Source organism: Mesorhizobium sp. B2-7-3 (assembly GCF_006440715.1).
Taxonomy (GTDB): Bacteria; Pseudomonadota; Alphaproteobacteria; order Rhizobiales; family Rhizobiaceae; genus Mesorhizobium; species Mesorhizobium australicum.
In genome coordinates this window covers 555001-666907 of sequence record NZ_VFTY01000002.1, presented here as the reverse complement: position 1 = coordinate 666907, position 111907 = coordinate 555001, and the positions used below count along the sequence as shown (strand labels likewise).

107 protein-coding genes, 1 tRNA gene, 2 rRNA genes and 3 pseudogenes (2 of these 113 running past the window's edge) are annotated in these 111907 nt (G+C 63.5%); 54 read left to right on the top strand and 59 right to left on the bottom strand.

Annotated elements, in window-relative coordinates; genetic code table 11:
- The 4 genes from rpoN to lptC form a co-directional block, all read right to left on the bottom strand.
- Positions 1-856: the 5' portion of an RNA polymerase factor sigma-54 gene (rpoN, locus tag FJW04_RS07230; RefSeq protein ID WP_140713212.1), read on the bottom strand. 668 nt of this gene lie to the left of the window's left edge; the window shows 856 of its 1524 coding nt (coding positions 1-856); it begins with the start codon at positions 854-856; its stop codon lies beyond the left edge, outside the window.
- Between the two features lie 200 nt (positions 857-1056).
- Complete coding sequence (gene lptB, locus FJW04_RS07225; RefSeq protein ID WP_140713210.1) at positions 1057-1869, bottom strand: LPS export ABC transporter ATP-binding protein; 813 nt, start codon at positions 1867-1869, stop codon at positions 1057-1059.
- Positions 1869-2462: an LptA/OstA family protein gene (locus tag FJW04_RS07220; protein WP_015315716.1), complete on the bottom strand. Its 594-nt coding sequence runs from the start codon at positions 2460-2462 to the stop codon at positions 1869-1871. Before FJW04_RS07220 ends, lptB begins: the two co-directional genes overlap by 1 nt.
- Positions 2449-3162 (bottom strand): LPS export ABC transporter periplasmic protein LptC, encoded by a 714-nt coding sequence (gene lptC / locus FJW04_RS07215; RefSeq protein ID WP_140713208.1) that lies wholly within the window; start codon positions 3160-3162, stop codon positions 2449-2451. The genes FJW04_RS07220 and lptC overlap by 14 nt, the downstream gene beginning before the upstream one ends.
- A 352-nt stretch (positions 3163-3514) precedes the next feature.
- Between lptC and sppA the strand changes: the two genes are divergently transcribed.
- The 4 genes from sppA to FJW04_RS07195 all read left to right on the top strand — a co-directional run bounded on the left by sppA (position 3515) and on the right by FJW04_RS07195 (position 6243).
- On the top strand, positions 3515-4471 hold the full coding sequence (gene sppA, locus FJW04_RS07210) for a signal peptide peptidase SppA (protein WP_140713206.1): 957 nt from the start codon (positions 3515-3517) through the stop codon (positions 4469-4471).
- Positions 4472-4550: 79 nt separating this feature from the next.
- Entirely contained in the window at positions 4551-4835 is a 285-nt protein-coding gene (locus tag FJW04_RS07205) for an integration host factor subunit beta (protein WP_006200394.1), read from the top strand.
- A gap of 50 nt (positions 4836-4885) precedes the next feature.
- Complete coding sequence (locus FJW04_RS07200; RefSeq protein ID WP_015315713.1) at positions 4886-5242, top strand: hypothetical protein; 357 nt, start codon at positions 4886-4888, stop codon at positions 5240-5242.
- A gap of 35 nt (positions 5243-5277) precedes the next feature.
- Positions 5278-6243 carry an ornithine cyclodeaminase family protein gene (locus FJW04_RS07195; protein WP_140713204.1) on the top strand — a complete coding sequence of 322 codons (966 nt, stop codon included), beginning with the start codon at positions 5278-5280 and terminating at the stop codon, positions 6241-6243.
- A 38-nt stretch (positions 6244-6281) separates the two neighbouring features.
- Here the strand turns inward: FJW04_RS07195 and FJW04_RS07190 are convergent.
- A pseudogene (locus FJW04_RS07190) lies at positions 6282-6512 on the bottom strand (EVE domain-containing protein); the annotation flags it as partial.
- Between the two features lie 149 nt (positions 6513-6661).
- Here FJW04_RS07190 and FJW04_RS07185 point away from each other — a divergent pair.
- The 7 genes from FJW04_RS07185 (at position 6662) to FJW04_RS07155 (ending at position 14326) form a co-directional block, all read left to right on the top strand.
- Positions 6662-7150 carry a DUF1772 domain-containing protein gene (locus FJW04_RS07185; RefSeq protein ID WP_140713202.1) on the top strand — a complete coding sequence of 163 codons (489 nt, stop codon included), beginning with the start codon at positions 6662-6664 and terminating at the stop codon, positions 7148-7150.
- Between the two features lie 126 nt (positions 7151-7276).
- Positions 7277-8359 (top strand): class I SAM-dependent rRNA methyltransferase, encoded by a 1083-nt coding sequence (locus FJW04_RS07180; RefSeq protein WP_140713200.1) that lies wholly within the window; start codon positions 7277-7279, stop codon positions 8357-8359.
- Position 8360: 1 nt separating this feature from the next.
- Positions 8361-9218: an RNA methyltransferase gene (locus FJW04_RS07175; RefSeq protein WP_015315708.1), complete on the top strand. Its 858-nt coding sequence runs from the start codon at positions 8361-8363 to the stop codon at positions 9216-9218.
- Between the two features lie 13 nt (positions 9219-9231).
- Positions 9232-9729, top strand: a complete 498-nt coding sequence (gene lspA / locus FJW04_RS07170) for a signal peptidase II (RefSeq protein ID WP_140713199.1) — start codon at positions 9232-9234, stop codon at positions 9727-9729.
- 53 nt (positions 9730-9782) lie between these two features.
- On the top strand, positions 9783-10772 hold the full coding sequence (locus FJW04_RS07165) for an MDR family oxidoreductase (RefSeq protein WP_140713198.1): 990 nt from the start codon (positions 9783-9785) through the stop codon (positions 10770-10772).
- A 144-nt stretch (positions 10773-10916) separates the two neighbouring features.
- On the top strand, positions 10917-13211 hold the full coding sequence (locus FJW04_RS07160) for a PAS domain-containing hybrid sensor histidine kinase/response regulator (RefSeq protein ID WP_140713197.1): 2295 nt from the start codon (positions 10917-10919) through the stop codon (positions 13209-13211).
- Positions 13212-13450: 239 nt separating this feature from the next.
- Entirely contained in the window at positions 13451-14326 is an 876-nt protein-coding gene (locus FJW04_RS07155; RefSeq protein ID WP_041163320.1) for a GNAT family N-acetyltransferase, read from the top strand.
- A 93-nt stretch (positions 14327-14419) separates the two neighbouring features.
- On the opposite strand, the gene FJW04_RS07150 is transcribed toward FJW04_RS07155, so the two are convergent.
- Positions 14420-15052 carry a trimeric intracellular cation channel family protein gene (locus FJW04_RS07150; protein WP_140618884.1) on the bottom strand — a complete coding sequence of 211 codons (633 nt, stop codon included), beginning with the start codon at positions 15050-15052 and terminating at the stop codon, positions 14420-14422.
- Between the two features lie 103 nt (positions 15053-15155).
- Positions 15156-15788, bottom strand: coding sequence for a nucleotide exchange factor GrpE (gene grpE, locus FJW04_RS07145; RefSeq protein WP_015315702.1), 633 nt, complete (start codon positions 15786-15788; stop codon positions 15156-15158).
- A gap of 238 nt (positions 15789-16026) precedes the next feature.
- On the opposite strand from grpE, the gene FJW04_RS07140 reads away from it, so the two are divergent.
- Together FJW04_RS07140 and FJW04_RS07135 are read left to right on the top strand one after the other, a co-directional pair.
- Positions 16027-16227: a hypothetical protein gene (locus FJW04_RS07140; protein WP_023781176.1), complete on the top strand. Its 201-nt coding sequence runs from the start codon at positions 16027-16029 to the stop codon at positions 16225-16227.
- 89 nt (positions 16228-16316) lie between these two features.
- Entirely contained in the window at positions 16317-17339 is a 1023-nt protein-coding gene (locus FJW04_RS07135; protein ID WP_140713196.1) for a fatty acid desaturase, read from the top strand.
- Positions 17340-17384: 45 nt separating this feature from the next.
- Here the strand turns inward: FJW04_RS07135 and FJW04_RS07130 are convergent, their stop codons facing one another.
- The 6 genes from FJW04_RS07130 to cysG form a co-directional block, all read right to left on the bottom strand.
- Positions 17385-18005 carry a DJ-1/PfpI family protein gene (locus FJW04_RS07130; protein WP_140713195.1) on the bottom strand — a complete coding sequence of 207 codons (621 nt, stop codon included), beginning with the start codon at positions 18003-18005 and terminating at the stop codon, positions 17385-17387.
- A 149-nt stretch (positions 18006-18154) separates the two neighbouring features.
- The gene (locus tag FJW04_RS07125; RefSeq protein WP_140713194.1) at positions 18155-18688 is read right to left on the bottom strand and encodes a DUF934 domain-containing protein; all 534 of its coding nucleotides are present in this window, start codon (positions 18686-18688) and stop codon (positions 18155-18157) included.
- Positions 18689-18857: 169 nt separating this feature from the next.
- Positions 18858-19622: a phosphoadenylyl-sulfate reductase gene (locus tag FJW04_RS07120; RefSeq protein WP_023770638.1), complete on the bottom strand. Its 765-nt coding sequence runs from the start codon at positions 19620-19622 to the stop codon at positions 18858-18860.
- Positions 19597-21267: a nitrite/sulfite reductase gene (locus FJW04_RS07115; protein ID WP_140713193.1), complete on the bottom strand. Its 1671-nt coding sequence runs from the start codon at positions 21265-21267 to the stop codon at positions 19597-19599. Before FJW04_RS07115 ends, FJW04_RS07120 begins: the two co-directional genes overlap by 26 nt.
- 45 nt (positions 21268-21312) lie before the next feature.
- Entirely contained in the window at positions 21313-21606 is a 294-nt protein-coding gene (locus FJW04_RS07110) for a DUF2849 domain-containing protein (protein WP_140713192.1), read from the bottom strand.
- Positions 21603-23051 (bottom strand): siroheme synthase CysG, encoded by a 1449-nt coding sequence (gene cysG, locus FJW04_RS07105; RefSeq protein ID WP_140713191.1) that lies wholly within the window; start codon positions 23049-23051, stop codon positions 21603-21605. Before cysG ends, FJW04_RS07110 begins: the two co-directional genes overlap by 4 nt.
- 380 nt (positions 23052-23431) lie before the next feature.
- Between cysG and FJW04_RS07100 the strand changes: the two genes are divergently transcribed.
- Positions 23432-23881 (top strand): host attachment protein, encoded by a 450-nt coding sequence (locus FJW04_RS07100; RefSeq protein WP_015315693.1) that lies wholly within the window; start codon positions 23432-23434, stop codon positions 23879-23881.
- A 223-nt stretch (positions 23882-24104) separates the two neighbouring features.
- The gene (locus tag FJW04_RS07095) at positions 24105-25889 is read left to right on the top strand and encodes a cation:proton antiporter (RefSeq protein ID WP_140713190.1); all 1785 of its coding nucleotides are present in this window, start codon (positions 24105-24107) and stop codon (positions 25887-25889) included.
- A gap of 95 nt (positions 25890-25984) precedes the next feature.
- Here the strand turns inward: FJW04_RS07095 and FJW04_RS07090 are convergent, their stop codons facing one another.
- From FJW04_RS07090 to FJW04_RS07055, 8 genes are all read right to left on the bottom strand, one after another.
- Positions 25985-26737: an SDR family oxidoreductase gene (locus FJW04_RS07090; RefSeq protein ID WP_140713189.1), complete on the bottom strand. Its 753-nt coding sequence runs from the start codon at positions 26735-26737 to the stop codon at positions 25985-25987.
- 78 nt (positions 26738-26815) lie between these two features.
- Entirely contained in the window at positions 26816-29089 is a 2274-nt protein-coding gene (locus FJW04_RS07085) for a transglycosylase domain-containing protein (protein ID WP_140713188.1), read from the bottom strand.
- Between the two features lie 316 nt (positions 29090-29405).
- Complete coding sequence (locus FJW04_RS07080) at positions 29406-30320, bottom strand: hypothetical protein (protein WP_140713187.1); 915 nt, start codon at positions 30318-30320, stop codon at positions 29406-29408.
- 25 nt (positions 30321-30345) lie between these two features.
- On the bottom strand, positions 30346-30492 hold the full coding sequence (locus FJW04_RS07075) for a hypothetical protein (RefSeq protein ID WP_015315688.1): 147 nt from the start codon (positions 30490-30492) through the stop codon (positions 30346-30348).
- A gap of 25 nt (positions 30493-30517) precedes the next feature.
- On the bottom strand, positions 30518-30772 hold the full coding sequence (locus FJW04_RS07070; protein ID WP_015315687.1) for a GlsB/YeaQ/YmgE family stress response membrane protein: 255 nt from the start codon (positions 30770-30772) through the stop codon (positions 30518-30520).
- Between the two features lie 108 nt (positions 30773-30880).
- The gene (locus FJW04_RS07065) at positions 30881-31081 is read right to left on the bottom strand and encodes a hypothetical protein (protein WP_140713186.1); all 201 of its coding nucleotides are present in this window, start codon (positions 31079-31081) and stop codon (positions 30881-30883) included.
- A gap of 13 nt (positions 31082-31094) precedes the next feature.
- Entirely contained in the window at positions 31095-31715 is a 621-nt protein-coding gene (locus FJW04_RS07060; RefSeq protein WP_140713185.1) for a ribonuclease D, read from the bottom strand.
- A gap of 78 nt (positions 31716-31793) precedes the next feature.
- On the bottom strand, positions 31794-33179 hold the full coding sequence (locus FJW04_RS07055) for a M20/M25/M40 family metallo-hydrolase (RefSeq protein ID WP_140713184.1): 1386 nt from the start codon (positions 33177-33179) through the stop codon (positions 31794-31796).
- A gap of 426 nt (positions 33180-33605) precedes the next feature.
- Here FJW04_RS07055 and polA point away from each other — a divergent pair, with 426 nt between their 5' ends.
- Positions 33606-36563, top strand: coding sequence for a DNA polymerase I (polA, locus tag FJW04_RS07050; protein WP_181172894.1), 2958 nt, complete (start codon positions 33606-33608; stop codon positions 36561-36563).
- Positions 36564-36579: 16 nt separating this feature from the next.
- Here polA and FJW04_RS07045 read toward each other — a convergent pair whose 3' ends face one another.
- The 8 genes from FJW04_RS07045 to FJW04_RS07010 form a co-directional block, all read right to left on the bottom strand.
- Positions 36580-36984 carry a Fur family transcriptional regulator gene (locus tag FJW04_RS07045; protein ID WP_015315682.1) on the bottom strand — a complete coding sequence of 135 codons (405 nt, stop codon included), beginning with the start codon at positions 36982-36984 and terminating at the stop codon, positions 36580-36582.
- Between the two features lie 306 nt (positions 36985-37290).
- The gene (gene mgrA / locus FJW04_RS07040) at positions 37291-38337 is read right to left on the bottom strand and encodes an L-glyceraldehyde 3-phosphate reductase (RefSeq protein WP_140661851.1); all 1047 of its coding nucleotides are present in this window, start codon (positions 38335-38337) and stop codon (positions 37291-37293) included.
- Positions 38338-38471: 134 nt separating this feature from the next.
- Complete coding sequence (locus tag FJW04_RS07035) at positions 38472-39629, bottom strand: Gfo/Idh/MocA family oxidoreductase (RefSeq protein ID WP_140713182.1); 1158 nt, start codon at positions 39627-39629, stop codon at positions 38472-38474.
- An 11-nt stretch (positions 39630-39640) separates the two neighbouring features.
- Entirely contained in the window at positions 39641-40387 is a 747-nt protein-coding gene (locus tag FJW04_RS07030) for a sugar phosphate isomerase/epimerase (RefSeq protein WP_140713181.1), read from the bottom strand.
- A gap of 55 nt (positions 40388-40442) precedes the next feature.
- On the bottom strand, positions 40443-41540 hold the full coding sequence (locus FJW04_RS07025; RefSeq protein ID WP_140619015.1) for an ABC transporter ATP-binding protein: 1098 nt from the start codon (positions 41538-41540) through the stop codon (positions 40443-40445).
- A gap of 5 nt (positions 41541-41545) precedes the next feature.
- Positions 41546-42481 carry a carbohydrate ABC transporter permease gene (locus tag FJW04_RS07020; protein WP_140713180.1) on the bottom strand — a complete coding sequence of 312 codons (936 nt, stop codon included), beginning with the start codon at positions 42479-42481 and terminating at the stop codon, positions 41546-41548.
- Entirely contained in the window at positions 42474-43367 is an 894-nt protein-coding gene (locus FJW04_RS07015; protein WP_140713179.1) for a sugar ABC transporter permease, read from the bottom strand. The genes FJW04_RS07020 and FJW04_RS07015 overlap by 8 nt, the downstream gene beginning before the upstream one ends.
- Before the next feature lie 97 nt (positions 43368-43464).
- Positions 43465-44703: an ABC transporter substrate-binding protein gene (locus FJW04_RS07010; RefSeq protein ID WP_015315675.1), complete on the bottom strand. Its 1239-nt coding sequence runs from the start codon at positions 44701-44703 to the stop codon at positions 43465-43467.
- A gap of 402 nt (positions 44704-45105) precedes the next feature.
- Between FJW04_RS07010 and FJW04_RS07005 the strand changes: the two genes are divergently transcribed.
- Complete coding sequence (locus tag FJW04_RS07005) at positions 45106-46155, top strand: LacI family transcriptional regulator (protein WP_041163318.1); 1050 nt, start codon at positions 45106-45108, stop codon at positions 46153-46155.
- Here the strand turns inward: FJW04_RS07005 and FJW04_RS07000 are convergent.
- Entirely contained in the window at positions 46137-47009 is an 873-nt protein-coding gene (locus FJW04_RS07000) for an NAD(P)H-dependent oxidoreductase (protein ID WP_140713178.1), read from the bottom strand. The two genes, FJW04_RS07005 and FJW04_RS07000, sit on opposite strands and share 19 nt — an antisense overlap.
- A 94-nt stretch (positions 47010-47103) precedes the next feature.
- Here FJW04_RS07000 and FJW04_RS06995 point away from each other — a divergent pair, with 94 nt between their 5' ends.
- Complete coding sequence (locus FJW04_RS06995; RefSeq protein WP_015315672.1) at positions 47104-48036, top strand: LysR family transcriptional regulator; 933 nt, start codon at positions 47104-47106, stop codon at positions 48034-48036.
- 49 nt (positions 48037-48085) lie between these two features.
- Here the strand turns inward: FJW04_RS06995 and gndA are convergent, their stop codons facing one another.
- The 6 genes from gndA to FJW04_RS06965 form a co-directional block, all read right to left on the bottom strand.
- Positions 48086-49510 (bottom strand): NADP-dependent phosphogluconate dehydrogenase, encoded by a 1425-nt coding sequence (gene gndA / locus FJW04_RS06990; RefSeq protein WP_140713177.1) that lies wholly within the window; start codon positions 49508-49510, stop codon positions 48086-48088.
- A 116-nt stretch (positions 49511-49626) separates the two neighbouring features.
- Positions 49627-51261 (bottom strand): copper resistance CopC/CopD family protein, encoded by a 1635-nt coding sequence (locus FJW04_RS06985; protein WP_140713176.1) that lies wholly within the window; start codon positions 51259-51261, stop codon positions 49627-49629.
- A gap of 52 nt (positions 51262-51313) precedes the next feature.
- Entirely contained in the window at positions 51314-51832 is a 519-nt protein-coding gene (locus tag FJW04_RS06980; RefSeq protein WP_140713175.1) for a YcnI family protein, read from the bottom strand.
- Positions 51833-51870: 38 nt separating this feature from the next.
- Positions 51871-52413 carry a copper chaperone PCu(A)C gene (locus FJW04_RS06975; RefSeq protein ID WP_140713174.1) on the bottom strand — a complete coding sequence of 181 codons (543 nt, stop codon included), beginning with the start codon at positions 52411-52413 and terminating at the stop codon, positions 51871-51873.
- A 94-nt stretch (positions 52414-52507) separates the two neighbouring features.
- On the bottom strand, positions 52508-52864 hold the full coding sequence (locus tag FJW04_RS06970; protein ID WP_140713173.1) for a DUF2946 family protein: 357 nt from the start codon (positions 52862-52864) through the stop codon (positions 52508-52510).
- Positions 52865-52982: 118 nt separating this feature from the next.
- On the bottom strand, positions 52983-53885 hold the full coding sequence (locus tag FJW04_RS06965) for a GntR family transcriptional regulator (RefSeq protein ID WP_140713172.1): 903 nt from the start codon (positions 53883-53885) through the stop codon (positions 52983-52985).
- 206 nt (positions 53886-54091) lie between these two features.
- Here FJW04_RS06965 and FJW04_RS06960 point away from each other — a divergent pair, with 206 nt between their 5' ends.
- The 6 genes from FJW04_RS06960 to FJW04_RS06935 all read left to right on the top strand — a co-directional run bounded on the left by FJW04_RS06960 (position 54092) and on the right by FJW04_RS06935 (position 61733).
- Positions 54092-55597: an altronate dehydratase family protein gene (locus FJW04_RS06960; RefSeq protein ID WP_015315665.1), complete on the top strand. Its 1506-nt coding sequence runs from the start codon at positions 54092-54094 to the stop codon at positions 55595-55597.
- Between the two features lie 61 nt (positions 55598-55658).
- The gene (locus tag FJW04_RS06955; RefSeq protein WP_015315664.1) at positions 55659-56657 is read left to right on the top strand and encodes an aldo/keto reductase; all 999 of its coding nucleotides are present in this window, start codon (positions 55659-55661) and stop codon (positions 56655-56657) included.
- Positions 56658-56992: 335 nt separating this feature from the next.
- The gene (locus FJW04_RS06950; protein WP_015315663.1) at positions 56993-57985 is read left to right on the top strand and encodes an ABC transporter substrate-binding protein; all 993 of its coding nucleotides are present in this window, start codon (positions 56993-56995) and stop codon (positions 57983-57985) included.
- A gap of 151 nt (positions 57986-58136) precedes the next feature.
- Complete coding sequence (locus FJW04_RS06945) at positions 58137-59690, top strand: sugar ABC transporter ATP-binding protein (protein WP_140618932.1); 1554 nt, start codon at positions 58137-58139, stop codon at positions 59688-59690.
- Entirely contained in the window at positions 59687-60652 is a 966-nt protein-coding gene (locus tag FJW04_RS06940) for an ABC transporter permease (RefSeq protein ID WP_015315661.1), read from the top strand. Before FJW04_RS06945 ends, FJW04_RS06940 begins: the two co-directional genes overlap by 4 nt.
- Before the next feature lie 64 nt (positions 60653-60716).
- Positions 60717-61733, top strand: a complete 1017-nt coding sequence (locus tag FJW04_RS06935; RefSeq protein WP_015315660.1) for a zinc-binding alcohol dehydrogenase family protein — start codon at positions 60717-60719, stop codon at positions 61731-61733.
- 2 nt (positions 61734-61735) lie between these two features.
- On the opposite strand, the gene phnF is transcribed toward FJW04_RS06935, so the two are convergent.
- On the bottom strand, positions 61736-62485 hold the full coding sequence (gene phnF, locus FJW04_RS06930; RefSeq protein WP_140618934.1) for a phosphonate metabolism transcriptional regulator PhnF: 750 nt from the start codon (positions 62483-62485) through the stop codon (positions 61736-61738).
- A 111-nt stretch (positions 62486-62596) separates the two neighbouring features.
- Between phnF and phnG the strand changes: the two genes are divergently transcribed.
- From phnG to phnE (FJW04_RS06870), 12 genes are all read left to right on the top strand, one after another.
- Positions 62597-63058 (top strand): phosphonate C-P lyase system protein PhnG, encoded by a 462-nt coding sequence (phnG, locus tag FJW04_RS06925; protein ID WP_140713171.1) that lies wholly within the window; start codon positions 62597-62599, stop codon positions 63056-63058.
- Positions 63058-63669, top strand: coding sequence for a phosphonate C-P lyase system protein PhnH (gene phnH / locus FJW04_RS06920; protein ID WP_140713170.1), 612 nt, complete (start codon positions 63058-63060; stop codon positions 63667-63669). The genes phnG and phnH overlap by 1 nt, the downstream gene beginning before the upstream one ends.
- A 1-nt stretch (position 63670) precedes the next feature.
- Entirely contained in the window at positions 63671-64783 is a 1113-nt protein-coding gene (locus tag FJW04_RS06915; protein WP_140713169.1) for a carbon-phosphorus lyase complex subunit PhnI, read from the top strand.
- Complete coding sequence (locus tag FJW04_RS06910) at positions 64780-65691, top strand: alpha-D-ribose 1-methylphosphonate 5-phosphate C-P-lyase PhnJ (protein ID WP_015315655.1); 912 nt, start codon at positions 64780-64782, stop codon at positions 65689-65691. The genes FJW04_RS06915 and FJW04_RS06910 overlap by 4 nt, the downstream gene beginning before the upstream one ends.
- Positions 65688-66464: a phosphonate C-P lyase system protein PhnK gene (phnK, locus tag FJW04_RS06905; protein WP_015315654.1), complete on the top strand. Its 777-nt coding sequence runs from the start codon at positions 65688-65690 to the stop codon at positions 66462-66464. The genes FJW04_RS06910 and phnK overlap by 4 nt, the downstream gene beginning before the upstream one ends.
- A gap of 46 nt (positions 66465-66510) precedes the next feature.
- Entirely contained in the window at positions 66511-67218 is a 708-nt protein-coding gene (gene phnL, locus FJW04_RS06900; RefSeq protein WP_015315653.1) for a phosphonate C-P lyase system protein PhnL, read from the top strand.
- The gene (locus FJW04_RS06895) at positions 67215-67853 is read left to right on the top strand and encodes a DapH/DapD/GlmU-related protein (protein WP_140713168.1); all 639 of its coding nucleotides are present in this window, start codon (positions 67215-67217) and stop codon (positions 67851-67853) included. Before phnL ends, FJW04_RS06895 begins: the two co-directional genes overlap by 4 nt.
- Before the next feature lie 86 nt (positions 67854-67939).
- Positions 67940-68650, top strand: a complete 711-nt coding sequence (locus FJW04_RS06890) for a DUF1868 domain-containing protein (protein WP_140713167.1) — start codon at positions 67940-67942, stop codon at positions 68648-68650.
- Positions 68651-68780: 130 nt separating this feature from the next.
- Positions 68781-69638, top strand: a complete 858-nt coding sequence (gene phnC, locus FJW04_RS06885; RefSeq protein WP_140618948.1) for a phosphonate ABC transporter ATP-binding protein — start codon at positions 68781-68783, stop codon at positions 69636-69638.
- A gap of 111 nt (positions 69639-69749) precedes the next feature.
- Positions 69750-70658 carry a phosphonate ABC transporter substrate-binding protein gene (gene phnD, locus FJW04_RS06880; protein ID WP_015315649.1) on the top strand — a complete coding sequence of 303 codons (909 nt, stop codon included), beginning with the start codon at positions 69750-69752 and terminating at the stop codon, positions 70656-70658.
- Positions 70659-70717: 59 nt separating this feature from the next.
- Positions 70718-71674 carry a phosphonate ABC transporter, permease protein PhnE gene (phnE, locus tag FJW04_RS06875; protein ID WP_140713166.1) on the top strand — a complete coding sequence of 319 codons (957 nt, stop codon included), beginning with the start codon at positions 70718-70720 and terminating at the stop codon, positions 71672-71674.
- Between the two features lie 3 nt (positions 71675-71677).
- Positions 71678-73045, top strand: coding sequence for a phosphonate ABC transporter, permease protein PhnE (phnE, locus tag FJW04_RS06870; protein ID WP_140713165.1), 1368 nt, complete (start codon positions 71678-71680; stop codon positions 73043-73045).
- Between the two features lie 293 nt (positions 73046-73338).
- Here phnE (FJW04_RS06870) and FJW04_RS06865 read toward each other — a convergent pair whose 3' ends face one another.
- The 3 genes from FJW04_RS06865 to FJW04_RS06855 all read right to left on the bottom strand — a co-directional run bounded on the left by FJW04_RS06865 (position 73339) and on the right by FJW04_RS06855 (position 76701).
- A complete protein-coding gene (locus FJW04_RS06865) occupies positions 73339-74190 on the bottom strand; it encodes a sugar phosphate isomerase/epimerase (RefSeq protein ID WP_140713164.1) in 852 nt (283 codons plus the stop codon).
- Positions 74191-74402: 212 nt separating this feature from the next.
- Positions 74403-75590 carry a Gfo/Idh/MocA family oxidoreductase gene (locus FJW04_RS06860; protein WP_015315645.1) on the bottom strand — a complete coding sequence of 396 codons (1188 nt, stop codon included), beginning with the start codon at positions 75588-75590 and terminating at the stop codon, positions 74403-74405.
- Positions 75591-75645: 55 nt separating this feature from the next.
- The gene (locus FJW04_RS06855; RefSeq protein WP_140713162.1) at positions 75646-76701 is read right to left on the bottom strand and encodes a sugar phosphate isomerase/epimerase; all 1056 of its coding nucleotides are present in this window, start codon (positions 76699-76701) and stop codon (positions 75646-75648) included.
- A gap of 399 nt (positions 76702-77100) precedes the next feature.
- On the opposite strand from FJW04_RS06855, the gene FJW04_RS06850 reads away from it, so the two are divergent.
- The 5 genes from FJW04_RS06850 to FJW04_RS06830 all read left to right on the top strand — a co-directional run bounded on the left by FJW04_RS06850 (position 77101) and on the right by FJW04_RS06830 (position 81366).
- On the top strand, positions 77101-77988 hold the full coding sequence (locus FJW04_RS06850) for a sugar phosphate isomerase/epimerase (protein WP_015315643.1): 888 nt from the start codon (positions 77101-77103) through the stop codon (positions 77986-77988).
- 60 nt (positions 77989-78048) lie between these two features.
- A complete protein-coding gene (locus tag FJW04_RS06845; protein ID WP_140713160.1) occupies positions 78049-79218 on the top strand; it encodes a mandelate racemase/muconate lactonizing enzyme family protein in 1170 nt (389 codons plus the stop codon).
- A gap of 2 nt (positions 79219-79220) precedes the next feature.
- Positions 79221-79940, top strand: coding sequence for a FadR/GntR family transcriptional regulator (locus FJW04_RS06840; protein WP_140713158.1), 720 nt, complete (start codon positions 79221-79223; stop codon positions 79938-79940).
- Positions 79941-79954: 14 nt separating this feature from the next.
- Positions 79955-80935, top strand: coding sequence for a hydroxyacid dehydrogenase (locus FJW04_RS06835; protein ID WP_140713302.1), 981 nt, complete (start codon positions 79955-79957; stop codon positions 80933-80935).
- Between the two features lie 95 nt (positions 80936-81030).
- Entirely contained in the window at positions 81031-81366 is a 336-nt protein-coding gene (locus FJW04_RS06830) for a hypothetical protein (RefSeq protein WP_246673748.1), read from the top strand.
- On the opposite strand, the gene FJW04_RS06825 is transcribed toward FJW04_RS06830, so the two are convergent.
- On the bottom strand, positions 81355-82686 hold the full coding sequence (locus tag FJW04_RS06825; protein WP_140713300.1) for an amidase: 1332 nt from the start codon (positions 82684-82686) through the stop codon (positions 81355-81357). The genes FJW04_RS06830 and FJW04_RS06825 overlap by 12 nt on opposite strands.
- Positions 82687-82801: 115 nt before the next feature.
- On the opposite strand from FJW04_RS06825, the gene FJW04_RS06820 reads away from it, so the two are divergent.
- On the top strand, positions 82802-83149 hold the full coding sequence (locus FJW04_RS06820; protein ID WP_140713154.1) for a GFA family protein: 348 nt from the start codon (positions 82802-82804) through the stop codon (positions 83147-83149).
- A 38-nt stretch (positions 83150-83187) separates the two neighbouring features.
- On the opposite strand, the pseudogene FJW04_RS06815 reads toward FJW04_RS06820, so the two are convergent.
- Positions 83188-83415: pseudogene (locus FJW04_RS06815) on the bottom strand (MFS transporter); the annotation flags it as partial.
- Here FJW04_RS06815 and FJW04_RS30225 point away from each other — a divergent pair.
- Positions 83406-83630, top strand: a pseudogene (locus FJW04_RS30225) (hypothetical protein); the annotation flags it as partial. The pseudogenes FJW04_RS06815 and FJW04_RS30225 sit on opposite strands and share 10 nt — an antisense overlap.
- A 7-nt stretch (positions 83631-83637) precedes the next feature.
- Here FJW04_RS30225 and FJW04_RS06805 read toward each other — a convergent pair.
- The 7 genes from FJW04_RS06805 to FJW04_RS06775 form a co-directional block, all read right to left on the bottom strand.
- The gene (locus FJW04_RS06805) at positions 83638-84741 is read right to left on the bottom strand and encodes an ABC transporter ATP-binding protein (protein ID WP_015315636.1); all 1104 of its coding nucleotides are present in this window, start codon (positions 84739-84741) and stop codon (positions 83638-83640) included.
- The gene (locus FJW04_RS06800; protein WP_140618969.1) at positions 84741-85844 is read right to left on the bottom strand and encodes an ABC transporter ATP-binding protein; all 1104 of its coding nucleotides are present in this window, start codon (positions 85842-85844) and stop codon (positions 84741-84743) included. The genes FJW04_RS06805 and FJW04_RS06800 overlap by 1 nt, the downstream gene beginning before the upstream one ends.
- Positions 85841-86071, bottom strand: a complete 231-nt coding sequence (locus FJW04_RS06795; protein ID WP_015315634.1) for a hypothetical protein — start codon at positions 86069-86071, stop codon at positions 85841-85843. Before FJW04_RS06795 ends, FJW04_RS06800 begins: the two co-directional genes overlap by 4 nt.
- Positions 86068-87027, bottom strand: a complete 960-nt coding sequence (locus FJW04_RS06790) for a carbohydrate ABC transporter permease (protein WP_140618971.1) — start codon at positions 87025-87027, stop codon at positions 86068-86070. Before FJW04_RS06790 ends, FJW04_RS06795 begins: the two co-directional genes overlap by 4 nt.
- Before the next feature lies 1 nt (position 87028).
- Complete coding sequence (locus tag FJW04_RS06785; RefSeq protein WP_015315632.1) at positions 87029-87934, bottom strand: sugar ABC transporter permease; 906 nt, start codon at positions 87932-87934, stop codon at positions 87029-87031.
- A gap of 69 nt (positions 87935-88003) precedes the next feature.
- Positions 88004-89320, bottom strand: a complete 1317-nt coding sequence (locus FJW04_RS06780; RefSeq protein WP_140713152.1) for an ABC transporter substrate-binding protein — start codon at positions 89318-89320, stop codon at positions 88004-88006.
- A gap of 360 nt (positions 89321-89680) precedes the next feature.
- Positions 89681-90361 (bottom strand): TetR/AcrR family transcriptional regulator, encoded by a 681-nt coding sequence (locus FJW04_RS06775; protein WP_140713150.1) that lies wholly within the window; start codon positions 90359-90361, stop codon positions 89681-89683.
- Between the two features lie 139 nt (positions 90362-90500).
- Here FJW04_RS06775 and FJW04_RS06770 point away from each other — a divergent pair, with 139 nt between their 5' ends.
- From FJW04_RS06770 to FJW04_RS06760, 3 genes are read left to right on the top strand one after another with little or no spacing between them, the layout of a single operon-like run.
- Complete coding sequence (locus FJW04_RS06770; RefSeq protein ID WP_140713148.1) at positions 90501-91697, top strand: Tm-1-like ATP-binding domain-containing protein; 1197 nt, start codon at positions 90501-90503, stop codon at positions 91695-91697.
- Between the two features lie 9 nt (positions 91698-91706).
- A complete protein-coding gene (locus tag FJW04_RS06765; RefSeq protein ID WP_140713146.1) occupies positions 91707-92564 on the top strand; it encodes a phosphoenolpyruvate hydrolase family protein in 858 nt (285 codons plus the stop codon).
- A 5-nt stretch (positions 92565-92569) separates the two neighbouring features.
- On the top strand, positions 92570-92986 hold the full coding sequence (locus tag FJW04_RS06760) for a cupin domain-containing protein (protein WP_140713144.1): 417 nt from the start codon (positions 92570-92572) through the stop codon (positions 92984-92986).
- 110 nt (positions 92987-93096) lie between these two features.
- Here the strand turns inward: FJW04_RS06760 and FJW04_RS06755 are convergent, their stop codons facing one another.
- Entirely contained in the window at positions 93097-94287 is a 1191-nt protein-coding gene (locus FJW04_RS06755; RefSeq protein ID WP_140618981.1) for a Xaa-Pro peptidase family protein, read from the bottom strand.
- 366 nt (positions 94288-94653) lie between these two features.
- Between FJW04_RS06755 and FJW04_RS06750 the strand changes: the two genes are divergently transcribed.
- From FJW04_RS06750 to FJW04_RS06730, 5 genes are all read left to right on the top strand, one after another.
- Entirely contained in the window at positions 94654-96264 is a 1611-nt protein-coding gene (locus tag FJW04_RS06750; RefSeq protein ID WP_140713142.1) for an ABC transporter substrate-binding protein, read from the top strand.
- 144 nt (positions 96265-96408) lie between these two features.
- Complete coding sequence (locus tag FJW04_RS06745; protein WP_140713140.1) at positions 96409-97395, top strand: ABC transporter permease; 987 nt, start codon at positions 96409-96411, stop codon at positions 97393-97395.
- Positions 97392-98222, top strand: a complete 831-nt coding sequence (locus FJW04_RS06740) for an ABC transporter permease (RefSeq protein WP_140713138.1) — start codon at positions 97392-97394, stop codon at positions 98220-98222. Before FJW04_RS06745 ends, FJW04_RS06740 begins: the two co-directional genes overlap by 4 nt.
- Positions 98219-99100, top strand: coding sequence for an ABC transporter ATP-binding protein (locus FJW04_RS06735; protein ID WP_181172893.1), 882 nt, complete (start codon positions 98219-98221; stop codon positions 99098-99100). Before FJW04_RS06740 ends, FJW04_RS06735 begins: the two co-directional genes overlap by 4 nt.
- A complete protein-coding gene (locus FJW04_RS06730; protein WP_140713135.1) occupies positions 99097-99873 on the top strand; it encodes an ATP-binding cassette domain-containing protein in 777 nt (258 codons plus the stop codon). Before FJW04_RS06735 ends, FJW04_RS06730 begins: the two co-directional genes overlap by 4 nt.
- A 36-nt stretch (positions 99874-99909) precedes the next feature.
- Here FJW04_RS06730 and FJW04_RS06725 read toward each other — a convergent pair whose 3' ends face one another.
- The 4 genes from FJW04_RS06725 to FJW04_RS06710 form a co-directional block, all read right to left on the bottom strand.
- A complete protein-coding gene (locus FJW04_RS06725) occupies positions 99910-100665 on the bottom strand; it encodes an ATP-binding cassette domain-containing protein (protein WP_015315620.1) in 756 nt (251 codons plus the stop codon).
- A complete protein-coding gene (locus FJW04_RS06720; protein ID WP_140713133.1) occupies positions 100658-101719 on the bottom strand; it encodes a ribose ABC transporter in 1062 nt (353 codons plus the stop codon). Before FJW04_RS06720 ends, FJW04_RS06725 begins: the two co-directional genes overlap by 8 nt.
- 98 nt (positions 101720-101817) lie before the next feature.
- Positions 101818-102795 (bottom strand): ABC transporter substrate-binding protein, encoded by a 978-nt coding sequence (locus FJW04_RS06715; protein ID WP_140713131.1) that lies wholly within the window; start codon positions 102793-102795, stop codon positions 101818-101820.
- 425 nt (positions 102796-103220) lie between these two features.
- Positions 103221-104126: a sugar-binding transcriptional regulator gene (locus FJW04_RS06710; RefSeq protein WP_140713129.1), complete on the bottom strand. Its 906-nt coding sequence runs from the start codon at positions 104124-104126 to the stop codon at positions 103221-103223.
- A 283-nt stretch (positions 104127-104409) separates the two neighbouring features.
- On the opposite strand from FJW04_RS06710, the gene FJW04_RS06705 reads away from it, so the two are divergent.
- Complete coding sequence (locus tag FJW04_RS06705) at positions 104410-105318, top strand: tagatose-bisphosphate aldolase (RefSeq protein ID WP_140713127.1); 909 nt, start codon at positions 104410-104412, stop codon at positions 105316-105318.
- Positions 105319-105353: 35 nt separating this feature from the next.
- Positions 105354-106826 (top strand): ROK family protein, encoded by a 1473-nt coding sequence (locus tag FJW04_RS06700; protein WP_140713125.1) that lies wholly within the window; start codon positions 105354-105356, stop codon positions 106824-106826.
- On the opposite strand, the gene FJW04_RS06695 is transcribed toward FJW04_RS06700, so the two are convergent.
- A complete protein-coding gene (locus FJW04_RS06695; protein ID WP_140713123.1) occupies positions 106810-107421 on the bottom strand; it encodes an NAD(P)-dependent oxidoreductase in 612 nt (203 codons plus the stop codon). The genes FJW04_RS06700 and FJW04_RS06695 overlap by 17 nt on opposite strands.
- Before the next feature lie 36 nt (positions 107422-107457).
- Complete coding sequence (locus FJW04_RS06690; RefSeq protein WP_140713121.1) at positions 107458-108096, bottom strand: DsbA family protein; 639 nt, start codon at positions 108094-108096, stop codon at positions 107458-107460.
- Between the two features lie 140 nt (positions 108097-108236).
- Here FJW04_RS06690 and FJW04_RS06685 point away from each other — a divergent pair, with 140 nt between their 5' ends.
- Positions 108237-109154: a LysR family transcriptional regulator gene (locus FJW04_RS06685; RefSeq protein ID WP_140713119.1), complete on the top strand. Its 918-nt coding sequence runs from the start codon at positions 108237-108239 to the stop codon at positions 109152-109154.
- Between the two features lie 134 nt (positions 109155-109288).
- On the opposite strand, the gene FJW04_RS06680 is transcribed toward FJW04_RS06685, so the two are convergent.
- The 3 genes from FJW04_RS06680 to FJW04_RS06670 form a co-directional block, all read right to left on the bottom strand.
- Positions 109289-109365: transfer RNA gene (locus FJW04_RS06680), tRNA-Met, on the bottom strand.
- Between the two features lie 250 nt (positions 109366-109615).
- Positions 109616-109730: ribosomal RNA gene (rrf, locus tag FJW04_RS06675) — 5S ribosomal RNA — on the bottom strand.
- A gap of 273 nt (positions 109731-110003) precedes the next feature.
- Positions 110004-111907: ribosomal RNA gene (locus FJW04_RS06670) — 23S ribosomal RNA — on the bottom strand; it runs 928 nt beyond the window's last position.

Sequence of the window (111907 nt, the reverse complement as noted above, 5' to 3'; positions counted from 1 at the left end):
CGCCCGAAAACGCCATGCCCGGCCGCGGGTCGAGCGCCCGGATTTCGGCCAGCATGTCCAGCAAATCCTCCTCGTCGACGCCGCAGAGCCGCTTCAGCGTCTGGAAATCGCGGCGCGCCAGCAGTTCGAGATTGGCGACCAGGGCCTTCATGGCCGGATCGAGACGGTCACGCACGGCAAGCTGCAGCGAAAGGCATTCCGCGAGGTCGCGGGCAAACAGGCCGGCCGGCTCGAAGGTTTGGCACACCGCCAACACCTCGCCCACCGCCATCTCGTCGGTGCCAAGCCGCGCGGCGATCTCCGCCAGATCGGCCCTGACATAGCCGGTCTCGTCGAGCCCATCGGCAAGTTCTCCGGCGATCAGCCGCGCGACGGGATCGATGAAGGCGAGCGCGACTTGCTCGCCGACATGGTCGCGCAACGTGATCCCGCTCGCAGCCATGTCGCCGGCGTCGAGCCCCTCGGACGAGGAGCCTCCACTGCCCGAAGCCGATTTCCATTGCGCCGTCAGGTCGGGGCCCAACCGCTCGCTGGTGCCGGGATCGTCGGGAAACAGGTTTTCCAGCGACGTATCGAGCTTTTCCGAGATGGCCTCGGCACTCCATCCCGCCTCGTTCTCGAACCAGTCGCCATCGGCGGACGCTTGCGGCTCTACGTCGAGCTTCTGCGCCTGGTCGCTCGCGGCATCATCCTGCGGCTCGGCGCGCTCCAGAAGCGGGTTGCGCTCGATCTCCTCATCGATGAAGTGCTCTAACTCGGTATGGGTGAACTGCAGCAGCCGAATCGACTGCATCAGCTGCGGCGTCATCACCAGCGACTGCGACTGTCGGAGCTGTAGTTTGGCCGCCAATGCCATGGTTCGGTTTCAAACGCCTCCTCTACGCGTCCCCAACTTCCGGAAATTAATTTCACGGCCGGCCATAGAAACTGGCCCGGCTTTTGCTTGTCAAGGCAAAGCCTAGCAAAACCCGCTTACCGGAGCGTTATCCCGGAGCAAAATCGCGGAAAACAGGTCGCCGGCGCGCAAAAAATCGTATCAGGAAACAAATTTCACGCTCAGAGCGTAAAACCCTCGCCGAGATAAAGCCGCCGCACGTCGGGATTTGCCACCACTTCGTCGGCGCGGCCATGAGTGAGCACCTGGCCGGCGTGGATGATGTAGGCGCGGTCGATCAGGCCGAGCGTCTCACGCACATTGTGGTCGGTGATGAGGACCCCGATGCCGCGCGCCGTCAGGTGACGCACCAATTGCTGAATATCGGCGACGGCGATCGGATCGATGCCGGCGAAGGGCTCGTCGAGCAGCATGTAGGCCGGGCGCGTCGCCAGCGCGCGCGCGATTTCCAGGCGCCGCCTTTCGCCGCCCGAGAGCGACATGGATGGCGCCTTGCGCAGATGGCTGATGTGAAATTCCTCAAGCAGTTCGTCGAGGTTGCGCTCGCGGATCTTGCGATCCTTTTCGACCACTTCGAGCACGGCGCGGATGTTCTGCTCGACATTGAGGCCGCGAAAGATCGAGGCCTCCTGAGGCAGATAGCCGATGCCGAGGCGCGCGCGACGATACATCGGCATCGAGGTGACGTCGAACCCGTCGATCTCGATCGTGCCTTCATCCACCGGCACCAGGCCGGTGACCATGTAGAAACAGGTCGTCTTGCCGGCGCCGTTGGGGCCGAGCAGCCCGACGGCCTCGCCTGCGCGCACGCCCAGCGTGACGCCGCTGACGACCTTGCGGCCCTTGTAGCTCTTGGTCAGACCCTTGGCGATCAAGGTTCCCTTGAACTTCGCCTTGTCGACCGTGGCCGGCGCCGAAAGCTTGCCTGCGGCCCGTCCCGGAAGACGTGCCGTCAGCGACGACAGGCTGACCATCAGGGGTTCGTCGCTCCCGATTTCGGCGGCGGTGTGATCGACATCTGCACACGCTGCCCAGCACATGGATCGACCTGGGCCAGCCCGGTTTTCATCTGCACGGTGAGCTTGCAGCCGACCAGCACATTGTCGTTTTGCGAAAGGACGACCTTTTTGCCCGAAAGCACCAGCACCTGGCTCTTCATGTCGAAACTGCCCTGATCGCCGGTCGCGACCTGCTGATCCGACTTGATGTAGACCTTGTCGGAGATCTCCAGGTGATCGATGTTGGCCGAGCCGGTCATGGCTGCCGCCCCGGCGGCTTCGGCGCCCTTGGCGCCCGCATTGGGGTCCTTGACGTAGTAGACCATCATCTTGCCGGCCTTCATCAGCGTCGGCCCCTGGACGACGGTGACATTGCCGGTGAAGATCGCGACGCTGTCGGCCTGGTGGACTTCCAGCTTGTCGCTTTCGATCTGGATCGGCTTGTCGCCGGCCAGTTTGAGACCCGACACCTGGCTGGCCGCTCCCGACTGAGCCAGCGACGGCGCCAGGCTGAGCAGGAACAGCGCCGAAGTTGCGGCCGCAAGCCGTGTCGAATTATTGAGCCACATTCGCTTCTTCGCCCTTTGCCTCAGCCGCCTTCAGAACGGCGGGATCGATGTTGACACGAACCTTGTTCTCGAACACCAGGATCTTGCCATTGTCCTGGACCGACATCGAATCCGCCCTGATCTGCGACCCGCCACGGCTGACATCGACCGGATCATCCGTCTTCATAGTGCCTTTGCCCATGTCGAGGAAGACCGATTTGAACTTGGCCTGGAGGCCGTCGGTCGTACTGATGGTGACGTCGCTGTTCAGCTTCATCGTATTGCCGTCGCGATCGTAGGTACCGCGCGAGGCTTTAATCGCCGCGACATTGTCGGGGGCGATCGGCACCTTGGCGTCGATCCCTTCGAGTTCGATGATGCCTTGCGTGCTCACATCCTGTATCGCCCGCAGCGCCGTCATCGAATAAGGCTGCTTCTGCTTGGTGAAACCATTGAGTTTGGGATTGGCCATCACCAGCTTACCGTTCGAGAAGGCGGTGCCTTCGGCCTGCACCGCGACGGAGACGGGCGCGGCGAGGTAGGAATAGACTGGGAAGGCGACGGCGATCAATGCCGCGGCGAAGGGCACGGCGAATTTGAGCACGCGCACGCGGCGTGAATGACGCTGGGCGCGGTCGAAAGCTTCGCCCCGCGTCCAGTCATCCGCCGGGGGAGCCAACTCCGTCTCCGGGCTGGTCGGTTCATTCGGTCGCGCTAACATGACTGCTTTCTTCTAAAACCCTGCCCCGGGAGCACCGCCTATAGGTGGGACGCCAGCGCCCTCGCGCAAGCACAAGCCGACGAAAACCGCAAAAATGTGACAGCTGCCGTGCACAAACGAAACCGGGTCAGCGCAACAGCCAGTGCTTCATAGCAGAAATAGACGCCCTTGCGTCTTTTTTCACCACCGAAGTTCTTCCCACTTACCTTGCGTCGCCCGCACAGGCCAGTCACAAAACAGACAACACGGACCGCCGCGCGCGGATTGCCGCGCCGTGTGCGGGACGGAACTGCTTCCCGATCAAGACATCATGGTCTAAAAGCGTCTCTTCCCGATGACTGTGAGGCTGACGATGGCATTGAGAGCCGACGACCTGATCGACCGCCGCCGCTTGCGGCGCAAGCTGACTTTCTGGCGTGTCGCGGCCTTCGGCATCGTGGCGCTCGGGGTGATTGCGGTGTCGGCCTGGTTCTATGGCGACGATTTCGGCGGCTCCGCCGTCGACCACATCGCCAAGGTCAGGATCGAAGGCACCATCACCGAGGACGACGAACTGATCAAGCGGCTGGAGGCTATTCGCCAGTCGCCGAAAGTAAAAGGCGTGATCCTTGTGGTCGATTCTCCTGGCGGCACCACCGTCGGCGGGGAATCAATCTACGAGGAGGTGCGCAAGCTGGCCGCCGACAAGCCTGTCGTGGCCGAGGTCGGCACGCTCGCCGCGTCGGCGGGTTACATGATCGCCAGTGCCGCCGACCATATTGTCGCCCGCAAGACCTCGATCGTCGGCTCGATCGGCGTGCTGATCCAGTATCCCGACGTCAGCGGCCTGATGGACAAGCTCGGCGTCAAGCTGGAGGAGGTCAAGTCCTCGCCGCTGAAAGCCTCACCCTCGCCCTTCAAGCCGACCAATGACGACGAGCGCGCCATGGTCCGCAAGCTCATTCTGGACAGCTACGACTGGTTCGTCGGCATCGTCGCCGAACGTCGCAAGATGACCCACGAACAGGCGCTGGCGCTGGCCGACGGTTCGATCTTCACTGGCCGCCAGGGTGTTGCCAACGGGCTGATCGACGCCGTCGGCGGCGAGTCCGTGGCGATCGACTGGCTGGCGACCAAGGGTGTCGATGCCAAGCTCAAGGTGGTCGAGTGGAAGGACACGGAACGGCGCGGCGGTTTCCTGTTCTCGAAGGCGATGGCACGCACGATCGCCGGCGCGCTCGGCCTGCCGGACTCCGGCGGCGACGTGATCCATGAACTTGGCGCCGACCGCTTGTTTCTTGACGGTCTCGTTTCCGTCTGGCACCCTTGAGACGCATTGGGACAGCTAAAAAAGCAAATAAAATCATCCTGATAATTTTGGCCGAACTGCTTTCACGGGGACCCGTCTGATGATCAAGTCCGAGCTTGTGCAGATTATTGCCACGCGCAATCCGCATCTTTTCCTGCGCGACGTCGAAAACATCGTCGGCGCGATCTTCGATGAAATCACCGACGCGCTTGCCGAGGGCAACCGGGTCGAATTGCGCGGTTTCGGCGCTTTTTCGGTGAAGAACCGACCTGCCCGCACCGGCCGCAACCCGCGCACCGGCGAATCCGTCGAGGTCGAGGAGAAATGGGTGCCGTTCTTCAAGACCGGCAAGGAGTTGCGTGAAAGGCTGAACGGCGGCAAGTAGGCGCGTCAGCGCCGGACGGCCTTATCGGCCCGCTTGCGACGGAAAACATCATGCTCAATCGCTTCATGCTCATCGTGGTCTTCGTGCCCCTGGCGATCATCCTGATCGCTTTGGCCGTCGCCAACCGCGAACTCGTCGCCTTCACGCTGGACCCCTTCAATCCCGGAAATCCGAAGCTGACACTCACCTTGCCGCTGTTCATCTTCCTGTTCCTGGCGCTCGCCATCGGCATGGTCGTCGGCAGCCTGGCGACATGGGTGAAGCAGGGCCACTACCGCAAACTGGCTCGCCAGCGCGGTGTCGAGGCCGAAAACCTGCGCCAGGCAGTCAGCCGCACGCCCTCGGTGCCGCAGGCATCAGCCCAAGCACCGGCCCAAGGGTCGGCGTTGCCGAAGCCGACCAATTGAGCCGCAGGTCGGCGTTTCTTTTCACGGAGCTTTTCATGCTGACCATTTCGGCCGCTGAGGTCGATCGTGCGCTGACCTTTCCTGGACTGGTCGAGACATTGCGCACGGCATTTCGCGAGGGCGCGGTGCAGCCGGTCAGGCATCATCACACGGTCGAAAGGCCTGACGGCGCGGCGTCGACCTTGCTGCTGATGCCCGCATGGACCGATTTTCACGCCGTGGGCCGTTCCGCCGGCGGCCATATCGGCGTCAAGATCGTCACCGTCTCGCCCGACAACAACGCCGTCGGCAAGCCCGCCGTGATGGGGCTCTATCTCCTGCTCGATGGCAGCACCGGCGAGCCGGAAGCCCTGATCGACGGCCAGCGGCTGACGCAGTGGCGCACGGCGTGCGCCTCGGCCCTCGCGGCGTCCTATCTCGCCCGCGACGATGCCTCGCGGCTGCTCGTGGTCGGCGCCGGCGCGCTGTCGCCCTTCCTGGCCAAGGCGCACAGCGCCGTGCGGCCAATCAAGACCATCCGCATCTGGAACCGCACCCCGGCCAACGCCGAGAAAGTCGCGGCCGATCTGCGCGCCGAGGGCTTCGCGGCCAGCGCCGCGACCGATCTCGATGCCGAGCTTGGCCAAGCCGACATCGTCTCCTCGGCGACAATCACCACCACGCCACTGATCAAGGGCACGTTGCTGCGGCCGGGAACCCATGTCGACCTGGTCGGCGGCTTTACGCCTGCGATGCGCGAAAGCGATGACGACGCGGTCATGCGCGCCCGCGTCTATGTCGACACCCGCGCCGGCGCCACCAAGGAAGCCGGCGACATCGTCCAGCCACTGGCCTCAGGCGTGCTGAAACCACAAGCCATCGTCGCCGACCTGCACGAACTGGCGCGCGGCCAAAAGGAAGGTCGCGGCAGCCCGGACGAGATTACGCTGTTCAAGTCGGTCGGTGCCGCGCTGGAGGACTTGGCCGCCGGCATTGCCGTCTACAAGGCGCTCAGGGGCTAGTCGAGGCGAGTTTGGCGCCCATCGTCTGCGCGATCGCCGCCCATGTCGCCTTGATAGGGCTCTCCTTCCCGCACCATGCCGATCGCCGTGAACGCCTGCAGACCGTCTTTCTCCCCCAAAACCGTGGTCGGCGAATAATAGACGATGCCATCACCGGGCCTGACGCGGCGCAGCGGTGCCGCCTTGCCATGGTTGACCTGCATGAAGCCGCCCTTGCGGCCGCGCCGGACATGTTCGGCCGACGCCACGGCGATCCAATACGCGCTCATTTCTGTTCCTAATTGGCCAGTTGTCCGTCGGCCAACGCTTGCCCGCTAATCGGCCCGCAGTGCCGGAGCGCCAAACGATAGGGCTGGGGCCGCGGCAATGGCAAGTGCGGCCGTTCGGAACGGCTTCGGCCGGGAACCGTTGTTGCGTCATGCGACTATATGGCTTCCTGCTGTTCTGGTCTGTCTTGGCCACCATGGTCGCCGCACTCAGCCTCGGGCCGTCCTTCGCCCACGTTCTGGAATCGGCGCCCCGGCTCACCCGATGGTCCCCGGCGCTTTGGCGCGAGGCCACCGTTTTCAACGGCCAGTTCCTGCTCTTCGCAATCATTGGCGCGCCGCTGGATATCGCGGCAATCATCTGCCCGGGACTGCTGGCGTGGCTGCTGCGCCAGGATCGGCCGGCGTTCTGGTTCGCACTCGCCGCCACCTTGCTCTATGCGCTATCCCTCGTGCTTTGGTTCGTTCTCGTCAAACCGGCCAATAAAATTCTCGCCACCTGGGTGCCAGGGCCAATTCCAGACAATTTCGAAGCCATACGGCTGCGCTGGGAAACCGGCCACATGGCCGTCGCGGCGGCCAAGGCTGCCGGCTTCGTTTCGCTGGTTGTCGCACTGCTTTCGATCGGGCGTGGCGGCTAAGCCATCCGCAATCGCCCCAATCGCCGCAACTGCTCCAATCGTTGCTATCGCAATGTCGCGCGGGTTTGTTGCGCCGATGGGCATAGCTGTGGCAGAAGCGGGCCGAACCGCCGGAGAAGCTGTCTCTTGAAGTCTTTTCGCGACAAACGCCGCGACGGCCGCCCGCACCAGCCGGGTAAAGGCGAAGCCGCGCAATCGCGTCCACCGGAAGGCCGCGGCGTGACCAGGCCGGAGGTCAGGCCGCGGCAAGACCTGAAGCCGGACCAGCCCGCACCGAAATCCACGCCCCGCAACCTTGCCCGTCGCGACGGCGTCCTGCCCGCTGAGCAACTTCCGGTAATCCTCGAAGTGGCACCCAACGCGGATTACGCGCTGCTCGACAGTGGCGCTGGACAAAAGCTTGAACAATATGGCCCCTACCGCATCGTGCGGCCCGAGGGTCAGGCGATCTGGCAGAAGGCTCTGCCGGCCAGGGACTGGGAGCGTGCCGACGCGATCTTCACCGGCGACACCGACGAGGAAGGCATCGGCCGCTGGCGTTTTCCCAGGACGCCGCTCGGCGAAACCTGGCCGATGAAGCATGACGGCATCGACTATCTCGGCCGCTTCACCTCGTTTCGCCATGTCGGGGTCTTTCCCGAGCAGGCGTCGCACTGGGACCATATGGCCGGGCTGATCGCGGCCGCCAGGCGGCCAGTCAAGGTACTCAACCTGTTCGGCTATACCGGCCTTGCCTCGCTGGTGGCGGCGCGCGCCGGCGCTGAGGTCACCCATGTCGACGCCTCGAAAAAGGCGATCGGCTGGGCTCGCGAAAACCAGGAGATATCCGGACTTGGCGGCAAGCCGATCCGCTGGATCGTCGACGACGCGGTCAAGTTCGCCGAGCGCGAGGAGCGTCGCGGCAGCCGCTACGACATCATCCTGTTCGATCCGCCGGCCTATGGCCGCGGCCCCAAGGGCGAGGTCTGGCAATTGTTCGAAGATCTTCCCGATCTGACGGACCTCTGTCGCTCGATCCTGACCCCAAGACCGCTTGCCGTGGTGCTGACCGCCTATTCGATCCGTGCCTCCTTCTTCGCCATCCACGCTCTGGTGCGCGACACATTCGCCGGCATGGGCGGCAAGGTTGAATCGGGTGAGCTGATCATCCGTGAAAAGTCCGCCGGCCGGGCGCTTTCGACGTCACTGTTTTCGCGCTGGGTGGCCTGACATGAACGAACGGCATGCCGGCGCGCCCGGTCAGGTGAAGGAAGTCACCAGCCTTGCCAATCCGCTGGTCAAGGACATCAAGGCACTTGCCTTGAAGAAATTCCGCGACCAGCAGAACGCCTTCATGGCCGAGGGGCTGAAGCTGGTCATCGATGCGCTCGACTTGGGCTGGCAGATCAGGACGTTGGTTTTCGCCAAGGCAGGACGCGGCAACGCGGCCGTGGAAAAGGTCGCGGCACGCACGGTCGCCGCCGGCGGCACCGTGCTCGAAGTATCGGAAAAGGTGCTTGTCGCCATCACCCGCCGCGACAATCCGCAAATGGTGGTCGGCGTCTTCTCGCAGAAATTCCTGGCCCTGAAGGACATCCGTGCCGACAATGGCGATGTCTGGGTGGCGCTGGACCGGGTGCGCGATCCCGGCAATCTCGGCACCGTCATCCGCACCGTCGATGCCGTCGGCGCCAAGGGCGTCATCCTGGTCGGCGACACCACCGATCCGTTTTCGGTGGAAACGGTGCGCGCCACCATGGGGTCGATCTTCGCCATACCGGTGGCCAAGGCAACGACGGAGGCATTCCTTGCCTGGCGCGGCGGCTTTTCAGGGCTGGTTGCCGGCACGCATCTGAAAGGCGCGGTCGACTACCGCTCGGTCGATTTTTCCCGCGGGCCGGTGCTGCTGATGATGGGCAATGAGCAGCAGGGCCTGCCCGAAAGCCTGGCGGCAAGCTGCGACAGGCTGCTCAGGATTCCGCAGGCGGGCCGTGCCGATTCGCTCAATCTCGCGGTCGCCACCGGCATCATGCTGTTCGAGATCCGGCGCGGCGCGCTGAAGCTCGAACCAATTTCGGACCAGCAATGAGGGTTGCCCAATCGTGAAATCATGGTCTCCCTACGCGCTGCTCGTCATCGTGGCCATTGCGCTCGACCAGTGGATAAAGACACTGGTCGAAGCCGGACTGCCCTTCCAGGAAAAGCTCGACCTCCTGCCCTTCCTGGCGCTGTTTCGCACCTACAACACCGGCATCGCCTTCTCGATGTTCTCCTCCTTCGGTGACATCGGCCTGGTTGTCATCGCGGTGCTGGTCGTCGCTTTCGTGCTTTACCTCGCCACGCGCACGCCATCGGGCCATGTCATCGCGCGCACCGGCTTTGCCCTGATCATCGGCGGCGCGCTGGGCAATCTGATCGACCGCGCCGTCTACGGCCACGTCATCGATTACATCCTGTTCCACACGCCGGTCTGGTCCTTCGCCGTCTTCAACCTTGCCGACGCCTTCATTTCGGTGGGCGCGGCCCTGGTCGTCTTCGACGAACTCATCGGCTGGCGGCGTGAACCCACGCCTCCGAACGCCAAGCCTTCCAAGGATTGACCCCGCGCGGCCATCGCCGCACAGTCACGCCAAGCAAGTTCGCGGAGAACAAGATGACCGAAACCTTCAAAGCCATCCTCGTTTCGCGCGATGCCGAGAAAAAGCAGTCGGTCGCCGTGACCGATCTCACCGAGGTCGATCTGATGGAGGGCGACGTCACCATCGCAGTCGAGGCGACGACGGTGAACTACAAGGATGGACTGGCGATATCGGGCAAGGCGCCGGTGATCCGTCGATGGCCACTGGTGCCGGGCATCGACCTTGCGGGCACCGTCATCTCCTCTTCCAATCCCGACTGGCGCAAGGGCGACAAGGTCATCCTGAACGGCTGGGGCGTTGGCGAAACCCATTTCGGCGCCTATGCCGGGCGCGCCCGCGTCAAGGGCGACTGGCTGGTGCCTCTGCCGGAGGGCATGAGCGCGCATGATGCCATGGCGGTCGGCACCGCCGGCTACACGGCCATGCTCTGCGTCATGGCGCTGGAGCGGCACGGCATCCTGCCTGAGCGCGGACCTGTCGTGGTGACGGGTGCTGCGGGCGGCGTCGGTTCGGTCGCGGTCTCGATCCTGTCCAGCCTCGGCTACCATGTCATCGCGTCGACCGGCCGCAACGCCGAAAGCCCCTATCTGATCAACCTCGGCGCCGCCGAGGTGATATCGCGCGACGAGCTCAACCAGCCCGCCAAGCCGTTGGCCAAGGAGCGCTGGGCCGGCGGCATCGATTCGGTCGGCAGCCACACGCTGGCCAATGTGCTGTCGATGACCTCCTATGGCGGCGCGGTCGCGGCCTGCGGCCTGGCCGGCGGCATGGATCTTCCGTCGAGTGTTGCCCCCTTCATCCTGCGCGGCGTCTCCCTGCTCGGCATCGATTCGGTGATGGCGCCGAAAGCCGTGCGCCTCGAGGCCTGGCGGCGCATCGGCTCCGATCTCGATGTGGACAAGCTCGCCAGCCTGTCCACGACCATCGGCTTCGACGGCATCATCGGTGCGGCACACGACATCGTCGACGGCAAGATCCGCGGCCGCGTCGTCGTCGACATGTGACCCGGTTCAGGGGTGGCAGGCGCCGGGCGGAATTGCCACATTGGCTGGCAAATCCGTCGCCGCCGGGCCAAAAACGCCCGATCCGCTAAAATTCGAACGATCCCCCGCAATTTTCCATAATCTCTGTCTGGCAAAGGATTTCGCATGATCGCGGAATCCGACAGTCAACAGGCCGACGCCGGCGACGACATCGATGCGGCATCGGCGCAACCGCCGGTATCGGCGCGGCGGTTTATCGCCGCGCCGCCGCTGGTCCCTGATCAGCAACCGGCCAAGCGCGAAGGGCTGCCGGTCCTGACCTTTGTTGCCGTCATGCTGCTGGCCGGCCTCTCATCCCTGACCGGGGCGCCAGTCTTCATCAGCCTTGCCTTGCTGGCAACCGGCCTTGCTGGCCTGGCCATGCATCTGCGCGCCAGACGCAGCGTACGCCGCACCGCGGTTCTGCTCAACGAAACCACCGCCCGCAACCGCGCCGAGATCGAGACGCTGGCCGACCGCATGTGGGAGATGCAGGAAAGCGAGGAGCGCTTTCGCGGTCTCATCGACGCGCTCGGCGATCTCGTCATCCATCGCGACCGCGACGGCTACATCGTCTACGCCAACAAGGTGTTCGCCGACCTCGTCGAAACCGATCCGCGCGATCTTGCCGGCAAGACGTTGGCCGAACTCGGCATCGAGGTCGGCATCGTTCCCGATGCGGCTTTCTCCGACCATGAATGCCTGAGTTCCACCGACGTTGCCATCCGCACGCCGACGGGCCCGCGCTGGTTCTCCTGGATCGAGCTGTCGGTGCGCGAAAAGGACAGCGGTGCCGTCTCGCATCGCGCCATCGCCCGCGACATCACAGCACGCAAGCGCGCTGAATCGTCCATGATCACCGCGCGCGAGCGGGCCGAGTTCGCGAGCCAGGCCAAGTCGCGCTTCCTCGCCACCGTCAGCCATGAGATCCGCACGCCGATGAACGGCATCATGGGCATGGCCAGGCTGCTCGCCGACACCAGCCTTTCGCCGGAGCAGCAGACCTATGTCGGCGCCATCTCGACCTCGGCCAGCGCCTTGCTTGCCCTGATCGAGGACCTGCTCGACTATTCCAAGATCGAGGCCGGACGCTTCGATCCTGAACCGCAGCCCATGTCGGTGCGCGAGACCGCCGACAACATCATCGAATTGATGGCCGCGCGCGCCTTCGCCAAGAGCATTGGCCTTGGCTGCCATGTCGAACCGGATGTGCCGCAATTGATCACCGCCGATCCGGGCCGGGTCAGGCAGGTGCTGCTCAACCTCATCGGCAACGCCATCAAGTTCACCGACAGTGGCGGCGTGCTGGTCAGCGTCGCGCGCGCCCGAACCGAGACCAGCGACCGCATCTGCTTCACCATCGCCGATACCGGTCCCGGCCTGCGCGACGAGGACATGGAGCGCATCTTCGAGGAGTTTGAGCAGGCCGACGGCACCTCGACACGCACGCATGGCGGTGCTGGACTGGGACTTGCCATCTCCAAGCGCCTGGTGGCCGCCATGGGCGGCACGATTTCGGTTTCCAGCCGGCTTGGCCAGGGATCGGAATTCGTCTTCGAGATTCCCGCCACATCAGCCACCGAGCCGCCGCAGGGCCGGTTGAACGCGCTTGCCGGGCGACGCGCCGTGATCGTATCCAAGAACACCGTCGAGGCCGATGCCATCGCCCGCACCATCCGCTCCAATGGCGGCGCGGCCGGCATCGCCACCACCGTGGCTCAGGCCGCATCCTTTGCCGACGGCTGCGACGTGCTTCTGGTCGACGCGGCCATGGAAGAGAGTGACGGAAGGCTGCTCAAGCGGCTTCGCCAGCATGGGTTTTCCGATTGCGAAGCCGTCACGCTGATCGCACCCACCGACCGCGGCATGCTGGGCGAGTTTCGTGCCAGCGGCTACGCGACTTTCCTTGCCCGGCCAGTGCGCGGAGGAACACTTTTGCGTGTCCTTTTGAGCAGCCACGCACCGGTCCTGGCCCAGCCGCAGCCGGAAAAACGCCGCGCACCGGCGCTTCGTGCCTCAGGCGAACGCCAGCAGGGCCTGTCCGTGCTGATCGCCGAGGACAACGACATCAATGCCATGCTGGCCCGCGCGACGCTGTTGAAGGCCGGGCATCGCGTCAAGGTGGTCGGCAACGGCAAGGCCGCCGTCGAGGCGGTCACCGGTGCCGGCCACAAGCACCGCTTCGACGTGGTGCTGATGGATCTTCATATGCCCGTCATGGACGGACTGGACGCCATTGCCGCGATCCGCCGCCATGAAGAGGAGGCCTCCGTGCCGCCGGTGCCGATCATGGTGCTGTCGGCCGACAGCCAGGAAAAGACCCGCCATGCGGTGCTCGCCCACGGCGCCAGCGGCTTCGTCACCAAGCCGCTCGACCCCGATGCGCTGGTCAGTGCCGTCGAGGGCCAGGTCGCCGCTTGAGCCATCTTTTCCGGGTGCGTGGCTGGTCAAGGCCGCCAAAAACCAGCCCATTTTCGGCGCCCGCGAACGCGACGCGCCTGGGGTCTTGTGACGCAACGTAGCCGGTTGACCGTTTTCGCCAGCCGACGAAGTATTGCCCGCGACGCCGTATCACGGTACTGTCACAATCCTGTTGCACCTACACCGTATCCCCGTGCCAAGAGGGATGGCTCGAAGGAGAATCACTCGTGCATACAGTTATGCCGGAATGTGACACTCGGCCGAACGCCAGCAGCGCCTTGCTCGCCGGACGTAATGTCGATTCCGTCATAAAGGGCGCGGCGCTCGGCCGTATCGGCAATCTCGAAGTGCGGCTCGCCCGCAACGAGGCCGAGATCGCGGCCGCGCAGGAAGTGCGTTACCGTGTATTCTATGACGAGCTTGGCGCCAGGAAGGATCTGTTCCAGGCGCAGGACCGCCGCGACGCCGACCGCTTCGACCCGCTCTGCGACCATCTGCTCGTCCTCGACACCACGCTTTCCGGCCCTGAGCACCGTCGCATCGTCGGCACCTATCGGTTGCTGCGGCAAGAAATCGCGGCAACCGCCGGAGGCTTCTATTCCGAAGGCGAATTCGAGCTGACCAAGCTCATCGCCCGCCATCCCAGCCAGCGTTTCCTTGAACTCGGCCGTTCCTGCGTCTTGCCGGAATACCGTTCGAAGCGCACCATCGAAGCGCTATGGCAAGGCATCTGGGCCTACATCAATCACTACGAGATCGGGGTGATGACCGGCTGCGCCTCGTTCCATGGCACCGTGCCGGCCGCGCATGCGGAGGCGCTCACCTATCTTGCCCATCACTGCCGCACCAACTCGGCCTGGGACGTGCGCGCTGTGTCCGGGCGCTATTGCTCCATGGACCTGATGCCGATCGAGGCGGTCAACACCAAGGCGGCGATCGCGGCGATGCCGCCTCTGGTCAAGGGCTATCTGCGGGTCGGCGCTCGCATCGGCGATGGTTGCGTCATCGACCGCGAATTCTCCACGGTCGACATTTTCGTCGTGATGCCGGTCAAGGAGATCGGTGCCCGCTACGTCAACTATTATGGCGGGGAAGCGCAGCGCTTCGCCGCGTGAGCGATTAGGCAGTAGTCAGTAGTCAGTAGTCAGTAGTCAAGACGACACGATTCGCGCTTCGGCGACTACTGACCACTCCCCTACTCCCTCTCCTCACGGAATGTCTTCCGGCCGCCGGCCGGGCCGGCTCTTGTAGGCTGGAAAGGTCCAGCCGAAACGGAGCGCGCCGCCGCGCACCGCGAACGCCGCGGCGAAGCCGGCCAGCTCTGAAACGATCGGCGGCAATCCTGTGACGTCGCCAGCCGTGAAGATGGCAGCGCCCGTGAGAGCGGCCGTAACATAGATTTCCGGCCTCAGCAGCACCGAGGGTTCGCCGGCCAGCAGATCGCGCAGGATGCCGCCGGACGTGGCGGTGAGCACGCCGGTGATGACGGAGACGACCGGCGAACCGGTAATGGCCAGTCCCTTGGCCGCACCCATCACCGAAAAAGCGGCCAGCCCGATGGCGTCGAGCCAGAGCAGCCATTTCCAGCGGGATTCGATACGGTGCGCGGCAAAGAAAACCAGCACAGCGGCCGCCGCGCAAATCAGCACGTAGCTAGAGTTGGCGACCCAGAAAACCGGCAGATTGAGGATGACGTCGCGAAGCGTGCCGCCGCCGATGCCGGTGACGCTGGCCAGGAACAGGAAGCCGATAATGTCGAGCTGTTTGCGCGACGCCGCCAACGCCCCCGTCGCCGCGAAGACCGCAACGCCGGCATAGTCGAGGAGGGCGATCGGGTTCATGGAGTGAGTAGTGAAGTAGTCAGTAGTGAATGGCAATTGGCGAAGCAGGCGCCTACCCGGCCCAGTCCTTGCTACTCACAACTCTCTATCGCTACCCCACTAATCACGCATCCTTCTCGGCCTGCTCATTGACCGGCCCTGGCTCGACCGGCGCGTCGGCGGCGATTTTCGGACCACCCTTGGCGACGCCGACCATGGCCGGGCGCAGCACCCGCTCGCCGATCGAATAGCCCGGCTGCACGACCTGGACCACGGTGTTGGCCGGAACATCGGGATTGGGCACTTCAAACATTGCCTGGTGGAAATTGGGATCGAACTTCTCGCCCTCGGGAGCGAGTTTCTTGACCCCATGCCGCTCCAGCGCCGACAGCATGGCGCGCTCGGTCAGGTCGACGCCTTCGATCAGCGCCTTGAAGCCGGCATCCCCCGATGCCTTGGCCTCGGCCGGAATGGCATCCAGGGCGCGGCGCAGATTGTCCGACACCGACAGCATGTCGCGGGCGAAATTCGCCACCGCATAAGTGCGCGCGTCATGCACGTCGCGCGCGGTGCGGCGGCGCAGGTTTTCCATCTCGGCCGCGACCCGCAGCGCGCGGTCCTTCAGTTCTTCATTTTCCTTCAGCAGCCGTACAAGCGCTTCGTAGTCGCCATCGGTGCTGCCTTCCGTGCGCTCGGCATTGGCCTCGGCCGCCTCGGCTTCATTGGGCGTGCGTTCGTCTTTTGCCTGGTCGCTCATCGCCGTTTCCCGTCATCTCGAATGGTATGGATTTTGTGCCCGATATCGAGGTTCGCAGGCCAAAAATCAAGGGGAAAGCGACCGCAGGCGCCTGCGACCCGACCAGGAAAGCACGGTGGGGACGCTTCGATTTTAATTCAAATTTTACCGTACTTGCCGGCTTTGCTTGCCACGAGGCGGTGATGTGGGAACCATTCCGCTGCTGGGGGAGTTTCGGAGCCGACGCAGGATTTTTGAAATGATGACCCGCAACAAGCTTGAAAAAGGAGAAAGGCTCGCTGCGGAGGTTCGGCGCCAGTTCGGCGCCGAGGCAGTGACGCGCTTTCTGCGCACCTTGCCAGCCTTCCGCATCGAACCCGACATTCCGGACCGATTTGAGCAATTGCTCGAGCATCTCGACCGGGTCGAGGATGGCGACGCCGGCTGGCGCCGGCAGTAGGATCGCCCGGACCTTACGCGACAATTACGCACAGTAACTTTGCGTGATCCCTGGCTTGCGGTGGCGGCGCACCCTGCCTATGCTTCCTGATGAACATGATTTCCCCCGAGGCAGCTGCCAACAGCAAGCGTGCCTGGCTCAAGATCCTGGCGCGCTACAAGAAGCCTGACAGGCGGCGTAGCACACTCGAACTCGCCATCACCCTCGTTCCTTTCGCCACGCTGTGGGCTCTGTCTTCCGCTGCCTATGCCTATGGTCATTGGTGGGGACTGGTGCTGATCCTGCCCGCGGCCGGCTTCCTGGTGCGGATTTTCATGATCCAGCACGATTGCGGCCATGGCTCCTTCTTTGCCAATCGCATTGCCGATGACTGGATCGGCCGGGCGCTGGGAATCCTGACGCTCACCCCCTACGACTGCTGGCGGCGTGCCCATGCCACCCATCATGCCAGCGCCGGCAATCTCGACGAACGCGGCATGGGCGACATCAGGACGCTGACCGTCGCCGAATACCGGCGGATGTCCTGGCGGGGTCGCCTGGCTTATCGCCTCTACCGTCATCCCCTGGTGATGTTCGGCCTGGGGCCGATCTGGCTGTTCATCTTCTCGCAAAGGCTGCCTATCGGCATGATGCGTGGCGGCCTGACGCCCTGGGTGTCGTCAATGACCACCAATCTTGGCATCGCGCTTGCCGCGGCCATCCTCATCTGGGTCATCGGCCCCGGCGCGTTCCTGATCGTCCATCTGCCGATCGTCATTCTCGCCGGTTCGGCCGGCATCTGGCTGTTCTATGTCCAGCACCAGTTCGAGGAGACCGAATGGGCGAAGGATGAGGAATGGGAGTTCCAGCGCGCCGCCCTGCACGGCTCGTCCTATTACGACCTCCCGCCGGTGCTGAACTGGTTCACCGGCAATATCGGCGTTCACCACGTCCACCACCTCTCCGCCAAGGTGCCCGGCTACCGGCTGCAGGAAGTGCTGCGGGATTATCCCGAGTTGCGCGGCATCGGCCGCGTCACGCTCCTCGAGAGCCTGCGCTGCGTCAAACTGGCCTTGTGGGACGAAAGCAGCCACAAACTGGTGTCGTTCCGCGAAGCGCGGATGGCGGCGTAGAGCATACCGCCGCGCCAGCGCGCGGCGGTATTTCCCAAACCTTTCTCAGGCCGCTTGTCGCTCGTCGCGCATCAGGATCTGGCCATGGCGGATCTCCGTGCCCAGCACCTTCAGGCATTCGCGGATGAAATTGGACAGGCCCGGCCAGCCCTTGGCCGAAACGAGATTGCCGTCGACATGGGCCCCGTTCGGCGCGACGTCGATATAGATGCCGCCGGCCAGCGTGACTTCCGGCTCGCAATAGTGAAGCGCCGCCACTTCCCTGCCCCGCACCACGCCGTCGACCGCGATCAGGATCTGCACGCCATGGCAGATGGTGAAGATCGGCTTGCCTGTCTCGTGAAAGTGCCGCACCAGCGCCTGCACGCGCTTGTCGATACGGATGTATTCGGGACCACGCCCGCCTGCCGCGTAGACGGCATCGTACTGGGCCGTATCCACCTCGGAAAACGTCTTGTTGAGAATGTAATCGTGTCCGGGCTTCTCGGTGTAGGTCTGGTGGCCCTCGAAATCGTGCAGCGATGTTTTCAGCACATCGCCCGCCTTCTTGTCCGGGCAAACGACATGCACGGTATGGCCGACGGCATGCATGGCCTGTTCAAAGACGAAAATCTCGTATTCCTCGCTGAACTCGCCAACGAGCATCAATATCTTCTTGCCAGCCATTCCCGGTTTCTCCCTTTGTGGCCATTTATTTCGGGTCGCGAAATAACGGGGGTATCCTAAGGGCAAGATGCCGGGAGGAAAAGGGCAAATCGCACAATTGGTACGACCAGTTTCGAATGAGAGGGCCTTCGGCCTTCCTAGAAAAAGCGTCAGCTGTTGCGAAGGCGCCGCCAGGAATATTTCGGACCCTTGGTCTCCGTTATGGCGGCTGGCTGGTAGTAAAGCCCCAACCCACCGGTGCGGCCTTCTTCCAGGCGCTTCAAGAGCACTGGATTCGAGATCTCGAATTCATCGAAGCCAAGCCGCAGCATGTGCGGCAACGGGTCGACCAAGACCTGCCCGGTGGCACGCAGCGCGCCCGTGAAATGATAACGGCTGCGCAGCAGTTCGCCCTTGGAGAAGGAGCGGCCGTCGCCGAAAGCCGGGAAGGCCAGCGCCACCAGCGATAGCTGGTCGAGCAGGTCGGCGATCTTCTCGAGCTGGTCGCCGGGCTGCAGCACGACGCCGAGCCGCTCCTTCGCCGAGCGGCGCACCTCCGGGTCGAGATCGAGGAACGCCTGCAGCGGCAGGATGAATCGGCCATTGCCGGAAAGCGCGTCGGCGCTTTCGGCATGGCTCCACTCGTCCTCGCGAAAACCCTCCGGGGTCCAGAGCCGGGTCTCCGGTGTCGTCAGTCCAGTCATCAAAATTCCTAAAATTGGAAGAGCTCGAGCGTGTGTTGAAATTCAGGTCAGGTTGCGTCGAAAACGGCTGCTTGCGAGAACCGGAGCGAAACGTACTTGAAGTCCGTGAGCACCGGAAGCGCAGGAAGCCGCCGTTTGCAGCCCGGCCTCACCTGAATTGCAACATACCTTATAGTGATGCGTCGGTCAGCGACACTTCCAGTCCCGACAGGTGAATGCCGCACTCGGTCTTGGCGTGGCCGGCCCAGCGGCCGCTGCGCGCATCCTCGCCCGGCTGCACCGGCTGCGTGCAGGGAAAGCAGCCAATCGACAGGTAACCATAGGCAACCAGTGGGTTTTCGCGCAGCGCATGCGCGCGCATGTAGTCGGCCTGGTCCGACGTCGTCCAGTGCGCCAGCGGATTGATGCGAATGCGAGGGCCGACGGCCTCGAACACCGGAAGTGCGGCCCGTGTCGAGGCCTGGAAGCGTTTGCGGCCCGTGAACCAGGCGCGAAAGGGTGCGACGCCACGTGCCAGCGGCTCGACCTTGCGCACGTCGCAGCAGGCATCGGTATTGTTCTGGTGCAGATTGCCGGTCGGGTCGATCCGTTCGAGCGCCGCTTCGTCCGGCTTGATCACCCGGATGTTGGTCAATCCGAAATCGGCGACCAGCGCGTCGCGATAGCCGAGCGTCTCCTCGAAATGCTTGCCGGTATCGAGGAAGATGACCGGCAGCGTGCGGTCGATCTTGGCGATCATATGCAGCAGCACCGCCGAATCCGCGCCGAACGAAGACACGGCGGCGATCTCGTCGTGAAACAGATCGTTGGCCGATCGTTCGATGATCTCGATCGGGCTGAGATGACCGTAGAGCGCGTCAAACCCCGCCGCTTTGGCGGCGATGCCGTCATCGACATCGGCAATATGGTCAAGCGGCCTTGGCTTCGCCAGCATAGAGCGCCTCCTTGAACGGCTCGGGACCGACACGGCGGTAGGCGTCGATGAATTTTTCCTGCGGGTTGAGCCGAAGGCCGAGATAGGTGTCGACAATCTGCTCGATGGCGTCGGTGATTTCTTCCGAAGAGAAGCCACGGCCGATGATCTCGCCGACCGAAGTGTTCTCGTCGGCCGAACCGCCCAATGTCACCTGGTAGAGTTCGGAGCCCTTCTTCTCGACACCGAGGATGCCGATATGGCCGACATGGTGGTGGCCGCAGGCATTGATGCAGCCGGAGATCTTCAGCTTCAATTCGCCGATCTCGCGCTGCCGCTCCAGCGAGGCGAAGCGGCGCGAGATTTCCTGTGCGATCGGGATCGAGCGTGCCGTCGCCAGCGCGCAATAATCGAGGCCCGGGCACGAGATGATGTCCGAGATCAGGTTGGAATTAGCCGTCGCCAGCCCGATGTCGACCAGCGCGTCATAGACCGCCTTGAGGTCGGCACGCGCCACATGCGGCAGGATCAGGTTCTGCTCGTGGCTGACGCGAAGCTCGTCGAAGGCATATTTCTCGGCAATGTCGGCGACCGCTTCCATCTGGCTGTCGGTCGCATCGCCCGGCACCTCACCGATACCCTTGAGCGAGATCGTCACCGCCGCGTAGTCAGGGTGGCGGTGCGTCACCACGTTCTGGTCGAGCCAGTCCGAGAAGCCCTTGGAATCCAGCCGCGCCACCTTGACGGCTGCGTCGCCGTCCGGCCGCCCGGTCAGCGCCGGCGGTGCGAAATAGGCCTCGATCGCGCGGATGTCCGCCTCGGGCAGCTTCAGCTCCGCGTCCTTCAATTCCTGCCACTCGGCCTCGACCTGGCGGGTGATTTCCTCGGCGCCGGTCTCGTGGACCAGGATCTTGATGCGCGCCTTGTACTTGTTGTCGCGGCGGCCATAGAGATTGTAAACGCGCAGGATCGCCGTGCAGTAGGAGAGAAGGTCGGCTTCGGGCAAGAAGTCGCGGATCTTCCTCGCCACCATCGGCGTGCGGCCCTGGCCACCACCTACATAGACGGCGAAGCCGAGTTCGCCGGCGGCGTTCTTCTTCAGGTGCAGGCCGATATCGTGCGTCTGGATGGCGGCGCGATCGCGCTCGGCTCCCGTCACCGCGATCTTGAACTTGCGCGGCAGGAACGAGAATTCCGGATGCACCGAAGACCACTGCCGCAGGATTTCCGCATAGGGACGCGGATCGGCGACCTCGTCGGCGGCAGCCCCGGCAAAATGATCGGCGGTGACATTGCGGATGCAGTTGCCGCTGGTCTGGATGGCGTGCATCTCCACGCTGGCCAGGTCCGCCAGAATTGCCGGAATGTCCGACAGCGCCGGCCAGTTGAACTGGATGTTCTGGCGCGTGGTGAAATGGCCGTAGCCCTTATCGTATTTGCGGGCGATGTGGCCGAGCATGCGCAACTGCTTGCCGTTCAGCGTGCCGTAGGGCACAGCGATGCGCAGCATGTAGGCGTGCAGCTGCAGATAGACGCCGTTCATCAGCCGGAGCGGCCGGAACTGGTCCTCGGTGATCTCGCCGGACAGCCGGCGTTCGACCTGGTCGCTGAACTCGGCGACGCGGGCCTGGACAAAATCGTGGTCGAACTCATCGTAACGGTACATGCTTCGTCTTTCAGGGCGCGTCCGCCCGTTCACCTGGTGTCCTGGCTATGCCGCCCGCTCGGCCTGCTTGCCGAGGTCGTTGCGGATGGTCGGGCCGGCGGCGCGGATCTTCTCGCGCAGCCGCACCGGCTCGACAACGCCGTCGACGATGTCCGCGTCGATCAAAGCGACGTCGACCACTTCATTGTCGGCATGGGCCTTGGCGCCGATCGCCTCCAGCCGATCCTCGGCCGCCTTGTCGTGGGCAGGGTCCGCATGGTCCACCGTCTCGGCCCAGCCGCCATCGGCGTACCACACGGCAATGCCGTCGGCGAGGCGATTGGCGGTCAGTATCTTCATGGCTGAACTCCCTCGGCGGCTGCTACGGGCACGCTCTCGTGCCTGTGTGCCGCGAGCGGCTCGGACCGCTCGAAATTGGCGCCGGCGACGGCGTCGCCGATGATGGTCATGACCGGGCCCGACAGATCGGCGCGCGCTTCCAGCGACGGCAGGTCGGCAAGTGTGCCGTGGAAGCGTCGGCGATTGGCCAGGCTGGCATTCTCGACCACGGCGACCGCCGTGTCCGGCGACAAGCCCGCCTCGATCAGCCGGCCGGCAACTTCGGCCGCGACCGAGCGGCCCATGTAGACGGCAACGGTAGCGCCGGAAATCGCGAGCTTGGCCCAATCCGGCAGTGAATTGCCCTTGAGATCGTGGCCGGTGGTGAACACCATCGAGGAGGAAACGCCGCGCAGCGTCAACGGCAGTTCGAAATCGGCGGCAGCGGCAAAGGCCGCTGTGACGCCTGGAACCACCTCATAGGCGATGCCGGCGTCACGAAGCGCGGCCATCTCCTCGCCGGCGCGGCCGAACACCAGCGGATCGCCCGATTTCAGCCGCACGACGCGCTTGCCCTGACGACCGAGATCCACCAGCAACGCATTGATTTCGGCCTGGCTCTTGGTATGGCAGCCCTTGCGCTTTCCCACCGGCAGGCGCTCGGCATCGCGGCGGCCCATGGCGACGATCGCCTCCGGCACCAGCGCGTCATGGACGATGACATCGGCCTCCATCAGCAGACGATGCGCCCGCAGGGTCAGCAGGTCCTCGGCGCCGGGACCGGCGCCCACCAGGGCGATGTGGCCGCGAATGGGCGCGTCGGACAACAGCAGATCGGTGGCGGCTTCGCGCGCCTGTGAAAATTCGCCGGCCTCGACGGCGCGTGCTGGCGCTCCGCCGAAGAAGGCGCTCCAGAAACGGCGGCGTACATTGCCCCTGGGCAATCTCTCGGCGGCATTGCGGAACGACGCCGCAAGCGCTGCCAGTGGCCCGAGCGAGGGCGACAGCATGCGGTCGATGCGGCTGCGCAGCATCTGGGCAAGCACGGGCCCCGCGCCTTCGGTACCGATCGCCACGGCGACCGGTGCGCGGTTGACCAGCGCCGGAGTGAAGAAATCACAGAGGTCCGGCCGGTCGACGGCATTGACGGGAATGCCCAGCCGGCGCGCGTCGGCGGCGACGCGACGGTCGAGCGCCTCGTCGCCGCTGGCGGCAAACACCATCACGGCGCCTTCAAGCTGCGAAGCATCATACGCGCCGGGCATATGGTTCGCGCCCGTCTCGGCGATGAAGGCCAACAGATCCGGTTCGGCATCCCCAGCGATGATGTGCAGGACCGCGCTCGACTGGGCGATCAGCCGCGCCTTGACCAAAGCCTCCTCGCCGCCGCCGACAATGGCCACGGCTTCGCCCTCGACCCGCATGAAGACGGGGAAGGCGTTGAGCTTGGTGGTGGCTTGCGACATGACAAAGCAGATCCGGGAACAGGGTCGCAGTTTTACGCCCAAGCGTAAAAAAGCAGAAGCAAAGCACTCGCGCATCCGGTGATGGCAGGCAATCGCTTTTCCGCAACCGCGAAGGGCAGGAGAAAAATATTCCATGCCCATGCACCGGGAGCGCCCGGGCTGCTGAAACGCGCCTTGATTTCAGGCACTTTTAGCTGCCGGCGACCGATCCCACAAAACAGTTTTTTCTAATTTCTACCAATTCAGTAGATTAAAGTCGTCCGGTGGTGATTTCGTCTTCAGCGCCTGTCTGCACGGCCACTCGGTGCTCCGTTCGGGTGGAACGTTGACGGGTCAAAATGCGTTCCCGGTATAGCCACCACTCAACAAGGAGCGTCCCTATGAACACGATCAAACTGAAGCATGGCATTTGGGTTTTGGTGGCCGACGGCGAAAAGGCGCTCCTGCTCAAGAACGCCGGCGACACCAAGTTTCCCAACCTTGAAGTCGTGCAGGTGATGGAACAGGAGAACCCGCCCACACGCGAACAGGGAAGCGACAGCCCCGGTCGATACAATGACGGCCCATCCGTGCATCGCAGCGCGGTCGAGGAGACCGACTGGCATCGCATCGGCAAGGAACGCTTCGCCGAGGAGATTGCCGCCCGCCTCTACAAGCTTGCACATGAGGGTGCATTCGACAGCCTTGTGCTTGTCGCCCCGCCCATGGTGCTCGGCGCGATGCGCAAGAAGCTGCATAAGGAGGTTGGCGACAAGGTGACGGCCGAAATCCCGAAGACCATGACCAACCACGCCATTTTCGAGATCGAGGCGTTGCTGCAGGCAGCCTGACCACGCGCGGCGAAGGCGCCTATCGGGTCGCAGCACGGTCGCCACTGATCCCAGGCACCTGACCGGCAGTCCCTCAGCTGCCGGTCAGATTTTTGCCGTCTCGACGTTGATTCGCGGCTTTGCGGGTTGCATCGCCGACACCCCGTCCACCATATTGCAAACAGGCGGCGGCTTAGGGCGGCGCATATCCGACATCGCTGGCTTGAAAGGCGCTCCATAGACAATGCCGCATGACACGCCCCTTATCGCCACCATCGTCGCCGGTCTGGGGCTGGCTTTCGTCTTCGGCGCCCTCGCCAATCGGTTCCGCATTCCGCCACTGGTCGGCTATCTCGTAGCCGGCGTGCTGGTTGGGCCGAACACACCCGGTTTTGTCGCCGACGCCGGCCTTGCCAACGAATTGGCCGAAATCGGCGTCATCCTCCTGATGTTCGGCGTCGGCCTGCATTTTTCGTTGAAGGACCTTCTGTCGGTCCGCGCCATTGCCGTGCCGGGCGCCATTGTCCAGATCGGCTTTGCCACGGCGCTCGGCGCCGGGCTGTCCTGGATGCTCGGCTGGTCGATGGGGGCGGGCGTGGTGTTTGGCCTGGCGCTATCGGTCGCCTCGACCGTGGTGCTGCTGCGCGCGCTTCAGGAACGCCGCTTGATCGAGACCGAGCGCGGCCGCATCGCCGTTGGCTGGCTTATCGTCGAGGATCTGGCCATGGTGCTGGCGCTGGTGCTGTTGCCGGCCCTTGCCGGCGTACTCGGCGGCCAGGAACAGGCCGATGCCCATTCGAGCGGCCTGCTGGCGCTGCCGGCCAGTTACGGCATCTGGGGTGTCGTCGGCGTCACGCTGGCGAAGGTCGCCGCCTTCGTCGTCGTCATGCTGGTGGTCGGCCGCAGGGTCATTCCCTGGATCCTGCACTACGTTGCCCATACCGGGTCGCGCGAACTGTTCCGCCTCTCGGTGCTGGCAATAGCGCTCGGCGTCGCCTTCGGCGCGGCAAAACTGTTCGGCGTCTCGCTGGCGCTGGGCGCCTTCTTCGCCGGCATGATCATGAGCGAATCCGAGCTCAGCCACCGTGCCGCGGAAGAATCGCTGCCGCTGCGAGATGCTTTCTCGGTGCTGTTCTTCGTCTCCGTCGGCATGCTGTTCGACCCGTTCAGCCTGTTCAGCAACGGCCTGCCGATCCTGGCGACGCTGGCCATCATCGTCATCGGCAAGTCGCTGGCGGCGTTCGTCATCGTCGTCGCCTTCGGCTATCCGCTGGCCACGGCCTTGATGATTTCGGCCAGCCTTGCCCAGATCGGCGAATTCTCCTTCATCCTGGCCGAACTCGGCGTCGGGCTGAAACTTCTGCCCGAACAGGGACGGGACCTCATCCTGGCCGGCGCCATCCTGTCGATCGTGCTCAACCCGCTGATGTTCCTGGTCATCGACTGGATGAAGCCGTGGCTCGAGGCCCGCGCCGCCAGGACGGCACCGCCGGCGGACGCCAAGCCGGTTGCCCCTGCGACGGAACCGGGCCATGTCGCCTCGGTCGCCGTAGCGCCCAAAAAGGAAGACGGCCCGCCACCAAGGACGGCGCTCACCGGTCATGCCATCCTGATCGGCTACGGCCGCGTCGGCGGCCTCGTCGGCGCCGCGTTGAAAGAAGCAGCACGGCCTTTCCTGGTCATCGAGGATGCCGACAAGACGCTGGCGAAGCTGAAAACGGACGGCATCGAAACCGTCGCCGGCAACGCCGCCAACGCCGAAGTCTTCGCCGCCGCCAATCCCGAAGGCGCCACGCGGCTGATCCTTGCCATTCCCAACGCGTTCGAGGCCGGCCAGATCGTGCTGCGGGCACGCGCCGCCAATCCCAACATCAACGTCGTCGCCCGCGCCCATTCGGATGCCGAGGTCGAGCATCTCAAGGGGCTCGGCGCCGATACGGTGATCATGGGCGAACGCGAGATCGCGCGCGGCATTGTCGAAGAGGTGCTTGGCCAAAAGCCGCGGGTCGCTGAACCGTCCGCTGCCTGAGCCGGCGCTGCCCACAGGCGCGTTGATCAAGCCACGAATGAACTGCGAAGGCTGTTGTCACCCTGGCCAGATTAGCGGGCCTTGGCTCGATCAGTTCACACGTGCTGGCCGCCATTGATGTGGATTTCCGAGCCGGTCACGTAGGACGCTTGGCTCGAGCACAGGAAGAAGATGATGTCGGCGACCTCAGCCGTGGTGCCCAGGCGCCGCAGTGGGATGGTCTCGACGATTTTTTCCGTGCCCGGGGACAGGATCGCGGTGTCGATCTCGCCTGGCGCGATGGCGTTGACACGGATGCCGTGCGGGCCGAAATCATGCGCCATCTCGCGCGTCAGCGAGCCGAGCGCGGCCTTCGAGGTCGCATAGGCGGTGCCGGCGAAGGGATGCACGCGGGTGCCGGCGATCGACGTCACATTGACGATCGAGCCCCTGGCCGCCGCCAATTCCTTGAACAGGCCGCGCGCCAGCATGATCGGCGCGAAGAAATTGACCTGGAACACGTCGCGCCAGACATGCATCGGCGTGTCAATCGAGTTCATGCGGCTGTTGCCGTCCTTGAGCTTGGGCGAAATGCCTGCATTGTTGACCAGCGCGTGTAACTGGCCACCATGGGATTCCAGCCGATGGCGGATTTCCGAGACCGCAATACCGACATCTTCCTGATCGGCGAGGTCGACCTTGATGTGATCCTCGGGACCGGCCGGCCACGGGCAATCCTCGGCAAAGGCCTGGCGTGAGCAGGTGATGACGCGCCAGCCCTCGCGCGAAAAGCGTTTGACAGTGGCATGGCCGATACCGCGGCTGGCGCCGGTCAGCACGATGGTTTTTCTGGTGTCGGTCTCGGTCATGTCGCGGTCTCCGGGCTGGACATGTAGCCGAATGCCGCCGAGGTGGCGAGAGGCGGATTGACGCCGCCAGCCGGCTGCTCAGCCGCCGCCAAGGATATCCAGGATCGACGTCTGCCGTTTCTTGAGCCGACCGCCGACGCTGCCTGGCGGCACCGGATGTCCGACCGAAGCGGTGGTGCCGTCATCCGCCGGCATATCGAAGCCATCGGCATCGACGGTCTGGGCAGGCCGCGCCGCACGGACCGGCCCTGGCGTCGCCTGTGCCGCGGCCTGCGCGGCTGGCGCCTGCTGGCCGACGGACGCCGACGGAACCGGTGCCGGCTGGTTGTTGCTGGCAGAGGGAATCTCGTCGGGGACGATGGTGTCGGCCGGCGTCGATTTCCAGGTGCCGGGCAGCGGCCGCACCGGCACGCCCTCATGCGCGGCGACCATGAACTCGTGCCAGGCCTGCGCCGGCAGCGCGCCGCCGGTGACCTTCTTCATCGCCGTGCCGTCATCATTGCCGAACCATACGCCGGTGGTCAGATTGGCGGTGTAGCCGACGAACCAGGCGTCGCGCGAATTCTGGCTGGTGCCGGTCTTGCCGGCCGACGGCCAGGCGAAAGCCGCCTTCCTGGCGGTGCCGACCTCGACCGTGCCGGTCATCATCGAATTCATCATGCCGACGATCTCGGGCTTGATCACGCGCGGTGCGCTGCCGCCGGCGCTGTCGTAGAGCACCTTGCCGTCTGACGTCGACACGCGGCGGATGAAATGAATGTCCGGCTTGTAGCCGCCATTGGCGAAGGGCACATAGGCCGAAGTCAGCTCCAGTGGCGTCACTTCCGAGGTGCCGAGCGCGATCGAGGTGTTAGCCTGCAGGTCGGACTGGATGCCCATGCGGTGCGCGGCTTCCACCACCGCGTTCGGGCCGACTTCCATGGTCAGCTGCGCGGCAACCGAGTTCAGCGATTTTGCCAGCGCTGTCGCCAAGGTGACCTTGCCAAAGTACTTGCCGCCGTAATTGTCCGGTGTCCAGTTGCCGATCTTGATCGGCGCATCGTTGCGGATGCTGTCAGGCGTGCGGCCGGCCTCAAGTGCCGCCATATAGACAAATGGCTTGAACGCCGAGCCCGGCTGCCGGCGCGCCTCCGAGGCACGGTCGAACTGGCTGGTCGAATAGTCGTAGCCGCCGACCATGGCGCGTACCGCGCCGGAATCGTCGATCGACACCAGCGCGCCCTGGGTGACGTTGAGCTTCTTGCCGCTGTCGTCGATCAGCCGGCGGATCGATTTTTCGGCGAGCTTCTGCAGGTTCAGGTCCACGGTAGAATCGATCACGATATCGCCGCGCACGTCGCCGATCAGGTCGGGCAATTCTTCCATGATGGTGTCGGCGACATAGTTTTCCGAACCGGTCCAGTAGGATGGCGAGCGCGTCGCCGGCGCGCTGAGCGCCGTTTTCAGCTCCTTTTCGCTGATCTTGCCCTCCTCGCGCATGGCGCCGAGCACCAGCTGCGAACGCTCCTCGGCGGCCTTGGGATCGCGCGCCGGCGACAGCCGCGAGGGCGCTTTCAAGAGGCCGGCAAGCAGGGCGGCTTCGGACAGCGTGACGTCGCGCGCGCTCTTGCCGAAATAGCGCCGCGAGGCCGCCTCGACGCCATAGGCGCCGGAGCCGAAATAGACCCGGTTGAGGTACATTTCGAGGATCTGGTCCTTGCTGTGCTTGTGCTCGAGCCATAGGGCCAGCAGCACCTCCTGCACTTTACGCTCCAGCGTACGATCCGGCGTCAGGAACAGGTTTTTGGCCAATTGCTGCGTCAGCGTCGAACCGCCTTGCGAGAAATGCCCGCCGATGAGGTTGGTGACCATGGCGCGCGACAGGCCGATGGGATCGACACCGAAATGCGAATAGAAACGGCGGTCCTCGATGGCGATCACCGCCTCGGGGATATAGGGGGACATTTCGTGCAGGCCGACCGCCTCGCCGCCGCTCATGCCGCGATTGGCGAGCAATTGCCCATCGGCCGAGACGATCTTGATGTTGGGCGCACGATCGGGAATGGACCAGGTCGTGGCCGCTGGCATCTTGGCGCCATAGTAGATGACGACGCCGGCCACCGCGATGCCGCCCCAGATGGCGAGCACGAAGCACCAGTAGAACAGCCGGCCGAGCACGCCGAACAGCCCGCGCCCGCCTCCGCCGCGCCTCCCCCGCGGCGATTTCGCCTTCGATGATTTGCGTTTGGCGGAGGCTTTGCGGTTGCTCGGCACGACGCGGTCCTCCTCGCTCACCGAAAGACCCGTCTGGGATCTCGCTCGCGGCGGTCCCTCGAAGCTGGGCTCGATGCGACTGTCTCTGCGGTTCGCCATGCGCTGCGCTTGATGTCCCCGGTGCCAATGGCGCTCGGGTTGAAGAGTAGATGCGGCGATTTAAGGGCGGGTTAAGCAGGCCTTCGGCCAAACCTCTGAATTCCGTTAGGAATTTGTTAATCCTCTTCTCTCCGACACCGTCGGTTCGCCACCGGGAAACGGCCGGCGCCCGGCCTGCGCTTAAAAGCGCGCCAAGCCTGGCTCGATCCCGAGCCTGCCGTTCCGACAATCGACGCCGGCGGATAGAAGGCCAGCGCCTGCTCCTCGCAGGTGACCGCAACGACATTGTTCGAGCGGTCGACGGACCCCGATCCTTCTAGATCGGCTCGAACTTCACATCCAGCTGGTCAGGACCCGCAGCTTGCCGCAACAAGGCGACAAGTTGTTCGCGCCTATCAACCGGCTGCCTTCGCCAGTTCGAGGCATTGGTTACATGCAGCCAGCCGTCGACCGACATGAAGAAATCCTCGTGCTCGTCATCGCCCTCGCCGCAGCGCAGCAACTTGTTCTCGGTAAATCTGACCAGCGCCTGGTCGATCGTGCGGTAGAGCAGCGGCCAGTTGCCGCCACCCGAGTCCATACGGAATTTGTAGCTCGGCGCGAAATCCAGCCGCTGCCGCAACAGGCTTCCGTCGAAAAAACAGAAGGCCGGCCACAAGAACCAGCCGCCCGGCGTCGGAGTGTCGCGCCGGACACTGCCGTAGACGCTCTTGCCCTTCAGCCGGTCGCGGATTGAAAAAGATTCCGTCGGAAAGATGTCATGGTCGATGAAGCCGAAGACCTTCGGGGCCAAGCCGGTCATGAAATTGCGCACGATCCAGTTGAGCGCCTGGCCGTGCGATCTGCTGACCGTCAGCCTGTTTCTCGGCAACGCTACATAGGGGACGTGCTGGCGCAGGCAGAGGTCACGGATGGCTTCCCTCGCCTCCTCCTTCTTGCTGTTGTCGAAGACGATATAGCTCTCGTGCTCGGCCAGGTGTCTGCGCACGAGGTGGATCTGCCATGCGATCACATCAGGCCGGTTGAAGGCAACGCTGGCGACGATCGCGTCACGGAACGATTGCTGTCGTCCCTGCAATTCGCTGACCGGCGCGGATGTCCTCAGGAAGCGAAAAGTCCGCCAGTAATAGCGCAGCAACGCCTCGCGTCGTGGCGGCCGGTTCAGCCTCTCCCATTCCGCCACGGTAATCCTGGGCCGCTCTCCGCTCTGCCACGCGTCGGAAGCCCCCATGTCACGCTCCTGGATCCCGGCGGGTTCAGTTCTGCTGGATTGAAATGCCCTTGTCGTCGATCTTGAGTTCGACGCCTTTCGGCCTGGCCTGCTCGCGGTAGACGTAGACGCCCAGCGCGACGACCACGACGATGAGCGCGCCAATGATGAGATAGAGCGTATTCTGCTTCATGGCGCGCCTTCTGTCATGCCGAGCATCAGGCTCGTTTCAGGACCCTGACCAGAACCAAAAGGATGATGGCGCCGATCGTGGCGTGGATTATGGAGGCGATGATGCCACCGCCGATCGAGAAGCCGATGCGCGGAAACAGCCAGCCGGCGATGAACGCGCCGATAATGCCGACGATGATGTTGCCGATCAGGCCGAAGCCGAAACCCGAAACGATGAGACCGGCGAGCCAGCCGGCGATGGCACCAATGAGGATGAAGACGAGAAGGCTTTCGACACCCATGGCGGGTTCCTCCGTGCAAGAGGGCGGGTGCGGAACGGAAGGCTCCGAATCGGCCCCGATATTAACGGCTTCAGGCTAGTCGAAAGCAGCCGGCCTCGCCAGCGGCGCTCACTGGTCGTCGTCGCTGGCAGCGGGCCGCCAGCTGGTCGGCTCGACCTTCTTCTGGGTATGGCTGTCGGTGTAGACCCACCAGCCGCCGTCGCGGTATTGCGCTATGGATTCATTGAGGACGCCGTCGCTGTCCTTCCAGGTGACGGTGACCTTGGAGCCGTCGGTCGGCGCGGTCGATATCGGCTTTCTGTCCGCCATCTCATCCCTTTTCTCAACTGTGAGAGAAGATATCCTCTTCGCCCCAGCCCATCAGGTCAAGCTTGGCCCGCGTCGGCAGGAAACGGAAACAGGCGTCCGCCTCCTTCGTCCGGCCCTCGCGCGCCAGCCGTCCCGCCAGCGCATCGCGCAAACGATGCAGATAGAGCACATCGGAGGCGGCGTATTCGAGCTGTTCGGGCGACAGCGTTTCGGCCGCCCAATCCGACGATTGCTGCGCCTTGGACAGACCGACGCCGAGAAGCTCGAAACAGATGTCCTTCAGCCCGTGCCGGTCGGTATAGGTGCGCGTCAGCCGCGAGGCGATCTTGGTGCAGAACACCGGCTCGGCCATCACGCCGAACGCATGGTAGAGCACGGCGAGGTCGAAGCGACCGTAGTGGAACAGCTTGGTCACCCTGTCGTTTGCCAGCAGCTTGACCAGGTTCGGTGCCTCCGTCTGGCCCGGCGCGATCTGAATGACATCGGCGCTGCCGTCGCCAGGCGAGATCTGCACCACGCAGAGCCGGTCTCGGTGCGGGTTGAGGCCAAGCGTCTCCGTATCGATCGCCACCGCCGCGACATCGTAATGCGAAAGGTCGGGCAGATCGTTTTTATGGAAGCGGATATCGCTCATCGTTTTCTCCGGGTCGCGGCGTTACCCGTCCTCGCCGCGATCCAGTGAAAAATCAACAAGAAAACGTGTTTTCCGCGCTCAGCGTGTCAGCGCATCCAGAATGCGCGCCCAGGAGCGCTGGCCCTTGTGGAAGGAGCTGAGCTCGTATTTCTCGTTGGGCGAGTGGATGCGGTCGTCATCGAGGCCGAACCCGACCAGCAGCGATTCCATGCCGAGATAGGTCTGAAAGTCGCCCACCACCGGAATGGAGCCGCCGCTGCCGGTCGTCACCGCGGGCTTTGGCCATTCGTCGGAAAGCGCCGTCTTGGCCTTGGCCAGGAAGGGCGAGTCGTAAGAGAGCTGGATTGCCGGTGAGCCGCCATGAGCATGGAATTCGACCGTACAATCGGCCGGGATGCGTTCCTTGACGAATTTCTGGAAGGCCGCGCGGATCTTGGCCGGATCCTGCTTGTGGACAAGGCGGAACGAGATCTTTGCCGAGGCCTCCGCCGCGATGACCGTCTTGAAGCCCTTGCCGGTATAGCCACCGATGATGCCGTTGAATTCGGCGGTGGGTCGCGCCCAGGTCAGTTCCAGCACCGAGCGGCCTTTTTCGCCCGATGGGATCGACAAGCCGACAGGCCCAAGGAAGGTCTCGGCCGTCTCGCCCAGCGTCTCCCATGATTTCAGCACCTGCGAGGGGGTTTCCTCGACGCCGTCATAGAAGCCCGGGATGGTGATATGGCCGTCCTTGTCGTGGATGTCGGCCAGTACCTTGGCCAGGATGCGGATCGGGTTGGCGGCAGCCCCGCCATACAGGCCCGAATGCAGGTCGCGGTCGGCGGCCTTCACCGTGATCTCCTCGCCGACCAGACCGCGTAGCCCGACGCAGATCGACGGCGTGTCGCGGTCCCACATGCTGGTATCGCAGACCAGCGCGAAGTCGGCCTTGAGCTCCTCGGCATTGGCCTCGAGGAACGGCTTCAGCGAGGGCGAGCCGGATTCCTCCTCGCCTTCGAACAGGATGGTGACCCGGCACGGCAGGCTGCCGTGCACCTGTTTCCAGGCACGGCATGCCTCGACGAAGGTCATCAGCTGGCCCTTGTCGTCGGCCGAGCCGCGCCCGGTGATGATCTTGTGACCAGGTCCGACCTCCTTGATCGCGGGGGCGAAGGGATCGTTTTCCCACAATTCGATCGGGTCGACCGGCTGCACGTCGTAATGGCCGTAGAACAGCACATGCGGCGCGCCAGCCGGCCCATCATGGTGCGCAACCACCATGGGGTGGCCGGGCGTGTCGCGCACACTGGCGTCGAAGCCGATCAGTTTGAGTTCCGCCACCAGCCACTCCGCCGCCTTGCGGCAGTCGGCGGCGTAGGCTGGATCGGTGGAGATCGACTTGATCCCGAGCAGGCCGAAGAGCCGTTCCAGGCTCTGGTCGAGATTCTTGTCGAGACGGTCGAGGACGGGGGAGACTGCGGACATTTGCAATAGCCTTTCGGTTCAGTGCCGGAACCGTAAAGGCAGAGCGGCGAAACGAAAAGCCCGGGACGATTGGACCACGACCCGGATGGCCGCCGCGGGCAAAAAAATGCCGCCGTGGTGGAGGGGGAACCACGGCGGCCTTTTACTCGAAACGATGCGGCAGCCCGGAGAGGGGGGATAGGCTGCCGCAATTGTCCGGTATAGGCGGGGGACGGGCCTTGCTCCGGACTTCGGCGAAAATTGCCGATGACGTCTATTTGGGTCTGTGAACGTGGCGATTCAAGGGCGTCAACGTTACACTTTTGTAACGTGCCCGTGAGCGGGCCTGTATGCCTTTGATCCGTCAGGTCGCGATCTGTCAGGGTGTTGTATCTGGCGCTGTCTTTGGCATGGACCAAGCCATCGCGCCGCGCTATCCCTGCCCGCATGAAAAAAGGCGATCATCTCTTTCTCATCGACGGCTCCGGCTACATCTTCCGCGCCTATCACGCGCTGCCGCCGCTGACCCGCAAGTCGGACGGCCTGCCGGTCGGTGCCGTTTCCGGCTTCTGCAACATGCTGTGGAAGCTGATGCAGGACGCCCGCAACACCGATGTGGGCATTGTGCCGACGCATTTCGCCGTCATCTTCGACTATTCCTCGAAAACCTTCCGCAACGACCTTTATCCCGAATACAAGGCCAACCGTTCGGCTCCGCCCGAGGATCTGATCCCGCAGTTCGGCCTGATCCGCCAGGCTACCAGGGCGTTCAACCTGCCCTGCGTCGAGATGGAAGGCTTCGAGGCCGACGATCTCATCGCCACCTATTGCCGGCTGGCCTGCGAGGCCGGCGGCGACACCACCATCATCTCCTCCGACAAGGACCTGATGCAGCTGGTTGGCGAAACGGTCGGCATGTACGACCCGATGAAGGACCGGCAGATCGGCATCCCCGAAGTCGTCGAGAAATGGGGCGTGCCGCCGGAAAAGATGATCGACCTGCAGGCGCTGACCGGCGACTCCGTCGACAATGTGCCTGGCGTGCCCGGCATTGGGCCAAAGACCGCGGCGCAACTGCTCGAGCAGTTCGGCGACCTCGACGGATTGCTCGCCCGCGCCGGCGAGATCAAGCAGGAGAAAAGGCGGGAATCGATCATCGCCAACGCCGACAAGGCGCGCATCTCGCGCCAGCTGGTGATGCTGAAGAACGATGTGCCGGTGGCAGAAGGATTGGACGATTTCGTCCTGCATGCCCCCGACGGACCGAAGCTGATCGGCTTCCTCAAGACCATGGAATTCACCTCGCTGACCCGCCGTGTGGCGGAAGCGACCGGCACCGAGGCCGGCGACGTCCAGGCCGTCGCGGTGCCCGTCGAACGCGCCGATAATGCACATGGCCCCGATGTCGGCGCCGGAACACCGCCCGTTGCCCAGAACGGGACGGGCTCCGAGCCTAGGCAGGTTGCTGAAACCGAGACGACGGAGACGCCAAAACAAGGTGACACCCCTTCCCTCCTGGCCGCATTGCGGCTGGAGAGAGCGGCGACCGCCAAGATCGATACCGCGGCCTATCAGTGCATCCGCGATATCGCGACGCTGAAAGCCTGGGTCGCAGAGGCGCGGGAGGCCGGCATCGCTGCCTTCGACGTCAGGGCCACCTCGACCGATCCGATGCAGGCCGAACTGATCGGCTTGGCCATGGCCACAGCGCCTGGCCGCGCCGGCTATATTCCCTTCGCCCATAAGAGCGGCAACGGCGACCTGCTTGGCGGCGGCACGCTCGAAAACCAGGTTCCGCTTCGCGAGGCTCTGGCGGTGCTCAAACCCCTGTTCGAGGACAGGTCGGTGCTGAAGATCGCGCAGAACCTGAAATATGATCTGGTCATCCTGAGCCGCTACGGCATCGATGTCGCGCCGTTCGACGACACCATGCTGATCTCCTACGTGCTCGACGCCGGCACGCCGCATGGCCACGGCATGGATGCCCTTGCCGACAAGTGGCTTGGCCATAAACCCCTTCAACTCAAGGACGTGACCGGTTCCGGCAAGAACTCTGTCGGTTTTGACCAGGTCGATATCGACAGGGCGACCGCTCACGCCGCCGAGGATGCCGACGTGACGTTGCGGCTGTGGCGGGTGCTGAAGCCCCGGCTTGCCGCCAAGGGCCTGGTCTCGGTCTATGAACGCCTGGAGCGGCCACTGGTGCCGGTGCTGGCGCGCATGGAACAGCGCGGCATTTCGGTCGACCGGCAGATCCTGTCGCGGCTGTCGGGGGAACTGGCGCAAGGTGCGGCCCGGCTCGAGGAGGAAATCTACCTGCTCATCGGCGAGCGCATCAACATCGGCTCACCCAAGCAGCTCGGCGACATATTGTTCGGCCGCATGGGCCTGCCCGGCGGCTCCAAGACCAAGACCGGCCAGTGGTCGACCTCGGCGCAGCTGCTCGAAGACCTTGCCGCGGAAGGGCACGAACTGCCGCGTAAGATCGTCGATTGGCGCCAGCTGACCAAGCTGAAATCGACCTACACCGACGCCCTGCCCGGCTTCGTCAATCCCGACACGAAACGCGTCCACACCTCCTACGCGCTCGCCGCGACGACGACGGGCCGTCTGTCGTCTTCCGACCCGAACCTGCAGAACATTCCGGTGCGCACGGCTGAAGGCCGCAAGATCCGGACCGCCTTCATCACCGACAAGAGCCTCCGGCTGGTGTCAGCCGACTACAGCCAGATCGAACTGCGCGTGCTCGCCCATGTCGCTGAAATCCCGCAATTGCGGCAGGCCTTTGCGGATGGCGCCGACATCCACGCCATCACAGCGTCTGAAATGTTCAACGTGCCCGTGGAGGGTATGCCGTCGGAAGTGCGCCGCCGTGCCAAGGCGATCAATTTCGGCATCATCTATGGCATCTCGGCCTTCGGTCTCGCCAACCAACTGTCGATCCCGCGCGAGGAGGCGAGCGCCTACATCAAGAAATACTTCGAGCGCTTTCCCGGCATCCGCGATTATATCGAGGAGACCAAGGCCTATGCCCGCGAGCACGGCTTCGTCGAAACGATCTTCGGCCGCCGCATCCACTATCCCGACATCAGGTCCTCGAACCCGTCGCTGCGCGCGTTCAACGAGCGCGCCTCGATCAACGCCCGCCTGCAAGGCACCGCCGCCGACATCATCCGCCGCGCCATGATCCGCATGGAGGAAGCCTTGGACAAGGCCAAGCTGTCGGCCCGCATGCTCCTGCAGGTGCATGACGAACTGATCTTCGAAACGGTCGAGGCGGAAGTCGAGGCGACGATCCCCGTCGTGCGCCATGTCATGGAAAACGCGGCGATGCCGGCGGTCTCGATGTCGGTGCCGCTGCATGTCGACGCGCGGGCCGCCAACAACTGGGACGAGGCACACTGACGCGCTAGCGAGGCCCTCAGGCCGCTTGCGCCAAACATTTCGCGCAGGTCCCGCGAAATTCGATCACCGCCTTCTTGGCGGCGAAGCCGGTCGAGTTGACCCATTCGTTCAGCCGGTGGTCGACGTCGTGATCGGACATTTCGGTCACCTGCCCGCAAGTATCGCATATGGCGAAGGCGGTCATCGAGTGGCTATGGTCGTGCGGCTCGGCGCACGCGACGAAGGAATTGATGCTTTCCAGCCGGTGCACGAAACCTGATTTCACCAGCGTGTCGAGCGCGCGATAGACCTGCAATGGGGCGCGAAAACCGCGCTCGCGAAGCTGATCGAGCAAGGTGTAGGCGCTGAGCGGCCCGCTGGCGATCTCGAGTTTCTCGAGCACGCACAACTGGTTTTTCGTCAGCACATCCCTTGCCGCCATGGTCCTGTTCCACTTGTCCTGCGCTGTTGGCGGGCTGTCCGCGCGTGCAAACGGCCCGATCCCATTCAGATAGCGACGAACCGCCGTCTTTGCTACTCTTCTGTTGTTGTCCCGGGCCGATCGATGACGCGCGGGCATATTGGCAGAAATCTCGACGAGGGTAGCCAAGGGTGTGCCCGGCACCTTTGGCCTGCCGACCCATGCGGCGATCAACGCCGCCTCAGGGAGGCCGGCCACGCCCTGACTGGACTTCATCTGCGAAGGCCGGCGCGAGCAATTCCGCCAGCCTTTATTAGCCGGCTTCAGCTATTTCCTCGGCGGGCCTTTGCGTTCGGCGGAAGCAGCCCACAGGTTGATGTCGGACTCGCGCGCGTATGTATCGATTTCGGCCAGTTCGGCGTCGCTGAAGTCGAGCACCTTCAGCGCCCCGACGCAATCCTCGACCTGCTCGGGCCGGCTGGCGCCGATCAGCGCCGAAGTAACCCGGCCCCTGCGCAGCACCCAGGCCAAGGCCATTTGGGCCAGCGTCTGGCCGCGCTTGCCGGCGATCGCGTTGAGCGCCTTGATGTTGGCAATGGTGCGGTCGTTGATGAAAGCTGTCTTGAGCGACTTGCCTTGGGAGGCCCGGCTGCCATCGGGAATGCCGCCGAGATATTTGTCGGTCAGCATGCCTTGCGCCAGCGGCGAGAACACGATGGAGCCGACGCCGAGCCCCTCGAGCGTGTCGAGCAGTCCGTCCTCCTCGACCCAGCGGTTCAGCATCGAATAGCTCGGCTGATGGATGACGCAGGGCGTACCGAGTTGCCTCAATATGTCGGCGGCCTCGCGGGTGCGCTGCGAATTGTAGGACGAGATGCCGGCGTAGAGCGCCTTGCCCGAACGCACCGCATGGTCGAGCGCGCCCATGGTTTCTTCGAGCGGCGTATCGGGATCGAAGCGGTGCGAATAGAAGATGTCGACATAGTCGAGGCCCATCCGCTTCAGGCTCTGGTCGAGGCTGGCCAGCATGTATTTGCGCCCGCCCCATTCGCCGTAGGGGCCGGCCCACATTTCGTAGCCGGCCTTGGTCGAGATGATCAGTTCGTCGCGATAGGCGGCAAAATCAGTACGCAGTATCTCGCCGAAAGCCGTCTCGGCCGAGCCGGGCGGCGGCCCATAATTGTTAGCGAGGTCGAAATGGGTGATGCCAAGATCGAAGGCCTTTCGCACGATCGCCTGCTTGGTCCGATGCGGCGTGTCGTCGCCGAAATTGTGCCACAGCCCGAGCGAGATCGCCGGCAGCTTGAGGCCGGACCGACCGCAGCGGTTGTAGATCATTTTCTCGTAGCGGTTTTCAGCGGCGATATAGGGCATGGGGAAATCCTCGAATTTGAACGGACAGGGCACCGTCATCGCAGAGGCGATGAGCATGCCCGTACCCCATCCTTTACCCCCTCCCCGGAGGAACGGGGAGAGGGGTAAGGCAAAATTATCGATAATCCATGCGACTACGTCTTCTTGGCCAGCAGCTCCTTGGCCTGCTTGACGCCAAGCGCGGCCGGACGCTCGCAAGTGGTCTGCATGGCGACGAACTTGCCGGTTTCGCCGGAGCGCAGGAGGCCGGTCATGACATCGACGGCATGCAGCGCGAGTTCCATCGAGCAGCGGTGCGGCCGCCCTTCGGCGATCGCCAGCGCCATGTCGGCCAGGCCCGCCGTGCGGTAATTGGCCATCATGCCTTGGCCATGCATCTCATTGGGAACGCCAAGCGGATGCTTCCATTTCGGCAGCTTCTTGACCGGCTTGCCTTCTTCGGTGAAGCGCACGTCGCCGCCGAAGAAGTTCGGATCCGGCACGAACACCGTCCCGCCCTCGCCATAGAGTTCCATCGGCGCGTGGCCGTGAGCCCACACATCCCAGCTGGTGTTCAGCGTCACCACGGCGCCGTTCTCGAATTCCAGCAGGCCATGGATGGTGGTCGGCGTGTTGACCGGGATTTTTTCGCCTGCGCGCGGCTTTGAGCTGATGGTCCGTTCCTTGGCCGGGGTCGTCGCGAAGGCCGCCACCTGCTTCACCGGCCCGATCAGCTGGATCAGATTGGTGATGTAGTACGGTCCGATGTCCAGCACTGGTCCCGCCCCGGGCTGGAAGAAGAAGTCGGGATTGGGGTGCCAATGCTCCATGCCGTGGCCCATGACGTGGCAAGTGCCGCTGGTGATCTTGCCAAGCTTCCCCTCGTCGATCAGTTCGCGCACCAGCTGGTGCGCGCCGCCGAGGAACGTGTCCGGCGCCGAGCCTATGCGCAGCCCCCTCTTCTGGGCCCGCGCCTTGAGGTCCTGACCCTCCTTGAGCGACAGCACGAACGGCTTTTCGGAATAGACATGCTTGCCGGCATCGAGCACCTGCTTCGAGACTTCGTAATGCACGGCCGGAATGGTCAGGTTGACGATGATGTCGATATCGTCGGCCTTGAGCAGATCCTCGACGGTCTCGGCGCGCAGCTTGAATTCCTTCGCCCGCGCCCTGGCCGCGTCCATGTTGATGTCGGCGCAGGCGCGCATCTCGATGCCGCGAAACAACGGCGCCAGCGAAAAATACGCCTTCGAGATGTTGCCGCAGCCGATGACGCCAACACCCAATTTCCCAGTACCCAGCTTCTTTGCCATGGTGGTTGTTCCTAGTAGCTCTTGACGGTTGCGATCGAGCGGCGGGCGAAGCGCTCGATGTCGTTGGGATTGTCCTGTTCCATGACAAAGTATTTCGCCGCGCTCTTGGCCCGCAGCACCTTGATCAGGCCGGCCCAATCGATCGTGCCGTGGCCGACATCCGACCAGCCATCCTCATCCAGCCCCTCGCCCGCCTTCGCCATGTCCTTGACGTGGACGGCGACGATGCGCTGGCCGTGCTTTTCGATCCAGGGCAGCGGATCGGAGCCGCCGCGCACCACCCAGGCGACGTCCATTTCCCAGCCAATATCGGGCGCGGACGACAAGATATGATCCTGCGGCACCGAGCCGTCGGCGAGTGCCTTGAACTCGAAATCATGGTTGTGCCAGGCGAAGCCATAGCCGGCCTTCGACGCGACCTCGCCGACCTTGGCCAGCCGCTCGCCGAAGCCGCGCCAGCCGGCGGCGTCGGATGGCCTGTCCTCGGCCATCAGATACGGACAGATCAAAAGCTTGACGCCGAGCGTTTCGGCGATCCGGCGCACACCGTCGAAATCATTCTCCAGCGCATCGATGGAAAAATGCCCGGTCGGCATGGCAAGGCCGTTCTTGTCGAGCTCGGCGCGGAAGGCCTTGGGATCGTCATAGACGCCGCCGAACCCTTCGACCTCGGCGTAGCCGAGCTTGCCGAGCATTTCGAGCACATCGGTCCAGGGCAAGAAATTGCGGGCGCTGTAAAGTTGGAATGACCAGTTCATCGTCTCTGTCCGTTCTGCTTGGGGATTGTCCTTGGGAGGATGGTTTTCTTGGGAGCTACATGCGGTTGCCGGATGGAGTATCGAACAGCGAGGCGCGGGCAGGATCAAAGCCGATCCGGATCGGATCGCCATTGCGCAGCGTTTTTTCCGCCTCGACACGGAAGGAAAAAATGCGGCCGCCGAGCTTCGTCCACACCAGCGTATCGGAGCCCATCGGCTCGACGATCTCGACGGCGGCATCGGTGGCGAAGGGCATGGAATTCGCGGCCTCGCCAAAGGCAACGTGCTCGGGGCGAATCCCGAACACGCAAGGCCCGCTCTTGTTGCCGGCGCCATCGAAGCCATAGCGCTCGAGCGGTATGGTCAAATCCCCGGTCTTGAACACCGCCGTCGTGCCGGTCTCCAGCTGCCCCTCGACGAAATTCATCGCAGGCGAACCGAGGAAGCCGGCGACAAACCGGTTGACCGGGCGGTTGTAGATGGTCTGCGGCGCGTCGAGCTGCTGGATGACGCCGCCCTTCATCACCGCGATGCGGTCGGCCAGCGTCATTGCCTCGATCTGGTCGTGGGTGACATAGATCATCGTGTTCTGCAGCTTGCGGTGCAGAAGCTTGATCTCGACACGCAGCTCCGAACGCAGCTTGGCATCGAGATTGGACAGCGGTTCGTCGAACAGGAAGACGTCGACATCGCGCACCAGCGCCCGTCCGATCGCCACGCGCTGGCGCTGGCCGCCGGAAAGGGCCGCCGGCTTGCGCTGCAGCAACGGCTCGATCTGCAGGATCTCGGCGGCGCGCGCGATGCGCTTGGCGATCTCGTCCTTGGCGATGCCGGCGACACGCAGCCCGAAGGACAGGTTCTTCTCCACCGTCATTTGCGGATAGAGCGCATAGGACTGGAAGACCATGCCGATGCCGCGGTCCTTGGGCTCTTCCCAGGTGACGTTCTTGCCCTTGATGAAGATGCGGCCTTCCGAAATGTCGAGCAGGCCAGCGATGCAGTTGAGCAAGGTCGACTTGCCGCAGCCGGAGGGTCCGAGCAGCACGATGAACTCGCCTTCGGCGACATCGAGATTGAGCGTCTGCAGCACCGAGACCGCGCCAAAGTTCAGCGACAGGTCCTGGATCGAAACGCTGGTGCCGTTCGCCGCCATCGCCATCACCCTTTCACCGCGCCGGCGGCGATGCCGCGCACGAACAATTTGCCGGAAATGAAATAGACGATCAGCGGCACCAACCCGGTCAGGATGGTGGCGGCCATGTTGACGTTGTATTCCTTCACGCCTTGCACCGAATTGACGATGTTGTTGAGCTGCACCGTCATGGGATAGGTGTCGGGACGGGTGTAGACGACGCCGAACAGGAAGTCGTTCCAGATGCCGGTCACCTGCAGGATGATGGCGACGACGAAGATCGGCAGTGACATCGGCAGCATGATGCGCAGGTAGATGCCCCAGAAGCCGGCGCCATCGACGCGCGCCGCCCGGAACAGTTCCTCCGGCATGGATGTGAAATAATTGCGGAACAGAAGCGTCAGGATCGGCATGCCGAAAATGGAATGCACGATCACCAGGCCGGTAAGGCTGCCATAGAGGCCGATCTCGCGCAGGATGATGACGATGGGATAGATCATCACCTGGTAGGGAATGAAGGCGCCGACGATCAGGATGACGAAGAAGGTGTCGGCGCCCTTGAAGCGCCAGTTGGCCAGCGCGTAGCCGTTCACCGAGGCGATTGCGATCGACAGGATCACCGAGGGAACGGTGATGCGCACCGAATTCCAGAACCCGCGCGAGAGCCCGTCGCAATTGAGGCCGGTGCAGGCCTGCGACCACGCCTTGACCCAGGGCTCGAAGGTGATCTCCAGCGGCGGCGAGAAAATGTTGCCGAGGCGGATCTCCGGCATGCCCTTCAGCGAGGTGACGACCATCACATAGAGCGGCAGGAGATAGTAGAGCGCCACCACGATGAGCGTGCCGTACAGGAAAATGTTACGGCGCGAGAACATGTGCCGCGGCTTTGGTCCGCTCGGGCCGGAGGCGCCAGCCCGGAGGTTTGACGACGTGGCGGACAAGGAGACGGCATGATCAGACACGCTTGCGGCCTCCGAATTCGAGATAGGCCCACGGCACGATGACGATCATCACCGACAGCAGCATCATGGTCGAGGCGGCAAAGCCCTGGCCGAGATTCTGGGCGAAGAACATGTAGTCGTAGACGTATTTGGCCGGCACTTCGGAGGCGATGCCCGGCCCGCCGCTGGTCTGCGCGACGACGAGGTCATAGACCTTGACGATGCCCGACGCGATGATCACCAGCGTGGTGATGAACACCGGCCGCATCATCGGGATGATGATGAAAAGATAAGTCTTCCACATGGGAATCCCGTCCACCCGTGCGGCCTTCCAGATGTCCTCGTCGATGCCGCGCAGGCCCGCCAGCATCAGGCACATGATCAGCCCCGTGCCTTGCCAAAGCGCCGCGATCGATATGCCGTAGATGACGATGCTGGAATTGTAGAGCGGATTGAAATCGAAGCTGGTCCAGCCAAGGCTTCGTACCACGCCCTGGACGCCGAAATCCGGATTGAGCAGCCATTGCCAGACAAGGCCGGTGACGATGAAGGAGAGCGCGAAGGGGTAGAGGAAGATGGTGCGGAACGTGTCCTCGAAACGGATCTTCTGGTCGAGCAGGGCCGCCAGCAGAAAACCGATCACCAGCGAGAACACCAGTGAGATCACACCGTAGATCAAGAGGTTCTCGATCGAAATCAGCCAGCGCGGCGTCGCCCACAGCCGGTAATACTGGTCGAACCCGACGAAATTCAGCCGCGGCAGCAGCTTCGAATTGGTGAAGGAATAGAGCACCGTCCACGCGGTGCCGCCGACAAAGACCACCATTGCGGTGAGGATCATCGGGATCGAAGCGACCTTCGCGTTGAGATTGCGGAAGAGTTGGCTCGGGCGTTCGCTCTTGCTCATCGGTACAGCCGTGCTGGATCGGATAAGGGCGGAAAGTCAGCACGCCTTGGCTCCCGGCCCTGTCTGGCAAGGTCGGGAGCGGACGGCTCGTCGGTCGTCAATCAGCCGAAGCGATGATGTCGGCGAAGCGCTTCTGCGCCTCTTCGAGGCTCATGTCGGGCTTGGCGAAGAACTCCGAGAACAGGTCCTCCTTCTGCTTCTGGCTGTCCTGCGAGAGCAGCTGGTCCGTCCATGGGATGACCGCGCCCTTGGCCAGGATAGCGAGGCCTTTCTTCATGCAGTCATTGGCCGCGTTGAGATCGACGTCGCCGCGCACCGGCAGCGAGCCCTTCTTGAGATTGAAGGCGACCTGGGTCTTGGGATCGAGCAGCGTCTCGGCCAGCACCTCCTGCGCCTTGGCCTTGTCGGCGTCCTTGAGCAGCGGAAAATAGAAGGCGTCGCCCCCTGTAGCGATGACCTCGTTCAGGCCGAGGCCGGGAAGGCAGGTGTAATCCTTGCCGGCGGTCTTGCCGGCGACCTGGAACTCGCCCTGCGCCCAGTCACCCATGATCTGGCCGCCGGCCTTGCCGGTGATGACCATGTTGGTGGCCTGGTTCCAGTCCTGCACATTCGTGTTCTTGGCCATCTTGCGCGCATCGTCGGCCGCCTTGAACACCTTGGCGACTTCAGGACCGGCTGCGAACTTGGCGTCCTTGTCCTTGTAGACCTTGAGGAAGGTGTCGGTTCCGCCGACCGCGGCAAGCAGCACGTCGAAGGCGCCCGATGCCTGCCAGGCCTGCCCACCGACCGCGAGCGGCACGATGCCTGCCTTCTCCAGCGCCGGAGCGGCGGCCACATACTCGTTCCAGTTCTTCGGCACCGGCACGCCGGCCTTCTCGAACGCCGCGTTCGACAGCCACAGCCACTGCCAGGAATGGATGTTGACCGGCACGCAATAGATCTTGCCGTCGATGGTGCAAGAATCGAGCAGGCTCTTGGGCCGTACCACTTCCGTCCACTTGCCCTTGGTGGCGACATCGGTGAGATCGCGCATCAGGCCAGCCTGAACCAGCTCTTCCGCTTGCCTGCCGTGATTGAACTGCGTGGCCCCCATCGGATCGCCGCCGGTGATGCGGCTGATCATGATCGGCCGCGCCGTGCCGCCGGATCCGGCGATGGCGCCGTCGACCCAGTGATTGCCGGTGGCGTCGAATGCCTTGGCGAGTTCGGCGACCGCCGCCGCCTCGCCGCCGGAGGTCCACCAATGGGTGACTTCCAGATCGGTCGCGGCCGCCGGCCCGGCAAAGTTGAGAGCAACCGTCGCGGCAAAGGCAGCGGTCAGGAATTTGTATCGCATTTCGGCTTCCTCCCAGAAATCTGAAACGTTACAGATTTTCGATACGGCAATTGAAGACCATACGCAACCCCTTCCGGCAGAATGTCACTTTGACATTTTTCGAGCTGCGAACAAAATCATCTCGCTGCCGCGGCATTGTGTGACGCAATATGCAAAACTGCACCGCTCTCTAGGTAAGAGCAGCAAGAAACTTGCCAAGAGCACGCTTCCCTCTGAATCCCAACGTTTTTTCGGCCTGCGGTTGACGGCGTCTTTTTGCGTCCGCCCGCGCCCGTTTACACCGATCGTGACAAACTGTAACGTTTCAGTATACTGCTTCCACTGCAGGTGACGCGCCATGGGGAGCGGCCGCAACATTGCCGGGCTGCCCGGCGGCTGCTATGCGCCTGATGGGCGGGACGGATGGACAAACAGCGCATGGCCAGGGATGACGGGGCGACGGCACAGGAGCGGCCGACGCTGAAGACGCTTGCCTTCATGACCGGGCTCGGCGTCACCACCGTCTCGCGGGCCTTGAAGGACGCGCCCGAGATCGGCGCCGAGACCAGACGCCGAGTCCAGCTCGTGGCCAAGCAGATCGGCTATCGGCCGAACCGCGCCGGGGTGCGCCTCAGGACCGGCAAGACCAATGTCATCAGCCTCGTGCTCAACACTGAGCACGAACTCATGAGCTTTGTCTCCGACATCATCTATGGCGTCACGGAAGTCATCGCCGACACGCCCTACCACCTGATCGTAACACCCTATTCGCGCTCGCAGGATCCGCTGGATCCGGTGCGCTATCTCGTGGAGACCGGCTCCGCCGACGGCGTCATCATTTCACGCACGCAGCCGAACGACCCCCGCGCCCGCTACATGCTGGAGCGCGGCATTCCCTTCGCGACCCACGGCCGCACCGATATGGGGCTCGTGCATCCCTATCATGATTTCGACAACTACGCCTTCGCGGCCGAGGCGGTGCGCCATCTCGCCGGCCTAGGCCGCCGCCGGCTCGCTTTGGTGACGCCGCCGGTGGGTTTGAGCTACTACCGCCACACGGTCGACGGCTTTGCCGATGCGCTGAGCGAAGTCGGCGCCAGCGAGGTGCCGTTCAACACCGTTTCGATCGACCATTCGATCGAACAGATCAGGACGAGGACCGCGCAGCTGATGCGGCGCGACATCAGGCCGGACGGCATCGTCAGCAGCGCCGCCGCCGCGACCCTCGCCATCGTCGCCGGCATCGAGGACGCCGGCCTCAAGCTCGGCCGCGACGTAGACGTGGTGTCGAAGCAGTCGTCGGAACTGCTGCATCTGTTCAGGCATGAATTGCTGGTCGTCAACGAAGACTTCCGCCTGGCCGGGTCCGAACTCGCCCGCTCGGTGCTCGGCTGGATCGGCGGCGCCGCGCCCGGCTCGCTGCAGAGCCTGAGCGAACCGAAGGGCGTCGTGGCCTATCGGCGCTCTGACTGAGCGTCTGCCCGGATCTGATCGGGCAAGTCCACATGCATCCCGTCAAACCAGGAACCGTTCTGGTCGGTAGCCCCGCGGTTCACATGAAGTCCGAAGCCGGTTGCTCCCGGATCGGCTAGTTCGGCACGAAGCCGCATGCTCGGGATCAGATAATCGCCACCATTCTGCCGCCGGTAGGGAATAGGCGCAGTGGTCGCCAGTGTCCGCATCCGTTCGCGCAGGCGCTCGGCGACAAGCTCGAAGCCAGCTGCATCGAGACGGTCCGCGCTGTAGATCACGAACGGCGGAAGCACGTCGTACCCCGGATAATAGAGAATTCCGTGATTGATCGGGAACAGCAGGTCGTCGATCGGTCCGTTGACGCCGCGCGGGGAATAATGATCCTCCCAACCGCCGGCTGTCACAATCAGCATCGCTCGCTTGCCCGCGAGTGTGCCCTCGCCGTACCGGTCACCCCATCGCTTGTCGCTATGTTCGCCGACGCCATAGGCAAAGCCGTAGGCGAAGACCCGATCGACCCAGCCTTTCAAAATCGCCGGCATGGTGAACCACCACAGCGGAAACTGCAGGATCAGCGCATCGGCCCAAAGCAGCTTCTCGATCTCGGTTTTGACGTCTCCGGTCAGCGCATTGGATTCGTATGCTTGTTTGGAGGCAGCCACCGGCACCAGCCGCGCGCCTGGCGAAAGCTCGGGGAAGTCAGCACGGTCGACCTCCGATTTCCAACCGTCCGCATAGAGGTCGGACACCCGAACCTCGTGGCCTTGAGCTGTGAGTTCCTTGACGGCGACGTCACGCAGCGTGCCGTTGAGCGACCGTGGCTCGGGATGGGCAAAGACAAGTAGGACTTTCATGATTCGTCGATCCTCTGTTGGAAACATTGACCTGAGATAGCCAACAGCCGCATCATCCGCTACATGTCGAGAATGCATAATATTCTGCCGATTAATGGATAAATCAGCTGTCACGCTCGAGCGCATGCGCACCTTTGTGCGCGTTGCTGAACGAGGCAGTCTGTCGGCGGTCGCGCGTGAACTCGGGATCGGCCAGTCGACAGTCACGCGCCATTTGAGGGAACTGGAGGAGGCCGTCGGCGTCGCCCTGCTCAGCAGGACCACCCGGCGTGTCACGATGACCGATGAGGGCAGCCGCTATTATGCAGACAGCGTGCAGATCCTGCGCCTTGTCGAACAGGCGGGCGACGAGGTTCGCGGCACGCGCGCGGCGCCCGCGGGCACGATCCGGCTCTCCTGCACCGCCGCCATTGGGGTGCTGCATGTCAGCCGGCTTATCTTCGCGTTTCAGGACCGCTATCGCGACATCGGCGTCGATCTCAGCCTCACCGACGAACGCATCGACCTCGTCATGGAAGGCGTCGACATCGCGCTTCGTCTCGGCCCGCTCACCGACAGTTCCATGAAATTGCGAGCGCTCGGCCAATCCCGGCGACTGCTCGTGGGGGCGCCCGACTATCTCGCTGAACGCGGCAGGCCTGAAGGTCCCGGGGACCTGGCCGATCACGAAGGTATCCGGATGTCAAACGTTGCCGGCAGCGACACCCTTGTGCTGCAAGGACCAGACGGCAACCGCCATACAGTGCCGTTTGCAGGGCGCCTCCGGGTCGACCACGGGCTTGCCGCACGCGAAGCCCTGCTCGCCGGACGCGGCATTGCGCCCGCCCACCAATGGCTTGTCGGCGATCTCCTGGCGTCCGGCCGGCTTGAAGCGATTCTGCCGGACTATGCGCTGCCTTCGGTTCCGCTCAGCATGCTGATCGTCCCCGAACGGGCGGGCATCGCCCGGGTCCGGCTGCTGGTCGATTTTCTTGCCCAACAGGTCGGCGGCATCCCCGGAATCGAGAAGCCACATGTGGAGCGGTGAGTATTCCGGCACGGCAGCCAAGCTAAGCCGGATGTCTTCATAGCGTGATCTAGCCAGCCGCGCCGCTGCCCCACGGTCCGTGGAACGCGCCCTGCTCGCCGATGCGCTCGAAACCATGCGCCCCGAAGAAGTCGCGCTGCGCCTGGATCAGGTTCGAGGTGCCGCGGCCCTGGCGGTAGCTGTCGAAATAGGCAAGAGCCGAAGACAGTGCAGGCACCGGCGCGCCGGCTTCGGAAGCCCTCGCCACGACGCGCCGCAGCGACGGATGCGCCTCCTGCATCAGGCTGATGAAGGCAGGCGCCATCAACAGGTTGGTGGAAGCGCCACCACTGAAAGCCTCGGCCATCGTGTCGAGCATCTGCGAGCGGATGATGCAGCCGGCGCGCCAGATCTTGGCGATGGTCGGCATCGGCAGGTTCCAGTTGAACTCCTTCGAAGCGCCGCTCATCACCGCGAAGCCCTGCGCGTAGGCGGCGATCTTGCCGGCGAACAGCGCCAGTTCGAGGTCTTTCAGCAGCGCGTCCTTGTCGCCGGAAATCCTGGTCACGCCGATATTGCCATAGGCCTTTTCCGCCGCCTGCCGCTCGTCCTTGATCGACGACAGCACGCGCGCCGCCACCGCCGCTTCGATCGCGGTTGCCGGAATGCCGAGCTGCTGCGCCTCGATGACGGACCATTTGCCGGTGCCCTTCTGGCCGGCGCGGTCGAGGATGATGTCGACCACCGGCTTGCCGGTCTTCGGATCGTCGGCGGCGAGCACCTTGGCGGTGATCTCGATCAGGTAGGAATTGAGCCGGCCCTTGTTCCAGTTGGAAAATACCGTGCCGATCTCCTTCGGCCCCATGCCCAGGCCGTCACGCAGGATGCCGTAGATTTCGGCGATCATCTGCATGTCGGCATATTCGATGCCGTTATGGATGGTCTTGACGAAATGCCCGGCGCCGTCGGTGCCGAGCCATGCGGCGCAAGGTTCCTCCTTGAACTTGGCGGAGATCGCGGTCAGCACCTTCTCGACGCGCTTCCAGGAGTCTTCCGTGCCGCCGGCCATGATCGAGGGTCCGTGGCGCGCGCCCTCCTCGCCGCCGGAGACACCCATGCCGATGAAGGTCAAACCCGAGCCAGAGAGCTCGGAGAAGCGCCGCATCGTATCGCGGAAATTGGCATTGCCGGCATCGATGACGATATCGTTGTCGGACAGCACGCCACGCAACGCTTCGATCTGCTCGTCGACCGGCTTGCCGGCCAGCACCATGATGATGATCGGACGCGGCGGCCGGATCGCGGCGGCAAGTTCCTCCAGGCTGTAGCAGGGGACGACCATGTCCCTGAGCGCGCCGGAATTCTCGACGAAAGCGTCGGTGCGTGCCCTTGTGCGGTTGAAGACGGCGATGCGGTGCCCGTGCTCGGCGATGTTCAGCGCCAGGTTGGAGCCCATAGTGCCAAGGCCGATCAGGCCGATTTCGGCTTTTTCCATCGTTTCTTCCCTGCTTTCGGATCTGGTGTTTTCGAGCTTGCGCTCATTGTTGCTTGAATGATTGACGGCCCTTCAGGCCCGCGTCAACCGCCTCGCCCAATTGTGTGGCTGGGACGTTACGGTCTGATGTCGACCGGCGCCTCGATCTTCACCATCTCGAAGTCCGAGACCAAGATGTCTATGCGCACCATCCAGCGGCCGGGTACCGGGATGATGAGGTTGTCGACACGCCAGCTGCCGTCGCCGGGCCTGGTCGCCGCGCGCTTCAGCGGTTCGATGCCGGAATCGGGCTTCGACAGCACCAGCGTCACCTCCTTGGCGTCGAGCGGTCCGAAATCGCCGGTCATGATGATCATCGAGGCGACCACCGGCCCCGCATGGCCTGGCGTGATGCTGAGATCGGCCATCGCCTGCAGCGCGTGGATGTGGACCGAAACTGGCTGCGCCGCCGCGATCGCCAGTGCTCGTGGCGGCGGCGTGAAGCGCCAGCCCGCGGCGACCCCGAAGATCGCCAGCACGATCAGCACTTCGACGCCGACCGAGCGGGTGAGCCTGCGTTGCACCTCGGTCGCTCCCGCCTCGGCCGAAGCGGTGAGCTTCCAGCGATTGACGGCAGCGAGCGTGAACAGGAAGACCAGCAACGCGAGCTTGACCAGCAGCAGCCGGCCATAGGCTGTGTCGGCCAGCGCCGAGGGTATCTGCACCTGGATTACGGCCAACACGATGCCTGCCGCGGCAAGCAAGGCCACCACAGGCAGGATTGCCCATGAGAAGTGGTGCAGGAATTCGACCGCGCCCGCCGCTTGACGCTTCAGCGCGAGACCGAGCGGCACCAAGGCGCCGGCCCAGAAAGCGATGCCGACGCCATGCACGAAGACCAGCGGCCGTGTCAGCCATTGCGGCTCGGCCGCACTGGCATGGCCGCTGGCGGCGAGTGCGACGCCGACGCCAGCCAGTCCGGCAAGGGCAAGCGGCCTGGCGGCCGCGCGCGGTCCGGCCAGCGACAGCAGGCCAAGTCCCAAGGCGACCAGGGCGATCAGCACCGTCCAGCCGAAGCTGGTGCCGAGCCCGGTGCGCCAGATCACCGGCTGCGCCAGATGGGAGAGCGGCGCCCCCAGCGCATCGAGACCCTGAAAGCCCAGCGACAAGGGTGCCGCCACCAGCCCGCACAAGATCGCGGCCGCGACAAAGCGCTGGCCGGCACGGCCAGCCCCGGCCAGCCAGGCAAAGGCGAACGCGCCGCCAATGCCGAGGAAAAGGCCTATGTAGAGAAAAACCTTGCCGATCCAGATCGCCGACCGCAGTGGCCAGTCAATCGCCTCGGAGACGGCCGGCGGCTCGCTTGGCGCGCCGATGGAAAACAGCAGCGAGCCGCCGACCGGATGGCCGTCGGCGGAAATGACACGCCAGCTCAGCACATGCGTGCCGGATTTGAGCGCCCGCGGATTGTCGATCTCGACCGTCTGGTCGCCGAGACGGAAGTCGGTCAGCGGAACCGGGGTGCCGTCGGGCATCACCAACGTCAGCACCAACGGCGAGACCGGCTCGCTGAAGGTCAGCGAGAACCGCGCTGGCGCCTGCGCCAGCACCACACCGTCGGCCGGATCGGTCTTGATCAGCGCCGCATGGGCAAGGGCCGGGCTTGTCGAGGCCATGACGATGAACGCCATGGCCGCGGCGAGCAGCCCGCCGGCAATCCAGCCGACGAGCTTGCTGTTCGTATCGGCTATCCAGGAAGGTATTGCGATCATGCCATGCCATGGGGATGCGGCGCTCCGACAAGCAGAGCGCCAAGGAGAAAAGCTATTTCTTCGGCGTGAGCTTGATGCCGGGCGCCGGGTTCTCCAGCGCGTCCTCATCCTGTCCGGCCGCCGGAATCTCGATCCAGCGGGCGGCGGCATCGCCGCATTCCTGCACCACCGGGAAGTACAGCTTCTGGCCGACGGGCAGGTCGGCCGTCAGCGTCGCGCGGAAGACGAACTCGTCGTAGAATTCATCCGGCAAATTGCCGCCGCTCCAGTCGACTTCCTTGACCCCATCGGCAACCGCCTGACCATAGAGCTGGTAGGATTTTTCATATTTGCCCTTCTTGGCCTGCAGCGTCCAGCCTGGCTTCGGCATCGGCTTCACCGCGATCACCCCTTCCGGGATCTGCACGCGCACGGCCGTCGTGGCCTTGCCGTCGCAGCCATGTGGCACGCGCAGCACAGCCTTGTAGGTCGAGCCGACTGCCGCCTCCTGGGTCTCCAGCGTGATGTGCGCGAAGGCGGCATTTGTCCCCAGCACGAGAAACGCTCCGGCCGCCAAAAGATATTTGTTCATGATGGTCCCTCTGATTTCAAAATTGGTGATCGGCGCGATCAATTGGCGTGGTCGTCCATGCCGCCCATTTCGCCCATGCCTTCGACGGCGAACTCGATATTGACCGTGCCGGCCTTCTCGAAGGTCAGCGTGGCGGCGAATTTTTCACCCTGCTTGGGTTGCCGCTTCAGGCCGATGAACATCAGGTGGTAGCCTCCCGGCGCCAGCGCGACCTTGCCGCCTGCCGGGACTTCCAGGCCACCATCCACCGGCCGCATGGTCATGACGCCGTCCTTGACGCCCATTTGATGCAGCTCGGCCTTTTCCGAGACGTCGGAGGAAATCGACAGCAGCCGGTCTGGTGTACTGCCCTTGTTGACGATGGTGAAATAGCCGCCGGCCACCTTGGCGCCGGCTGGCGTGGCGCGCGACCAGGGGTGTTCGATTTCGAGATCGCCGACCTTGAATTCATGCGCCAGGACGGCCTGGGCGCCCAGGAAGACAAGCGCGAGGGCTAACGCGGCAATGCCGAGATCGGCTTTGAAGCGAGACAGGGTGCGGCCGAACACAGTGCCTGCCGATATGCGGAAAGAATGGGACATGGTTGCTCCATGACGTGATGATCGCGCCGTCGCCGGTCGCGAATGTTTGATCTTGGATGAGTACGCTCGCGAAACGTTCCGCAAGCAAGCAGGCTCAAGCCGCGAGTGGCGGCGCGCGCGGATTCGATGGGGAGCGTTCGCGGGCGAAGTCGAGATGCGTGGTCGCCGGGAAGACGAAGGCGACGGTCTCGAAGGAAAGGGACGCAAGCGCAAGCCCGGCATCGGCCGGCGGCGCATAGGCCGGCGAAAACATGCTGCAGCCGAGTGTGCAGCAGGCCGGCGGATGGGACGGGTGCTGGTCGCCACCGGGAAGCTGTGTGGCGCCATCATGGGTACAGATCACGTTGCCGAAGGCATCGAGCTGCGCGGTATCGGGCCTGATGCTGAAGGCGAACGTACCAAGTGTCGACTGGAGCAACAGCAGACAGGCCGCGACAAGCGCGACCGGCATGCTCCAGCGTCTCTCCCGGCGGTTCACCATTTGCCTCTTCAAACGATCGATGACTATCCCTACCACGGCAGCCAGAGGTCGAAAATCGGCAATTCCATGCTGCGGCAACACGGCAGGATCAGTTCTTTTGAGATGGCCGGCTTTCCGGGATGGAGGTCAGCAATGTCTGGCGGGCCGACTTCAGGTGCTTGCGGCAGGCGGCATCGACCTTGCCGAGATCGCGCGACTTGAGCGCCTCGATATAGGCCAGATGCTCGCCGATCGCGACTTCGTTGCGCTCGCGTTCCTGCGCCTTGTTCCACTGGTAGTGGTAGTGGAAGATCATGGCGATGACGTCGTAGAAATCGACGATGAAGCGGTTGCGTGAGGCGCGATGAATGAGCCGGTGCAAGCGCTCGTCCAGCTCCGAGAACTCATTGAAACGCGTCGCGATCTCGCGTGCCAGAACGCGGTGTTCCCCTTCCAGCCGATCGAGATCGCTCCATACCGGACTGTCCTGCGGCAGCGCGGTGAAGGCGGCGGCCGAGCGCAATTCGAACATTTCGCGGATCTCGGTCAGTTCCAGCGCGAAGGCCCGCGTGAAGCCTTTCAGCACCCAATGGCTGTTGCGGCGTTTTTCGATCAGGCCGAAGCGGGAGAAGCGGATCAGGAACTCGCGTACGCTGGTGGTGCCGACGCCGATCTCGCGCGCCAGTTCGAGCTCGTTGATCTGCATGCCGGCCTCGGCGCCGCCGGCCAGCAGCCTGCGCATGAACGACCGTTCGATGATCTCGGCCAGCGTGTCGGTCTCTTCCTCGGGAAAGAAATCATCCGCACGTGGATCGCGCAGCACCGTCTTGGCGCGCTTGTTCCAGGCGATCAACCCGGTTTCTTCCATGCGCGCCAGGATGCTGCGCACGGTCGTGCGGCTGACTCCCAGCAAGGCGCCAAGTTCCGGTTCCGAGGGCAGGCTGCGCGTCTCATCGAGCAGCCTCAGACAACGGTTATAGGCGTCCTTGTAGACGTTGTTGCTCTTCGACATCCCCTGACCCGTTGCACGCCAGCGCTTGCGGCGGCCGGCTTGAAGCGCAATATGACGTTCCATCGTCTGCAGCGCCACCACTTACCCAGGGCGGAACCGCCGTGAAAAAACAATTGACGCAAAACTGTTTTTTCACGATAAAAGACATTAACTCTTAACAGGCGCGTGTCAATCCGCGCATCCCAGGATCACCCAGGAAACCGCCCGTGAACGTCTCGAATACCATTCTTCTGTCCCCCGCCGACAATGTCGCCGTTGCCAATGGGCGCATCGAGATCGGCACCGCGCTGCCGGGTGGCGCGCTCGCTGCCACCGTCATCGAGCCCGGCCACAAGGTGGCGATCAAGCCGATTGCCGCGGGTGAAGCCGTGGTCAAATACGCTCAGGCGATCGGTCGCGCCACGCAGGACATCGCGCCCGGCGAGCATGTCCATTCGCACAATCTGGTCTTCGAGGCCGGCCGCCTCCCCGTGGTGCCGCCAAGCGAGGCCGAGCATGCGACGGAAGCGGACCGCGCCCGGACATTCATGGGCTATCGCCGCGCCGACGGCCGCGCCGGCACGCGCAACTTCATCGGCATCATCGCCAGCGTCAATTGCTCGGCCACCGTCTGCCATTCGATCGCCGACACCGCCAACCGGACCCTTTTGCCGAAATATCCCGGGATCGATGGCTTCGTGCCCATCGTCCATGGCCAGGGCTGCGGCATGAGCGGCACCGGCGACGGCATGATGGTGCTGCACCGCACGCTGGCCGGCTATGCCCGCCACCCGAATTTCGGCGGCGTGCTGATGGTCGGGCTCGGCTGCGAGGTCAACCAGCTCACGCTTTACGGCCAGAAGGGTGCCGCCGCCGGCAAGCGCCACTTCAACATCCAGGATGCCGGCGGGTCGCGCAAATCGGTCGAAAAGGCGATGGGCGTGCTGGCCGAGATCGCCGAGGAAGTCGGTCAGTTGAAGCGCGAGCCGATCCCCGTCAGCGAGATCGTCGTCGGCCTGCAATGCGGCGGCTCCGATGGCATGTCGGGTATCACCGCCAATCCGGCGCTGGGTGCGGCCGTCGACATCCTCGCTGGCGTCGGCGGCATCGGCATCCTCTCCGAGACGACGGAAATCTATGGCGCCGAGCACCTGCTCGCCTATCGCGCCGCAAGCCCCGAGGTCGCCAAGAAGCTCGATGGCTACGTGAAATGGTGGGAGGATCACGTCGCCAAGCATGGCGCCTCGATCGACAACAATCCGTCGCCTGGCAACAAGCGCGGCGGCCTAACCACCATCCTGGAAAAGTCGCTGGGCGCGGTCGCCAAGGGCGGCCAGACGCCGCTCAACGGCGTCTTCGGCTACGCCGAGAAAGTCACCGGCAATGGGCTGGTGTTCATGGATACGCCCGGCTACGACCCGGTCTCTGCCACCGGTCAGGTCGCGGGCGGCGCCAATGTCATCGTCTTCACCACCGGCCGCGGCTCCTGCTTCGGCTGCCGGCCGACCCCCTCGATCAAGGTCGCCACCAACTCGACCATGTATCACCAGATGGAAGAGGACATGGACGTCAATTGCGGCGTCATTGCCTCCGGCGAAAAGACCATCGCCGGCATGGGCCGGGAGATCTTCGAACTAATCGTCGAGACGGCTTCGGGCCGCAAGACCAAGAGCGAGGATTTTGGCTACGGGGACAACGAATTCGTGCCCTGGCATCTCGGCGCGACGCTCTGATTTCGATTGATGTCTGATAGACTGCCCGGCCGGACAAGTGGCCGGGATAGGGAGGTTGCGCATGGAAAAACGCCGCATCGGCCAGACCGCGTTGGAGGTCACCGAAGTCAGTTTCGGAGGCGCCGCGATCGGCGGCCTCTACCGGGCGTGTTCGCGCGAAGCGGCAATGGAAACGCTGCAGGGTGCCTGGGAGGCGGGTCTGCGCTATTTCGACACCGCGCCCTTCTACGGTTTCGGCCTGTCGGAACGGCGCTTCGGCGATTTCCTGCGCTACAAGCCACGTGATTCCTATGTGCTGTCGACTAAGGTCGGCCGCCTGCTTCACCCGGTGCCCGAAGATCAGGTGCCAGACCACTCCTATGTCGATCCGCTGCCCTTCGCGCTGGACTACGACTATTCCTATGACGGCATCATGCGCTCGGTCGAGTTCAGCTATGCGCGCCTTGGGCTAAACAGGATAGACATCCTGTTTGTCCACGATATCGGCGTTTACACGCACGGTGTCGAGAAAACCAAATTGCACTTTCGCCAGTTGATGGACGGCGGCCTCAAGGCGCTCGAGGAGCTGAAGCGGGCCGGCACGATTTCCGCCTACGGGCTCGGCGTCAATGAAGTCCAGATCTGCCTCGACGTGATGCGCCGCGCGCCGCTCGACTGCATCCTGCTCGCCAGCCGCTATTCCTTGCTCGACCGCAGCGCGGAAGCCGAATTGCTGCCGCTGTGCCGGGCGCAACGGACCTCGCTTGTCATTGGCGGGGTTTTCAACTCAGGCATATTGGCGACCGGGCCGGTGCAAGGGGCGCATTTCGACTACCAGCCCGCCAGCCGCGATGTTCTCGACCGTGTCGACGCCATGGAGAAGATCGCCGCTGAAGGTGGCTACCCGCTGCCCGCCGCCGCGTTCCAGTTTCCTTTGCACGAACCCGCGGTCGCCACTGTGCTGACCGGTACCGCAAAATTGGCAAACCTGACGCGCAACCTCGAACTGCTCGATATCGACGTGCCGGAGACGGACTATGCCAGGTATCGTCCCTACACGGTGGTGCAGGAACTGCATTGAAGCGCATCGTCGCGATGTGCACGGGCGCGCGACCCGCCTTCACGATGTCGCGATCCAGAGAAGAATGAACATTCCATGTTGACTGATCTATGGAATTAATATTCCATACCTTCACAGAACGGAAACGGGAGCGCCTGACCGCGACAAGGGAGAGCCGCCGCTGGGGAGTCATTGTCGGGCAGTTGGAAGAACTGGCTGAAACACCGCTTGCATCGGCTGGATCGATGCACTATCAAAACGGTGCAACTGTTTTTTATTGATAAAGTTCTGTTTGGGCCACGCCTATCCGGACGGAGCTTCCGTTAACGTTCACCGGGCGACTTAGGGAGGATCCTATGAAATTCGTGACCAGCATTCTCAACCGCCGCGCCGTCATGGCCCTGGCGGCAGCATCGATGCTCACCGGCGTCATGCATACCGCACCGGTTTCGGCGGCGGATGTGACCATCCCGATCATTGTCAAGGACACCACGTCCTTCTACTGGCAGATCGTTCTGGCCGGCGCCCGCAAGGCCGGCAAGGATCTCGGCATCAACGTGCCGGAACTCGGCGCCCAGGCCGAGACTGACGTCAACGGCCAGGTCTCGATCCTCGAGAACGCCGTCGCCAGCAACCCGGCCGCGATCGTGATCGCGCCCACCGAGTTCAAGGCGCTGGGCAAGCCGATCGATGAAGCGGCCGCCAAGGTCAAGGTCATCGGCATCGACTCCGGCGCCGACTCCAAGGCCTTCACCTCGTTCCTGACCACCGACAACGTGCAGGGCGGACGCGTCGCCGCGGACGGCCTTGCCGCCGCCATCGGCGCCGCCAATGGCGGCAAGATCGAGGGCGACGTCGCCCTGATCACCAACGCTCCCGGCGCCGGCTCGCTCGAACAGCGCAAGCAGGGCTTCACCGAGCAGCTCAAGGCAAAATATCCCGGCCTGAAGCTGGTCGCCGACAAATACGCCGACGGCCAGGCCACCACCGGACTCAACATCGCCACCGACCTGATCACCGCCAATCCGAACCTCAAGGGCATCTTCGCCTCCAACCTGATCATGGCGCAGGGCGTCGGCCAGGCCGTCGCCGAGAACAACCTTGGCGGCAAGCTGGCGCTGGTCGGCTTCGACAGCGACGAGAAGCTGATCAAGTTCCTCAACGACGGCGTCATTTCCGCCCTCGTCGTCCAGGATCCCTACCGGATGGGCTATGACGGCATCAAGACCGCGCTCGCCGCCTCGAAGGGCGAAAAGGTCGAGGCCAATGTCGACACCGGCGCCAATCTGGTGACCAAGGCCAATATGAAGGACCCCAAGATCGACGCGCTGCTCAATCCCAAGCTCTAAGCAGCCGGCGTTCAAAACCGCTTCCGGGGCCAGAGGCCCCGGAAGCATCCGCCGCCAAAGCGGCTTGGCGATCAGCCCGTTTGGCCTTCGCCTGAAAGACGACCGCAGCCTCGCCGAATGCCAACCGCGAGGCCAATCTGGGAGGATTGTCATGACGCCGACGGCGCAGGAACTGCATCCGGCCCCCGTGCTGGAACCCGGCAGGACCATCCTCGAACTGCGCGGGCTGGAAAAACGCTACCCCGGCACCCATGCGCTGAAGCCGGTCAATCTCGCCTTCAAGTCAGGCGAAATCCACGCCATCGTCGGCGAGAACGGCGCCGGCAAATCGACCCTCATCAAACTCCTGACCGGCGTCATGCCGCGCACCTCTGGCGAGGTCCTCTGGGAAGGCCAGCCGGCAGCCCTGGCGACGCCGCATGAAGCGATGGCGCTCGGCATCAATGCCGTGCACCAGGAAGTCGTGCTGTGCCGTCACCTGACGGTCGCCGCCAACATGTTCCTTGGCGAGGAAAATTCCCGTTTCGGCATCCTGCAGCAGCGCGCCATGGTCAGGGAAGCGCAGACGATCATCGACGATCTCGGCTTCGACCTGCCGGCGCATGTCGTGCTGGGTGATCTCACCATCGGCCAGCAACAGCTGATCGCCGCTGCCCGCGCCACGGTGCGCGGCACCAAATTCCTGATCTTCGACGAACCCACGGCCTACCTCACCCGCAAGGAGGCCGACCAGCTTTTCACGCTGATCCGGCGCCTGAAGGGTGAAGGCGTGACGATCATCTACATTAGCCATCGCATGGAGGAAGTCTTCGAACTCGCCGACCGGGTTTCCGTGCTGCGCGACGGCACGCTGGTCGGCACACGCAATATCGCCGAGACCAATGATGCCGAGCTGGTCAAGATGATGATCAACCGCTCTATCGAACAGGTCTATCACAAGGAGCATTTCACGCCGGGCGCTCCGATCGTCGAAACAAGGAACCTGTCGGGCAAAGGCTTCGAGAACATCTCGATGACGGTGCGTGCCGGTGAGATCGTCGGCCTCTACGGACTGATCGGCGCCGGCCGCAGCGAGTTCGTCACCTCGCTCTATGGACGTCACAAGAAGTCGGCCGGCCAGATCCTGTGGGAAGGCAAGGACGTCCAGATCAACTCCGAGCACGACGCGATCAAGCTCGGCATGGCACTGGCGCCGGAAAGCCGCCGCGACCAAGGCCTTTGCCTCAATTTGCCGGTTGGCCTCAACCTCAATTTGCCGATCTACAAGCGCATCTCCAGCAATCTGTTGATCTCGAATGCGAAAGAGAAGGCCGAGGCCGACCGTCAGATCGCCGGCCTGAGGATCAAGACGCCGACGCGCGGGGCGCTGGCGTCGAGCCTTTCGGGCGGCAACCAGCAGAAGATCGTCATCGGCAAATGGCTGGCGCACGGCGCCAAGCTGTTCATCTTCGACGAACCGACGGTCGGCGTCGATGTCGGCACCAAGGCGGAGATCTATCGCCTGTTCGGCGAGCTGTTGTCGAAGGGCGCCGGCATCATCCTGATCTCGTCCTATTTGCCGGAGGTCTACGAACTGGCCGACACGCTGCACGTGTTCCGGCGCGGCAAGCTGGTGGCCACGCACGGGTTCCATACCGCCAGTCACGAGGACATTCTCACGCAGGCGCTCGCCGAGAAACAAGAAAAACTGGGAGGACAGACATGAGCATCGAGGCGATCCCCGCCGAAAAACCGAAGCGCAACTACAACGTCCTGTTCGGGCTGACGCTGCTGGCGCTGCTGGTGCTGCTCTGGATCGTCCTGTCCCTGGCGACGCCAAGCTTCGCCTCGGGTAACAACATCGCCAATCTTCTGCGGCAGGGCTCGATGATCGCCATCATGGCGGTCGGCCAGACCTTCGTCATCATCACCGGCGGCATCGATCTGTCGGTCGGCGCGGTGGTCGGCTTCGCCACCGTCGTCGTCGCCATGCTGATCAATGCCGGCGTTCCGATCGCGGTCGCCATCCTGATCACCTTGCTCGTCGGTGTCGCCATCGGCCTTTTCCATGGCTTCGGCATCGTCAAGATGGGCTTGCCGCCGTTCATCATCACGCTGGCGACGCTGACCTCGCTGCGCGGCATCGGCCTTTTGATGACCAACGGCAACTCGATCAACATCAACAGCGACAGCTTTACCGCCTTCTCGCGCAATTCCTTTATCGGCATCCCCAATTTGTTCTGGATGGTGATCCTGGTGGGTGTGCCCGCCTATGTCTTCCTGCATCACAGCCGTTGGGGCCGCTACCTCTTTTCGGTCGGCTCCAACGCCGAGGCCTCGCGCCTGTCCGGCGTCAATGTCCAGCGCACCATCTACATGGCTTATACGCTGTCCGGCCTGTGCGCGGCCTTCGTCGGCGTGCTGCTCGCCGCCCGCATCGGCATCGGCAACCCGACCCAGGCCGAGGGCTGGGAACTGCAGGCGATCGCCTCTTCGGTCATCGGCGGCACCTCGCTGTTCGGCGCGGTCGGCTCGGTGCACGGGCCGCTGCTTGGCGCCTTCATCCTGGCCACCATCAACAACGGCGCCAACCTGCTCAACGTCAACTCGTTCTGGCAGCGCATCATCACCGGCGCGCTGATCATCATCATCGTCTACTTCGACGGACTGCGCCGCCGCGGCAAATGACGCATTCCAATCGATCGCCGGCCTGGCGCGGGCCGGCGATTTCTTGAACAGACTGGATCAAAGCATGAAAGCCGTCGTCTGCCGCTCGCCCGGCGACCTTGTTGTCGAAGACCACCCGGCTCCCGGCGCCCCGCCTCCCGGCTGGGCCCTGGTGGCGGTCAGTCATGTCGGCATCTGCGGCACCGACTACCATATCTTCGAGGGTAAGCACCCTTTCCTCGCCTATCCCCGCATCATGGGCCATGAAGTCTCCGGCACAGTGACCGAGCGGGGCGAAGGCGTCGACCTCGCCCTTGGCGAACCGGTGATCATCAACCCCTACCTTTCCTGCGGCAAATGCATCGCCTGCCGGCACGGCAAGCCCAATTGCTGTGTCAGGATCGAAGTGCTCGGCGTGCACCGCGACGGCGCGATGTGCGAACAGATCCTGGTGCCGGCTAAGAATCTCTATCCCACCAACGGCCTGTCGCTCGCCGACGCCGCCGCCGTCGAATTCCTGGCCATCGGGGCGCATGCCGTCCGGCGCGCCCGGGCCGAGCCTGGCGCCCGCACCCTGGTCATCGGCGCCGGCCCGATCGGGCTCGGCACCGCCATCTTCGCCCGCATTGCCGGGTTGGATGTGACACTTCTCGATATGAGCACCGAAAGACTGGTCTTCGCGGCGAGTGAACTCGGCTTTTCGATTCTCGACGGCTCGCAAGGACCCGTGTCCGATCTGGTGCGTGATGCGACCGACGGCGAAGGCTTCGACGTAGTCTTCGACGCCACCGGCAACACGCGATCGGTTCAATCGGCCTTTGCCCACGTCGCGCATGGCGGAGCGCTGGTGCTGGTCAGCGTCGTCAAGGACGATATTGTTTTTTCCGATCCCGAGTTCCACAAGCGAGAAATGACATTGATCGGCAGCCGCAATGCGTTGCGCGCCGACTTCGACCATGTCGCGGCCTCGATCCGCAATGGTGCCGTGCCGTTGGCCAAGCTTGTCACCCACCGCACCACGCTGGCCGATACGCCAGGAGATCTCGCACGCTGGGCGCATGAAAAGTCGGGCCTGATCAAGGCCGTGATCGAGATCGGATAGCCCTACAGCGCCGACAGCTTCAACTCCACCCGCTCGGCCGGAAAACGCGACTCCGAAAACTGGATCGGCTGGCCGTCGGGTGTGACGTTGACCGCAACCGTGACCAGCACGATGGCGCCCGGCTGCAGATCGAGATCGGCGAGATCGGCGGCGTCGGCATGGCGCGCCGAGAGCACGGTCGATTGCCTGAGATAATCGTCGATACCGAAACGTGCGAGCGAGGCGGTGATAGAACCGGTTTGCGCCATCGCCTTGTCGATGCCGGCAAAGCGCCGGGCATCGAACCATCCAGCGGCGCGCGACACTGGCCGTCCGTCAGCCTCGCCGCGTGTCTCCAACCGGATCACCTCGGCACCCCGGGCAAGGCCAAGGCCTTCGGCCACGCGCTGGCTGGCGGGCTCGACCGACGAAGCGAGCAGCACGACGTGCCGTTCCGACGTCTGCCCCTGCAGGCCAGTCGAAAAGCGTGTCCGCGCGCCAATCGGATACGACAGCCGCTTGCGTGACAGGACGAAGGTGCCGCGCCCCTGTTCGGCCCGCAGCACGCCCTCCTGCACAAGGGCCGATATGGCGCTGCGTACGGTGTGACGGTTAACGCCGTAGCGCTCGGCCAGCGCGACTTCGGGCGGCAGCGCGGCATTTTCGGCGAAATCGCCGGCGGCAATCGATTGCAGGATCCTGTCGGCGATCTGGCGCCACAATGAGACGCCGCTGCGTCGCTCGATGCTGTCGGCCACATCATGCTCGATCATGTTTTGCCCCCCGGCCTGTCACGCACCCGTCATGGACTCGCGTTAGGTAATATGTATAATTTGTATAGTTGTCTATATCAATAGACAAATTTAGCAGAGAGGAAGTTGGCGATGCGAGGACAGGAAGCCCGCGATCAGGCCGAGCGCAAGGCCGCCATGGCGACGCTGGCGCAATCGAGCGGCGACGACATCGTCCGGCTCTGGAACGAGTCTGGCCTGCCTTCGCAAGCCGAACTTCTGCGCGGTCCCGAGACGGGCCTTGTCACGCTTCGTGGCCGCATCGGCGGCGGCGGCGCGCCCTTCAATGTCGGCGAGGCGACCGTCACGCGTGCCACTGTCCGGCTGTCATCCGGGCAGGTCGGCCATTGTTACGCGCTTGGCCGCGACAAGCAGAAGGCGAAGCTGGGAGCAATAGCCGACGCGCTCTGGCAGGACCCTGCCCGCCGCACCGAGGTCGAGACCAGGCTGATCGCGCCTTTGCGGTCGGCGCTTGCCGCTGCCCAGGAAAAACGCCGCGCCGAGACGGCGGCAACGAAGGTGGATTTCTTCACCATGGTTCGCGGAGAAGATTGATGGATATCGCTGCGCAATCGATCGAGGGCGGTTTCGCCGATCCGGTCTTCAACGCTCAGACCGTGTTTCGGGCCGTCATGGATGCCATGGCGCGGCCGGGCAGTGTCCACCCCTTGCCACCCCTGGCCCGCCCGCCGGCTCCGCTCTCGGCGACGTCGGGCGCCGTAGCACTGGCGCTATGCGACAACGACACGCCGCTCTGGCTCGACCCGGCCCTGCATGCCTCCGCCGCGATCGGGTCTTGGCTTGGTTTCCACACCGGCGCGCCGCTGGCCAACACGCCGGCCGACGCGCATTTCGCATTTGTTGCCACGCCGGCCGAGATGATGACGCTCGACGGTTTTTCGCAGGGCACGCAGGATTATCCCGACCGATCGACGACGCTGATCCTGCAGGTCGGCGACCTCGTTTCAGGCACTCCGTTACTGCTGGAAGGCCCGGGCATTGAAACCAGCGCCACGATCGCGCCGGCACGGATGCCGCGCCATTTCGTCGAGCAGTGGAAGCAGAATATCAGGCGCTTTCCGCGCGGCGTCGACATCATCCTCGCCACATCGGACGGCATAGCCTGCCTGCCGCGCACGACGCGCATCAAGACGATGGAGGTGTAAAATGTATGTCGCGGTAAAAGGCGGCGAGGCCGCCATTGCCAACGCCCACAGCCTGCTCGCCGATCGCCGGCGCGGCGACCGCTCGGTGCCCGCACTTCGCCTCGACCAGATCGTCGAACAGCTGGCGCTCGGCGTCGACAGGGTGATGAGCGAAGGCTCGCTCTATGACCGTGAACTGGCCGCACTCGCCATCGTCCAGGCACGCGGCGACATGATCGAGGCGATCTTCCTGGTGCGCGCCTACCGCACAACGCTGCCGCGCTTCGGCTACAGCAAGCCGATCGACACCGGCTGCATGCTGGTCGAACGGCGCGTCTCGGCGACCTACAAGGATCTGCCAGGCGGCCAGTTGCTCGGTCCGACCTTCGACTACACGCATCGGTTGCTCGACCCTGAACTTGCCGCTGGGGCCGATGTCGCCGATCCCTTGCAGCGCGAGACGGAAGCGCAGCCAATGCCGCGCGTCTCGGCGATCCTCGCCCGTGAAGGCCTGATCGAGCCCGATGGCCAGATGCCGCAGGACCATGTGCCCGGCGACATCACCCGCGAGCCGCTGGAATTCCCGATGGCGCGCGACATCCGCCTGCAGGCACTGTCGCGCGGCGACGAGGGTTTTCTGCTGGCGCTCGGCTATTCCACCCAGCGCGGCTATGCCCGCAACCATCCCTTCGTCGGCGAAATCCGCATCGGCGAGGTCGAACTGGAACTCGACGTTCCCGAACTGCCCTTCGCCGTGCCGCTCGGCACGGTGCGCGTCACCGAATGCCAGATGGTCAACCAGTTCAAGGGCTCGGCCAAGGCGCCGCCGCAATTCACCCGCGGCTACGGCCTCGTCTTCGGCCAGAGCGAACGCAAGGCGATGGCCATGGCACTCTGCGACCGGGCCCTGCGCGCCGCGGAGCTCGGCGAGGATATCGTCGCCGCCGCCCAGGACGAGGAGTTCGTCATCTCGCACTCCGACAATGTCCAGGCCACCGGCTTCGTCGAGCACCTGAAGCTGCCGCACTACGTCGACTTCCAGGCCGAACTCGATCTCGTACGTCGCATGCGCGCCGAGTACGAAGCACGCGAAAATCCAGCGAAGGCGGAAGAAAAAAAGGAGGCAGCGGAATGACTGCGCAACCGACAGACATCGCCACCTACAACTTCGCCTATCTCGACGAGCAGACCAAGCGGATGATACGCCGCGCGATCCTCAAGGGCATCGCCATTCCGGGCTACCAGGTGCCGTTCGCCTCGCGCGAAATGCCGATGCCCTATGGCTGGGGCACTGGCGGCGTGCAGGTCACCGCGTCGATTATCGGCCCCGACGATGTGCTCAAGGTCATCGACCAGGGCGCCGATGACACCACCAATGCCGTGTCGATCCGCGCCTTCTTCAAGAAAGTCGCTAACGTCGCGGTCACCACCGATACCGCCACCGCCACCATCATCCAGACCCGTCACCGCATCCCCGAACATCCACTCACGGCGGGCCAGGTGCTGGTCTACCAGGTGCCCATCCCCGAACCGCTGCGCTTCCTCGAGCCGCGCGAGACCGAAACGCGGAAAATGCATGCGCTGGAAGAATACGGCCTCATGCATGTGAAGCTCTATGAGGACATCGCCAAGCACGGCCGCATCGCCACCACCTATGCCTATCCGGTCAAGATCGAGGGCCGCTATGTGATGGACCCGTCGCCGACACCGAAATTCGACAATCCCAAGATGCACCGCTCGCCGGCCCTGCAGCTGTTCGGCGCCGGCCGCGAAAAGCGCATCTACGCCGTGCCGCCCTTCACCGATGTGGTGAGCCTCGACTTCGAGGATCATCCGTTCGAGGTGCAGACTTTCGATCAGCCCTGTGCGCTGTGCGCGGCCGAGAATGTCTATCTCGACGAGGTCATCCTCGACGACCATGGCGGCCACATGTTCGTCTGCTCCGACACCGATTATTGCGAGAAGCGGCGCGCCGACGGCCATCGCGGCCACCTTGCCCCCGAAACCGATCTTGCCGCAGGAAACATGGAGCCGGCGCAATGACCGACGAACCGCTGCTGCGCGTCTCGGCGCTCTCCAAGTTCTATGGCTCGCGGGTCGGCTGCGACAATGTCTCCTTCGACCTGTGGCCGGGCGAGGTTCTGGCGGTCGTCGGTGAGTCCGGCTCCGGCAAGACGACGCTGCTCAACTGCCTGTCGACGCGGCTGCTGCCTTCCTCCGGCACAGCCAGCTACCGCATGCGCGACGGCCAGTTCCGCGAGCTCTACCGCATGAGCGAGGCCGAGCGCCGCTTCCTGATGCGCACCGACTGGGGCTTTGTCCATCAGAACCCAGCCGACGGCCTGCGCATGACGGTCTCGGCCGGCGCCAATGTCGGCGAACGGCTGATGGCGGTCGGCGACCGCCACTACGGCAAGATCCGCGCTACCGCGGTCGACTGGCTGTCGCGCGTCGAGATCGAGGAAGACCGCATCGACGACGAACCGCGCGCCTTTTCCGGCGGCATGCGTCAGCGGCTGCAGATCGCCCGCAATCTCGTCACCGGGCCACGGCTGGTGTTCATGGATGAGCCGACCGGCGGCCTCGATGTCTCGGTGCAGGCCCGCCTGCTTGATCTCTTGCGCGGCCTGGTCACGGACCTCGGCCTTGCCGCGATCGTCGTCACCCACGACCTCGCCGTGGCGCGACTGCTGTCGCAGCGCATGATGGTGATGAAGGACGGCCGCGTCGTCGAAAGCGGCCTCACCGACCGCGTCCTCGACGACCCGCGCGCGCCCTACACGCAATTGCTCGTTTCCTCGATTTTGCAGGTGTGATGATGGCGCGTGTCCCGCCGACCGACGACAATCGGAGAACCTTCTGATGCCGACCCCACTCGTTGTTTCCGACGTTGCCAAAAGCTTCACCATGCATCTGCGCGACGGCATCAAACTCCCTGTCGTCGCGGGTGTCTCGTTCTCGATCAAGGCGGGCGAATGCACCGTGCTCGGTGGTCCGTCCGGCGCCGGCAAGAGTTCGATCCTGAAGATGCTCTACGGCAACTACGCCGTCGACGAAGGCCAGATCATCGTCAGGCACGAGGACGGACTGATCGACCTCGCCCATGCCAGCCCGCGCACCGTGCTTGCCGTACGCCGGCAAACGATCGGCTATGTCAGCCAGTTCCTGCGCACCGTGCCGCGTGTCTCGGCTCTCGACGTCGTCGCTGAGCCACTGGTTGAACGCGGTGAGGAGCGCGAGGCAGCCCGAGCCAAGGCACGCGCGTTGCTGGCCCAGCTCAACCTGCCGGAAAAACTCTGGATGCTGCCACCGGCAACCTTCTCGGGCGGCGAGCAGCAGCGTGTCAACATCGCGCGAGGCTTCATCACCGAGCACCCCATCCTGCTGCTCGACGAGCCGACCGCATCGCTCGATGCGACGAACCGCGACGTGGTGATCGAACTCATCGCCGCCAAAAAGGCGGCGGGCGTCGCCCTGCTCGGCATCTTCCACGATCACGATGTGCGCGAGGCGGTGGCCGACCGCATCATCGACGTCACCGCCTTCGCTCCGGGAAAAATCGCCGCATGACCAGGAAGCTATCGGAGACGCCGCTGGTCCACCCGACGGCGGAGGTGCACAACTCGACACTCGGCCGCTGGACCGAGATCGCCGACCGCAGCCGGGTTTCGGAAAGCGAGATCGGCGACTATTCCTACATGATGCAGGACTGCGCGGTCTGGTGCGCGACGATCGGCAAATTTGCCAACATCGCCGCCAGCGTGCGCCTCAATGCCACCAACCACCCGACCTGGCGGCCGACGCTGCACCACTTCACCTACCGCGCCTCCGACTATTGGGACGATGCCGAGCATGAGAGCGAATTCTTCGCCGAGCGCCGCGCCAAGCGCGTCACCATCGGCCACGACACCTGGCTCGGCCACGGCTCGACCGTCCTGCCCGGCGTCACCGTCGGCGACGGCGCCGCCGTTGGCGCCGGCGCCGTCGTCTCGAAGGACGTCGCGCCCTACACGATCGTCGCCGGCGTACCGGCAAAACCGATCCGCGAGCGCTTCGACCGCCGCACCGCCGCGCGCTACCAGGCGCTTGCCTGGTGGGATTGGGATCACGCAAGGCTGCGCGCCGCGCTCGATGATTTTCGGGAGCTGACGGCCGAAGCGTTTTTGGAGAAATACGAGGAACGTGCATCGGGCAAAGAGGCATAGCCCTCGCATCATCGTCATATCGCCGGCTTGTTCATACCCTTGACACAGGACTCGGACAGGACGCGATCTCCTTCAAGGAGATCGCCATGCTCGACACCCTCAGACCCTCGCTCGCCGGATTCTTTGCCGGCTCCAATCCGGCGTTGCCGGCGCATCTCGGCACGCGCTACGACGCGTCAGGCAACTTCCTCCTCGAGCCGGGCAACACCGTCGTCAGCCATCTGGTCAGCGGCTCGCCTTCGGAAGCGGTGGTGTTAGCTGTCCGCGAGAAGATGCTGGCAATGCCTGATGCCGACCGCCTCGCCTTCATGCCCGTTTCCAGCCTGCACATGACCCTTTTCCAGGGCATAATCGAATATCGCCGTCGCCTGCCCTTCTGGCCGCGGGACGTGCCGCTCGACACCAGCATCGACGCCATGACCCGCCTCTATCTGGAGCGCCTGAAGGGGTTCCAGGGCTTCGGGCCTTTCAACATCAAGGTGGCCGAGGTCCTGCCGACCGGCCTCACCGTTGCCGGCGTGACCGACGAGGATGCGCGCATCATGCGTGCCTGGCGCGATGCGCTCGCGGTGCCGTTCGGCTACCGGCATCCCGACCACGACACCTACGTCTTCCACATCACCTTCGCCTATCAGATCCAGCGCTTTGATGATGATAGGGCCGCCGCGTGGCAGGCGCTGTTTGACGATTGCCTGGCACTTTTCGCGCGCCAGGCGCCGGTGATCGAGATCAAGGCTCCCGCCTTCTGCGCATTCCGCGACATGAAGCATTTCGAGGAATTGCTGGTGCTCGGCTGATCGCCCGCAAGGCGCCAGTCGCCGCGCCTGTGGAGCGTAACAAAACTGACATCATCGCGACACGGCAGGTTCATGTGGTTGCGTTAGGCGAGTGCCTGACGATCAATATGGACCGGACTGGAACCAGCCCATGTCAGCAAACTCTGCCACGCTCGAAATCCGCGGCGTCAGCCGACGATTTGGCAAGAACACCGCCGTCAGCGACGTCAGCATCTCGATCCCGCAAGGGCAGATGGTCGGCGTCATCGGTCGTTCGGGTGCAGGCAAATCCACTCTTCTTCGCATGATCAACCGTCTTGTCGACCCCAGCCAGGGGTCGATTTTTTTTGACGGCGCAGAGGTTTCCAGGCTGCGCGGGTCGCCGCTGCGGCGCTGGCAGCGCGACTGCGCCATGATCTTCCAGCAGTTCAACCTGGTGCCGCGCCTCGACGTGCTGACCAACGTGCTGCTCGGCAAATTGAACCACCGTTCGACCCTGTCCAATCTTCTGGGCATGTTTTCGCGCGCCGAGTGCGCGGAGGCGGTCGCCGCGCTCGAGCGGCTCGACATCGCCCGCACCGCACTTCAGCCCGCCGGCACGCTGTCGGGCGGCCAGCAGCAGCGCGTCGCCATCGCCCGCGCCATGATGCAGCAGCCCAGGGTGATCCTCGCCGACGAGCCGATCGCCTCGCTCGACCCGCTCAACGCCAAGGTGGTGATGGATTCTCTGCAGGACATCAATCTGCGCGAAGGCATCACCGTTGTCACCAATCTGCATACGCTCGATACCGCCCGCACCTATTGCAACCGCATCATCGGCATGGCCACCGGCAAGGTCGTCTTCGACGGGCCGCCCGAAGAGCTCGACCGCCAAGCCGTGCGTCTTGTCTACGGCGCCGACAGCAATGGCGGCGAGATATCGGAGGTCATCACCTCCACCAGCGTTGCCTTCAAGCAGAAGATCGCCGCATCCGCCGGACCGCTCGAGCCCGCATTCCCGGGATACTGAGCCCAGTAAGGGCCAATAGCGAGCAGCCTGGATCGTCCGTCCGCGTCAAGGGCACTTGTCAAGATCAAGAACGCTGCCGGCGCGGGGCCGGAACTTACAGGAGAGATATCAATGTTCAGGAAGATGGTTTTCGGTGCCGTTTCGGTGCTCGCCATGGCCACCAGCATGGCCCATGCCGCCGACATGAAGGAATTTCGCGTCGGCATTCTCGGCGGTGAAAACGAAACCGACCGGCTGCGCAACTACCAGTGCCTGGCCGATCACCTGAAGGCAGAGTTTGGCTTCGAGAAGGTTTCGCTGTTCCCCGCCGCTGACTATGACGGCGTCATCCAGGGCCTGCTCGGCGGCACGCTCGACTTCGCCGAACTCGGCGCTTCCGGCTACGCCAGCGTCTATCTCAAGGATCCGAAGGCGGTTACCCCGATCCTCACCACCAAGCAGACCGACGGCTCCACCGGCTACTATTCGATCGGGCTGGCGCTGAAGACGTCGGGGATCACCGACATCAAGTCGGCCAAGGGCAAGAAGCTCGGCTATGCCGATCCGGATTCGACCTCCGGCTATCTGATCCCGCTGACCCAGATTCCGAAGACCACCGGCGCCTCGAACGAGACCTACTTCGCTTCGACCCAGTTCAATGGCGGCCACGAAAACAACGTTCTGGCCGTGCGTGACGGTAAGGTAGATGTCGCGGTCGACGATTCCTCGGGCATCGGCGACTTCAAGAACGGCTACACCTCCGGCACCTTCCACAAGGAAGTCGCCAAGGGCGCCGTCGACCCTAACGACTTCGTCGAAGTCTGGCGCTCGGGCCTGATCCCGAACGGCCCGCTTGTCGTGCGCACCGCGATCGGCGACGACATGACCGCCAAGCTGGCGGCCTTCTTCACCGACCTGCCCAAGAAGGACAAGGCTTGCTTCGAAGGCGTCGAAGGCGGCGATTTCACCGGCTACGTTCCGGTGAAGCCGGACTTCTACAGCGTCATCGTAGAAGCCCGTAAGGCAGCCATCGGCGGCTAACGGCGAAATTGCAAAAGGGCGGTACCTCATCAAGTACCGCCCTTTTTGCATCTCCGATCATGACCCTTTCCGTGACAGCCCCCTCCGGCGCCACCCACGAGATGGCCGATGCCTGGCGACGCCAGACGTCGCTGCGCCGGTTCTATACCGTGCTGGGCGTCGGGCTGCTGCTTGCCGCGATGCTTTCCAGCATGTGGTTCGCCGACGAAGCCAACGCCGGGCACTTCTTCGACCGGCTGCCGCATATTCTGGATTTCCTGAGCTGGCTGGTCCCCAAGGACTGGAACGACGTCTGGCGGGCGCTGTTCGACATTGCCTCGCCGCATGATACCGGCACCCAGGAATTCAACTTCCCGCTCGGCCGCGTCTACGTCTGGGACGGTTTCTACATCCCCGAATATGTCGAGCTGATGCTGACCACCGTGAACGTGGCGCTGGTCTCGACCTTCATCGGCTTTGTCTTCGCCGTGCCCTTTTCCTTCATCGCGGCGCGCAACCTGACGCCTCATCCGGCACTGAGGCTGGTGGTCAAGCGCTTCATGGAATTGCTGCGTGCCTTTCCGGAGATCGTCATCGCCGGGCTGTTCGCGGCCATCGTCTCGACCGGTCCGATCGCCGCCATCATCGCCATCGGCCTGCATTCCATCGGCGCACTCGGCAAGCTGTTCTACGAGATCAACGAGAACATCGACATGCGAGCCGAGGAAGGCCTGCGCGCAGTCGGCGCCAACTGGTTCGAGCGGGTTCGCTTTGCCGGCCTGCCGCAGGTGTTGCCCAACTTCATGTCGTACACGCTGCTGCGCGTGGAGATCAACGTCCGCGTCTCGACCATCATCGGCGCCGTTGGCGGCGGCGGCATCGGCGAAGAGCTGAAGCTCTCGATCTCGCGCGGCTTCGGCGCCAAGACGCTGGCACTGGTGCTGCTCCTGTTCACCACCATCTTCATCATCGACCAGTTTTCCGCCTGGCTTCGTCGCAAGCTGGTCGGCGAACAAGCCTTCATGATGGGGGCGTAAATCATGGCGACCATGACCGCTGAGGAGATGCTGTCGATCGAGGCGCGCCACCCGCAGGTGTTCCGGCGCCCGGCATACAAGCGCTTCGGTCCGCTCCTTCTGTTCGTCGGCACTCTCCTCTATCTGATCTATGCCTTGTGGTTCTTCAGCCTGCCGCAGGTGCTGCGGGAATCGCACTGGGAGCGCCTGCCGCTCTTCCTGACACAATGGATCAGCTACGATCTGCAGCCGGAATTCCGTCTCGACCAGCCGGAGATCACGCCCAAATACCCGCGCTTTTCCGCGCTGGGCGACAACCCGAATCCCGACTGGGTGGTCAGGAATCCAGACGGCACCTTCACCGTGCTGATCGACGGGCCGGCAAAATCCGTCACCTTCGACAAGACGCAGGCGACGATCGTCGCCAACGGCCAGACCGTGCCTGTTTCGCTGACCAGCGGCAAGCCGGTGGTCACGGGTGCGGTACCGGACTGGATCACCGCCCATGACGACGAGGTGGTGGCCAAAATGGGCTTCGCTGGCGAGGTGCGCGTCACTGTCGACCGCGTCAAGGTGCGCAAGCGCTTCCTCGGCTGGGCGAACTTCGTCTTCGACACGCGCTCGCCGTTCTTCGGCAAGTCAGCGCGGGAAGTGATCTCGCTGATCATCTCGGGACCAGAGCTGAAACCAGGTACCACCAACCTCGCCCTCGCCGGCGACAACATCTGGAACAACGCCCAGTGGCAGCACGGCGACGTCTGGACGAAGCTGCTGCAGACCATTGTCATGGCCTTCCTTGGCACGCTGCTCGGCGGCATCGTCGCCTTCCCCCTTGCCTTCTTCGCGGCGCGCAACATCACGCCGAACGGCGTGCTCAGCCAGGTGCTCAAGCGCTTCTTCGACTTCATGCGCTCGGTCGACATGCTGATCTGGGCGTTGTTCTTCACCCGCGCCTTCGGCCCCGGCCCGCTGGCGGGAAGTGCAGCGATTTTCTTCACCGAGATCGGCACCCTCGGCAAAGTCTATTCGGAAGGCCTGGAGAACATCGACGACAAGCCGCGCGAAGGCGTGCTCTCGACCGGCGCCAACGGCATCCTGGTGCAGCGCTACGGCGTGATGCCCGAAGTGATCCCGGTCTTCATCAGCCAGACACTCTACCAGTGGGAATCCAACACCCGCGGCGCCACCATCATCGGCGCCGTCGGCGCCGGCGGCATCGGCCTGAAACTGTGGGAAGCGATGCGCACCAATTCCAACTGGGCTAACGTGTTCTACATGGTGCTGCTAATTCTGCTCGTCGTCTTCGTTTTCGACAACATATCCAACTTCCTGCGCCGCCGGCTGAGCCGGACGATCCACGATTACAACAGGATCCAGGCCAGGCAGGGTTAGTGTTGTGACGCAGAAGCGCAAGCATCGTCTCGCCCGGCGCCGAGGGGTCGACCCCCACTCCGTCGAGCTTCGCTCGACACCTCTCCCCCGGTCGACGGGGTAGAGGAAAGGCACCAGACTGTCCGATCCGCGCTTGTCCCCGAAGGCCGAGGCTCTCTTCGTGTCCCGGCCCCACCAGCCCCTTCCTCTCCCTCCGGAGGGGGGAGAGGTGGCTCGGCGAAGCCGAGACGGAGTGGGGGAACCACCTGGCAAGCGACGCGAACACAAATAGAAAATGGACCAGACGTAGGCGCCTAAGCCGCCTTCCTCCACCCGTCCCTGATATGCCTGTACCCATCGCGATAGACGGCTTCCGGCATCTCGGAAAAATCCCTCCACACCTTGGTCGCCGCCGCCAGATCCTTCAGCGAGCGACCGAACGCTTCGATCGTCAGCCAGTCGTCATAGCCGCTCTTGCGAATGGCGGAAAAAGTTTCCTTCCACGGAATGTTGCCACGCCCCGGCACGCCGCGATCGTTCTCCGATATATGGATATGCACGACATTGCCCCGGTGCTTCGTATAGGCGCCGATCGGGTCGGCTTCCTCGATATTGGCGTGGAACGTGTCGTACATCGCCTTGATGTGCGGCCGGTCGATGGCATCGATATGCTCCGACAGGTCGGCCATGGTGTTGAGGAGGTAGCATTCGAAGCGGTTCAGCGCCTCGAGCCCGACGGTGACGTTGCGCTTTCCGGCATGGTCGCCGATGGCACGCTGCGAGGCGATCGAGCGCTTCTTTTCGGCGGCGGTCGGTCCGGACCCGGAAAATCCGCCGAGCGTCGAATGCAGCGGTCCGCTCAGCGTGCGGGCGCCAAGCGCATCGGCGCAATCGATCGCCCATTTCATGTAGTCGACACCGGCCTTGCGTGTTGCCGCATCGGCCGAAATCAGGTTCATCGCCGGATCGCCCATGGCTGACACAGCGGTCCGCTCCAGCCCGATACGGTCGAGCAATTCGCCCAGCTTCCTGTAGTCGTCCGGCGTGCCGGCGAAGATCGGGATTTCGACACCGTCGAAGCCGGTTGCCTTGATGTCTCGAAGCAGCGGCTCGTGCTTCTTCGATACCGCCGTCGTCCACAAGAACATGCACATGCCGATCTTCATCGACGCCCTCCCTTTTTGGCGGCCGGCCGATTGCACCGCCGGTGTTCGCCGCTCCCCTCATCCGGCCGCTTCGCGGCCACCTTCTCCCTGAGAGGGAGAAGAGATATGCGCCAACGCCTCCTCTCCCCCTCGGGGAGAGGCCGGATTGCCCCGAATTGCCTTTCGCAATCCGGTTGGCTATCTGGGTGAGGGCCCTCGTTACTCGGCGCCTCTTACAGCTTGGTCCAGGCCCCGTTCTTCTTCGACGACTTCACGCAGGCCTCGATGAAGGCCATGCCCTCGACGCCGTCCTGGATGGTCGGGAAGACGACATCCTTTGCCGGCTTTCCACCCTTCTTACGTGCCGCGCGGATGGCCCGTGCGGCCTCCTGGTAGATGTTGGCGAAGCCTTCGAGGTAACCCTCGGGATGGCCTGACGGAACGCGGCTGACACGGCCCGCCACCGGCAGCGCACCGGCGCCGTTGCGGGTGATCAGCTGTTTCGGCTGGCCGAAGGGCGTGTACCAGAGATAGTTAGGATCGGCCTGCACCCACTCCAACCCGCCCTTCGAACCGTAGATGCGCAGCTTCAGGCCGTTCTCATGACCGGGCGCCACCTGGCTCGCCCAGATCATGCCCTTGGCCGGATGCGTTTTCCCCGTCGGCTTGAAACGCAGCATGACGTTGACATTGTCGTCGAGCAGCCTGCCCGGCACGAAGGCGTCGAGATCGGCCGACAGGGAGTCGAGTTCGAGCCCGGAGACGAAGCGGGCGAGATTGTAGGCATGGGTGCCGATATCGCCGAGCGCGCCGCCGGCACCCGCCTGCTTGGGGTCTGAACGCCAAGCCGCCTGCTTCTGGCCGGTGGCGGCGAGGTCCTCGGTCAGCCAGTCCTGCGGATATTCCGACTGCACGATGCGGATGTCGCCGAGCACGCCCTTGGCGACCATTTCGCGCGCCTGCCGCACCATCGGATAAGCGGTGTAGTTGTGGGTGAGCACGAACACCTTGCCGGTCTTTTCGACGATCGCCGCAAGCCTTTTCGCCTCGGCCAGGGTCGTTGCCAGCGGCTTGTCGCAGATCACGTGGATGCCTGCTTCCAGGAAGGCCTTGGCCGCCGGCACATGCACGTTGTTGGGAGTGACTATGGCCACCGCCTCGATGCCATCCGAGCGCTTCGCCTCGGCCTTGGCCATTTCGGCGTAGGACGCATAGCTGCGCGAGGGATCGAGCCCGAGTTCGGCGGCCGAGGCTTTCGCACGCGCCGGATCGGCCGACAGGGCGCCGGCGACCAGCACGAAATCATTGTCCATGCGCGCAGCGATCCGGTGCACCGCGCCGATGAATGCGCCCTGCCCGCCGCCGACCATGCCGTAGCGGATCGGGCCGCCTCCCGTTTCCGACTTCGATGCACCAACCATGTTTTTCTCCCTCGTGTGAGATGTCCCTCTCCCCCGAGGGAGAGGGACAGCCGTGTCAAATTCCCATCATGGCGCGCAGCAGCTTCTTGTCCGTGGTGCCGGCGGCGAAATCGTCGAATGCCTTCTCCGTCACCCGGATGATGTGGTGCTGGATGAAGGGCGCCCCCTCGGCCGCACCATCCTCCGGATGCTTCAGGCAGCATTCCCACTCCAGCACCGCCCAGGAATCGTAATTGTACTGCGTCAGCTTGGAGAAGATGCCGCCGAAATCCACTTGCCCATCGCCGAGCGAACGGAAGCGGCCGGCGCGGTTCGTCCAGCTCTGGTAACCAGAGTACACGCCCTGCCGTCCAGTCGGATTGAACTCGGCGTCCTTGACGTGGAACGCCTTGATCCGCTCGTGATAGATGTCGATGAATTCGAGATAATCGAGTTGCTGCAGCAGGAAATGCGAAGGGTCGTAATTGATGTTGCAGCGCTTGTGGCCACCGACCGCGTCGAGGAACATCTCGAAGGTCGCCCCGTCGAACACGTCCTCCGAAGGATGGATTTCGTAGCCGACATCGACACCATTGTCTTCATAGGCGTCGAGGATCGGCTTCCAGCGTTTGCCGAGTTCGCCGAAGGCTTCCTCGATCAGTCCGGCGGGCCGCTGCGGAAAGGGATAGAGGTAAGGGAAAGCCAGCGAGCCGGTGAACGACACCGAGACATTCAGCCCGAGATTGCGCGATGCCTTGGCACCGAACTTCATCTGTTCGACAGCCCATTCTTGTCTCGCCTTCGGGTTGTTGTGCACCGACGGCGGCGCGAACCCATCCATCTGCGCGTCATAGGCCGGATGCACCGCCACCAATTGCCCCTGCAGATGGGTCGACAGTTCGGTGATCTCGACCCCGGCATCAGTGCAGATGCCCTTCACCTCATCGCAATAGGCCTTGGAAGACGCCGCCTTCTTGAGGTCGAACAGGCGCGCGTCCCAGGTCGGGATCTGCACGCCCTTGTAGCCGAGACCGGCGGCCCATTTGGTGATCGACGCCAGCGAATTGAACGGTGCGGCATCGCCCGCGAACTGCGCCAGAAACAGTCCAGGGCCTTTCATTGTCGTCGGCATCGGCATCCTCCTCGTTTGTCACGACCAAGCATAGCGCCTGATGAAAGCAGGGCCAGTCATTTTGGTCTCATCGCGTCGGACGCTCTGCCGACACCGCCATTCTGGTATGACCAAATAAGGCAATCTGGTCAAGCCTTGGAATGCGCCGAAAAGACACTCCGAACGCCCGAAATAACGGCACATATCGCAATGTAATCAACAAATTAATTCACCCTGAAAGTTGCGCCGCCACAGTTGTTGCCGTCTAAAGGAATTTGCTGTAGACCTCATTTCAGGCCCAATTGGTCTAACCAGTTTACAGTAACAGGCTGGGGATGCCTTGGGGAGGAACCCTTGCATCGTCTTCCGGCGATGCATGTCGCAGGCAAACCATACGGACGAATCTGGGAAGGACAGACCATGCATCTTTCGACGCACAACTGGATGCGCGCGGAACCGCTTGAGACGACGCTGAAGCGCATCAAGAAATTCGGCTATGAGTCGATCGAGATTTCCGGCGAGCCCGCGCAGTACAAGACCAAGGAGACGCGGGCGCTGCTGAAGGAGCATGGCATTCGCTGCTGGGGCGCGGTGACCTTGATGCTGGGTGAACGCAACCTCGCCGCCAGGGACCAGGGCCAGCGCGAGCGCTCCGTGCAATACGTCAAGGACGTGCTGACGATGGTCGGCGAACTCGATGGCGAGATCATCACGCTGGTTCCGGCAACCGTCGGCAAGGTGGTCCCGGACGGTACCGAGGAAGAGGAATGGAAGTGGGTGGTCGACGCGACCCGCGAATGTTTCACCCACGCCAAGAAGGTCGGGGTCAAGATCGCCGTCGAACCGCTCAACCGCTTCGAAACCTATCTGTTCAACCGCGGCGCCCAGGCGCTGGCGCTGGCTGACGCGGTCAGCCCCGAATGCGGCGTCTGCCTCGACGCCTACCACATCCACATGGAGGAATTTAACGTCCATGACGCTATCCGCCAGGTCGGAAAGCGCCTGTTCGACTTCCATGTCGCCGACAACAACCGCTTTGCCGCCGGCCTCGGCCAGATCGACTGGCCAAGGATCGTCGCCACCTTGAAGGAAGTCGGCTACGACGGCGCACTGACCAACGAGTTCGTCGCCCCGGTCGACCGCACGCCGGCAGCACCCTATCCCGACATGGTCGAGCGCCATCCGGTCGATATCTCGCCCGAGCAGCTGAAGTTCATCCAGGACCATGGCTCCAGCGTGCTGACCGAGAAATTCTACACCGACCAGATGCGCATCACCGCCGAAACACTGCTGCCGCTGATCAAATAGTCGACTGCCGCTGGGAAATTTGCCCTTCCGCCCCGACCGGCGGCAGGGCTGGGGAAAAATATGCGCATCAAGACAGTCCAGGCCTGGTGGGTCCGCGTGCCGATCGAAGCCGCGAAGCAGCATCGCAGCGACTTCGGCCAGGTGACGACCTTCGACGCCGCCATCCTGCGCGTCGAAACCGATGACGGGCTGGTCGGCTGGGGCGAAGGCAAGAACGCAGCCGGCAGTGCCGGCAGCTACGGCGCACTCGTTCACATGCTGAATCACGAGGTCGGGCCGCAGTTGATCGGCCGCGATCCGGCCGACATCGGAGTCATCTGGGAGATGCTCTACAACGGCGTGCGCCATGAGAGCGCCGCCCGCGCCGGCCACGCCATGCCACAACTGGCGCGGCGTGGCATGAGCGTCGCCGCCATCAGCGCGGTCGACATCGCGCTCTGGGACATACTGGGCAAGTCGCTGGGCCAGCCGGTCTGGCGGCTCCTTGGCGGCCGCAAGGTCGATCGCATGCAGGCCTATGCCTCGGGCGGCTGGGCCTCCGCCGATGCCATCGGGGAACAGCTGAAATCCTATATCGCCAAAGGCGGCTTCAAGGCGTTGAAGATGCGGGTCGGCGCCATGGACGGCGCGGCGCACGTTTCCGCCGCCCGCGTGCGCGCCGCGCGCCAGGCCCTCGGCCCCGACATCGATCTGATGGTCGACGCCCATGGCACCTATACGGTAGCGGAAGCCAAACGCTTCATCCATCTCGTAAACGACCTCGATCTCGCCTGGTTCGAGGAGCCTGTCATCGCCGACGACAAGCTAGGCATGGCCGAAGTGCGCGCCTCCGGCGCCGTTCCGATCGCCACCGGCGAAAGCGAGGCGACACGCTATGCCTTCCGCGATCTCGCCGTTCTCAGGGCCGCCGACATTTTCCAGCCGGACCCGGCCTTCTGCGGCGGCATCAGCGAGGCGATGAAGATCGGGACCATCGCCAGCGCCTTCAATTTGCGCTTTGCGCCGCATCTGTGGGCCGGCGCGCCCTGCTTCTTCGCCGGGCTGCATGTCTGCGCCGCGTCGCCTTCGAGTTTCACAGTCGAGTATTCGCTCGGCGCCAACCCGATGATCCACGATCTGGTCGAAGAGACTGTCGAAGCCAAGGACGGTATGATAGCGATCCCGGAAAAGCCCGGATTGGGATTCACCGTTTCGGAGCGATTCCTGGAGGCGCACGCGCAACGCAATTGACGATGAAAGAAAAGAACCTTCTCGCCGAACTCGCCGCCTATCTGTTCTCCCATTCGGACAAGGAGAGCGGCCGCACGCCGTCGGAACGCGAATTGGCGGAGCATTTCGGCGTCAGCCGCGGCCAGATCCGCGAAGCGCTCGCCATCCTCGAAGCCATGCGCATTGTCGAGCGCCGCGCCAAGTCGGGTATCTACATCGACACCAAGCAGGCCAGCGTCGAGGCGCTGGCGCTGTTCGCACGTGCCGGCCTGCCGCTCGATCCCTTGCAGATCTATGAAACGGTCGAGTTGCGCAAGATCCATGAGATCAAGGCCGCCGAGCTTGCCTGCTCGCGCGCCACCGAGGAGAATTTCGAGCGCCTGCGCGAAATCCTCAAAGTCTCGGAAGACCGCATCGCCGCTGGCGAAGGTCTGGCCAAGGAAGACCGCGAGTTTCACCTCGAGATCGTGCGCGCCACCAAGAACAGCGTCTTCCACAACATCTGCAGCGTCTACTATCTGATGGGCGAGCAGCGCCTGCCGATCTATTTCAACGATCCTGAACGCAGCGTGCGCTCGCATGCCGAGCACGTGCAGATCTACGAGGCGCTGCTGCGCCGCGACGGCAATCTCGCTCAGGCGCTCATGAGCGCCCATCTGCAAGGCGCGGAAAGCTACTGGAAGGGCCTGATCGAGGGCGGCATGGCGGCTTCGCCCGCGGGCGCGGCACTCGAAAAGGCCTGACCGTGACCCAGACCGTGCCAAAGATCCTGTCGACGCATCCGCTGCACCCGCGCGCCACGGCCAAGCTGGCCGGCGCCGGCCAGCTGGTCATCGCTTCGGCGCTCGACCCCGGCACATTGGCGGGGGAGGCCAAGGATGCCGACATCGTCATCGTGCGGGCGCCGCTGCCGCCGGCGCTGTTCGAGGGCGCATGGAAGCTGAGGGCCGCGATCCGCCATGGCGCCGGTCTCGACATGATCCCGATGGAAGCGGCCGCGGCGGCCGGCGTGCTCGTGGCCAACGTGCCGGCGGTCAATGCCCGCTCGGTGGCCGAACATGTCATGTTCACCGCGCTTGCACTGCTGCGGCAGTTCCGCCGGGTCGACCGCGACCTGCGCGCCAAGGGCTGGCTGGCCGGACGCGAGCATGCCAATGCCAACATCGAACTCGCCGGCAAGACCATCGGCATCGTTGGTCTCGGCGCCGTCGGGCAGGCGGTCGGCCACATCGCCGCACACGGCTTCGACCTCAAAGTGGTGGCAACGACACGCAGCATGCAGCCGGCGCCGGAAAAGGTCGGCTTCCTGTCGATCGACGCGCTGGTCGAGCAGAGCGACATCATCGTGCTCTGCTGCCCGCTGACGCCGGAGACGCGCGGCCTGATCAGCCGCGAACGCATCGCCCGCATGAAACCCAACGCACTGCTGATCAACGTGTCGCGCGGGCCGGTCGTCGATGACGACGCGCTGGTTGACGCCCTGCGGGAGCGCCGCATCGGCGGCGCCGCGCTCGACGTTTTCTCGACGCAGCCGCTGCCGCCAAACCACCCCTATTTCGGCTTCGACAACGTCATCGTCACCCCGCATATGGCGGGAATCACCGAGGAATCGATGATGCGCATGGGCGTCGGCGCGGCCGGCGAAGCCCTGCTGGTGCTGGCGGGCAAACTGCCTGTCAATCTGCGCAATCCCGAAGTGGTCGACCACTACCGGCGTCGGTTTCCAGCGCAGATTTAACATCGCCGTTTCGCCCCAATTCTCCGCGACGTTGCGAGCCATGTCCGGTCTTTCGCCTTGCAGTTCTGATTGTCGCAACTTCGTCCATCTGCACCTTGCCGGCATTCGCAGCGGCCGAGAGCAGCTATGTCTATTGCGACAACGGACTACGCTGCTTCAAGGCGCCCTGCCCGTCGAACAGCGCGCTCGACCTTGCCACCGGCGCCATCATCAAGGGCGTGTCGATCGACACCAGCGGATTGCCGCAGGCCGACGAGGCGATAACGGCCCAGTCCGACGTGCTTTATAGCGGAAAGATCGTCGTCAGGGGCTCGATCGAGCACCGCATCCAGACCTTCACCGGCAAGGAATACAGCCTGCCTTGGCTGGTCGCGACCCGCATCGTGCGCACCGCCAAGGACGGCGAACGCAAGCACTGTTCATCGCACTGATCCGTCATCCGTGACTCGCTGCCGATCAACCCCCAGCAGCCTCTCCACCGACACGGCGATCCGCAGCAGATGCCGGTCATGGCCATTGCGCGCCACGAGCATCAGCCCCATTGGCAGCGATGGCCCCGGCATCGGCAACGAGATCGCGCAAAGGTCGAACTGGTTGGCGACCTGGGTGTTGCGCAGCAGCAGGCCTTCGGTGCGATCACGCAACTCAGCATCCTCGGCCATGGAAGCGATGGCCGGCGCCGTCACCGGTGTGGCTGGCAACGCCAGCACGTCAACCGATGCCAGCCGCTCATCCATGGCGGCGGCCAGCGCGTTACGGCGGCGGAGCGCCCTGATATAGACCGGCGTCGGCAGCAGCGCCGCCCGCGACAATGGCCCGCTGACATGCGGGTCGACCGGCACGGATGCGCCTGTCGCCAGCCAGTCGGCATGCACTTCCGCGCCCTCCATCGCCGCGATCGATCCGCGCCTGGTGGCCGCGCGCAGATCCGCGATCATGTCGTCGATCGACAGATCCGTAATGTGTGCGCCAGCCTGTTCGATCTTGCCAAGACAATACTCGAAGGCGGATCCAACCTCGCCTTCCGTGTCGCCGAAAAGAACGCCACGCGGAATGCCGATGCGAAGCCCGGCGAGTGGAATGGCCACCAACTCCTTCGGCGCTTCGCCGGCCATCACCGCGTCGGCGGCGGCGCATTGCGAGACGGTTTGGGCGAGCGGTCCGACCGAGTCCAGGGTACCCGAAAGTGGAAAGGCGCCATGGAGCGGGACGCGCCGTGCAGTCGGCTTGAAACCGACGACGCCGTTGAGCGCCGCCGGAATGCGGATCGAGCCGCCAGTGTCGGAGCCGATCGAGATGTCGCTCGTCCCCTCGCCCACGGACACGCCGGCGCCCGAGGACGACCCGCCTGGAATGCGGCTGGCATCAACGGCGTTGCCTGGCGTGCCGTAATGCATGTTGTCGCCGATCGCGGTGAAGGCGAACTCGGTCATGTTGGTCTTGCCGATGACGACCGCACCGGCTTGCCGAAGCCGGCTGACGATGGCGGCGTCGCGCTGTGCCGGCGCGGCGGTCTTGCGCATCAGCGACCCGGCCGTGGTCGGCTCGCCGGCGACATCGAACAGGTCCTTGATCGAGACAATGGTGCCGTCGAGCGGGCCGAGTGTCACGCCCACTCTTTTGCGGGCATCGCTGGCGTCAGCCGCGACCCGCGCCGCTTCGGCATAGAGCTTCGTGAAGACCTTCTCGTCGGCCGCACGGTTGGCAAGACGTGACAGGATGATTTCGAGGCGGTCGCGGATTGGTTGCATGTTGGTGTCGGACTCCGCCAGGATGGAACGTCTGTAAGGCAAGCAGCCGTTGGGACTGCCGAAGGGATAACCCGGCCAGCGTGCCTTTGCACCTGCCAGCGACAGGAAGATACTGATGCTGTACAAAGGCAGCTGCCATTGCGGCAAGGTTGCGTTCGAGGTGGAGGGCGAACTTAAAGGCGTCGTGCGCTGCAATTGCTCGATCTGCGCCCGCAAGGGTGCGCTGCTATGGGCCGTGCCACACGACAAGCTTACGCTCGTCGCCTGGGGCGATGACCTCGGCCGCTACACATTCGGCGAAACGAAAATAGCGCACCGCTTCTGCCGAACCTGCGGCATCCATCCTTTTGCCGAGGACACCAGCGAAGGCGGCGAACGCAGCGCCTACATCAATATCAATTGCGTCATCGGTCCCGACCCGTCCACCTTGTCGATCTTCGAGTTCGACGGGCGGGCCGTCTAGGCTTCCCATCATCCCCTATCGGTGGCCGTTGCGAGAGACTATTCGGCCTTTGGGCCGCGCAGGAACACCACGATGGCCGCCAGCAGCGTCGCGGCGCCGCAATAGGCAAACGCGCTGCCGACACCGGCATGGTCGACCAGCAGCCCGCCGAAGACGGCGCCCATCGCAATCGCTCCCTGGAAGGTCGCCACCATCAGGCCACCGGCGCTTTCAGCCTGGTCGGGCGCTGCCCGCACCAGCCAGCTCTGCAGCTCTACCGGCACGCTTGGGACCACTGTGGGGCGAAAGGGCCAAAGGCGCTGCCGGAACCTTGCTGAAAGTCCCCGGCAACTGGCGGTGAGGCGACCAAGGTCGAACTGCCACCTGGCTCCTACTGGACCCGGAAGGCCAATGAGATGCATGACGATGCCTGCCTCTCGAAGACGGAAGCGTGATCCTGCTGATCAACGACACGCCTTACGAGACCTACCTGCCGAAATAGTCGCGCCCTATGACGCGTGCCGCAGGCTGACACCACTGCCCTTGTCGAACAGCACCACCTTGTCGGGATTCCAGGCAAAGCGCACCGGTTGCTCGATCGCGACATCGGTCCTGGCCGGCACCGTGGCGCGAAGCGTTGTATCGCCGACCCGCAGCGTCAGGATCTTTTCCACGCCATGGTTCTCGACGTCGTGGACACGCGCCTCGACCGGTGCGCCGCTTTCCAGATAGACATCCTCCGGACGGATGCCGAAGACGAGCGGGCGACCGTCGGTCGCCGCACTCGCCCCAGCCCCCGTAAAAATCTTGGCGGCCCCCGCAAAGGGCAGTTCGAAATTCAATGGCGCCATCACCGCGCGGCCGTTAACCAGCCTGCCGTCGATGAGGTTCATCGGCGGCGAGCCGACGAAGCTCGCCACATAGGTGTCGCGCGGATTGTTGTAGATCTCGTGCGGCGTGCCGGTCTGGATGATGCGGCCATGGTTGAGCACGCCGACCTTGTCGCCCATCGACATCGCCTCGATCTGGTCGTGGGTCACGAACAGGAAGGTGGCGCCAAGCTGTATCTGCAGGTTCTTCAACTCGGTGCGGAGCGCCTCGCGCAATTTGGCGTCGAGCGCCGACAGCGGTTCGTCCATCAGGAACACGCGCGGCTTGCGCACGATGGCACGGCCGATGGAGACGCGCTGCATCTCGCCGCCGGACAGGCGGTCGGTCTTGCGGTCGAGCAGATGCTCGATCCGCAGCGTGCGGGCGGCGCGGTCGACGCGGTCCTTGATCTCGGCATCCGGCAGCCGGCGGATCTTCGGCTTCAGAGGAAATTCGAGGTTTTCGCGCACCGTATAGCGCGGGTAGAGCGAATATTGCTGCAGCACCAGCGCCACGTCGCGCTCGGCCGCGCCCCAGTCGGCGACGTCGACGCCGTCGATGAAGACCTGCCCCTCACTCGGCTTCTCCAAGCCGGCAATCAGCCGCAGCGTCGTCGTCTTGCCGGCGCCCGTCTCGCCGAGCAGGACAAAGAATTCGCCATCGGCGATGTCGAGGTCGAGCCCGGTCAAGGCCGTGTGGTTGCCGAAAGTCTTGGAGATGTTCTTGAGCTGGATATGGGCCATCAGAGCCTCACCTCAAGCGACTTGCCGCTTGCCTTGTCGAAGAAATGCGCCTGGGTCGGATCGATTCGGGCAAACACCTTCTCGCCCGGTCCGGCAACGAAGCCGCTCTTCGTGCGGGCCCGCAGCATTTTCGAGCCAACCTTGAGGTCGACGATGTCGAAGGAGCCGAGCGGTTCGACGATCTGCGTCTCGACGGCCATGAAGCCATCGGCCGCGTCACGACGAATGAGGACGCCTTCCGGCCGGATGCCGAGTGCGAGTTGGCCGCTGGCGTGGCCGTTGAGTTTCGACAGCAGCGCCCGCGGAAACTCGAAGCCGGAAGCCGCTCCACCAACGGTGACCGAGGCCGATGACGTTGTTTCGGCAACCGCCGCGTCGGCGACATTCATCACCGGACTGCCGACGAATTGGGCCACGAACAGATTGGCCGGCCGCGAATAGACCTCGTCGGGCGTTCCCACCTGCTGCAGCACGCCCTCATGCATGATGACGATACGGTCGGCGAGGCTCATCGCCTCGATCTGGTCATGCGTGACATAGATGGTGGTCGAGCCCTGCTTGATATGCAGCCGCTTGATCTCGGCCCGCATCTCCTCGCGCAATTTGGCGTCGAGCGCGCCGATCGGCTCATCCATCAGCATCGCCTTCGGCCGCCGCACCAGCGCCCGGCCGATGGCAACGCGCTGCATGTCACCGCCCGAAAGCGCCGACGGCTTCTTCGCCAGCAGATCCGTTATCTGCAGCGTCTTGGCAACCGAGCGCACTTCCTGGTCGATCTCGCTTTTGCTCTTGCGCGTGGCACGGAGCGGAAAGGCGATGTTCTCATAGACGCTCATATGCGGGTAGAGCGAGAATGACTGGAACACCATGGCGATGTCGCGGTCGGCGGCTTTCAGATGCTGGACCGGCTTGCCGTCGATGAGGATGTCGCCCTCGTCGATGGTTTCCAGTCCGGCGATGGCGCGCAACGTCGTCGTCTTGCCGCAACCGGACTGGCCGAGCAGGACGATGAACTCATTGTCCGCGATCTTGAGGTTGAGGTCCTTGATGACCTGGACGGCACCAAAGAATTTCTGAACGCCGCGAAGCTCGATCTGGGTCAATGCTGTGCTCCCGGATTTCGCGCGTCCCCGGCATGACCGGTGCCGGCCTGTTCCTCGGGTGCGATCTTCGAGGTGATGTTGAAGCCGATCAGCCCGATCAGGATGATGGTCAGGCCGTAGGTGTGCAGGGTCATATTCCAGGGCTGGCAGAGGGCCACGATGCCGAGCACCATGAGTATCTGCGAACCCGGTTCCAGATATTTCTGATTGATGGCGCGAAAGCTCATTTGCGGATCGCTCCGAAGGACATGCCGCGCAGCAGATGGTTGCGGAGCAGGAAGGTGAAGATGGCGACCGGCAGCAGGAACAGGAAGGTGCCGGCGGCTATCACCGTCCAGTCCGGCAGGCCCGAGCCGACCTGGCTCGGGATGAACGGCGGCGCCGTCTGGGCGCGGCGGTTGGTCATGATCAGCGCGAAGGCGTATTCGTTCCACGCCGTGATGAAGCAGAAGACGGCGGTGGCGGCGATACCGGTGGCGGCCTCCGGCAGCACGATCTTGAAGAAGGCTTCCATGCGTGTATAGCCGTCCACCAGTGCCGCCTCCTCATATTCCTTCGGGATTTCATCCATGAAACCCTTCATCAGCCACACCGAGAAGGACAGGTTGAAGGCGGTGTAGAGAATGATCAGCCCGACGTGGGTATCGTTGAGGCCGACCGCGCGGTACATCAGGAACATCGGGATCGCGACCACCACCGGTGGCAGCATGCGTGTCGACAGGATGAAGAAGAGCAGGTCCGCCTCCCCCTTTACCCTGAAGCGCGAGAAGCCATACGCGGTGAACGTGCCCATGCCGACGGCCAGCACCGTCGAGGTGATGGCGATGATCAGCGAGTTCAGGAAGCGGCTCGGATAGCCCGACCACTGCACCTGGCCCTTGCCGTCGCGCACGATCTTTTCGCCACCGTCGAAGACGACGCGCTCCCACCATGGGGCCGCCGCGTACTCTTCCGGCGACGGCGGACTGCGCAATTGAGAGCGCTTGGTGAACAGCTTCACGAACGGCGATATCTCTGGCTGGAAGACGACGGTCGGCGGAATGGTGGTGGCGAGATTGCGCGGCTTGAACGCCGTCGAGGCGATCCAGTAGATCGGCGCCAGGAAGATGATCGTCACCAGCAGCACGGCGACTATGGCGACGCGGTTGAAGGTGATTTCGGAAGAAGTGCGGACGGCGGCCATCTCAGCGCTCCTTCACCTTGTTGAGATATTTGACGTAGATGTTGGTGATCGCCAGCACCATGATCAGCACGATATAGGCCATCGCGCAGGAGCGCCCGGTCTGCCATTCCTGGAACGCCATCTTGTAGAGCCGGATCGAGATCAGCTCCGCCGTCGGCTGGCTGGTCAGGATGTAGGCGAGATCGAAGGTCTTGAAGGCTTCCATGGTGCGGAAGATGACGGCGATCATCAGGATCGGCGCGACCAGCGGCAGGGTGATGCGGAAGAATGTGTAGAACGGCCCGGCGCGGTCGATCGCGGCGGCCTCATAGAGATGCTTCGGCACCGCCGACAGCCCGGCCAGCGACAGCAGCATGACGAAGGGCGACCACATCCAGATGTCGGTCAGCGCAACGGCGTAGAGCGCCATCTTGGGGTCGGCCAGCCACTCGAAATTGCCGAGCCCGAGCGCATAGTTGATAACCCCCCATGACGGGTCGTAAAGCAGTTTCCAGAACAGCCCGACCACCGCCATCGACAGCATCATCGGCAGCAGCAGCAGCGTGGTGATAAGACCCTTGAGCGGAATGTCCCGGTTGAGCAGCATCGCCACGCCGAAGCCGACAAGCAGCTGTCCGACGACCGAGACAATCACGTATTTCGCCGTGATGGCGAAGTTCGACCAGACATAGGGGTCGTTGAGCAGGTCGCGATAATTCTGCAGCCCGACGAAATTCGCAGGCGCATTGGTCGACGCGCGGAAGTCGGTGAAGGAATAGCCGAGCGAATAGATCAGCGGGAAAATGTTGAAGACGATCAGGAACAGAACCGTCGGGATGATGAAGAGATTGCGGATGGAGATATCGCTTAGGCCGCGTGCCGCGGCGCGCGAGGATCTGTCGAGGGTGGTGATCATCGTGGTCGCCAAGACCCTGCTCCCGGTTCAAGAAAAAGAAACGGAGGAGGCGACATCGCCCCCTCCGCGGGACATGAAGGATTATTGGACGCGGCCGTATTTCTTGAAGGTCGCGTTCCAGTCTCCAGCCAATGCGTCCAGCGTTTCCTTGGCGGTGCCGCTGCCGCCGATCATGTAGGGGTAGACGCGCTGGTTGAGCTGCTGCAGCAGTTCTGCGTATTCCGGCACCGCCCAGAAGTCCTTCACCTTGAACATGGTCTCGTAGAAGGCCTTGTTGTAGGGCGTGGCGTTCTGGAACTCAGGCGACTTGAGCACCGCCTGGCTGCAGGTATAGCCGCCAAGGGCCGCCCACTTCTTCTGGGTCTCGTCCTTGATGAACCATTCGAGGAACTTCATCGCCTCGTCCTGCTTCTTCGAGTACGAGATGACGGAGATGCCTTGCCCGCCGAGCGCGGCGAACTGGTCGCCATTTGGGCCGGGAGGATTGGCGAAGAAGCCGGTGTTCCTGGCATTCGGGTTCGACGCCTCGTTGATCAGCGAGGGGAAGAACGCGAAGAAGTTCATGCTCATCGCGGCCAGGTTTTCCGTGATTGCCTGGTTGTCCTCGACGAAGAACGATTTGGCCCAGCCCGGAGGCGTGAACTTGTAGAGCTCCTTGTAGGCATCGAGCGCGGCCACTGCCTTGTCGGAGTTGATGTGACCGTCGACCTTGTAGGTCGTGTAGTCGCCCAGCTCACCGCCATAGGAGAACAGCGCGTTCTCGAAGCCCATCGCCATCGCGTCGTAGGAATTGTCGGTGTAGATGGCGATGCCGTATCTCTTCTGATCCGGCCGGTGGAAGAACTCGGCGATGTCGCGCAGCGCCTTGAAATCCTTCGGCACGTCGAGGTCGTAGCCGTATTTGGCCTTGAAGGCTTCCTTTTCCTTGGGATCCTCGAACCAATCCTTGCGATAGGACCAGCCGACGGCGTCGCCCTCAAGCGGGATCGCCCAGTATTTGCCGCTGTTGCCGGGATACTCGGCATAATATTTCACCGTCGCCGGTGCCATGACGTTGCCGAGATCATGCTTCTTGAAGAAGTCGGTCAGGTCGACGTAGTGGCCGCCGGTGGAGCCGGCGCCGAGCCACTGCGAGTCGCCGACGACCAGGTCATAGGCGTCGCCATGGGCGTTGAACTCGGTAAATGCCTTGGTCTGGAAGTCGGACCAGGGCGTGGTCTCCACCGTGATCTTGACGCCGGTTTCCTTCTCGTACTCGTTGCCGAGTTCCTGCAGGTAATTGGCCGGATCCCATTCCGCCCAGAAAATGGTGAGCGACTTTTCCTGCGCGTAGACGGACGTTCCGCAGGCAAGCGTTAAGCCGATACCAGCAAGCATGCTGGTCACTAACTTGCGCATAATGATTTCCTCCCTTGTGCGCATTCTACCTTGTCGTACGAGCCAGCGACGGAGCCGGCCCTGGTAGTTCCTCCCGTGGTCGCGCTTTTCCGAATTCGGAGCCTCCTCGCTCTGTCCGGAAATGGATCGCAGCCCTCACTTTCGATCCGCTTATCTTCCTTGATCTGGTATTACCAATCCTGCGGCGACGTCAAGCCCTTTCTTGAAAGCCGGCATGGGCCGTTACTGTCGAATTAAAGCTTTATCTGCCTGTTTTCCCATGATTTTCCTACTCAATGATATACATTGACCTTGCCCCATGATCGCATTTTGGGCTAGGATCAGCGGTATGCAGGCAAATCTGGTCGAACCAGATTGGGGCTATTTCGCCGCTCCTGAAGCGGACTCATCACCACCATAAGCCGACTCCGCGATTGCCGTGCGCACCAGCGCACTCGCCGCCCATTGCGCCACCGACATCATCCGGCGGCTGTCCAGCCCCCATATATCCTTGAGCACGATCAGCACCTCCACGCCGAAGATCAGCGACAGAGCCTGCGCCAGCCGCTTGAAGTCGCGCGGCGGCAAGCGGCCCTTGAGCGGCGTCAGCGCCTCCTTCAGCAATTCGACGCGATGGCCGCGCGTGAAGGCCGGCTCTCCGCCCAGCGTGCCCGCCTGGCGCCGCGCCCATTGATCGAGCGACAGCTTCAACGCAGCCTTGAACGTCGCCTCGAAAGCCTCGATGCGGGGCATGGCCGTATCGAACAGTTCGGCGACGCGGCGCTCGGCACCGGCAGCGGTGGACTTCCAGGTCAAGATTGGCCCCAGCCCTTCATCGACCACCGCCTGCACCAAGGCTGCCTGGCTGGGGAAATAGCGGTAGGCCGTGGCCCGGGAGACCTCGGCGGCCTCTGCCACCTCGCTGACCGAAGGCGTCCCACCCGCCTGCATCAGCCGCGTGGCCGTCTCCAGCATCAGCCGCTTTGTCCGCGCCCGCGGTCCGCGCTCGGCTCTCTCCCCGGCATTGTCGTCCGTTGCTGGTTGTTGACGTGAGACATCCATGCCAATACGATACGCGCGTCTCAAAAATTTGCAATGGCAGCCCTTTTCCTGGAGTGGCCACGTTGACGCTCTACGGCGCACAAAGCTTTCATCTGCTGAACATCACCACCTTCGAACCAACCAGCAGAGGGAGGCGCGGATGAAGCGCATCCATGTGGTGGGCACCGCCGACACCAAGGGCGAGGAACTCGCCTTCCTGGCCGATGCGATCGCCGCGACGGGTGCCGTCGTCTGCCGTGTCGATGTCGGCACGCGAGGCGCGACCGTGCCGGTCGACGTCTCGGCTGAAGAGGTCGCCGCCCATCATCCCGATGGCCGCGGTGCGGTGCTCGGCATCGACGACCGCGGCAGATCGGTTGCGGCAATGGCTGGGGCCTTCACGCGCTTTGTCCAGTCCCGCGACGACATATCGGGCATCATCGGCATTGGCGGCGGCGGGGGCACCTCGATCATCACAGCGGGCATGCGCGCGCTGCCGCTCGGTCTGCCCAAGCTCATGGTCTCCACGCTGGCCTCGGGCGACACCGCCCCCTATGTGGACGTGTCCGACATCATCATGATGCCATCGGTGACCGACATGGCCGGCCTCAACCGGCTGTCTCGTGTCGTGCTGCACAACGCCGCCCAGGCGATAGCGGGCATGGCGGTCAATCCGGCGCCTGCGGCGGACGGCAAGGCCTCGATCGGCCTCACCATGTTCGGCGTCACCACGCCTTGCGTGACGGCAATCGCCGAACACCTCCGCTCGACTTATGATTGCATGGTCTTCCATGCCACCGGCACCGGCGGCCGCAGCATGGAGAAGCTGGCCGACAGCGGCCTGCTGTCGGGTGTCATCGACATCACCACGACGGAGGTCTGCGACCTGCTGTTCGGCGGCGTGCTGCCGGCGACGCAGGATCGTTTCGGTGCCATTGCCCGCACCAAGCTGCCCTATGTCGGCTCGGTCGGCGCGCTCGACATGGTCAATTTCTGGGCGCCATCGACCATTCCGGAGCATTATCGTGGCCGGCTGTTCTACGAGCACAATCCGAACGTCACGCTGATGCGCACGACAGCGCGGGAATGCCGCGCGATCGGCGAATGGATCGGCACAAGGCTCGCCCATTGCGAAGGCCCGCTGCATTTCCTGATCCCGGAAAAAGGCGTTTCCGCGCTCGACATCGAAGGCGGCGCCTTCTTCGATCCGGAAGCCGACGCAGCTCTGTTCGAAGCCGTCGAGCGCACCATCAGGCCGGGTGCGACGCGCCGCGTCACCCGCCTGCCGCTGCACATCAACGATCCGGACTTTGCCAAGGCGGCGGTCGCGGCCTTTCTCGACATCGCCAGACAGTGAGACCCAGACATGCCAGCCATACCGCGCAAGGACATACTGAAAAAGTTCCGGGGGATGATCGACAAAGGCGTGCCGATCGTCGGTGGCGGCGCCGGCACCGGCCTGTCGGCCAAGGCCGAGGAGGCCGGCGGCATCGACCTCATCATCATCTACAATTCCGGCCGCTACCGCATGGCTGGCCGCGGCTCGGCCGCCGGCCTGCTCGCCTATGGCAACGCCAACGAGATCGTCAAGGAGATGGCCTATGAGGTGCTGCCGGTGGTCAAGAAGACGCCGGTACTGGCCGGCGTCAACGGCACCGATCCCTTCGTCATCATGCCGCTGCTGCTCGCGGAACTGAAGACGATGGGCTTTTCCGGCGTTCAGAACTTTCCCACCATCGGCCTGTTCGACGGCCAGATGCGGCAGAGTTTCGAAGAGACCGGCATGGGCTTCGGCCTAGAGGTGGACATGATCGCCGAGGCACACAAGCTCGACCTCCTGACCACGCCCTATGTCTTCAACCCCGAAGAAGCACGCGCCATGACCAAGGCGGGCGCCGATGTCGTCGTCGCCCATATGGGCGTGACCACCGGCGGCTCGATCGGCGCCACCTCGGCCAAGTCGCTCGACGACTGCGTCATTGCCATCGACGCCATTGCCGAGGCGGCGCGCTCGGTGCGCAACGATGTCATCCTGCTTTGCCATGGCGGCCCGATCTCGATGCCCGACGACGCCCGCTACATCCTCTCCCATGCCAAGGGCCTGCACGGCTTTTATGGCGCGAGTTCGATGGAACGGCTGCCGGCGGAAGCCGCGATCGCCAGGCAGACTGTGGATTTCAAGGCGGTGACGCTCGGCGGCGGCGCAAAGAACAAGAAGGGATGAGAGAGATGACCGACAGGAGCAAGGTGTTTGTCTACCCGAAGGACGTCAGCGCCTTCGGCTTCGACTGGGGCAGGCTGGCGCTGACGGTGGCGCCAGAAGTGAATGGCGCGACCCGTTTTTCCGGCGGCGTCGTCGACCTGCCCTCAGGCAAGGGCCACACCCGCCACAACCATCCGGGTGCGGAAGAGATCATCTTCGTCATCTCGGGCCATGGCGAACAGATGGTCGAGGACGAGAAGGGCAATCCGGTAGTCGAGAAAGTCGGCCCCGGCTGCACCATCTACGTGCCGGAGAGCCGGTTTCATTCAACGCTCAACACCGGCGACGGGCCGATGCAGTTGTTCGTCGTCTATTCGCCGGCCGGGCCGGAACTGGGCCTGCGCGAACTGCCGGATTTCAGGCTAATCCCGGCGGGCAGTTGATCAATCTATTCTGCTAGAGGCAGCGCCACCTCTGAGGCTGCTCCTTTCTCCCCGTTCTACGGGGAGAAGGTGCCCGAAGGGCGGATGAGGGGCAGCGCCGGCCTTCAAAATTAGGCTGTCCCACCCCTATTCCATCCCCGGCCCCGATCGCCAAACATCACGTACCCGCTCTCGGTCACCGCCAGCGTATCCTCCAGCTTGATGAAGCCGCGCGTCGGGTGGAGCATGGTGGTCTCCACCGACAGCACCATGTTTTTCTCCAGCGGCTTGGCCGCATAGGTGCCTTCATAAGTCACTGGATGGTTGGTCATCAGGAACGGCGCCTCATGCGTGATCAGGCCCATGCCGTGGGCGAAGAAATCCGTATAGGGCGCGACCTTGGATGTCTTCAGCACACTCTCCGCATGAGAAATCATGTCACCGCCAAGCGTGCCCGCCTTCACCTTCGAGAAGGCCGCCTGCTGCACCGTCTCGACCTCGGCCAGCAGATCCTCGAGCTCGGCATCGGGTTCGCCCAAAATGCCCATCCTGCAGAGATCGCCAATATAACCGTGATAATTGCCGCCGGAATCGATCGACAGCACCTCGCCCTTCTTCCACGCTTGCGGGGAGGTGGCGCGATTGTGGCTGGAGCCCAGCGTGAGCAGGCAATATTCGAAATGCGCACCGCGATTGGTCTCTTCGCGCCTGATCTGCTCGATCATCTCGGCCTTGGTCGTGCCCTCGCGCGCCCAGGCGATGGTCGCTAGCATGGAATCGGTGATCAGCTCGGAGGCCGTGCGCAGCTTCTCCAACTCCGCGTCGGTCTTGATGGCTCGCATGCGTTCCAGCATGTCGGTCGCATCGATCAGCTTCGCGTCGGGCAATGCCTTGCGGATCAGCGCATAGGCGTCCGACGGCAGGAAACCGGGCTCGATACCGATGCGGGCATCGCCCTTGCCGATCTTCCTGACATGCTCGACGGCAAGATTGGCGGCGTCGAGGGTGCCCCAGCAGGCGGCATGCAGCGTCGGCGTCCAGAACGGGTGGTTCTGGTGCTCGCCGCCTTCCATGCGATTGCCGATATAGGCAGCATGATCCGGACCGCCCTTCTCGTAGACCACGATCGGCAAATAGCGGCTGTGGCCGATCGCATCCATGGCGGCGAAGAAGATGAACTTGTAGCCGCCCAGCAGATACTGCGTGTTGTGCTTGGAGGTCGCGAGCAGCACGTCGATGCCGGCCTCCTCCATCAGCCGGTCGACCCTGGCCTGCTCGAACGGGATATCGCTGACGGCACTCTTGCCCGGCGCAATGTTCATCACTCTCTCCCTGAATTGCCGGGATCGGCGCTGTTTCGCACCCGATCCACTGGCTCGCGGTCAAATCTGCACCATTTTTCTCGTTCTGGTCCAGCCAGAATGTTTACGAACACAGCGCCAGGGCGGTCACCAAAGCGTCATTTGTTCACATATCCGGAAATCTGGTCCTACCAGCCAACCGAATTGACTGGACTTGTGCTAAACTGGTCCAGCGGACGGAAATTTCAAAGCCAAGCAGGGATGCGCCAATTCCGTCTCTGGCGAAACCCTCGGCAAGGCCCATAATCCCCGCCGCAAGGATGCCGATGCGCGCGCCGGCGTTCGAGGCCGCGCCCGGTCGGGTGGAGGAGAGGACGGAGTTCGATCATGTCAGGTTTCACCATTTCCAGACGCACCGTGCTTACCGGGTCGGCAATGCTGCTGGCGTCCACCGCCATGCCGGCCCTGGGCTGGACGCAGACGCCAAAGAAGGGCGGACGGCTCGTGCTTGCCGCCGATTCCGAGCCGCGCAATCTCAACCCGGCGATCGTCGCCTCCAACGGCGTTTTCTTCATCTCCAGCAAGATCGTCGAGACGCTGGCCGAAGCCTCCTTCGACGGCAAGGACGGGCTCGCGCCTCGGCTGGCGGTGAGCTGGGAAGGTGCCGCCGACGGTCTCTCGGCGACCTTCAAGCTGCGCGAAGGAGTCAAATGGCATGACGGCAAGCCGTTCACCTCGGCCGACGTCGCCTTCTCGGCGCTGCAGATATGGAAGCCGCTGCAGAATCTCGGCCGCACCGTGTTCAAGGACCTCAGCACGGTCGACACGCCAGACGATCTGACCGCCGTGTTCAAATTCGCCAAGCCGACGCCGTTCCAGCTGATCCGCAACGCCTTGCCGGCGCTGTCGAGCGTGGTGCCGAAGCACATCTACGAAGTCGGCAAGATCGAGGACAACCCCGCCAACAACGCACCGATCGGTACGGGTCCGTTCAAGTTCGGCGAGTATAAGGCCGGCCAGTACTACCGGCTGACGAAGAACGCCGACTACTGGGGCAAGGACGAGCCCTATCTTGACGAGATCATCTATCAGGTCCTGCCCGACCGTACCTCGGCCGCCGCCGCGCTGGAGGCCGAGGAAATCCAACTTGCGGCTTTCTCGGCCGTGCCGCTGGCCGATCTCGACCGCATCTCCAAGGTTCCCGGCCTGAAGGTCATCACCAGGGGCTATGAGGGTCTGACCTACCAGCTCGTGGTCGAGATCAACCATCGCCGCAAGGAATTGGCCGACCTCAAGGTGCGCCAGGCCATCGCGCACGCCATCGACAAGGACTTCGTCGTCAAGACAGTGTTCCTCGGCTACGCCGCCACGGCCACCGGCCCGGTGCCGAAGAACGATCCGCAATTCTACACCGCCGACGTGCCGATCTATGCCTTCGACGTCGCCAAGGCCAACGCGCTGCTCGACGAAGCTGGTTATAAGAAAGGCGCCGACGGCAACCGCTTCTCGCTCAGGCTCTTGCCTGCCCCCTATTTCAATGAGACGAAACAGTTCGGCGACTACCTGCGCCAGGCGCTCGCGGCAATAGGCATCGACGCGCAGCTGGTCAACAACGACTCGGCCGCCCACATCAAGGCGGTCTATACCGACCACGCCTTCGACCTCGCGGTCGGTCCGCCGGTTTTCCGCGGCGACCCGGCGATCTCGACCACCATCCTGGTGCAGAGCGGCATTCCCGATGGCGTGCCGTTTTCCAATCAGGGCGGCTACAAGAATGACGCGCTCGACGCCCTGATCACCAAGGCCTCCGAAACGCTCGACACCACGGCGCGCACCGACCTCTACAAGGAGTTCCAGAAACAGGTCGCGGCCGACCTGCCGCTGATCAACGTCGCCGAATGGAGTTTTATCAGCGTCGCCAGTGACAAGGTCGGTAACATCGCCAACAACCCGCGCTGGGCGGTGTCGAACTGGGCGGACACATATTTGGAATCGTGACACACTCACGCGGATGAGAATTCGCGAGGAAAGCCGTCGGCAGCAGCCAATCCCCCTCCTTGAGGGGGAGATGTCCGGCAGGACAGAGGGGCGCGCCTGGGCTCGACATTTCGTTATGTCCCTTATCGCGCATTCGAGGTCCGCATGAATCGCGCCCTCGTCCTCCTGCGCCGTCGCCTCGTCGGCAGCATCTTCGTGCTTTTGATCGTCGTCATCGGCACTTTCCTTTTGCTCGAAGCAGCGCCCGGCGATGCGGTCGACGCCTACATCGTCTCGACCGGCGGCGACGCCGGCATGATCGAGCTGCTGCGCCACCGCTGGGGTCTCGACCAGTCGGAGCTGACGCGGCTCGCCAACTACCTCTGGGCACTGCTGCATCTCGATCTCGGCCAGTCCGTCACTTTTTCCCGGCCGATCCGGGACGTCATCCTCGAGCGCGTGCCGACCACGCTCATCCTGATGGTCAGCGCCACTACGCTCTCCTTCGGCCTCGGCTCGGCGCTCGGCATCTATGCCGGCGCCAGGCCAGGCAGCTTCCGCGACCGTTTTCTCTCCGCCGCCTCGCTGGCTCTCTACGCGGTGCCCGGCTTCTGGCTCGGCCTGGTGCTGATCGTGATCTTCGCCGTCGACCTGCGCTGGCTGCCGATCGGCGGCGTCGAGACGCTGGCCTCGGACAAGACCGGTCTCGACCGCGCCACGGATATCGCCACCCATCTGGTGCTGCCGGTTTGCGCGCTCGGTTTCATCTATCTGGCGCTCTATCTGCGCATGATGCGCGCCGGCATGGCCGAGGCCTGGCGCCAGGATTTTGTGCTGGCCGCCCGCGCCAGGGGCTTGTCGCGCCGCCGCATCGTGCTCGCTCATGTCGCCCGCAACGCATTGCTGCCGCTGGTCACCATGCTCGGCCTGCAGTCGGCGCAGATGCTGGGCGGCAGTGTCGTCATCGAGAGCGTCTTTGCCGTGCCCGGCCTTGGTCGGCTGGCGCAGGAAGCGGTCGCCGCGCGCGACACGCCGCTGCTGCTCGGCATCATTCTTACCAGCGCCGTCCTGGTCATCGTCATCAATCTTGTCGTCGACATCGCCTACGCGTTCCTTGACCCGCGCGTCGGCGCCAGCGGGGCCGGTGCATGAGCCGTCTGCGCCGCTTTCTGCGCACGCCCGAGGCGGCCGCCGGTGCCATCATCCTGGCGGCGCTTTTTGCCATGGCGCTGTCGGCCTCGCTGCTGTTTCCCGGCGACCCGCAAGCCATTGCTGGCGCGGCGTTGCTGCCGCCTTTCCAGGACTGGTCGCTGCCGCTCGGCACCGACCGGCTCGGCCGGGACGTGTTGGCCGAGCTGTTTCATGGCGCCCGTACCTCGCTGGCCGTCGGTCTGGCGGCGGCGGCCGCGGCACTCGCTTTCGGCGCGGTGATCGGCACGCTGGCCGGCTTCGCCGACGGCCTGATCGACGAGGTGCTGATGCGCGTCACCGATGCTTTCCAGACCGTGCCGGGCTTCCTGCTGGCACTGGCCTTCGTCAGCGTGGTTGGGCCCTCGCTCGGCGTCGTCGTCGTAGCAATAGCGTTCGGCACCTGGACGGGGCCGGCGCGGGTCGCCCGCGCGGAAGTCCTCTCCATTCGCGAACGCGACTATGTCGCCAGTGCCCGTGTCATTGGCATGCATCCCCTGGAAATCGCCTTTCGCGAGGTGCTGCCCAATGCCTTGCCGCCGATCTTGGCGATGTCGTCGGTGATCGTCGCCGCCGCGATCCTCACCGAAGCAGCCCTGTCTTTCCTTGGTCTTGGCGACCCCAACCGGGTCACCTGGGGTGGCATGATCGCGGAAGGTCGCGCTGTCTTGCGCACCGCGCCGTTCCTCTCGATCGTCCCGGGCATTGCGCTGGTGCTGACGGTGCTCGGCGTCTATCTCGCCGGCGAAGGCATCGTCGAGACGACGGCCGTGCGAAGGGGCCTGTCGTGACGGTACTGGCGTCGATCCGAGATCTGACGGTGACCTACCGCCGTGATGGCAGCGAGGTCGCCGCGCTGAAGAATATTATTCTCGATATCCAGCCAGGCGAACGGCTGGCCATCATCGGTGAAAGCGGTTCGGGCAAGAGCACGCTGGCGCTGGCGATCGCGGGATTGTTGCCGGCGAGCGCCAGGATTGAGGGGAGTATCGACTGGTTCATGCGATCACCGCCAACGTTGGGGGCCAAGGCACCCCCCTCCGGCAGGATAGAGGGGGGTGGGAAGGATCGCCTACCTCTCTACCGTCACAATCAAGCCTCCCTTGGCGGCCGCGACATCGGCTTCGTCTTCCAGGATCCGTCCGCAAGCCTCGATCCGGTAATGGCAGTCGGCAAACAAATCGCCGAAGTCGCGCGCACGCATCTCGGCCTCACATGGGCCCAAGCATATGCCAAAGCCAAAGCCCTTCTCGAACGCGTCCGCTTGCCTGACCCCGACTCCGCCCTGCACGCCTTCCCGCATCAGCTTTCCGGCGGCCAGAAGCAGCGCGTGGCGATTGCCGCCGCGATTGCCGCCGGGCCGAAACTGCTGATCGCCGACGAGGCGACCAGTGCGCTCGACACCATCGTGCAGGCCGAGATCGTCGCTTTGATTCGACGGCTTGTGGCCGAGGACGGCATGACGCTGCTGTTCATCAGCCATGACATTGCGCTCGCCGCCGAGCTTGCCGAACGCATCGCCGTGTTCCGCCACGGTCAGTTGGTGGAGTTTGGCAAGACCGAGCAGATTGTCGAAGCCCCGACGCAAGCCTATACCCGCGCGCTGCTCGACGCCCATATCGACCTCGACGCCGAGCCGCTGCTGCACCGAAGCAGGCTGAATGCATGAGCCTGCTGACAGTGTCCAATCTCACCAAACGATACAGTCGCGGCGGCAAGACCCTTGCTGCGGTGAACGACGTCTCCTTTCATATCGAGCCCGGCGAAACGCTGGCGCTGGCAGGCCCTTCCGGCAGCGGCAAGTCGACCATCGCGCGGCTGGTGCTGCGCCTGATCGAGCCGGATGGCGGACGCATTGAATTCGAAGGCGGTGATTTCCTGGCTCTGGGCGGCTCGGCACTTCGAGCCCGTCGCGCGCGCCTTCAAATGGTGTTCCAGGATCCGCTGGCCGCCTTCAACCCGCGCGCCACGGTGGCGCGCGTCCTCGATGACCCCTTGCGCATTCATGGCGTCGCCCCGCGCTCGGAGCGCCCGCGTCGCATCGCCGCCTTGCTGGAGCGGGTCGGCCTGGCGGCCGATCTCGCACCCCGCGCAATCCATGAAATCTCCGGCGGTCAGCGGCAGCGTGTGGCGATTGCCCGCGCCATCGCCACCAAGCCGTCGCTGATCGTGCTTGACGAAGCGGTGTCGGCGCTCGACGTCTCGGTGCGCGGCCAGATCCTCGATCTCCTGCTGGACCTGCAGCGCGAGGAACGGATCGCCTATCTCTTCATTTCGCATGATCTTGGCGTCGTCCGGGCGGTCGCCCACCGCATCATCCTTCTCGATGCCGGGCGTATTGCCGAGAGCGGCGATGCCCGAACCGTCATCGACGCGCCGCGATCGGCCATCGGCAAGGCACTGGTGGCGGCCGCGCCTAGATTGAACAGAAACAGACCATGATCCGCTCTTCGAACAAGATCACACCGACAGGACGGCCTACCCTCCAACCATCAACCTGACGACCTCGTCATGGTTGGTCTCGGAAATCTTGCGCTCGCCGGCCTGGACGCCGCGGCGCAGCACGACGATGCGGTCCGAGACCGCGAAGATATCCTGCAGATTGTGCGAGATGAAGATCACGCCGCGTCCTTGCGCCTTGAGCTGGTGGATGAGCGAGATCACCTTGCGCTGTTCCGGCACGCCAAGTGCCGCGGTCGGTTCGTCCATGATGAGGATCTGCGCATCCCAGTAGACAGCGCGGCCGATGGCGACGGCTTGGCGTTGGCCGCCGGAGAAATTGCTGACCGGGGCGTTCATCCGGCTGACGTGGAAATCCAGCCGCTTCATCGTCTCCCTGGCCGCCTCGGCCATGGCCTTGCGGTCGAGCATCGGCAGGAAGCCGAACGCCTTGCGCATCGGTTCGCGGCCAAGGAAAATGTTGGCGCCGATCGACAGATTGTCGGCGAGAGCCAGATCCTGGTAGATCGTCTCGATGCCTTTTTCGCGCGCCTCTTGCGGCGTCGCGAATGCCACCGGCTGGCCCCTGAGCAGGATTTCGCCGCCTGTCGGCTGGAACACGCCCGAGATCGCCTTGATCAGCGTCGTCTTGCCGGCACCATTGTCGCCGGCCAGCGCCACCACTTCGCCCGGCCGCACGGCCATGGAGAAATCGTTGAGCGCGCGCACGGCGCCGAAATGCTTGGACAGGTTGCGGACCTCGAGCAAGGGGGTGTTCTGGTCGGTGCTATTCATCCTGGCGGCCTCCACTGAACCGGCGCTGCGCCTGGTCTATGAGCACGGAAATGATGATGACGACGCCAACGGCGATGAACTGCCAGAACGGCTCGACATTGACGAAGACCAGCCCGTACTGGATGACCGCGATCACCAGCGCGCCGGCGACCGTGCCCAGGATGGTGCCGGAGCCACCGAACAGGCTGGCGCCGCCGATGACGACCGCCGCGACGCTGTCGAGCAGCAGCGGCTCGCCGGCTTGTGCCGCACCGGCCGTGAAGCGCGCCGCGTAGAGCGCCCCGCCAAGGCCGGCGCACATCGCCGACAGCACATAGAGCCGCAATATGTGGCCCCTGATGTCGATGCCGGCGCGCCGCGCCGCCTGCACATTGGCGCCGATGGCATAATTGTGCTGGCCGAACCGTGTCTGGCTGAGCAAATAATGCATCACGATGACGAACACGGCAGCGATCATGACCAGATAGGGCACGCCGTAGAACTTGCCATTACCGAGCAGCGCGAACCAGGAATTCTGAACCGGCACCGTCGTGCCGCCGGCAAGCAGGAAGGCAACGCCGCGCGCGACGCCGAACATGCCGAGCGTGCCGATGAACGGCGGCACCCTGAGGCGCGAGATGAGCAGGCCGTTGATGATGCCGGGCAAGCCGGCGACGATCACCGCGGCGAGGATGCCCGCCAGCATGGCCAGCGGCAAGGGAATGGCGGCGCCCGCCATATTGGTGGCATGCGCGGCAACGACGGCGGCAAGCCCCATGATGAACCCCAGCGACAGATCGATGCCGCCCGAAATGATGACGAAGGTCTGTCCGGTCGCAAGCAGCAGCGGCGCTATGGCAAAGATCGCGATGGATTGCAGGTTGAACGGGTTGAGCACGAACGTCGCGCCGAAGGCGAACCTCGACCATACCTCGAAACAGATGATCAGACCGGCGAGGAACAACCAGGCGCGCCCTTCGGCGATGCGTCCGATCAGGGTCCTGGCCGGATCGCCATGATCGGCCTGGGGGGCGACATGCTTCTCGGCCGACTGGGCTGGTGATGTCGAGGTCATGAATACTCCGCGGCGCGGCTGCGTTCAAACAGGCCCCGCCTTTGGGAGCCGGCACGAGCTCCCCCCGGCGGACCGGGAGGAGCCAAGCTCGTCTTGACCTACTCGGAGTAGAGGTACTTCGAGATGTTCGGGTCGGCGATGTTGGACTTGTCCATGATCGTGAAGCCGGTGCCGATCGTGACCGGGATTGAATGGCCGGTCAGGTGGGCATAGGCCGAGACGACGCCGAAGTAGCCGATCTCGGCGGGATGCTGGGCGATCGCCACGTCCACCAGGCCGGTGTTGATGTTGTCGACGATGCTGGTCGGTGCATCGAAGGCGACGACCTTGACGGTGCCGCTCTGCCCGGCCTGCTTGACGCCGTTGGCCGCACCCAGCGCGGAGAACAGATTGGCGCCGAACACGCCGACCAGATCGGGATTGCGCGCGAAGACGGCCTGCAGCTGCGAGGCCGCCTTGTTGGCGTCGTCGTCATTGAATTGGGTTTCCAGCACGGTGATGTCCGTATGCTTGGCCATTTCCTTCTTGAAGCCTTCTTCGCGCTGGTCGGTGGTCGAGATGCCGGGCTTGACGTTCGACACATAGACCTTGCCCTTGTCGCCGACGGCGGTGGCAAGCGCACGCGCGGCGATCTCGCCGCCCAGAACATTGTCAGAAGCAATGTAGGCCAGCGGGAAATCGGCATCGCCAGCACCCGTCTGGTAGACGCCGCTGCCGATGAAAGTATCGACTGTTATGACCGGAATGCCGGCGTCGTTGGCCTTGCGCAGCGGCTCGACCAGCTGGACCTTGTCGGTCGGCGCGATCAGGATCGCATCCGGCTTCTTGGCGATGACCGCGTCGAGCACCGGCACCTGGGTGACCGGGTTGAAGTCCGGAGCGCCCTGGAAGACCAGGTTCACGCCGAGCGCGTCGGCGGCCGCTTGGGCACCCTTGCGCATGGTGATGTAAAAGCCGTCGGTGGTGAGGCCCGGAATGAGCGCAATGGTGTATTTTTTGTCCTGCGCCTGCGCGGGCGCCATCAGCACCGTTGCGCTGACGGCAAGCGCCGCGAGCGCGGCAACGATCTTCTTCATGACATCCTCCTCATTGTTGGCAGTTCTGCCGTTTTCGGTGACATTGGAATGGCCGTTATCCGCTCAGAGGCAGGATGCCGGAACGCCTGTTTGCCTTTCGCGGGCAGCTCCTCCCAAGCGCCCTCCAGTCAAATATCAGCCGGCCGAGCCGACCGGCACAATCCCGTGCTCACTTTCCTCGCCTCCGCGAGGTCAGGGAACCATCGCGCCCGGCATCCTGCACGACGGGTCGGCAATTTGTAACACTTTGCAGAAATAAATTGCAACTCGGTTTTTCCGCGACTGCAACGCCGGCTATCCAGACGCCATCTGACTGCTCCTCCGAGCCCCGGGCGAACTATCGTCCCGACTCCCCGGCGACACAATCGATTTCGCAGCGGCTTCTCTCCGCGCCGACAGCGCCGCATCAGTCCTCATATCTGCCGCTATCGCATTGCAAGAACCGCGAGGATGGCCTGAGCCGTCTTGGTATCCGTCACCAGCGTGTTGATGAGCCCGGAACGAACGGCGCCGATGATTGCCGTCGCCTTCTCCGGCGAGGCTGCGACGCCGATCACCAGGGGCACGGCGCGAAGCTGCGCCGGCGACATGGCGATCATCCGGCTCTCCCCTTCCCAGGCGATCAGGGCGCCTTCCGCATCGAAATAATGGCGAAGGACGTCGCCAGCCGCATGGACCAGCGCCTGCTCGGTCGGCGTGGCGGCACTCGCCTCGGGTGGGTTGATGGCGTGCGGCAGGCCAATGCCGACGATGGCGACGTCGGTCCTGTCCCACAGCGCGACGGCATCGCGGATGGTGGCGTCTCCGAGGAAGGTGTCACGCAGTTCGCTGGACGGCAGATAGGGCGCATGGATAAAGTGCGGTGTCCCGCCAAACTCTTCGGCGGCGAGCCGCACGAATTCATTGACCTGGAAATGCGCCGCGTGCTGCTGCATGCCGCCAGTCGCGGCCACAGTCAGCACGCCCGGCATGCGCGGCAGGCCGGCTCGAATGACCTCGCGCACGGCGCGTCCCCAGCCGATGGCGACCACGGAGCCGGCCACCAGTTGCGCCTGCCTGAGCAAAGCGCCAAGCGGGGCGGAAAGCGCCGTCAGCGCACCCGCTGCCGGCGTTTCGACAACGGCGGCGTCCCGCAATTTCAATCCGTCGACAAGTTGCCTGGTAATATCCTCCGGCGTCGCCAGGTCGATCACCTCGATGCGCACGATGCCTTCGGCCCGCGCCCGCTGCAGCAGGCGCGAAATCGTCGCGGTGGAGACACCGAGCTGCCGCGCTATGTCGACCTGCGACATCTCCTCCACATAGTGCAACTTGGCAACCGTGTGCAGCATCGTGCGCGATGCGGTCGCGTCCTGGGCGGAGGGAACAGACAGCTTGCAATTCCTTTCAGCAACGTGTTACACACGTATACGCCGATGCGAGTTATCGCGCAAATCCGATGAACTCGCAACTTGAGGCGATACCAGGCCAAACGCCGGCTGGGCTGCTTATCCCAGCAGCCGGCGATGCATCAGGCGGCAAACTCTTCCTGCCGGCAGGCGGGCAAACTGACCATTTGTTTTTGTTTCCACGGGATCAGCGCCTCGGCGCGCCAACATCGGACAGAAGAAAACCATGACCAGGATGACCACCGCGGAACTGCGCGGCTACCAGCAGATATGCGGCAAGGACGGAGCCATGGTGGCCATCGCTTGCGACCAGCGCGGCGGCATGCGCACCTTGTTGGCGTCGGCCCCCGAGGACCAGGCCAGGATCACCAACGACATGCTCGGCGACACCAAGGCCGACATCACGCGCTATCTCGCAAGTGCGGCGTCCTGCGTGCTGCTCGACCCACTCTGCGCGGTGCCGAGGGTTGTCGACGACGGCGTACTGAACCGGGATACCGCACTCCTCATCGGCCTCGACGCGTCCGGTTTCGACGTTTCGCCGGAGGGCTATCGCCTGTCGCGGCTGGTCCCCGGCATCGATGCGCGGCGCGTGCGCGAACTCGGCGGCACGGGCGGCAAGATCATGGTGTATCTCAGGGCCGACAAGCCTGAAGCCAACGAACACAACATCGCCATCCTGCGCCAATGCATCGCCGACTTCGGCAAAGAGGACCTGCTGCTCGTCGTCGAATTCCTGACCTATCAGCTTGAAGGGGAAAGCCCAGAGGACTATGCGGCCAAGACGCCCTGGCTGGTCGAGGAGGGTACGAGGATTTCGCTGGAATGCGGCGCGAAGGTGCTGAAGCTTCCCTATCCCGGAACGCCGGAAGCCTGCGCCAACATCACTGAAATGGCCGGCGAAGTGCCGTGGGCCGTGCTTTCGGCCGGCGTCAACCACACCACTTTCCTTGGCCAGGTCGAGGTCGCCATGCAAAATGGCGCCTCCGGCGTCATCGCCGGCCGATCGCTGTGGAAGGACTGCATCTCGCTCGATCGTGACATTCAGCGCGAAAGGCTTAAGACCATCGCGGTGCCGCGGCTGCGAGAGATCCAGGCGGTGATCGGGCACTATCGGCGGAAGGCTGCCGCCTGATATCCACGTTTGAGCGCCGGCACGTGCAGGACGTCATGCCACAAAAGTCGATGGCCATAGGGATCGATATCGGCGGCACCAATTTGCGTGCCGCCCGCATCTCGGGCACCGGTGAAATCCTCGAACGCCTTTCCGAAAAGAGCGCGCCCGACGCGGAGCTGGTGCTTGGCCGCATCGGCGACATGGTGCGCCTTCTCGATACGCCTGATGTGGCGGCAATCGGCGTCGGCGTTCCCGGCCGCGTCGACGTACGGCGCGGCGCGGTCCTGTCGGGAGGCTATGTCAACCTCGCTTCGGTCGCGCTCGCGCAGCGCCTGGAAAACATGACCGGCAAGCCTGTCATCGTCGACAATGACTGCAACATGGCACTGGCCGCCGAGATGGCGCTTGGCGCCGGCCAGGGCCACGACAACATCGCCATGTTCACCATCGGCACCGGCATTGGCGGCGCCGTCGTCCAAAACCGACGGATCATGCGCGGCCGGGCAACGGCGGGGCAGCTGGGCCACATCACCGTGGACGACAACGGCGAACTCTGCGCTTGCGGGCGGCGCGGCTGTGTCGAAACCACCAGTTCGGGTACGGCGCTCGGCCGTCACATAGCGCGGGCTGGCCTTGGTCCCGAGGTTTCGGTCGACCAACTCTTTGCCCGCGATGCCGCCGGCGACATCCAGGCGCGAGGCATATTGGAAGCCTGGGCGAGGCCACTGCGCGCGGCCATCGATACCACCGTTGCCGTGTTCGACCCCGACCTCGTCCTGCTTGGCGGCGGTCTTGGCCGGGCGGCACACAGAGCGCTTGGCCACGCGCCGGCGCTGGCGCCGTGGTACCAATGCCCGGTGGCGCCGGCGCGGCTCGGCGACGACGCCGGAGTGATCGGCGCCGGTCTCCAGGCGCTTTCGGCACCGACATCGACATCGCTTTCCGTTCAGCACGGCCGCGCCAGACGCGCCGTGCTCGTCAACGGCATCCCGGCCAGCGGCAAGAGCACGGTGTCACGCGGCATTGCCGATCGCATGGGATGGCCGCTGCTCGCGCTCGATACGGTCAAGAACCCGTTCCTCGAAGTGCTCGGCGGCGGCGACCGCGAATTCAACCGCACGCTGGGCCGCGCCAGCTACCAGGCAATCTGGTCGCTCGTAGGCGACGCCCCGGCCGGCAGCACCTTCATCGTCGATGCCTGGTTCGGCTTCCAGCCGCGGCAAGTGCTCGAGGATCATCTGCGCAACGCCGGCGTCGAACACACGGTCGAAATCTGGTGCCACGCGCCGGGCGAAGTTCTGGCCGAACGCTACGGCGCCCGGCTCGGTCAGCGCCTCCCGGGTCATCCCGGCGCTGCCTATATCCCCGAATTGATCGAGCTGGCCAAGCGCGCCGAACCGCTGCGGCGCGGGCCGCTGTTCGACGTCGATACGACGCAGCCGATCGACTTCGAGGCCATCGCCGCATGGCTGCGCGCGACCCTGGCCGGCGACGCGTCGGTCCTTTCAATCAATAGCCGACGGTGAAGCGCTGCCTGACATGCGTCGGCTTCTCGATCTCGTCGACCATGGCGATGGCATAGTCCTCGAAGGAGATGCTGCTACCCTTATCCGAGGCGAGAAGCGTGTCCTTGCCGACGCGGAACTTGCCGGTGCGCTCACCTGAGACGAACATCGCGGACGGCGACAGGAACGTCCAGTCGATGTCGCTGACTGTCTTCAATTTGTCCAGGAAGTCGGCACCCTTCTGTGCCTCGGCCTTGTAGATCGCAGGAAATTCGGCTGTATCGACCAGACGCTTGCCGGGCGCGACTTCGAGACTGCCCGCGCCGCCCAAGACGAGATAGCGCTTCACGCCCGAGGCACGCACCGCGGCGATCAGCGTGTCGGGGTCGCTATCCACGAAATGCACCGCGCTGATCACCGCATCATGGTCGCGGATCAACTCGGCAAGGCCTTCCTTATCGAAGACATCGCCCTTCCTGGGGGTCACGCCGGGCAGCGCGGCAATTTTTTCAGGGCTGCGGGCGATACCGGTGACCGTGTGGCCACGATCGGAGAGTTCCTTGAGTATGCGCGAGCCGACAGCGCCGGATGCACCGATGAGAGCGACGTTTGCCATGTTCTTTTCCAGTCCTTGTTGGAGGTCGGTTGAGGATCACGCCGCCGCTATATGGGCGACAAGATTGTCAAAGCTGCCGAACAGCGCGTTCGAACCGATGAGCCGAGGCGCTTCGTTGCGGATGGCCGCTAGCGAAGGCACGCCCTTGGCATGCAAGCGCTGGAACAGCGCGCTGCCCCGATTGACCAGGTCGAGGTGCGCCGTCAGCAAGGTTTCGGTCGGGCTCTTCAGGATCGCGGCGGCATCCATCATGCCAGCGCCGGCGAGCACGGCAGCCACGCCTTCCACAGTTACGATATCGCGACCGTCGACATAGCGCGCACGTTGGATTGCCTTGAGCGCGGTCAACCGGCGGCTCGGGTCTTCCAGGCCGGCGGCGCTGATGGCGAGGGTCGCGGCATGCGAGTCCAGCAAGGTGCCACGGATGCCGAGGACATTGTGCTGATAGGGCTGCGTGAACGCTTGTCCGGTCAGACGCTCGATACGCTGGTCGTTCGCCCAGGCGTGAGCGGCAAAACCTTCATCCATCGGCCTCGCGCCCGCTCCCGAAAACAGACCAGTCGGCAGCAATTCGACGCGCACGCCGCTGGCAGCCAATTTGTCCAGCATCGGGGCGGCGCCGTAGCACCAGCCGCAGAGCGGATCGAAAAGATAAATCACATCCGAATTGCTCATGATTGCCTGATATCCCTTGGCGCGGCGTGCAGCGGTCTGGATTGCCAAAATCTGTTGCTCCTATGTGGCAGACAACGATCTTGCGATAAACACCATCCAATAATATAGATTGTCTGACCAGTTCATACAAAGCGATCGCCGTGGCTGACCTGCTGAACCTCAATCGACTAGTCTACTTCACCACCGTGATGGAGACCGGCTCCTTCACATCGGCGGCCGACCGGCTTGGCGTCGCCAAAGCCGTGGTCAGCCATCAGATCGGCAAGCTCGAGGAGGAGTTGGGCGCGACACTCATGCGACGAACGACACGGCGTGTCGCGCCGACCGAAGAGGGACGCCTCTTCTATGATCGTGCGATGATAATCCTGCGGGAAGCGGAGGCCGCCTATGGCGAGATTTCGCGCGCGGCCGTCGAACCGGCTGGAATGTTGAGACTGACGGCGCCGCTCGACTACGGCACGAAGGTGGTTGCACCGGTCATCGCCGCCTATCTGAGAACTTATCCGCATATGCGCGTCGAGGTGATCTTCGACGACGCGGTAAGCAATCTGGTCGACGAGCAGATCGACCTCGGCATCCGCGTCGGCTGGCTTGCTGATTCCTCCAACCAGGCGCGGCGCTTGGGCACGATCCGGCAGATCGTGGTGGCAAGCCCTGCGTTCGCCGCAAGCCTGCCGCAGGACGTGAGCCCGCGGCAGGCGCGGTCGTTGGCCTGGGTCGGAAACGCCCAGCTTCGCGGCGTCGGCCAATGGCTGTTTTCCAGGGATGGCGACAAGGTGCTGACTGAACTCAACCCGGTCATCACATGCGACAAGAGCCCAGCTGCCCATGCCTGCGTGCTTGCCGGCATAGGGCTGGGTGTGTTTCCCGACTACAGCATCAGCGACGACATCGCCGCGGGGCGGCTGGTGCCGGTCTTTGCCGACTGGGCCTTGCCCACCGGCGGCATCCACGCCGTCTTTCCGCCGGCAAGGTTCAGGCCCGCCAAGGTGCGCGCGTTCGTGGACCTGCTCGCCGCCACCGAGAGAAAGCGATCGCGCGGCAGTGCCGTGGCGTGAATGCAACCGCGGCAGAAGGTCGGTAATGGCTTACATAAAGCGGTTCTGCCGCACCCCAAAACAAGACATCCGCAGCATTATGAGATCGGAACGCGAACGGCCCGCCGGCATAGAGCCAGGCGGGCCGTTTTGTTTGGTTGCGGGGACAGGATTTGAACCTGTGACCTTCAGGTTATGAGCCTGACGAGCTACCGGGCTGCTCCACCCCGCGCCACCTCTAGGCAAGCGTTTGCTTGCAAATCTAGGCAAGCGTTTTCTTGCCGATCTTGGCAAGCGTTTGCTTGCTTTTTGTCTCCACCAAATGAAAGGGCCGCTTAGAGCGGCCCGGGATCCCTTGGCGGGCCTTTATGCATGTTGCCCAAAAGAGTTAGCGGTTTGGGGCAACGACATGCATCGAACGACGTGCAGAGAAGATTTCACGGTCATCCGATTGGATGAGAGTTTGAACGTGCGTTTTGCAGACCTGGCAGCGACCTACTCTCCCGCGTCTTGAGACGAAGTACCATCAGCGCTGGAGCGTTTCACGGCCGAGTTCGGAATGGGATCGGGTGCAGCCGCTCCGCCATAACCACCAGGTCGGCAAAACGCACGTTATTCGAGAAGCTGGGTTAGGGATTAAGCAGTAGGGAATGGTGAGTAGGGGATACCTGCTCGCCATCCGGTCGTGCCGTTGCCCGTCTTTCCGCGCCAAGGCGATGCTTTGCAGGTTGCTTCCGGGCAAAGCCCGCAAGCGCGACTGCGCGTCGCCGGTCGTCCGGCGCCCTCGCGGAGCATAGGCCCGTAAGGGCCGCTCATGCGTGAGCGCTGGTCAGACCATTTGACTTCATCAAATGGGTATTAGGAATGAGAACGATCAAGCCGATCGAACTATTAGTACCGGTAAGCTTCAAGCGTTGCCGCTCTTCCACACCCGGCCTATCAACGTGGTCGTCTTCCACGGTTCTCAGGGAATACTCGTTTTAAGGTGGGTTTCCCGCTTAGATGCCTTCAGCGGTTATCCCGTCCGGATATAGCTACCCTGCTATGCGGCTGGCGCCACAACAGGTCCACCAGAGATCCGTCCATCCCGGTCCTCTCGTACTAGGGACAGATCCTTTCAATATTCCTACACCCACGGCAGATAGGGACCGAACTGTCTCACGACGTTCTGAACCCAACTCACGTACCGCTTTAAATGGCGAACAGCCATACCCTTGGGACCTGCTCCAGCCCCAGGATGCGATGAGTCGACATCGAGGTGCCAAACAACCCCGTCGATATGGACTCTTGGGGGTCATCAGCCTGTTATCCCCGGCGTACCTTTTATCCGTTGAGCGATGGCCCTTCCACGCGGGACCACCGGATCACTATGACCGACTTTCGTCTCTGCTCGACTTGTCAGTCTCGCAGTCAGGCAGGCTTATGCCATTGCACTCAGCGAACGATTTCCGACCGTTCTGAGCCCACCATCGCGCGCCTCCGTTACTCTTTAGGAGGCGACCGCCCCAGTCAAACTACCCACCATACATTGTCCCGGACCCGGATAACGGGCCGCGGTTAGACATCCATAGTGATAAGGGTGGTATTTCAAGGGTGGCTCCACCTGAGCTGGCGCCCAGGTTTCAAAGCCTACCACCTATCCTACACATGCCACTACGAATGCCAATGTAAAGCTATAGTAAAGGTGCACGGGGTCTTTCCGTCTAACCGCAGGAACCCCGCATCTTCACGGGGAATTCAATTTCACTGAGTCTATGCTGGAGACAGCGGGGAAGTCGTTACGCCATTCGTGCAGGTCGGAACTTACCCGACAAGGAATTTCGCTACCTTAGGACCGTTATAGTTACGGCCGCCGTTTACTGGGGCTTCGATTCAGAGCTTGCACCCCTCCTCTTAACCTTCCAGCACCGGGCAGGCGTCAGACCCTATACGTCGTCTTGCGACTTCGCAGAGCCCTGTGTTTTTGATAAACAGTCGCTACCCCCTGGTCTGTGCCACCCTCCTCCACTTGCGTGGAAAAGGGTCACGCTTCTTCCGAAGTTACGCGTGCAATTTGCCGAGTTCCTTCAGCATAGTTCTCTCAAGCGCCTTGGTATACTCTACCAGACCACCAGTGTCGGTTTCGGGTACGGTTTATAAGGAGGAGCTATTTCCTGGAACCACGCAGCAGCCCGTTCAATCCGATAAGATTGGACTACCTCAATGATCCGTCACTACCTCCAAGCCCACGAATATTAACGTGGTTCCCATCGACTACGCGTTTCCGCCTCGTCTTAGGGGCCGGCTAACCCTGCTCAGATTAGCTTTAAGCAGGAACCCTTGGTCTTTCGGCGGGGGAGTCTCTCACTCCCCTTACGTTACTCATGTCAGCATTCGCACTTCTGATACCTCCACCACCCCTCACGGGTATGGCTTCGTCAGCTTACAGAACGCTCCGCTACCGCTTGGCCCTTGCGGACCAAACCCTAAGCTTCGGTGTATGGCTTTAGCCCCGTTACATTTTCGGCGCAAAGACCCTTATTTAGACCAGTGAGCTGTTACGCTTTCTTTAAATGATGGCTGCTTCTAAGCCAACATCCTGGTTGTTTTGGGATCCTCACATCCTTTCCCACTTAGCCATAACTTGGGGACCTTAGCTGTAGGTCAGGGTTGTTTCCCTTTTCACGACGGACGTTAGCACCCGCCGTGTGTCTGCCGACTAGTACTCCCAGGTATTCGGAGTTTGGTTAGGTTTGGTAATCCGGTGAGGACCCCTAGCCCATCCAGTGCTCTAC

What these genes read in the sequence shown, in the direction of transcription:
- lptB (WP_140713210.1), bottom strand. Translation starts at nt 1,869, where the DNA reads ATGGTCAGCCTGTCGTCGCTGACGGCACGTCTTCCGGGACGGGCCGCA.
- FJW04_RS07220 (WP_015315716.1), bottom strand. Translation starts at nt 2,462, where the DNA reads ATGTGGCTCAATAATTCGACACGGCTTGCGGCCGCAACTTCGGCGCTG.
- lptC (WP_140713208.1), bottom strand. Translation starts at nt 3,162, where the DNA reads ATGTTAGCGCGACCGAATGAACCGACCAGCCCGGAGACGGAGTTGGCT.
- sppA (WP_140713206.1), top strand. Translation starts at nt 3,515, where the DNA reads ATGGCATTGAGAGCCGACGACCTGATCGACCGCCGCCGCTTGCGGCGC.
- FJW04_RS07205 (WP_006200394.1), top strand. Translation starts at nt 4,551, where the DNA reads ATGATCAAGTCCGAGCTTGTGCAGATTATTGCCACGCGCAATCCGCAT.
- FJW04_RS07200 (WP_015315713.1), top strand. Translation starts at nt 4,886, where the DNA reads ATGCTCAATCGCTTCATGCTCATCGTGGTCTTCGTGCCCCTGGCGATC.
- FJW04_RS07195 (WP_140713204.1), top strand. Translation starts at nt 5,278, where the DNA reads ATGCTGACCATTTCGGCCGCTGAGGTCGATCGTGCGCTGACCTTTCCT.
- FJW04_RS07185 (WP_140713202.1), top strand. Translation starts at nt 6,662, where the DNA reads ATGCGACTATATGGCTTCCTGCTGTTCTGGTCTGTCTTGGCCACCATG.
- FJW04_RS07175 (WP_015315708.1), top strand. Translation starts at nt 8,361, where the DNA reads ATGAACGAACGGCATGCCGGCGCGCCCGGTCAGGTGAAGGAAGTCACC.
- FJW04_RS07165 (WP_140713198.1), top strand. Translation starts at nt 9,783, where the DNA reads ATGACCGAAACCTTCAAAGCCATCCTCGTTTCGCGCGATGCCGAGAAA.
- FJW04_RS07160 (WP_140713197.1), top strand. Translation starts at nt 10,917, where the DNA reads ATGATCGCGGAATCCGACAGTCAACAGGCCGACGCCGGCGACGACATC.
- FJW04_RS07155 (WP_041163320.1), top strand. Translation starts at nt 13,451, where the DNA reads ATGCCGGAATGTGACACTCGGCCGAACGCCAGCAGCGCCTTGCTCGCC.
- FJW04_RS07150 (WP_140618884.1), bottom strand. Translation starts at nt 15,052, where the DNA reads ATGAACCCGATCGCCCTCCTCGACTATGCCGGCGTTGCGGTCTTCGCG.
- grpE (WP_015315702.1), bottom strand. Translation starts at nt 15,788, where the DNA reads ATGAGCGACCAGGCAAAAGACGAACGCACGCCCAATGAAGCCGAGGCG.
- FJW04_RS07140 (WP_023781176.1), top strand. Translation starts at nt 16,027, where the DNA reads ATGATGACCCGCAACAAGCTTGAAAAAGGAGAAAGGCTCGCTGCGGAG.
- FJW04_RS07135 (WP_140713196.1), top strand. Translation starts at nt 16,317, where the DNA reads ATGAACATGATTTCCCCCGAGGCAGCTGCCAACAGCAAGCGTGCCTGG.
- FJW04_RS07130 (WP_140713195.1), bottom strand. Translation starts at nt 18,005, where the DNA reads ATGGCTGGCAAGAAGATATTGATGCTCGTTGGCGAGTTCAGCGAGGAA.
- FJW04_RS07125 (WP_140713194.1), bottom strand. Translation starts at nt 18,688, where the DNA reads ATGACTGGACTGACGACACCGGAGACCCGGCTCTGGACCCCGGAGGGT.
- FJW04_RS07120 (WP_023770638.1), bottom strand. Translation starts at nt 19,622, where the DNA reads ATGCTGGCGAAGCCAAGGCCGCTTGACCATATTGCCGATGTCGATGAC.
- FJW04_RS07115 (WP_140713193.1), bottom strand. Translation starts at nt 21,267, where the DNA reads ATGTACCGTTACGATGAGTTCGACCACGATTTTGTCCAGGCCCGCGTC.
- FJW04_RS07110 (WP_140713192.1), bottom strand. Translation starts at nt 21,606, where the DNA reads ATGAAGATACTGACCGCCAATCGCCTCGCCGACGGCATTGCCGTGTGG.
- cysG (WP_140713191.1), bottom strand. Translation starts at nt 23,051, where the DNA reads ATGTCGCAAGCCACCACCAAGCTCAACGCCTTCCCCGTCTTCATGCGG.
- FJW04_RS07100 (WP_015315693.1), top strand. Translation starts at nt 23,432, where the DNA reads ATGAACACGATCAAACTGAAGCATGGCATTTGGGTTTTGGTGGCCGAC.
- FJW04_RS07095 (WP_140713190.1), top strand. Translation starts at nt 24,105, where the DNA reads ATGCCGCATGACACGCCCCTTATCGCCACCATCGTCGCCGGTCTGGGG.
- FJW04_RS07090 (WP_140713189.1), bottom strand. Translation starts at nt 26,737, where the DNA reads ATGACCGAGACCGACACCAGAAAAACCATCGTGCTGACCGGCGCCAGC.
- FJW04_RS07085 (WP_140713188.1), bottom strand. Translation starts at nt 29,089, where the DNA reads ATGGCGAACCGCAGAGACAGTCGCATCGAGCCCAGCTTCGAGGGACCG.
- FJW04_RS07080 (WP_140713187.1), bottom strand. Translation starts at nt 30,320, where the DNA reads ATGGGGGCTTCCGACGCGTGGCAGAGCGGAGAGCGGCCCAGGATTACC.
- FJW04_RS07075 (WP_015315688.1), bottom strand. Translation starts at nt 30,492, where the DNA reads ATGAAGCAGAATACGCTCTATCTCATCATTGGCGCGCTCATCGTCGTG.
- FJW04_RS07070 (WP_015315687.1), bottom strand. Translation starts at nt 30,772, where the DNA reads ATGGGTGTCGAAAGCCTTCTCGTCTTCATCCTCATTGGTGCCATCGCC.
- FJW04_RS07065 (WP_140713186.1), bottom strand. Translation starts at nt 31,081, where the DNA reads ATGGCGGACAGAAAGCCGATATCGACCGCGCCGACCGACGGCTCCAAG.
- FJW04_RS07060 (WP_140713185.1), bottom strand. Translation starts at nt 31,715, where the DNA reads ATGAGCGATATCCGCTTCCATAAAAACGATCTGCCCGACCTTTCGCAT.
- FJW04_RS07055 (WP_140713184.1), bottom strand. Translation starts at nt 33,179, where the DNA reads ATGTCCGCAGTCTCCCCCGTCCTCGACCGTCTCGACAAGAATCTCGAC.
- polA (WP_181172894.1), top strand. Translation starts at nt 33,606, where the DNA reads ATGAAAAAAGGCGATCATCTCTTTCTCATCGACGGCTCCGGCTACATC.
- FJW04_RS07045 (WP_015315682.1), bottom strand. Translation starts at nt 36,984, where the DNA reads ATGGCGGCAAGGGATGTGCTGACGAAAAACCAGTTGTGCGTGCTCGAG.
- mgrA (WP_140661851.1), bottom strand. Translation starts at nt 38,337, where the DNA reads ATGCCCTATATCGCCGCTGAAAACCGCTACGAGAAAATGATCTACAAC.
- FJW04_RS07035 (WP_140713182.1), bottom strand. Translation starts at nt 39,629, where the DNA reads ATGGCAAAGAAGCTGGGTACTGGGAAATTGGGTGTTGGCGTCATCGGC.
- FJW04_RS07030 (WP_140713181.1), bottom strand. Translation starts at nt 40,387, where the DNA reads ATGAACTGGTCATTCCAACTTTACAGCGCCCGCAATTTCTTGCCCTGG.
- FJW04_RS07025 (WP_140619015.1), bottom strand. Translation starts at nt 41,540, where the DNA reads ATGGCGGCGAACGGCACCAGCGTTTCGATCCAGGACCTGTCGCTGAAC.
- FJW04_RS07015 (WP_140713179.1), bottom strand. Translation starts at nt 43,367, where the DNA reads ATGAGCAAGAGCGAACGCCCGAGCCAACTCTTCCGCAATCTCAACGCG.
- FJW04_RS07010 (WP_015315675.1), bottom strand. Translation starts at nt 44,703, where the DNA reads ATGCGATACAAATTCCTGACCGCTGCCTTTGCCGCGACGGTTGCTCTC.
- FJW04_RS07005 (WP_041163318.1), top strand. Translation starts at nt 45,106, where the DNA reads ATGGACAAACAGCGCATGGCCAGGGATGACGGGGCGACGGCACAGGAG.
- FJW04_RS07000 (WP_140713178.1), bottom strand. Translation starts at nt 47,009, where the DNA reads ATGAAAGTCCTACTTGTCTTTGCCCATCCCGAGCCACGGTCGCTCAAC.
- FJW04_RS06995 (WP_015315672.1), top strand. Translation starts at nt 47,104, where the DNA reads ATGGATAAATCAGCTGTCACGCTCGAGCGCATGCGCACCTTTGTGCGC.
- gndA (WP_140713177.1), bottom strand. Translation starts at nt 49,510, where the DNA reads ATGGAAAAAGCCGAAATCGGCCTGATCGGCCTTGGCACTATGGGCTCC.
- FJW04_RS06985 (WP_140713176.1), bottom strand. Translation starts at nt 51,261, where the DNA reads ATGATCGCAATACCTTCCTGGATAGCCGATACGAACAGCAAGCTCGTC.
- FJW04_RS06980 (WP_140713175.1), bottom strand. Translation starts at nt 51,832, where the DNA reads ATGAACAAATATCTTTTGGCGGCCGGAGCGTTTCTCGTGCTGGGGACA.
- FJW04_RS06975 (WP_140713174.1), bottom strand. Translation starts at nt 52,413, where the DNA reads ATGTCCCATTCTTTCCGCATATCGGCAGGCACTGTGTTCGGCCGCACC.
- FJW04_RS06970 (WP_140713173.1), bottom strand. Translation starts at nt 52,864, where the DNA reads ATGCCGGTCGCGCTTGTCGCGGCCTGTCTGCTGTTGCTCCAGTCGACA.
- FJW04_RS06965 (WP_140713172.1), bottom strand. Translation starts at nt 53,885, where the DNA reads ATGTCGAAGAGCAACAACGTCTACAAGGACGCCTATAACCGTTGTCTG.
- FJW04_RS06955 (WP_015315664.1), top strand. Translation starts at nt 55,659, where the DNA reads ATGGAAAAACGCCGCATCGGCCAGACCGCGTTGGAGGTCACCGAAGTC.
- FJW04_RS06950 (WP_015315663.1), top strand. Translation starts at nt 56,993, where the DNA reads ATGAAATTCGTGACCAGCATTCTCAACCGCCGCGCCGTCATGGCCCTG.
- FJW04_RS06945 (WP_140618932.1), top strand. Translation starts at nt 58,137, where the DNA reads ATGACGCCGACGGCGCAGGAACTGCATCCGGCCCCCGTGCTGGAACCC.
- FJW04_RS06940 (WP_015315661.1), top strand. Translation starts at nt 59,687, where the DNA reads ATGAGCATCGAGGCGATCCCCGCCGAAAAACCGAAGCGCAACTACAAC.
- FJW04_RS06935 (WP_015315660.1), top strand. Translation starts at nt 60,717, where the DNA reads ATGAAAGCCGTCGTCTGCCGCTCGCCCGGCGACCTTGTTGTCGAAGAC.
- phnF (WP_140618934.1), bottom strand. Translation starts at nt 62,485, where the DNA reads ATGATCGAGCATGATGTGGCCGACAGCATCGAGCGACGCAGCGGCGTC.
- phnG (WP_140713171.1), top strand. Translation starts at nt 62,597, where the DNA reads ATGCGAGGACAGGAAGCCCGCGATCAGGCCGAGCGCAAGGCCGCCATG.
- phnH (WP_140713170.1), top strand. Translation starts at nt 63,058, where the DNA reads ATGGATATCGCTGCGCAATCGATCGAGGGCGGTTTCGCCGATCCGGTC.
- FJW04_RS06915 (WP_140713169.1), top strand. Translation starts at nt 63,671, where the DNA reads ATGTATGTCGCGGTAAAAGGCGGCGAGGCCGCCATTGCCAACGCCCAC.
- FJW04_RS06910 (WP_015315655.1), top strand. Translation starts at nt 64,780, where the DNA reads ATGACTGCGCAACCGACAGACATCGCCACCTACAACTTCGCCTATCTC.
- phnK (WP_015315654.1), top strand. Translation starts at nt 65,688, where the DNA reads ATGACCGACGAACCGCTGCTGCGCGTCTCGGCGCTCTCCAAGTTCTAT.
- phnL (WP_015315653.1), top strand. Translation starts at nt 66,511, where the DNA reads ATGCCGACCCCACTCGTTGTTTCCGACGTTGCCAAAAGCTTCACCATG.
- FJW04_RS06895 (WP_140713168.1), top strand. Translation starts at nt 67,215, where the DNA reads ATGACCAGGAAGCTATCGGAGACGCCGCTGGTCCACCCGACGGCGGAG.
- FJW04_RS06890 (WP_140713167.1), top strand. Translation starts at nt 67,940, where the DNA reads ATGCTCGACACCCTCAGACCCTCGCTCGCCGGATTCTTTGCCGGCTCC.
- phnC (WP_140618948.1), top strand. Translation starts at nt 68,781, where the DNA reads ATGTCAGCAAACTCTGCCACGCTCGAAATCCGCGGCGTCAGCCGACGA.
- phnD (WP_015315649.1), top strand. Translation starts at nt 69,750, where the DNA reads ATGTTCAGGAAGATGGTTTTCGGTGCCGTTTCGGTGCTCGCCATGGCC.
- phnE (WP_140713166.1), top strand. Translation starts at nt 70,718, where the DNA reads ATGACCCTTTCCGTGACAGCCCCCTCCGGCGCCACCCACGAGATGGCC.
- phnE (WP_140713165.1), top strand. Translation starts at nt 71,678, where the DNA reads ATGGCGACCATGACCGCTGAGGAGATGCTGTCGATCGAGGCGCGCCAC.
- FJW04_RS06865 (WP_140713164.1), bottom strand. Translation starts at nt 74,190, where the DNA reads ATGAAGATCGGCATGTGCATGTTCTTGTGGACGACGGCGGTATCGAAG.
- FJW04_RS06860 (WP_015315645.1), bottom strand. Translation starts at nt 75,590, where the DNA reads ATGGTTGGTGCATCGAAGTCGGAAACGGGAGGCGGCCCGATCCGCTAC.
- FJW04_RS06855 (WP_140713162.1), bottom strand. Translation starts at nt 76,701, where the DNA reads ATGCCGACGACAATGAAAGGCCCTGGACTGTTTCTGGCGCAGTTCGCG.
- FJW04_RS06850 (WP_015315643.1), top strand. Translation starts at nt 77,101, where the DNA reads ATGCATCTTTCGACGCACAACTGGATGCGCGCGGAACCGCTTGAGACG.
- FJW04_RS06845 (WP_140713160.1), top strand. Translation starts at nt 78,049, where the DNA reads ATGCGCATCAAGACAGTCCAGGCCTGGTGGGTCCGCGTGCCGATCGAA.
- FJW04_RS06840 (WP_140713158.1), top strand. Translation starts at nt 79,221, where the DNA reads ATGAAAGAAAAGAACCTTCTCGCCGAACTCGCCGCCTATCTGTTCTCC.
- FJW04_RS06825 (WP_140713300.1), bottom strand. Translation starts at nt 82,686, where the DNA reads ATGCAACCAATCCGCGACCGCCTCGAAATCATCCTGTCACGTCTTGCC.
- FJW04_RS06820 (WP_140713154.1), top strand. Translation starts at nt 82,802, where the DNA reads ATGCTGTACAAAGGCAGCTGCCATTGCGGCAAGGTTGCGTTCGAGGTG.
- FJW04_RS06805 (WP_015315636.1), bottom strand. Translation starts at nt 84,741, where the DNA reads ATGGCCCATATCCAGCTCAAGAACATCTCCAAGACTTTCGGCAACCAC.
- FJW04_RS06795 (WP_015315634.1), bottom strand. Translation starts at nt 86,071, where the DNA reads ATGAGCTTTCGCGCCATCAATCAGAAATATCTGGAACCGGGTTCGCAG.
- FJW04_RS06790 (WP_140618971.1), bottom strand. Translation starts at nt 87,027, where the DNA reads ATGGCCGCCGTCCGCACTTCTTCCGAAATCACCTTCAACCGCGTCGCC.
- FJW04_RS06780 (WP_140713152.1), bottom strand. Translation starts at nt 89,320, where the DNA reads ATGCGCAAGTTAGTGACCAGCATGCTTGCTGGTATCGGCTTAACGCTT.
- FJW04_RS06775 (WP_140713150.1), bottom strand. Translation starts at nt 90,361, where the DNA reads ATGGATGTCTCACGTCAACAACCAGCAACGGACGACAATGCCGGGGAG.
- FJW04_RS06770 (WP_140713148.1), top strand. Translation starts at nt 90,501, where the DNA reads ATGAAGCGCATCCATGTGGTGGGCACCGCCGACACCAAGGGCGAGGAA.
- FJW04_RS06765 (WP_140713146.1), top strand. Translation starts at nt 91,707, where the DNA reads ATGCCAGCCATACCGCGCAAGGACATACTGAAAAAGTTCCGGGGGATG.
- FJW04_RS06760 (WP_140713144.1), top strand. Translation starts at nt 92,570, where the DNA reads ATGACCGACAGGAGCAAGGTGTTTGTCTACCCGAAGGACGTCAGCGCC.
- FJW04_RS06755 (WP_140618981.1), bottom strand. Translation starts at nt 94,287, where the DNA reads ATGAACATTGCGCCGGGCAAGAGTGCCGTCAGCGATATCCCGTTCGAG.
- FJW04_RS06750 (WP_140713142.1), top strand. Translation starts at nt 94,654, where the DNA reads ATGTCAGGTTTCACCATTTCCAGACGCACCGTGCTTACCGGGTCGGCA.
- FJW04_RS06745 (WP_140713140.1), top strand. Translation starts at nt 96,409, where the DNA reads ATGAATCGCGCCCTCGTCCTCCTGCGCCGTCGCCTCGTCGGCAGCATC.
- FJW04_RS06740 (WP_140713138.1), top strand. Translation starts at nt 97,392, where the DNA reads ATGAGCCGTCTGCGCCGCTTTCTGCGCACGCCCGAGGCGGCCGCCGGT.
- FJW04_RS06730 (WP_140713135.1), top strand. Translation starts at nt 99,097, where the DNA reads ATGAGCCTGCTGACAGTGTCCAATCTCACCAAACGATACAGTCGCGGC.
- FJW04_RS06725 (WP_015315620.1), bottom strand. Translation starts at nt 100,665, where the DNA reads ATGAATAGCACCGACCAGAACACCCCCTTGCTCGAGGTCCGCAACCTG.
- FJW04_RS06720 (WP_140713133.1), bottom strand. Translation starts at nt 101,719, where the DNA reads ATGACCTCGACATCACCAGCCCAGTCGGCCGAGAAGCATGTCGCCCCC.
- FJW04_RS06715 (WP_140713131.1), bottom strand. Translation starts at nt 102,795, where the DNA reads ATGAAGAAGATCGTTGCCGCGCTCGCGGCGCTTGCCGTCAGCGCAACG.
- FJW04_RS06710 (WP_140713129.1), bottom strand. Translation starts at nt 104,126, where the DNA reads ATGCTGCACACGGTTGCCAAGTTGCACTATGTGGAGGAGATGTCGCAG.
- FJW04_RS06705 (WP_140713127.1), top strand. Translation starts at nt 104,410, where the DNA reads ATGACCAGGATGACCACCGCGGAACTGCGCGGCTACCAGCAGATATGC.
- FJW04_RS06700 (WP_140713125.1), top strand. Translation starts at nt 105,354, where the DNA reads ATGCCACAAAAGTCGATGGCCATAGGGATCGATATCGGCGGCACCAAT.
- FJW04_RS06695 (WP_140713123.1), bottom strand. Translation starts at nt 107,421, where the DNA reads ATGGCAAACGTCGCTCTCATCGGTGCATCCGGCGCTGTCGGCTCGCGC.
- FJW04_RS06690 (WP_140713121.1), bottom strand. Translation starts at nt 108,096, where the DNA reads ATGAGCAATTCGGATGTGATTTATCTTTTCGATCCGCTCTGCGGCTGG.